Annotated in this window: 98 protein-coding genes and 1 riboswitch (1 of these 99 only partly in view); of the genes, 66 read left to right on the top strand and 32 right to left on the bottom strand. The window is 72.9% G+C overall.

The features are described 5' to 3' along the window. Window positions 1-211 precede the first annotated feature (211 nt). The 3 genes from rplM (at window position 212) to glmM (ending at window position 2713) form a co-directional block, all read left to right on the top strand. Window positions 212-655: a 50S ribosomal protein L13 gene (gene rplM, locus ACFWBY_RS08535; RefSeq protein WP_385335873.1), complete on the top strand. Its 444-nt coding sequence runs from the start codon at window positions 212-214 to the stop codon at window positions 653-655. 42 nt (window positions 656-697) lie between these two features. Then, on the top strand, window positions 698-1219 hold the full coding sequence (rpsI, locus tag ACFWBY_RS08540) for a 30S ribosomal protein S9 (protein ID WP_385335871.1): 522 nt from the start codon (window positions 698-700) through the stop codon (window positions 1217-1219). Window positions 1220-1354: 135 nt separating this feature from the next. Further along, window positions 1355-2713 carry a phosphoglucosamine mutase gene (gene glmM, locus ACFWBY_RS08545; protein WP_385335869.1) on the top strand — a complete coding sequence of 453 codons (1359 nt, stop codon included), beginning with the start codon at window positions 1355-1357 and terminating at the stop codon, window positions 2711-2713. 74 nt (window positions 2714-2787) lie between these two features. Here glmM and ACFWBY_RS08550 read toward each other — a convergent pair whose 3' ends face one another. Next, a complete protein-coding gene (locus tag ACFWBY_RS08550) occupies window positions 2788-3738 on the bottom strand; it encodes a DUF389 domain-containing protein (protein ID WP_385335867.1) in 951 nt (316 codons plus the stop codon). Window positions 3739-3754: 16 nt separating this feature from the next. Then, window positions 3755-4816, bottom strand: coding sequence for a type I pantothenate kinase (gene coaA / locus ACFWBY_RS08555; protein ID WP_385335865.1), 1062 nt, complete (start codon window positions 4814-4816; stop codon window positions 3755-3757). A 283-nt stretch (window positions 4817-5099) separates the two neighbouring features. On the opposite strand from coaA, the gene ACFWBY_RS08560 reads away from it, so the two are divergent. The 8 genes from ACFWBY_RS08560 to ACFWBY_RS08595 all read left to right on the top strand — a co-directional run bounded on the left by ACFWBY_RS08560 (window position 5100) and on the right by ACFWBY_RS08595 (window position 13234). After that, window positions 5100-5870 carry a hypothetical protein gene (locus tag ACFWBY_RS08560; protein ID WP_385335863.1) on the top strand — a complete coding sequence of 257 codons (771 nt, stop codon included), beginning with the start codon at window positions 5100-5102 and terminating at the stop codon, window positions 5868-5870. A gap of 109 nt (window positions 5871-5979) precedes the next feature. Continuing rightward, on the top strand, window positions 5980-7827 hold the full coding sequence (gene glmS, locus ACFWBY_RS08565) for a glutamine--fructose-6-phosphate transaminase (isomerizing) (protein WP_385335861.1): 1848 nt from the start codon (window positions 5980-5982) through the stop codon (window positions 7825-7827). A gap of 74 nt (window positions 7828-7901) precedes the next feature. Beyond that, the gene (locus ACFWBY_RS08570) at window positions 7902-8270 is read left to right on the top strand and encodes a holo-ACP synthase (RefSeq protein WP_385335859.1); all 369 of its coding nucleotides are present in this window, start codon (window positions 7902-7904) and stop codon (window positions 8268-8270) included. 16 nt (window positions 8271-8286) lie between these two features. Next, on the top strand, window positions 8287-9681 hold the full coding sequence (locus tag ACFWBY_RS08575) for an NAD(P)H-hydrate dehydratase (RefSeq protein ID WP_385335857.1): 1395 nt from the start codon (window positions 8287-8289) through the stop codon (window positions 9679-9681). Between the two features lie 368 nt (window positions 9682-10049). After that, on the top strand, window positions 10050-11201 hold the full coding sequence (gene alr / locus ACFWBY_RS08580; RefSeq protein ID WP_385335855.1) for an alanine racemase: 1152 nt from the start codon (window positions 10050-10052) through the stop codon (window positions 11199-11201). Between the two features lie 14 nt (window positions 11202-11215). Continuing rightward, a complete protein-coding gene (locus ACFWBY_RS08585) occupies window positions 11216-12424 on the top strand; it encodes an alpha/beta fold hydrolase (RefSeq protein WP_385335852.1) in 1209 nt (402 codons plus the stop codon). Next, window positions 12345-12929 carry a tRNA (adenosine(37)-N6)-threonylcarbamoyltransferase complex ATPase subunit type 1 TsaE gene (gene tsaE, locus ACFWBY_RS08590; RefSeq protein WP_385335850.1) on the top strand — a complete coding sequence of 195 codons (585 nt, stop codon included), beginning with the start codon at window positions 12345-12347 and terminating at the stop codon, window positions 12927-12929. The genes ACFWBY_RS08585 and tsaE overlap by 80 nt, the downstream gene beginning before the upstream one ends. Window positions 12930-13045: 116 nt before the next feature. Then, window positions 13046-13234: a hypothetical protein gene (locus ACFWBY_RS08595; protein ID WP_385335848.1), complete on the top strand. Its 189-nt coding sequence runs from the start codon at window positions 13046-13048 to the stop codon at window positions 13232-13234. 79 nt (window positions 13235-13313) lie between these two features. Here the strand turns inward: ACFWBY_RS08595 and ACFWBY_RS08600 are convergent, their stop codons facing one another. Beyond that, window positions 13314-13871, bottom strand: coding sequence for a hypothetical protein (locus ACFWBY_RS08600; protein ID WP_385335846.1), 558 nt, complete (start codon window positions 13869-13871; stop codon window positions 13314-13316). 176 nt (window positions 13872-14047) lie between these two features. Here ACFWBY_RS08600 and tsaB point away from each other — a divergent pair, with 176 nt between their 5' ends. From tsaB to ACFWBY_RS08625, 5 genes are all read left to right on the top strand, one after another. Next, entirely contained in the window at window positions 14048-14725 is a 678-nt protein-coding gene (gene tsaB / locus ACFWBY_RS08605) for a tRNA (adenosine(37)-N6)-threonylcarbamoyltransferase complex dimerization subunit type 1 TsaB (protein WP_385335844.1), read from the top strand. A 62-nt stretch (window positions 14726-14787) separates the two neighbouring features. Continuing rightward, a complete protein-coding gene (gene rimI, locus ACFWBY_RS08610; protein WP_385335921.1) occupies window positions 14788-15309 on the top strand; it encodes a ribosomal protein S18-alanine N-acetyltransferase in 522 nt (173 codons plus the stop codon). Next, window positions 15302-16423, top strand: coding sequence for a tRNA (adenosine(37)-N6)-threonylcarbamoyltransferase complex transferase subunit TsaD (tsaD, locus tag ACFWBY_RS08615; protein ID WP_385335842.1), 1122 nt, complete (start codon window positions 15302-15304; stop codon window positions 16421-16423). The genes rimI and tsaD overlap by 8 nt, the downstream gene beginning before the upstream one ends. Before the next feature lie 14 nt (window positions 16424-16437). Continuing rightward, window positions 16438-16701, top strand: coding sequence for a hypothetical protein (locus ACFWBY_RS08620; RefSeq protein WP_385335919.1), 264 nt, complete (start codon window positions 16438-16440; stop codon window positions 16699-16701). 54 nt (window positions 16702-16755) lie between these two features. Next, window positions 16756-17382 carry a hypothetical protein gene (locus ACFWBY_RS08625; protein WP_385335840.1) on the top strand — a complete coding sequence of 209 codons (627 nt, stop codon included), beginning with the start codon at window positions 16756-16758 and terminating at the stop codon, window positions 17380-17382. Here ACFWBY_RS08625 and ACFWBY_RS08630 read toward each other — a convergent pair. Beyond that, window positions 17355-18584 (bottom strand): methyltransferase domain-containing protein, encoded by a 1230-nt coding sequence (locus ACFWBY_RS08630; protein ID WP_385335838.1) that lies wholly within the window; start codon window positions 18582-18584, stop codon window positions 17355-17357. The two genes, ACFWBY_RS08625 and ACFWBY_RS08630, sit on opposite strands and share 28 nt — an antisense overlap. 92 nt (window positions 18585-18676) lie before the next feature. On the opposite strand from ACFWBY_RS08630, the gene ACFWBY_RS08635 reads away from it, so the two are divergent. Beyond that, window positions 18677-19636, top strand: coding sequence for a polysaccharide deacetylase family protein (locus ACFWBY_RS08635; RefSeq protein ID WP_385335836.1), 960 nt, complete (start codon window positions 18677-18679; stop codon window positions 19634-19636). Window positions 19637-19650: 14 nt separating this feature from the next. Continuing rightward, window positions 19651-20529 (top strand): polysaccharide deacetylase family protein, encoded by an 879-nt coding sequence (locus tag ACFWBY_RS08640; RefSeq protein WP_385335917.1) that lies wholly within the window; start codon window positions 19651-19653, stop codon window positions 20527-20529. 100 nt (window positions 20530-20629) lie between these two features. Here ACFWBY_RS08640 and ACFWBY_RS08645 read toward each other — a convergent pair whose 3' ends face one another. From ACFWBY_RS08645 to ACFWBY_RS08660, 4 genes are read right to left on the bottom strand one after another with little or no spacing between them, the layout of a single operon-like run. After that, on the bottom strand, window positions 20630-22033 hold the full coding sequence (locus tag ACFWBY_RS08645) for an FtsW/RodA/SpoVE family cell cycle protein (RefSeq protein WP_385335834.1): 1404 nt from the start codon (window positions 22031-22033) through the stop codon (window positions 20630-20632). Beyond that, window positions 22021-23310, bottom strand: coding sequence for an LCP family protein (locus tag ACFWBY_RS08650; protein ID WP_385335832.1), 1290 nt, complete (start codon window positions 23308-23310; stop codon window positions 22021-22023). The genes ACFWBY_RS08645 and ACFWBY_RS08650 overlap by 13 nt, the downstream gene beginning before the upstream one ends. Before the next feature lie 57 nt (window positions 23311-23367). Continuing rightward, window positions 23368-24780: a sensor histidine kinase gene (locus ACFWBY_RS08655; RefSeq protein ID WP_385335830.1), complete on the bottom strand. Its 1413-nt coding sequence runs from the start codon at window positions 24778-24780 to the stop codon at window positions 23368-23370. Continuing rightward, the gene (locus ACFWBY_RS08660; RefSeq protein ID WP_385335828.1) at window positions 24773-25453 is read right to left on the bottom strand and encodes a response regulator transcription factor; all 681 of its coding nucleotides are present in this window, start codon (window positions 25451-25453) and stop codon (window positions 24773-24775) included. The genes ACFWBY_RS08655 and ACFWBY_RS08660 overlap by 8 nt, the downstream gene beginning before the upstream one ends. Before the next feature lie 368 nt (window positions 25454-25821). On the opposite strand from ACFWBY_RS08660, the gene groES reads away from it, so the two are divergent. Both groES and groL read left to right on the top strand, forming a co-directional pair. After that, entirely contained in the window at window positions 25822-26130 is a 309-nt protein-coding gene (gene groES / locus ACFWBY_RS08665) for a co-chaperone GroES (protein WP_008739621.1), read from the top strand. A 132-nt stretch (window positions 26131-26262) separates the two neighbouring features. After that, on the top strand, window positions 26263-27891 hold the full coding sequence (groL, locus tag ACFWBY_RS08670) for a chaperonin GroEL (RefSeq protein WP_385335826.1): 1629 nt from the start codon (window positions 26263-26265) through the stop codon (window positions 27889-27891). Window positions 27892-28014: 123 nt separating this feature from the next. Here the strand turns inward: groL and ACFWBY_RS08675 are convergent, their stop codons facing one another. The 3 genes from ACFWBY_RS08675 to ACFWBY_RS08685 form a co-directional block, all read right to left on the bottom strand. Continuing rightward, window positions 28015-28704: an ester cyclase gene (locus ACFWBY_RS08675; protein ID WP_385335824.1), complete on the bottom strand. Its 690-nt coding sequence runs from the start codon at window positions 28702-28704 to the stop codon at window positions 28015-28017. Window positions 28705-28778: 74 nt separating this feature from the next. Then, window positions 28779-29552 (bottom strand): SDR family NAD(P)-dependent oxidoreductase, encoded by a 774-nt coding sequence (locus ACFWBY_RS08680; RefSeq protein WP_385335822.1) that lies wholly within the window; start codon window positions 29550-29552, stop codon window positions 28779-28781. A gap of 49 nt (window positions 29553-29601) precedes the next feature. Beyond that, window positions 29602-30291 (bottom strand): MOSC domain-containing protein, encoded by a 690-nt coding sequence (locus ACFWBY_RS08685; RefSeq protein WP_385335820.1) that lies wholly within the window; start codon window positions 30289-30291, stop codon window positions 29602-29604. 79 nt (window positions 30292-30370) lie between these two features. Here ACFWBY_RS08685 and ACFWBY_RS08690 point away from each other — a divergent pair, with 79 nt between their 5' ends. Beyond that, window positions 30371-31270, top strand: a complete 900-nt coding sequence (locus ACFWBY_RS08690; RefSeq protein ID WP_385335818.1) for a LysR family transcriptional regulator — start codon at window positions 30371-30373, stop codon at window positions 31268-31270. Between the two features lie 181 nt (window positions 31271-31451). On the opposite strand, the gene ACFWBY_RS08695 is transcribed toward ACFWBY_RS08690, so the two are convergent. Next, complete coding sequence (locus ACFWBY_RS08695; protein ID WP_385335816.1) at window positions 31452-31778, bottom strand: WhiB family transcriptional regulator; 327 nt, start codon at window positions 31776-31778, stop codon at window positions 31452-31454. 378 nt (window positions 31779-32156) lie between these two features. Between ACFWBY_RS08695 and ACFWBY_RS08700 the strand changes: the two genes are divergently transcribed. From ACFWBY_RS08700 to ACFWBY_RS08715, 4 genes are all read left to right on the top strand, one after another. Further along, complete coding sequence (locus ACFWBY_RS08700; RefSeq protein WP_003948568.1) at window positions 32157-32768, top strand: response regulator transcription factor; 612 nt, start codon at window positions 32157-32159, stop codon at window positions 32766-32768. A gap of 341 nt (window positions 32769-33109) precedes the next feature. Continuing rightward, window positions 33110-33739, top strand: coding sequence for a sigma-70 family RNA polymerase sigma factor (locus ACFWBY_RS08705; RefSeq protein WP_214946808.1), 630 nt, complete (start codon window positions 33110-33112; stop codon window positions 33737-33739). Between the two features lie 201 nt (window positions 33740-33940). After that, window positions 33941-35446, top strand: coding sequence for an IMP dehydrogenase (gene guaB / locus ACFWBY_RS08710; protein ID WP_385335813.1), 1506 nt, complete (start codon window positions 33941-33943; stop codon window positions 35444-35446). Window positions 35447-35647: 201 nt separating this feature from the next. Beyond that, window positions 35648-36772, top strand: a complete 1125-nt coding sequence (locus ACFWBY_RS08715; RefSeq protein ID WP_385335811.1) for a GuaB3 family IMP dehydrogenase-related protein — start codon at window positions 35648-35650, stop codon at window positions 36770-36772. 24 nt (window positions 36773-36796) lie between these two features. Here ACFWBY_RS08715 and ACFWBY_RS08720 read toward each other — a convergent pair whose 3' ends face one another. From ACFWBY_RS08720 to ACFWBY_RS08735, 4 genes are all read right to left on the bottom strand, one after another. Next, the gene (locus tag ACFWBY_RS08720; protein ID WP_385335809.1) at window positions 36797-38653 is read right to left on the bottom strand and encodes a M16 family metallopeptidase; all 1857 of its coding nucleotides are present in this window, start codon (window positions 38651-38653) and stop codon (window positions 36797-36799) included. A gap of 10 nt (window positions 38654-38663) precedes the next feature. Beyond that, the gene (locus tag ACFWBY_RS08725) at window positions 38664-39644 is read right to left on the bottom strand and encodes a hypothetical protein (protein ID WP_385335807.1); all 981 of its coding nucleotides are present in this window, start codon (window positions 39642-39644) and stop codon (window positions 38664-38666) included. A gap of 212 nt (window positions 39645-39856) precedes the next feature. Then, window positions 39857-40411, bottom strand: coding sequence for a hypothetical protein (locus ACFWBY_RS08730; protein WP_385335805.1), 555 nt, complete (start codon window positions 40409-40411; stop codon window positions 39857-39859). A 175-nt stretch (window positions 40412-40586) separates the two neighbouring features. Next, a complete protein-coding gene (locus ACFWBY_RS08735) occupies window positions 40587-41816 on the bottom strand; it encodes a nucleotide sugar dehydrogenase (RefSeq protein ID WP_385335804.1) in 1230 nt (409 codons plus the stop codon). Window positions 41817-42152: 336 nt separating this feature from the next. Between ACFWBY_RS08735 and ACFWBY_RS08740 the strand changes: the two genes are divergently transcribed. The 8 genes from ACFWBY_RS08740 to ACFWBY_RS08775 all read left to right on the top strand — a co-directional run bounded on the left by ACFWBY_RS08740 (window position 42153) and on the right by ACFWBY_RS08775 (window position 56670). After that, window positions 42153-43877 carry a glycerol-3-phosphate dehydrogenase/oxidase gene (locus ACFWBY_RS08740; RefSeq protein WP_385335915.1) on the top strand — a complete coding sequence of 575 codons (1725 nt, stop codon included), beginning with the start codon at window positions 42153-42155 and terminating at the stop codon, window positions 43875-43877. 584 nt (window positions 43878-44461) lie between these two features. Next, the gene (locus ACFWBY_RS08745; protein WP_385409638.1) at window positions 44462-47269 is read left to right on the top strand and encodes a serine/threonine-protein kinase; all 2808 of its coding nucleotides are present in this window, start codon (window positions 44462-44464) and stop codon (window positions 47267-47269) included. Between the two features lie 133 nt (window positions 47270-47402). Further along, window positions 47403-50576 (top strand): protein kinase, encoded by a 3174-nt coding sequence (locus tag ACFWBY_RS08750; RefSeq protein ID WP_385335800.1) that lies wholly within the window; start codon window positions 47403-47405, stop codon window positions 50574-50576. A gap of 117 nt (window positions 50577-50693) precedes the next feature. Next, window positions 50694-52421 carry a serine/threonine-protein kinase gene (locus tag ACFWBY_RS08755; protein WP_385335798.1) on the top strand — a complete coding sequence of 576 codons (1728 nt, stop codon included), beginning with the start codon at window positions 50694-50696 and terminating at the stop codon, window positions 52419-52421. A gap of 186 nt (window positions 52422-52607) precedes the next feature. Next, on the top strand, window positions 52608-54236 hold the full coding sequence (locus ACFWBY_RS08760; protein ID WP_385343271.1) for a succinic semialdehyde dehydrogenase: 1629 nt from the start codon (window positions 52608-52610) through the stop codon (window positions 54234-54236). A 25-nt stretch (window positions 54237-54261) separates the two neighbouring features. Beyond that, the gene (locus ACFWBY_RS08765) at window positions 54262-56061 is read left to right on the top strand and encodes a GMC oxidoreductase (protein WP_385343273.1); all 1800 of its coding nucleotides are present in this window, start codon (window positions 54262-54264) and stop codon (window positions 56059-56061) included. 166 nt (window positions 56062-56227) lie between these two features. Further along, window positions 56228-56446 carry a hypothetical protein gene (locus ACFWBY_RS08770; RefSeq protein WP_385343276.1) on the top strand — a complete coding sequence of 73 codons (219 nt, stop codon included), beginning with the start codon at window positions 56228-56230 and terminating at the stop codon, window positions 56444-56446. A gap of 80 nt (window positions 56447-56526) precedes the next feature. After that, complete coding sequence (locus ACFWBY_RS08775) at window positions 56527-56670, top strand: hypothetical protein (protein WP_385343279.1); 144 nt, start codon at window positions 56527-56529, stop codon at window positions 56668-56670. Between the two features lie 267 nt (window positions 56671-56937). Here ACFWBY_RS08775 and ACFWBY_RS08780 read toward each other — a convergent pair whose 3' ends face one another. Then, on the bottom strand, window positions 56938-57195 hold the full coding sequence (locus ACFWBY_RS08780) for a chorismate mutase (RefSeq protein WP_385343281.1): 258 nt from the start codon (window positions 57193-57195) through the stop codon (window positions 56938-56940). 297 nt (window positions 57196-57492) lie between these two features. Between ACFWBY_RS08780 and guaA the strand changes: the two genes are divergently transcribed. The 4 genes from guaA (at window position 57493) to ACFWBY_RS08800 (ending at window position 61963) form a co-directional block, all read left to right on the top strand. After that, window positions 57493-59079, top strand: a complete 1587-nt coding sequence (guaA, locus tag ACFWBY_RS08785) for a glutamine-hydrolyzing GMP synthase (RefSeq protein WP_385343284.1) — start codon at window positions 57493-57495, stop codon at window positions 59077-59079. Between the two features lie 268 nt (window positions 59080-59347). Then, on the top strand, window positions 59348-60061 hold the full coding sequence (locus tag ACFWBY_RS08790; protein ID WP_385343325.1) for a class II aldolase/adducin family protein: 714 nt from the start codon (window positions 59348-59350) through the stop codon (window positions 60059-60061). Between the two features lie 96 nt (window positions 60062-60157). Then, complete coding sequence (locus tag ACFWBY_RS08795) at window positions 60158-61429, top strand: hypothetical protein (RefSeq protein WP_385343287.1); 1272 nt, start codon at window positions 60158-60160, stop codon at window positions 61427-61429. A gap of 18 nt (window positions 61430-61447) precedes the next feature. Then, the gene (locus ACFWBY_RS08800; RefSeq protein WP_385343290.1) at window positions 61448-61963 is read left to right on the top strand and encodes a DoxX family protein; all 516 of its coding nucleotides are present in this window, start codon (window positions 61448-61450) and stop codon (window positions 61961-61963) included. Here the strand turns inward: ACFWBY_RS08800 and ACFWBY_RS08805 are convergent. Both ACFWBY_RS08805 and ACFWBY_RS08810 read right to left on the bottom strand, forming a co-directional pair. Then, entirely contained in the window at window positions 61909-62133 is a 225-nt protein-coding gene (locus ACFWBY_RS08805) for a hypothetical protein (RefSeq protein ID WP_385343292.1), read from the bottom strand. The two genes, ACFWBY_RS08800 and ACFWBY_RS08805, sit on opposite strands and share 55 nt — an antisense overlap. Further along, window positions 62120-63493 carry a PspC domain-containing protein gene (locus tag ACFWBY_RS08810; RefSeq protein ID WP_385343295.1) on the bottom strand — a complete coding sequence of 458 codons (1374 nt, stop codon included), beginning with the start codon at window positions 63491-63493 and terminating at the stop codon, window positions 62120-62122. The genes ACFWBY_RS08805 and ACFWBY_RS08810 overlap by 14 nt, the downstream gene beginning before the upstream one ends. A gap of 131 nt (window positions 63494-63624) precedes the next feature. Between ACFWBY_RS08810 and ACFWBY_RS08815 the strand changes: the two genes are divergently transcribed. From ACFWBY_RS08815 to ACFWBY_RS08825, 3 genes are all read left to right on the top strand, one after another. Further along, window positions 63625-64920, top strand: a complete 1296-nt coding sequence (locus tag ACFWBY_RS08815; protein ID WP_385343297.1) for a PspC domain-containing protein — start codon at window positions 63625-63627, stop codon at window positions 64918-64920. Then, window positions 64917-65630 carry a LuxR C-terminal-related transcriptional regulator gene (locus ACFWBY_RS08820; RefSeq protein ID WP_385343300.1) on the top strand — a complete coding sequence of 238 codons (714 nt, stop codon included), beginning with the start codon at window positions 64917-64919 and terminating at the stop codon, window positions 65628-65630. Before ACFWBY_RS08815 ends, ACFWBY_RS08820 begins: the two co-directional genes overlap by 4 nt. 187 nt (window positions 65631-65817) lie before the next feature. Beyond that, a complete protein-coding gene (locus tag ACFWBY_RS08825; RefSeq protein ID WP_385343303.1) occupies window positions 65818-66930 on the top strand; it encodes an alpha/beta hydrolase in 1113 nt (370 codons plus the stop codon). A gap of 106 nt (window positions 66931-67036) precedes the next feature. Here the strand turns inward: ACFWBY_RS08825 and ACFWBY_RS08830 are convergent, their stop codons facing one another. Both ACFWBY_RS08830 and ACFWBY_RS08835 read right to left on the bottom strand, forming a co-directional pair. Next, a complete protein-coding gene (locus ACFWBY_RS08830; protein ID WP_385343305.1) occupies window positions 67037-68074 on the bottom strand; it encodes an NlpC/P60 family protein in 1038 nt (345 codons plus the stop codon). A 140-nt stretch (window positions 68075-68214) separates the two neighbouring features. Then, complete coding sequence (locus ACFWBY_RS08835; protein ID WP_385343308.1) at window positions 68215-68568, bottom strand: hypothetical protein; 354 nt, start codon at window positions 68566-68568, stop codon at window positions 68215-68217. A 163-nt stretch (window positions 68569-68731) separates the two neighbouring features. Here ACFWBY_RS08835 and pcrA point away from each other — a divergent pair, with 163 nt between their 5' ends. Continuing rightward, complete coding sequence (pcrA, locus tag ACFWBY_RS08840; RefSeq protein ID WP_385343311.1) at window positions 68732-71260, top strand: DNA helicase PcrA; 2529 nt, start codon at window positions 68732-68734, stop codon at window positions 71258-71260. A gap of 81 nt (window positions 71261-71341) precedes the next feature. On the opposite strand, the gene ACFWBY_RS08845 is transcribed toward pcrA, so the two are convergent. Beyond that, entirely contained in the window at window positions 71342-73081 is a 1740-nt protein-coding gene (locus ACFWBY_RS08845; RefSeq protein ID WP_385343314.1) for a peptidoglycan DD-metalloendopeptidase family protein, read from the bottom strand. An 88-nt stretch (window positions 73082-73169) separates the two neighbouring features. Continuing rightward, window positions 73170-73940: an esterase/lipase family protein gene (locus ACFWBY_RS08850; RefSeq protein ID WP_385343317.1), complete on the bottom strand. Its 771-nt coding sequence runs from the start codon at window positions 73938-73940 to the stop codon at window positions 73170-73172. A gap of 177 nt (window positions 73941-74117) precedes the next feature. Between ACFWBY_RS08850 and ACFWBY_RS08855 the strand changes: the two genes are divergently transcribed. After that, a complete protein-coding gene (locus ACFWBY_RS08855; RefSeq protein WP_385343320.1) occupies window positions 74118-74525 on the top strand; it encodes a cobalamin B12-binding domain-containing protein in 408 nt (135 codons plus the stop codon). Between the two features lie 88 nt (window positions 74526-74613). Here the strand turns inward: ACFWBY_RS08855 and ACFWBY_RS08860 are convergent, their stop codons facing one another. Together ACFWBY_RS08860 and ACFWBY_RS08865 are read right to left on the bottom strand one after the other, a co-directional pair. Further along, window positions 74614-76254, bottom strand: a complete 1641-nt coding sequence (locus ACFWBY_RS08860) for a DUF5691 domain-containing protein (protein ID WP_385409639.1) — start codon at window positions 76252-76254, stop codon at window positions 74614-74616. 200 nt (window positions 76255-76454) lie between these two features. Further along, window positions 76455-77849: an SWIM zinc finger family protein gene (locus ACFWBY_RS08865; protein ID WP_385340915.1), complete on the bottom strand. Its 1395-nt coding sequence runs from the start codon at window positions 77847-77849 to the stop codon at window positions 76455-76457. Between the two features lie 134 nt (window positions 77850-77983). On the opposite strand from ACFWBY_RS08865, the gene ACFWBY_RS08870 reads away from it, so the two are divergent. From ACFWBY_RS08870 to sucD, 5 genes are all read left to right on the top strand, one after another. Then, on the top strand, window positions 77984-79090 hold the full coding sequence (locus ACFWBY_RS08870) for an AAA family ATPase (protein WP_385340917.1): 1107 nt from the start codon (window positions 77984-77986) through the stop codon (window positions 79088-79090). Then, window positions 79087-81453 (top strand): DUF5682 family protein, encoded by a 2367-nt coding sequence (locus tag ACFWBY_RS08875; RefSeq protein ID WP_385340919.1) that lies wholly within the window; start codon window positions 79087-79089, stop codon window positions 81451-81453. The genes ACFWBY_RS08870 and ACFWBY_RS08875 overlap by 4 nt, the downstream gene beginning before the upstream one ends. Before the next feature lie 49 nt (window positions 81454-81502). Next, window positions 81503-82684: a VWA domain-containing protein gene (locus ACFWBY_RS08880; RefSeq protein ID WP_385340921.1), complete on the top strand. Its 1182-nt coding sequence runs from the start codon at window positions 81503-81505 to the stop codon at window positions 82682-82684. 319 nt (window positions 82685-83003) lie between these two features. Beyond that, on the top strand, window positions 83004-84197 hold the full coding sequence (gene sucC, locus ACFWBY_RS08885) for an ADP-forming succinate--CoA ligase subunit beta (protein WP_385340922.1): 1194 nt from the start codon (window positions 83004-83006) through the stop codon (window positions 84195-84197). A 21-nt stretch (window positions 84198-84218) separates the two neighbouring features. Further along, window positions 84219-85109 (top strand): succinate--CoA ligase subunit alpha, encoded by an 891-nt coding sequence (gene sucD, locus ACFWBY_RS08890; protein WP_385340924.1) that lies wholly within the window; start codon window positions 84219-84221, stop codon window positions 85107-85109. A 108-nt stretch (window positions 85110-85217) separates the two neighbouring features. On the opposite strand, the gene ACFWBY_RS08895 is transcribed toward sucD, so the two are convergent. Continuing rightward, window positions 85218-87233: a helix-turn-helix domain-containing protein gene (locus ACFWBY_RS08895; RefSeq protein ID WP_385340926.1), complete on the bottom strand. Its 2016-nt coding sequence runs from the start codon at window positions 87231-87233 to the stop codon at window positions 85218-85220. Between the two features lie 119 nt (window positions 87234-87352). Here ACFWBY_RS08895 and ACFWBY_RS08900 point away from each other — a divergent pair, with 119 nt between their 5' ends. Continuing rightward, window positions 87353-89071, top strand: a complete 1719-nt coding sequence (locus tag ACFWBY_RS08900) for a DUF6350 family protein (protein ID WP_385340927.1) — start codon at window positions 87353-87355, stop codon at window positions 89069-89071. A 35-nt stretch (window positions 89072-89106) separates the two neighbouring features. Here the strand turns inward: ACFWBY_RS08900 and ACFWBY_RS08905 are convergent, their stop codons facing one another. Further along, window positions 89107-89706 (bottom strand): hypothetical protein, encoded by a 600-nt coding sequence (locus ACFWBY_RS08905; protein ID WP_385340929.1) that lies wholly within the window; start codon window positions 89704-89706, stop codon window positions 89107-89109. 259 nt (window positions 89707-89965) lie between these two features. Between ACFWBY_RS08905 and purN the strand changes: the two genes are divergently transcribed. Next, the gene (gene purN / locus ACFWBY_RS08910; protein ID WP_385340931.1) at window positions 89966-90589 is read left to right on the top strand and encodes a phosphoribosylglycinamide formyltransferase; all 624 of its coding nucleotides are present in this window, start codon (window positions 89966-89968) and stop codon (window positions 90587-90589) included. A gap of 32 nt (window positions 90590-90621) precedes the next feature. After that, entirely contained in the window at window positions 90622-92205 is a 1584-nt protein-coding gene (gene purH, locus ACFWBY_RS08915; RefSeq protein WP_385340933.1) for a bifunctional phosphoribosylaminoimidazolecarboxamide formyltransferase/IMP cyclohydrolase, read from the top strand. Window positions 92206-92331: 126 nt separating this feature from the next. Here purH and ACFWBY_RS08920 read toward each other — a convergent pair whose 3' ends face one another. Beyond that, window positions 92332-92976, bottom strand: a complete 645-nt coding sequence (locus tag ACFWBY_RS08920) for a hypothetical protein (RefSeq protein WP_385340934.1) — start codon at window positions 92974-92976, stop codon at window positions 92332-92334. 249 nt (window positions 92977-93225) lie between these two features. On the opposite strand from ACFWBY_RS08920, the gene ACFWBY_RS08925 reads away from it, so the two are divergent. The 6 genes from ACFWBY_RS08925 to ACFWBY_RS08950 all read left to right on the top strand — a co-directional run bounded on the left by ACFWBY_RS08925 (window position 93226) and on the right by ACFWBY_RS08950 (window position 99261). After that, the gene (locus tag ACFWBY_RS08925) at window positions 93226-94089 is read left to right on the top strand and encodes a bifunctional methylenetetrahydrofolate dehydrogenase/methenyltetrahydrofolate cyclohydrolase (RefSeq protein ID WP_385340935.1); all 864 of its coding nucleotides are present in this window, start codon (window positions 93226-93228) and stop codon (window positions 94087-94089) included. Beyond that, window positions 94079-94567, top strand: a complete 489-nt coding sequence (locus tag ACFWBY_RS08930; RefSeq protein WP_385340937.1) for a DUF3017 domain-containing protein — start codon at window positions 94079-94081, stop codon at window positions 94565-94567. The genes ACFWBY_RS08925 and ACFWBY_RS08930 overlap by 11 nt, the downstream gene beginning before the upstream one ends. 277 nt (window positions 94568-94844) lie before the next feature. Further along, complete coding sequence (locus ACFWBY_RS08935) at window positions 94845-95834, top strand: malate dehydrogenase (RefSeq protein ID WP_385340939.1); 990 nt, start codon at window positions 94845-94847, stop codon at window positions 95832-95834. 159 nt (window positions 95835-95993) lie between these two features. Next, window positions 95994-97718, top strand: coding sequence for a hypothetical protein (locus tag ACFWBY_RS08940; protein ID WP_385340941.1), 1725 nt, complete (start codon window positions 95994-95996; stop codon window positions 97716-97718). Next, on the top strand, window positions 97708-98106 hold the full coding sequence (locus tag ACFWBY_RS08945) for a hypothetical protein (protein WP_385340943.1): 399 nt from the start codon (window positions 97708-97710) through the stop codon (window positions 98104-98106). Before ACFWBY_RS08940 ends, ACFWBY_RS08945 begins: the two co-directional genes overlap by 11 nt. A 3-nt stretch (window positions 98107-98109) precedes the next feature. Continuing rightward, window positions 98110-99261 carry a hypothetical protein gene (locus ACFWBY_RS08950; protein WP_385340945.1) on the top strand — a complete coding sequence of 384 codons (1152 nt, stop codon included), beginning with the start codon at window positions 98110-98112 and terminating at the stop codon, window positions 99259-99261. Between the two features lie 93 nt (window positions 99262-99354). On the opposite strand, the gene ACFWBY_RS08955 is transcribed toward ACFWBY_RS08950, so the two are convergent. After that, window positions 99355-99852, bottom strand: coding sequence for a carboxymuconolactone decarboxylase family protein (locus tag ACFWBY_RS08955; protein ID WP_385340979.1), 498 nt, complete (start codon window positions 99850-99852; stop codon window positions 99355-99357). 46 nt (window positions 99853-99898) lie between these two features. Here ACFWBY_RS08955 and ACFWBY_RS08960 point away from each other — a divergent pair, with 46 nt between their 5' ends. Beyond that, complete coding sequence (locus ACFWBY_RS08960; RefSeq protein WP_385340947.1) at window positions 99899-101290, top strand: PLP-dependent aminotransferase family protein; 1392 nt, start codon at window positions 99899-99901, stop codon at window positions 101288-101290. 9 nt (window positions 101291-101299) lie between these two features. Here ACFWBY_RS08960 and ACFWBY_RS08965 read toward each other — a convergent pair whose 3' ends face one another. Further along, window positions 101300-102184, bottom strand: coding sequence for a hypothetical protein (locus tag ACFWBY_RS08965; RefSeq protein ID WP_385340981.1), 885 nt, complete (start codon window positions 102182-102184; stop codon window positions 101300-101302). 116 nt (window positions 102185-102300) lie between these two features. Here ACFWBY_RS08965 and ACFWBY_RS08970 point away from each other — a divergent pair, with 116 nt between their 5' ends. Next, the gene (locus ACFWBY_RS08970) at window positions 102301-102630 is read left to right on the top strand and encodes a hypothetical protein (protein ID WP_385340949.1); all 330 of its coding nucleotides are present in this window, start codon (window positions 102301-102303) and stop codon (window positions 102628-102630) included. A gap of 6 nt (window positions 102631-102636) precedes the next feature. Further along, window positions 102637-103827: a glutathionylspermidine synthase family protein gene (locus tag ACFWBY_RS08975; protein ID WP_385340951.1), complete on the top strand. Its 1191-nt coding sequence runs from the start codon at window positions 102637-102639 to the stop codon at window positions 103825-103827. A 79-nt stretch (window positions 103828-103906) separates the two neighbouring features. Here the strand turns inward: ACFWBY_RS08975 and rocD are convergent, their stop codons facing one another. Further along, entirely contained in the window at window positions 103907-105112 is a 1206-nt protein-coding gene (rocD, locus tag ACFWBY_RS08980) for an ornithine--oxo-acid transaminase (RefSeq protein ID WP_385340953.1), read from the bottom strand. Window positions 105113-105222: 110 nt separating this feature from the next. Continuing rightward, window positions 105223-105313: riboswitch (ZMP/ZTP riboswitch) on the top strand. A 35-nt stretch (window positions 105314-105348) separates the two neighbouring features. Between rocD and glyA the strand changes: the two genes are divergently transcribed. The 4 genes from glyA (at window position 105349) to ACFWBY_RS09000 (ending at window position 109674) form a co-directional block, all read left to right on the top strand. Then, a complete protein-coding gene (gene glyA / locus ACFWBY_RS08985) occupies window positions 105349-106617 on the top strand; it encodes a serine hydroxymethyltransferase (protein ID WP_385340955.1) in 1269 nt (422 codons plus the stop codon). Between the two features lie 168 nt (window positions 106618-106785). Beyond that, window positions 106786-107799 (top strand): tryptophan--tRNA ligase, encoded by a 1014-nt coding sequence (gene trpS, locus ACFWBY_RS08990; RefSeq protein WP_385340957.1) that lies wholly within the window; start codon window positions 106786-106788, stop codon window positions 107797-107799. Between the two features lie 128 nt (window positions 107800-107927). Further along, window positions 107928-108536, top strand: a complete 609-nt coding sequence (locus ACFWBY_RS08995) for a 2'-5' RNA ligase family protein (RefSeq protein ID WP_385340958.1) — start codon at window positions 107928-107930, stop codon at window positions 108534-108536. 145 nt (window positions 108537-108681) lie between these two features. Continuing rightward, window positions 108682-109674 carry a YihY/virulence factor BrkB family protein gene (locus tag ACFWBY_RS09000; protein ID WP_385340960.1) on the top strand — a complete coding sequence of 331 codons (993 nt, stop codon included), beginning with the start codon at window positions 108682-108684 and terminating at the stop codon, window positions 109672-109674. Here ACFWBY_RS09000 and ACFWBY_RS09005 read toward each other — a convergent pair. Further along, on the bottom strand, window positions 109622-110866 hold the full coding sequence (locus tag ACFWBY_RS09005) for a D-alanyl-D-alanine carboxypeptidase family protein (protein WP_385340962.1): 1245 nt from the start codon (window positions 110864-110866) through the stop codon (window positions 109622-109624). The two genes, ACFWBY_RS09000 and ACFWBY_RS09005, sit on opposite strands and share 53 nt — an antisense overlap. Before the next feature lie 121 nt (window positions 110867-110987). Here ACFWBY_RS09005 and ACFWBY_RS09010 point away from each other — a divergent pair, with 121 nt between their 5' ends. The 3 genes from ACFWBY_RS09010 to ACFWBY_RS09020 form a co-directional block, all read left to right on the top strand. Continuing rightward, a complete protein-coding gene (locus tag ACFWBY_RS09010; protein ID WP_385340963.1) occupies window positions 110988-111248 on the top strand; it encodes an SCO4848 family membrane protein in 261 nt (86 codons plus the stop codon). Further along, complete coding sequence (locus ACFWBY_RS09015; RefSeq protein WP_385340965.1) at window positions 111245-112618, top strand: metallophosphoesterase; 1374 nt, start codon at window positions 111245-111247, stop codon at window positions 112616-112618. The genes ACFWBY_RS09010 and ACFWBY_RS09015 overlap by 4 nt, the downstream gene beginning before the upstream one ends. Before the next feature lie 131 nt (window positions 112619-112749). Further along, a protein-coding gene (locus tag ACFWBY_RS09020; protein ID WP_385340983.1) for an ABC transporter substrate-binding protein crosses the window boundary here: on the top strand, window positions 112750-113972 show its 5' portion. 334 nt of this gene lie beyond the right edge of the window; the window shows 1223 of its 1557 coding nt (coding positions 1-1223); its start codon is at window positions 112750-112752; its stop codon lies off the right edge, out of view.

A 113972-nucleotide genomic window follows, 5' to 3' on the forward strand; every position in this document is an offset into this window, starting at 1 on the left:
TGCTGGTTCGTTATGCGTATTGGCTTGCTCATTCTCACGTGAATTGGCCTTACGCCGGTCCACCGGGCCGATGACCAGCGGTTACACACGGGTTGCGTCCCCGATGTGAACCAGGGCTGTCGTGATCGTCCGTGGTGACCCATGTCAGGACCCGTCCCTTCGGGCTCACCCCCCGGGGATGACCCACCACTGAAGAAGCGAAGGCATACGCGTGCGTACGTTCAGCCCCAAGCCCGGCGACATCTCGCGCCAGTGGCTCGTCATCGACGCCCAGGACGTTGTCCTCGGCCGTCTGGCGACCCAGGCCGCTGCCCTCCTGCGGGGCAAGCACAAGCCGACTTACGCCCCCCACATGGACATGGGCGACTTCGTCATCATCGTCAACGCCGACAAGGTTCACCTGTCCGGCAACAAGGCGACCCAGAAGATGGCGTACCGCCACTCGGGCTACCCGGGTGGTCTCCGCTCGGTCCGCTACGACGACCTCCTGGCGAACAACCCGGAGAAGGCCGTCGAGAAGGCCATCAAGGGCATGCTCCCCAAGAACACCCTGGGCCGTCAGATGATCTCGAAGCTGAAGGTCTACTCGGGCGACACGCACCCGCACGCTGCGCAGCAGCCGGTGCCGTTCGAGATCACCCAGGTCGCGCAGTAGTTCCGGCCACCCCCTAAGACGTAGAAAATTCTGAGGAGCATCGTGGCCGAGACCACCGCCGAGACGACCCCCGTCGACGAGTTCGAGGGCAACGTCGAGGAGTACACCACCGAGACCGCGGACGTAGTCGAGGGTGACTACACCTCCGAGTCCCTTGCCGGTCGCTTCGGCGACCCCCAGCCGGCTGCCGGCCTGGGCCGTCGCAAGAACGCCATCGCCCGCGTCCGGATCGTTCCGGGCACCGGCAAGTGGAAGATCAACGGTCGCACCCTTGAGGACTACTTCCCCAACAAGGTGCACCAGCAGGAAGTCAACGAGCCGTTCAAGCTGCTCGAGCTGGACAACCGCTACGACGTCATCGCCCGCATCTCGGGTGGCGGCGTTTCCGGCCAGGCCGGCGCCCTGCGCCTCGGTGTGGCCCGTGCGCTGAACGAGGCGGATGTCGACAACAACCGCCCGGCGCTGAAGAAGGCCGGCTTCCTCTCCCGCGACGACCGTGCGGTCGAGCGCAAGAAGGCCGGTCTCAAGAAGGCCCGTAAGGCTCCGCAGTACAGCAAGCGTTAATCTGCGCCTGCTGTTCTGCAACGAAACCGCCCCGGCAGCACTCTCCGTGCTGCCGGGGCGGTTCGTTTACCGCCACAAGCGGCAAATAGATGGCACAAGCGGTCACAAGCGATGCGGAAACTCGGGAGGACAACAGTGGGACGACTCTTCGGGACGGACGGTGTACGAGGCGTCGCCAACGCGGATCTGACGGCCGAGCTCGCGCTCGGCCTCTCCGTGGCGGCGGCGCACGTACTGGCCGAGGCGGGCACCTTCGCGGGCCATCGGGCCACCGCGGTGGTCGGCCGGGACCCGCGGGCCTCGGGTGAGTTCCTGGAGGCCGCAGTCGTCGCGGGCCTCGCCAGCGCGGGAGTGGACGTCCTGCGCGTCGGTGTGCTGCCCACCCCGGCGGTGGCGTATCTCACCGGTGCGCTGGGCGCCGACCTCGGCGTCATGCTGTCGGCCAGCCACAACGCCATGCCCGACAACGGCATCAAGTTCTTCGCGCGCGGCGGCCACAAGCTCGCCGACGAGCTGGAGGACCGGATCGAGTCCGTCTACGAGGAGCACCGCACGGGCGCCCCGTGGCAGCGGCCCACCGGCGGCGGCGTCGGCCGCGTCTCCGACTACGACGAGGGCTTCGACAAGTACGTCGCCCACCTCATGGGTGTCCTGCCCAACCGCCTCGACGGCCTCAAGGTCGTCCTGGACGAGGCGCACGGCGCGGCCGCCCGCGTCTCGCCCGAGGCCTTCGCCCGGGCCGGAGCGGAGATCGTCACGATCGGCGCGGAGCCCGACGGCCTGAACATCAACGACGGCTGCGGCTCCACCCACCTCGGCCTGCTGAAGCAGGCCGTCGTCGAGCACGGCGCCGACCTCGGCATCGCGCACGACGGGGACGCCGACCGCTGCCTCGCCGTGGACGCGAACGGCGCCGAGATCGACGGCGACCAGATCCTCGCGGTGCTGGCGCTGGCCATGCGCGAGGCCGGGCAGCTGCGCGAGGACACCGTGGTCGGCACCGTGATGTCGAACCTCGGTTTCAAGCTGGCGATGGAGTCCGAGGGCATCCACGTCGTGCAGACCGGCGTCGGCGACCGGTACGTCCTGGAGTCGATGAAGGAGAACGGCTACGCGCTGGGCGGCGAGCAGTCCGGCCACGTGATCATCCTCGACCACGCCACCACCGGGGACGGCACCCTGACCGGCCTGATGCTGGCGGCGCGGATCGCGGCCACGGGCAAGTCGCTGACGGAGCTGGCGGCGGTCATGAGCCGGCTGCCGCAGGTGCTCGTCAACGTTCCCGACGTGGACAAGTCGCGGGTCGCGACCTCGGGCGAGCTGGCCGCGGCCGTCGCCGACGCGGAGCGGGAGCTGGGCTCGACCGGGCGCGTGCTGCTGCGTTCGTCGGGCACGGAGCCGCTCGTACGGGTGATGGTGGAAGCCGCCGACATCGAGCAGGCCCGCTCGGTCGCCGGCCGCCTCGCGGACGTGGTGAAGTCGGCGCTCGGCTAGAACCTCCTGCCCCGGACCGGCCCCGCGCTACGGAGACCCGTAGTGCGGGGCCGGTCCTGTTCCGGGGGCCGGGCTCAGGCCGTGGGGGGCGTACGCCGCCAGCGGTCGCGCTGGGTGCGCCACAGGAGTTTTTGGCCGAGCAGGGTGAGCACGCCGGCCAGCATGATCCCGAAGAGGTTCAGCAGCAGTTGCTCCGCCGAGCCCCACATCTGGCCGAAGTCGCCGTAGCTGAGCGCGACGGCCGCGTTGGCCGCCGCCGGGACGGTGGTCACCGAGATCGCCACGCCGACCAGCGCGCCCGACTTCGCCGAGGTCAAGGAGAGCACCCCCGCCACGCCGGCGAGCAGCGCCACGACGAATGAGAACGGGTCCGGCTGCCAGATGAAGCTGGTGTTGGGGCGGGCCTTGTCCAGCATCCCCCCGTGGAACAGGCCCATGGCGTCCATCACCAGGCTGAAGGCGGTCGTCGCGATCATCGCGGCGGCGAAGCCGACGAGGAGGGCGAAGAGCGAGCGGGCGGCCTGCCGCGGGGCCCGGCGCACCAGGTTCGTGCACACGCCGGCGAGCGGACCGAACTCCGGGCCGACCGCCATCGCGCCCACGATCAGGACGGCGTTGTCGAGGACGACACCGCAGGCCGCGATCATCGTCGCGATGATCATGAACGCGCAGTAGGTGATGCTGAGGGTGGACTCCTCGTGGGTCGCCTCGCTCAGCTGCTCCCACAGGACGGCGTCGGCGCCCTCGCCCGGGGCTTCCTTCTCGGCCAGGTCGGCGCGCTCCGAAAGGGAGAAGTCGATGTTCTCGACCGCGATCGAGCCGTCCTGGTCGATGCCGAGCTCGCGGAGCTCGTTCAGGAGCTCGTCGCCGGCCTCGCGCGCGACGTCGCACATCACGATGTCGCCCGGCGGGACGCGGGCCGCGCCGGGCACCACGACCAGATGGGTGGTGCCGACCGTGCCCTCGACGATCCGGACCACGGCGTCCGTGCGGTCGGCCGGGGTGATCATCCGTAGATGCAGCATGGGCCGCACAGTAGCCTCAGAGCTTGCGCAGGCTCAGCTTCTGCACCTTGTGGTCGGGGCCCTTGCGGACGACGAGGGTCGCGCGGCCGCGGGTCGGGGCCACGTTCTCCAGCAGGTTGGGCTTGTTGATCGTCCGCCACATCGTCTGCGCGTACTCCAGCGCCTCCTCCTCGGAGACCTGGGTGTACTTGCGGAAGTAGGAGAAGGGGTTCTGGAAGGCCGTCTCGCGCAGCTTGCGGAACCGGTTGAGGTACCAGCGCTCGATGTCCTCGGGGCGCGCGTCCACGTACACGCTGAAGTCGAAGTAGTCGGCGAGGCCCACCCGGGTGCGGCCGTCGTTGCCGGGCAGGGCCGGCTGCAGGACGTTGAGCCCCTCGACGATCAGGATGTCCGGGCGGCGCACGACGAGCCGCTCGCCGGGGACGATGTCGTAGATCAGGTGCGAGTAGACCGGGGCCGTGACCTCGTCCTTGCCCGCCTTGATGTCGGCGACGAAGCGGGTCAGCGCGCGGCGGTCGTAGGACTCCGGGAAGCCCTTGCGGGCGGTCAGCCCGCGCCGCTGGAGCTCCTTCATGGGATACAGGAAGCCGTCGGTGGTGACCAGCTCCACGCGCGGGTGTTCGGGCCAGCGGGCGAGGAGGGCCTGGAGGAGACGGGCCACGGTGGACTTGCCGACGGCGACGGAGCCGGCGACCCCTATGACGAAGGGGGTGCCCTGCTGCGCGCCGTGCCCGTTGCCGGCGTCGCCGAGGAAGGTGTTGAGGGTGCCGCGCAGGTTGCTGGTGGCGCCGACGTACAGGTTCAGGAGCCGGGAGAGCGGCAGGTAGACGTCGCGGACCTCGTCGAGGTCGATGACGTCGCCCAGGCCGCGCAGTCGCTCGACCTCGTCGGCCGTCAGCGGGAGCGGGGTGCGCTCGCGCAGCGCGCTCCACTCGGCGCGGGTGAGGTCGACGTAGGGGGAGGCCTCGTGGCCCCGGCGGCGCGTGGGGTGCGCCTGCCCGGGGGTCGCGGGGTGCTCCGATCCGTCGGGGTTCTCCGTTGCGCGGTCCGGCGTGCTTCGTGGCGGCGAAGTGATCACACGGCCATTGTCGGCGCTCGCGGGCGGTTGTGGGTGGTGTGGTCGGTCACGTGGGATGGGGCCGTATGTCCCGCGGCGGGCGGGTTGTGCGGGGGTCGGTCTCGATTGGAGGCACCTGCGGTCTCGGCGGGGTCACGATGCGCGGGACCGGGCGAACAAGTGCGGATGCGCGGTCCCGGCGCGCCGTACGGTGTTGATCACCGCAGCTCGCGACGGGTCCCCGCTCCGGGGCGTCGTGTGCTGCCCTTTTTTCGCAGACCTTTCCCGTGGGGGGACCACCACCATGCGCACCGCACTCGTACGCCGTACCGTCCTGTCCGCCTCGGCCCTGTCCCTGGCGCTGCTCGCCACCGCGTGCGGCTCCTCCGACAAGGCCGACGCGCAGGACGACACCAAGCCGTCCGCTTCGGCCTCCGCGCCGGCGGCCTCCGCGGCGCCCGCCGCGAAGGCCAAGACGGACGCCGAGCTGGGCGGCCTGCTCGTGACCAAGGCCGACCTGCCGGCTTACGAGTTCGCCGCGGTCCCGCCGTCCGAGGTGGCGATCGGCAGCGCCGCCGCCAGCGACAAGGCCGAGTGCCTGCCCGTCGTCAAGACGCAGGGCGCCGTCACGGTCGGCACGGCCGCCGCAGTGGCGCGGACCAAGGCCGTCGCCCTGCCCAAGGAAGGCGCCACCCCCGAGGAGAAGGCCGCCGCCGGGCTGAAGGCCCTCGGCGCCACCCGCACCTCGGTCACCCTCGCGTCGTACGAGGGCAAGGGCGCGGAGGAGGCCTTCGCGGCCGTAAAGGCCGCGGCCACGTCCTGCGCCGGCGGTTTCACGCTGACCATGGAGGGCGAGACGACGAAGATCGACAAGGTGGTCGCCGGCACCGCCACCGGGGGCGACGAGGCGCTCGCCCTCACCCTGCAGGCTGACGTGGAGGGTACGAAGGTGACGACCGAGACCGTCATCGTGCGCAAGGGCAACACGCTCGCCACCCACACCGCGTCGAGCCTCGCGGGTGTCGCCGACAAGCCGGCGGCCGTCGTGGCCGCGCAGGTCAAGAAGCTCGGCTGAGGCCGGGCGGACCACGCGTCGACCCCCGCCCCGGCGCACACGCCGGGGCGGGGGTTTCGTCTTGTTCAGGTACCGGGCAGGAGACCAACTGAGGCGTACCCTGCGGCTTATGTGCGGAATCGTGGGTTACGTGGGAGCGCAGTCGGCGCTCGATGTGGTCATTGCCGGGCTCAAGCGGCTGGAGTACCGCGGCTACGACTCGGCGGGTGTCGCCGTGCTCGCCGACGGGGGGCTCGCCGCGGTCAAGAAGGCCGGCAAGCTGGTCAATCTGGAGAAGGAACTGGTCGGGCACCCGATGCCGGCCGGTTCCACCGGGCTCGGACACACCCGGTGGGCGACCCATGGCGGTCCCACCGACGTCAACGCCCACCCGCACCTCGACAATGCGGGGCGGGTGGCCGTCGTGCACAACGGGATCATCGAGAACTTCGCCGCGCTGCGCGCCGAACTCACCGAGCGCGGGCACCGGCTGGAGTCCGAGACGGACACCGAGGTGGTGGCGCACCTGCTGGCGGAGCACTTCTCGGCCTGCGGGGACCTCGCCGAGGCGATGCGGCAGGTGTGCCGGCGGCTCCAGGGCGCCTTCACGCTGGTCGCCGTGCACGCCGACGATCCGGACGTGGTGGTCGGCGCGCGCCGGAACTCGCCGCTGGTGGTGGGCGTCGGCGAGGGAGAGAACTTCCTCGCCTCGGACGTGGCCGCGTTCATCGCCCACACCCGGGCCGCGATCGAGCTGGGGCAGGACCAGGTCGTCGAGCTCCGCCGCGACGGTGTCTCGGTGACCAACTTCGACGGGTCGGCCGCGCAGGTGCGGGCGTACCACGTGGACTGGGACGCCTCGGCGGCCGAGAAGGGGGGATACGACTACTTCATGCTCAAGGAGATCGCCGAGCAGCCGAAGGCCGTCGCCGACACCCTCCTGGGCAGGATCGACGCGGACGGCCTGCTGACGCTCGACGAGGTGCGGATCCCCGACTCCGTGCTCCGCGAGGTCGACAAGGTCGTGATCGTGGCGTGCGGTACGGCCTACCACGCGGGCATGATCGCCAAGCTGGCCATCGAACACTGGACCCGCATCCCCTGCGAGACGGAACTGGCGAGCGAGTTCCGCTACCGCGACCCGATCCTGGACCAGCGGACGCTGGTGATCGCGATCTCGCAGTCCGGCGAGACCATGGACACCCTCATGGCGCTGCGGCACGCCCGTGAGCAGGGCGCCAAGGTGCTGGCCGTCTGCAACACGAACGGCTCGACGATCCCGCGCGAATCCGACGCCGTGCTCTACACGCACGCCGGTCCCGAGGTGGCCGTCGCCTCGACCAAGGCGTTCCTGACGCAGCTGGTGGCCTGCTACCTCGTCGCCCTCTACCTCGGGCAGGTGCGGGGCACGAAGTGGGGCGACGAGATCCAGGCGGTCATCCGGGAGCTGTCGGACATCGCCGCGGCGGTGGACACCGTCCTGGAGACCATGGAGCCGGTACGGGCGCTCGCGCGCTCCCTGGCCGACAAGAACACCGTGCTCTTCCTCGGCCGGCACGTCGGCTACCCGGTGGCGCTGGAGGGTGCGCTCAAGCTCAAGGAGCTGGCGTACATGCACGCCGAGGGCTTCGCGGCGGGCGAACTCAAGCACGGGCCGATCGCCCTGATCGAGAAGGACCTGCCGGTGGTGGTCGTCGTACCGTCGCCGCGCGGGCGCTCGGTGCTGCACGACAAGATCGTGTCGAACATCCAGGAGATCCGGGCGCGCGGGGCGCGGACCATCGTGATCGCCGAGGAGGGGGACGAGGCCGTGGTCCCGTACGCCGACCACCTCATCCGCATCCCGGCCACGCCGACGCTGCTCCAGCCGCTGGTGGCGACCGTGCCGTTGCAGGTCTTCGCGTGCGAGCTGGCGACCGCCCGGGGCAACGAGGTGGACCAGCCGCGCAACCTCGCGAAGTCGGTGACGGTGGAGTGATCGGAGCGCGCGGAGCAGGTCGCCGACAATGGGCGCAGTCGGTGACGGTGAAGTGAGCGAAGCGAGTTGTCGTTGTGATTATCGGTGTGGGCATTGACGTTGCCGAGGTCGAGCGGTTCGGCGCCGCGCTGGAGCGAACGCCGAACCTGGCGCAACGGCTCTTCGTCGAAGCCGAGTTGACCCTGCCGGGCGGCGAGCGGCGCGGGACCGCCTCGCTCGCCGCCCGGTTCGCGGCCAAGGAGGCGCTCGCCAAGGCGCTCGGCGCGCCCGGCGGGCTGCTGTGGACCGACGCCGAGGTGTACGTCGAGGACAGCGGGCAGCCCCGGCTGCGCGTGTCGGGGACGGTCGGGGCGCGGGCGGCGGAGCTGGGCGTGCGGTCCTGGCACCTCTCGATGAGCCACGACGCGGGCATCGCGTCCGCTGTGGTGATCGCCGAGGGTTAGCGGGCACGCTGGTGCCATGCGTACTGCTTACAGCGTGGAGACCGTACGGGCCGCCGAGCGCGAGCTGATGGCCCGGCTGCCCGAGGGCGCCCTGATGGCGCGGGCGGCGGCCGGACTGGCCGCCGTCTGCGCCCGGTTGCTGCCCCGGGTGTACGGGGCACGCGTGGTGCTGCTGGTCGGCCCGGGGGACAACGGGGGCGACGCGCTGTACGCGGGCGCGCGCCTGGCCCGCCGCGGGGCCTCGGTGACGGCGGTGGCGATGGATCCGGCGCGGGTGCACGCGGGCGGGCTGGCCGCGCTGCGGGCCGCCGGCGGGCGGCTGGCCGGGGAGGTGCCGCCGCGGGCGGACCTCGTCGTGGACGGGCTCGTCGGCATCGGCGGCCGGGGCGGGCTGCGGCCGGCCGCGGCCGCGCTGGTGGAGCGGATCCCGGCGGGCGCGGCGGTCGTCGCGGTGGACCTGCCGAGCGGGGTGGACGCGGACACCGGTGAGGTGGCGGGGGCGGCCGTACGGGCCGACGTCACCGTGACCTTCGGGGCGCACAAGCCGGGGCTGCTGATCGATCCGGGGGCCTCGCTGGCCGGGGCGGTGCACCTGGTGGACATCGGCCTGACCCTCCCGGAGCCCCCGGACGTGCAGGCCCTGCAGCACGCCGACGTGGCCGGGCTGCTGCCGGTGCCGTCGCGGACGAGCGACAAGTACCGGCGGGGCGTGGTCGGCATCGTCGCCGGGTCCGCGCGCTACCCGGGCGCGGCGGTCCTCGCGGTGGCGGGGGCGCTGCGGGGCGGCGCGGGCGCGGTGCGCTACGTCGGACCGGCGGCCGTCGCGGAGGCGGTCCTGGCCCGCTACCCGGAGACGCTGATCGGGCCGGGCCGCGTCCAGGCGTGGGTGGTCGGACCGGGCCTGGGCGACGAGGACGGCTCGCGGGCGCTGTCGGAGCCGGTGCCGGTACTGGTGGACGCCGACGGGCTGCGCGGACTGGACCCCGCGGCGCTGCGGGCGCGGGCGGCGCCGACCCTGCTGACCCCGCACGCGGGGGAGGCGGCGGCGCTGCTCGGGGTCGCGCGGGAGGTGGTGGAGGCGGGGCGGCTGACCGCGGTGCGGGAGCTCGCGGAGCGCTACGGAGCGGCGGTCCTGCTGAAGGGGTCGACGACGCTGGTCGCCTCCGGCGGTTCCCCTGTCCGGGTGAACCCGACCGGGACTCCGTGGCTGGCCACCGCCGGGAGCGGGGACGTGCTGTCCGGGCTGGCGGGGTCCCTCCTGGCGGGCGGCCTCTCGGGGCCGGACGCGGGGGCGGTGGCGGCGTACCTCCACGGCCTGGCGGCCCGTCTGGCCGGCGGCCCCCTGCTGGCGCAGCAGGTGGCCGAAGCCCTGCCGGAGGCGTGGCGCGACGTCTCCGCTGCGCGGGCCTAGGTCGTCTCTTTCGGATCGTGGCGGCGGCCGAGCCCGCGGCGTTTGGTGCCGTGCACGGCAAGGCGGAGGGGCGTGTCGCGTACTGGACGTACTGGGGCGCCCCGACGACGCGGCCAGGTGCGGTGCCAGGCGTCGCGGGCCCGGCAAGATCCGAAAGAGACGGCCGAGACCGGGGACTTGGCGGCCCGGCCCCGTGCGTCGGCGCCGGCCGGGTGCAGGACCGGGGCTCCGCCCCGTACCCCCGCGCCTCGAACGCCGGCGGGGCCGGATCTGCCGGGGCCGGATCTGCCGGGCGTCGGCCTGCGCGGGCCGCCGTGGGACGGAGGTGTCGACCGGGCGTGGGGCCGGGCTCTGAGAGACTGGGGGGGATGAACGAGACACCCACGCGCGTGTACGCCGAGATCGATCTTGAGGCCGTACGGGAGAACGTGCGCGCACTGCGCGCGCTGGCACCCCGTTCCGGCCTGATGGCCGTCGTCAAGGCGGACGCCTACGGGCACGGAGCCCTGGCCTGCGCCAAGGCCGCACAAGAGGCCGGGGCGACGTGGCTCGGGACCGCCACGCCCGAGGAGGCGCTCGCGCTCCGCGCCGCCGGGATCCGCGGACGGATCCTGTGCTGGCTGTGGACCCCCGGCGGGCCGTGGCGGGAGGCCGTCGAGGCCGATGTGGACGTGTCCGTCAGCGGGATGTGGGCCCTGGACGAGGTACGGGAAGCCGCCCGAGCCGCCGGGCGGACCGCGCGGATCCAGCTCAAGGCGGACACCGGGCTCGGCCGCAACGGCTGCCAGCCCGCCGACTGGGCGGAGCTGGTCGGCGCGGCCGTCGCCGCCCAGGCCGAGGGAACCGTCGTCATCACCGGCGTCTGGTCCCACTTCGCCTGCGCCGACGAGCCGGGCCACCCCTCCATCGCACCCCAGCTGTCAGCCTTCCGCGACATGCTCGCCTACGCGGAGAAGGAGGGGGTCGAGCCCGAGGTCCGGCACATCGCCAACTCGCCCGCGACCCTCACCCTGCCGGAGAGCCACTTCGACCTCGTGCGCTGCGGGCTGGCGGTCTACGGGGTCTCGCCCGCTCCCGAGCTCGGCACTTCCGCCGAGCTCGGCCTGCGGCCCGCCATGGCCCTGAAGGCCTTCGTGGCCCTGGTCAAGGAGGTGCCCGCCGGGCACGGCGTCAGTTACGGGCACCACTACGTGACCAAGGAAGAGACCCGTCTCGCGCTGATCCCGGCGGGTTACGCCGACGGGATCCCGCGGCACGCCTCGGGCCGCGGCGCCATCCTCCTCGGCGGCCGGACGAGGTACGTGGCCGGGCGCGTCGCCATGGACCAGTTCGTCGTGGACCTCGACGGCGACGACCACGTCCGCGCGGGCGACGAGGCCGTCATCTTCGGCGACGGCACGCACGGCGAACCCACCGCCGAGGACTGGGCTCGAGCGGCGGACACCATCGCGTATGAGATCGTCACCCGTATCGGGGCGAGGGTGCCCCGGGTGTACCGCAACGGGCCCCGCAACGGCTGAATGAGGACGGCGGCGTGAGCGAGAACTGGCGCAAGGCCGGCTGGGCCGGCGCCGCCATCGGCGTGATAGCCGCGGGCGCGGCGGCCGGTGTCGCGGTCGAACGGATCACCGTCGGGCGCGGCATGCGCATGAAGGCGCGCCTCGCCCTCGACGCGACCGGCGACTACGGTTCGCTGCGCGGAGCCCCCGGCACCGCACGGGCCGAGGACGGCACCGCGCTCTACTACGAGGTCGACGAGCTGCCCGAGGAGGGCAAGCGCCGGCGGCTGCGCCGCAAGACCCCGGCCCAGCCGACCGTCGTCTTCTGCCACGGCTACTGCCTCGATCAGGACTCCTGGCACTTCCAGCGCGCCGCCCTGCGCGGTCTGGTCCGCGCCGTGTACTGGGACCAGCGCAGCCACGGCCGCAGCGCGCGCGGCCTCGCCCAGGCCGACGGCGTACCGGTCACCTTCGAGCAGCTCGGCCGCGACCTGGCGGCCGTCATCGCGGCAGCCGCCCCCGAGGGCCCGCTGGTCCTCGTCGGTCACTCGATGGGCGGTATGACCGTCATGGGACTGGCAGACCAGTTCCCCGAACTCGTCCGGGACCGGGTGGTCGCGGTGGCGCTGGTCGGCACCTCCAGCGGCGGACTGGGGGAGGTCACGTACGGGCTGCCCTCCGTCGGCTTCGGGGCGGTACGGCGGATCCTGCCCGGTGTGCTCAAGGCGCTCGGCTCGCAGGTGGAGCTGGTGGAGAAGGGCCGACGGGCCACCGCCGACCTGTTCGCCGGCATGGTCAGGAGCTACTCCTTCGCGTCGCGCGACGTGGACCCGGGCGTCGCCCGCTTCGCCGAGCGGCTCATCGAGGGCACGCCCATCGACGTCGTCGCCGAGTTCTACCCGGCCTTCCAGACGCACGACAAGACGGCCGTCCTCCAGCGGTTCGCGGACATCCCCGTCACCGTCATCGCCGGGGACGGCGACATGGTCACCCCGCCCGGCCACAGCCGGGCCATCAAGGAGGCGCTGCCCTCCGCGGAACTGGTGGTCCTGGAGTCTGCCGGGCACCTGATGATGCTGGAGCACCCGGACACCGTGACCGGGCTGCTCGTCGAGCTGATGGCGCGCACCGGTCTGGTGTCCGTACCGGCTAACGTTGGCGGGCATGGAAGAAGTACCGCGGGAAGCACCGCGCAGCCAGGGCCAGGGCCAGGAGCAGGTACCGGAGCGGGCGCAGGCGGCTGACGCCGCAGCGCACGTCACGGTCGGCTCGCCCGACGCCATGCAGGACCTCGGCCGGAGGATCGCGGCGCTGCTGCGCCCCGGCGACCTCGTCCTGCTCACGGGGGAGCTGGGCGCCGGCAAGACCACTTTGACCCGCGGCCTCGGCGAGGGCCTCGGCGTGCGCGGGGCGGTGACCTCGCCGACGTTCGTGATCGCCCGGGTCCACCCGTCGCTGACCGGCGGTCCGGCCCTGGTGCACGTGGACGCGTACCGGCTGGGCGGCGGGCTGGACGAGATGGAGGACCTGGACCTCGACGTCTCCCTGCCCGAGTCCGTCGTCGTCGTGGAGTGGGGCGACGGCAAGGTCGAGGAGCTGTCCGACGACAGGCTGCACGTGGTGATCCGGCGCGCGGTCGGCCACGAGGAGGTCCTCGACGACGTACGGGAGGTCGCGGTCCGCGGTGTCGGTGCGCGCTGGTCCGCCGGGGCCGGTCTGGAGACCCTCGCGGGCGTCCTCTCGGAGTGAACGTGCCGACAACGCGTCGGCAAGATATTGCGCGGGCGGCAGCGCGCGTGGTCACATGGTACCGAGGGCTGGTTAGGCGTACCTAAGTACAGACTGGCCCCGTCCAGGAGGCAGCCATGTCGACAGCAGGACCAGCGCGCGTCCCCCGGGCGTCCGGCGTGTCCATGGGGGCGCTGCTCGCAGCGGGCGCCGCCGCCAGTGCCGTGTCGACGCCGCCCGCGCGCCGACACGCCGAGGAACCGGATCCCGCAGGGGCGGGGGCCGAGGAGAGCGAGCGGCCCGCCGCGGAGTCCGAGGCGGCCTGAGGACGCCGGGGCGGACGCGGCGCGGGCACAGAGGCATCGGAGGTCGCCCGTACGGGTGGAGTCGGCGTACCGGAGCTCGTCAGGGAACGACGACGACCTTTGCGCCGATCGTCGCGAAGGCCCACATCGCGTCGCCGTCCGCGCGCGTCATGCGGACACCGCCGGTCTTCTTGTTCGGGTCGGGCGCCGGCAGGGTGTTGTCCACCCGGGCGCTGAAGCCGACCACGACGCCCTGGGGGCTGGCGAACCGGACCACGTGCTCGATCGGCACCCCGTCCGAGCCGGTCACCGCGCCCTGGCGGGAGCCCACCGTGTAATTGCCCGGCGCCGGGTGGACCGTGCTCGGCATCACCGCGAACGACTTCGGCTCCGCTGCGGTGGCGTCCACCAGCCACACGCGCTTCGCGCTCAGGGAGTACACGACGCGCGCCCCGGAACCGGAGCCGGACGGGAGGGGCACCGGCTTCGCCGGGTCCGTCTTGGGGGCGCCCGCGCTCGGGGCGGGCGGGGGAGTCTGCGCGACGGCCTTCGGCGGGTGCGCGGGGGCGGTGGCGGATGCCTGGTAGCCGAGGAAGCCGACGACGGCGAGTGCCGCGACGGTGAGCCCGGCCACGATTCCCGAGCTGCTGCGTGCCACCTTGCTCCACCTCTCCGCATGGTCCATGTCGTCGGACGGCCGGCCCGACCGTCCTTCGAACGATCAGCTGAACGATCGGTCGAACGGTCAGGTCGAGACCTGGGTCGAAGGTAGCAGCCGGGGTGCCCGCAGACCGGCCGCAAGGGCACGGGGCCCCGGAGTCGTAGGCTGTTCGCGTGCTCTTGCTCGCTGTAGATACCGCCACGCCCGCCGTCACCGTCGCCCTGCACGACGGCGAGTCCGTACTCGCCGAGTCGAACCAGGTCGACGCCCGCCGCCACGGGGAGCTCCTGCTGCCCGCCGTCGACAAGGTCCTCGCGCAGGCGGGGGTCACCCTCGAGGCCGTCACCGGCATCGTCGTCGGCGTCGGCCCCGGCCCCTACACCGGACTGCGGGTCGGCCTCGTCACCGCCTCCACCTTCGCCTCCGTCCTCGGTGTGCCCGTGTACGGGCTGTGCACCCTCGACGGCCTGGCCCACGCGGCCGGCGCCGCCGGGATCGAGGGCCCCTTCACCGTCGCCACCGACGCGCGGCGCAAGGAGGTCTACTGGGCCCGCTACGAGGACCCGCGCACCCGGCTCGGCGAGCCCGCGGTCGACCGGCCGGCCGACATCGCCGAGCGGGTCGCCGGACTGCCCGCCGTCGGGCAGGGCGCGCGGCTCTACCCGGAGGTCTTCACCGACGCGCGCGACCCCGAGCACCAGTCGGCCGGCGCCCTCGCGGCCCTGGCGGCCGAGCGGCTCGCCGCCGGAGCGGCCTTCGAGAACACCGACGGCCTGCCCCCGGCCCCGCTCTACCTCCGCCGGCCCGACGCCCAGGTGCCCAAGAACTACAAGGTGGTCACCCCGAAGTGACCGGCCCGACCGCCCCGACCGCCAGGGCCGCCGGAGCCGCTCCGGCCGTGGTGCTGCGCGAGATGCGCTGGTGGGACATCGGGCCCGTGCTGGAACTGGAGCACGAGCTGTTCCCCGAGGACGCCTGGTCCGCCGGGATGTTCTGGTCCGAGCTCGCCCGCGCGCGCGGCCCCGAGGCCACCCGCCACTACGTCGTCGCCGAGACGGTGCCCGACAGCGGCTCCGCCGCGGGGTCCGGCCGCCTGGTCGGCTACGCCGGGCTGGCCGCCGCCGGCGACCTGGGCGACGTACAGACCATCGCGGCCGCGCGCGACCAGTGGGGCACCGGACTCGGCGCCCGGCTGCTCACCGACCTGCTGCGCGCCGCGACCGCGTTCGAGTGCGCCGAGGTGCTCCTGGAGGTCCGGGTGGACAACACCCGCGCCCAGAAGCTGTACGAGCGCTTCGGCTTCGAGCCGATCGGCTTCCGGCGGGGCTACTACCAGCCCGGCAACGTGGACGCGCTCGTGATGCGCCTCTCCGATCCCGCCACCTCCCTGCCCCCGACATTCCAAGACGCCGTAAGAAGTGAGACCCATGGCTGACGAACCGCTCGTCCTCGGCATCGAGACCTCCTGCGACGAGACCGGCGTCGGCGTCGTGCGCGGCACCACCCTGCTCGCCGACGCCATCGCGTCGAGCGTCGACGAGCACGCCCGCTTCGGCGGCGTCGTGCCCGAAGTGGCCTCCCGCGCGCACCTGGAGGCGATGGTCCCCACCATCGAGCGCGCCCTGAAGGAGGCCGGGGTCAGCGCCCGCGACCTCGACGGCATCGCCGTCACCGCGGGCCCCGGCCTCGCGGGAGCACTGCTGGTGGGCGTCTCGGCCGCGAAGGCGTACGCGTACGCGCTGGGCAAGCCGCTGTACGGGGTGAACCACCTGGCCTCGCACATCTGCGTCGACCAGCTGGAGCACGGGCCGCTGCCCGAGCCGACGATGGCGCTGCTGGTCTCCGGCGGGCACTCCTCGCTGCTGCTGGCTCCCGACATCACCTCCGACGTACGGCCGCTCGGCGCGACCATCGACGACGCGGCGGGCGAGGCCTTCGACAAGATCGCGCGCGTGCTGCAGCTGGGCTTCCCCGGTGGGCCGGTCATCGACCGGCTCGCGCGCGAGGGCGACCCGAGGGCGATCAACTTCCCGCGCGGGCTGACGGGGCCGCGGGACGCGGCCTACGACTTCTCCTTCTCCGGCCTCAAGACCTCGGTCGCCCGCTGGATCGAGGCGAAGCGCAAGGCGGGGGAGGAAGTGCCGGTCCGCGATGTGGCGGCGTCCTTCCAGGAGGCCGTGGTGGACGTGCTGACGCGCAAGGCGATCCGCGCGTGCAAGGACGAGGGCGTCGACCACTTGATGATCGGCGGCGGTGTCGCGGCCAACTCCCGGCTGCGCTCGCTCGCGCAGGAGCGGTGCGACGCCGCGGGGATCGTCCTGCGGGTGCCGCGGCCGGGGCTGTGCACGGACAACGGCGCGATGGTGGCGGCCCTGGGCGCGGAGATGGTCAAGCGGAACAGGCCCGCCTCGGACTGGGACCTGTCGGCGGACTCCTCGCTCCCGGTGACCGACCCGCACGTCCCGGGTCGCGCGCACGACCACGGACACGACCACGGACACGACCACGACCACGTGCACGAACTGAGCAAGGACAACCTGTACTCGTGAGCACCGTCGCACTGATGTGGGAGGCCCGGGCGGTGCCCGGGCGGGGCAACGAGCTGCTGGAGTGGGCCCGTTCGCGGGTCCTGGCCCGAGAGCCGGTGCGGCGCGAGGTGTTCCGGGCGCCGCAGGACCGGGTGCTCGTCATCACCTGGTGGGACGCGCCCGGCGGAGTCTTCGAAGAGCTGCCCGAACTCCCGGAGCCGGAGGCCGACTTGATCACGCGGGCGGTGCACCGCTGGCGCTTCGAGTCGGTCGAGGCCGAGCCCGCCGACGGAAGCTGAGCCTCCGGGCGGGGGTCCGGCGGGTCCGTACGGCCTGCGGATATGGTCATGCACATGCCCCGCTTCGACCTGCCCCCGCCGCCCCCTCCCGCGCACCTGCGCGCCTGGCTCGACGAGGGCACCGTACGGGCCGACCGCGCCCGGTTCCTCAGGGAGCTCGGGCGGCGCAGCCTGGGGTTCGGGCGGCTGCTGCTCCTCTGGTCGGTGTCGGCGGTCTTCGCCCTCGGCTGGTCCTTCGTCGGCATGGCGCTGATGGCCATCGAGAAGCACGATCCGTTCTCGTACCTCTTCGGACTGATCTTCGCCGTACTCGGGGTGGGCGTGCTGATCCCGGCCGGATTCTGGTTCGCCTGGGGGGCCAAGCGGGACCGGCAGGTGCGCCGCCTGATGTGCGCGTGGGCGGAACTGGAACCGGACCCGGCCGCCGACCGGGCGGTGCGCGCGCCGGTGCGCAGCCTGACCTGGCTGCTGGCCTCCTTCGCCCTCGGCGTGCTCGGGCTCTGGGTGACCTTCGGGTCCGCGGCGGCGGCCCGGCCGGGCGAGGACACCTACGGCGAGGTCGCCTACACCATGGGGCTCGGCATGATCCTGTGGATCACGGCCCTGCTCGGCCTCGGCAAGGCGGGCGCGCACTACCGGTGGGCGGTCCGCTTCTACCGCGGCGGACCCGCGTCCTCCTGAGCTCCGGCCCGGGCCTGCGCCGCTGCAGCCGGTGAGCCGATCAGCATCGAGGGCGCCCCGGCGACCCGGGTCAGGAACACGGTCGCCGAACGGGGCCCCTGCGGCTTCACCTTCCTGCGCAGCTCCTCCGGCTCGATCGCCGAGCCGCGCTTCTTCACCGTCAGGATGCCGACGCCGCGCTCGCGCAGCAGCGCCTTGAGCTTCTTCAGGCCGAAGGGCAGTACGTCGGTGATCTCGTACGCGGTCGCGTACGGGGTCGGGAGCAGCTCGTCCGCGGTGATGTACGCGATGGTCGGGTCGATCAGCCGGCCGCCCAGCCGCTCGGCCACCTCGGCGACGAGGTGGGCCCGGATGACCGCGCCGTCGGGCTCGTAGAGGTAGCGGCCGACGGGCCCGGCCTGCGGGTCGGGCAGCGGATCGGCGGTCGCCAGCGCGCGCGGCCCGGGCAGCAGGGTGGCGCGGATCTCGCCCGGCGCGGTCCCGAACCACAGGACGGCCTCCTTCACGTCGCCGTGGTCGGAGATCCACTCGGCTTCGGCGTCCGCCGGAACGGCCTCGTGGGGGATCCCGGGGGCGATCTTGATGGCGGCGAACTTCGCGGCGCGGGCGGTCTCCACGGCCCACGACAGCGGCGGGGAGTACGACTCCGGGTCGAAGATGCGGCCGCGACCGCCCCGGCGGGCCGGGTCGATGAAGACGGCGTCGTAGCCGGCGGTGTCGACCTCGGTCACGTCGGCCTCCCGGACCTCGATCAGGTCCGCCAGGCCCAGCGCCCGGGCGTTGGCGCGCGCCACGGCGACGGTCAGCGGGTCGTGGTCCACCGCGAGGACGCGGATGCCGAGCCGGGCCAGGGCCAGGGCGTCGCCGCCGATGCCGCAGCACAGGTCCGCGAGGCTGCGTACGCCCAGGGCGGCGAGCCGCTCGGCGCGGTACGAGGCCACCGACGCGCGGGTGGCCATCTCGCCGCCGCCGGGCGTGAAGTACATCCGGTGGGCGTCCTCGGCCCCGAACTTGGCCACCGCGCGCTGTCGCAGGCGGGCCTGCCCGAGGGCCGCGGAGACGAGCGCGGCGGGGTGTTCGCGGCGCAGCCGGGTGGCGACGGCGAGCTCCTGGGCGGGGTCGTAGTCCCGGAGCGAGTCGAGGAGGGCGTGGCCCTCGGGGGTGAGGAGCGCGGCGAAGTCTTCGGGGGTCACGGGATCCATTGTCGGCCACGGTGGGCCACTCGGAGGAAGGTCGAATTCCGTTCGCGGTGTCGGCCGGGGCGGGCGCGGGGCGGATGCCAGGATGCTCAGCTATGCAGCTAGTCCGACAAAAGGAACATAAGACGCAACAGGGTCACCGGATCGCGGCAGCAGCGCGAGGCCGGTTGGGGACGGCCGCGACGGCCGCACTCCTGGTCTCCGTGGTGGCGACCGGATGCGGATCCTCGGAGCCCGGGACGCCGGACAAGGCCGCGAAGGCGAAGGCCTCCGCCGGCGCCGAGCCCGCCGGCGCGGCCGGAGCGCTCGGCGGCCAGGCCGCGAAGCTGAAGGCGGCCCAGCAGGCGCGGGCGGTCGCGGCGAAGAAGTGGGGCCTGGCCACACCGCCGCTCATGGCCCCGGCGGCGCCCAAGTCGAAGCCGGAGATCACCACCCGGGACGGCTTCGAGGTGGAGGACCAGGAGAACCTGCCGCCGGTCTTCACCACCATTCCCACGGAGGAGAAGGTCGTCTTCCTGACGATCGACGACGGCGCGGAGAAGGACCCCGAGTTCCTGAAGATGATGCAGGAGCTGAAGCTCCCGTACACCGCGTTCCTGAGCGACTACCTGGTGCGGGACAACTACCCGTACTTCAAGGCGATGCAGGCCGCGGGCGTCACGCTGAACAACCACACGCTCAACCACCGCTACATGCCGGCGCTCTCCTACGAGAAGCAGCGCCAGGAGATCTGCGGGCAGCAGGACACGATCCAGAAGCAGTTCGGCAAGCGGCCGACGCTGTTCCGCCCGCCGTACGGCAACTACAACGAGGACACGCTGCGCGCGGCCAAGTCCTGCGGCATCAAGGCCGTTCCGCTGTGGAACGAGGAGGCCTTCCCGAACAGGATGGACTGGCGGGAGTGGGACAAGGACCTGCATCCTGGAGACATCATCCTCACGCACTTCCGGGGCAAAGAGGACTGGAAGGGCAGCATGACTGACATGATCCGTCATGTCATGAAGACCGTCACGGCAAAGGGTTACGCCGTGGCTCGCTTGGAGGACTACTTGTGAGGTACGCGCGCCGGTTGGTGGCCGCAACGCTGGTGACCGGCGCGCTGGCCCTGTCCCTGGCGGGGTGCGGGGACGGCGTCGAACCCACCGAACGGATGGGCCGCAAGGCGACGGGGGGCAAGGAGTCGGCGTCGCCTTCGGCCGCCGCCTCCCCCTCCGGGGTGGGGAGGGGTCCGACGGCAGGACCGGGCACCGCGGGGGACGAGGCGTACAAGAAGTGGGGCCTGAACGCGCCCCTCCAGTACGCCCCCAAGCCGACGGCCAAACCCTCGATCCCGCCGGCGAAGCCGGGCAGGGCCCAGGTCCTGGACCGAATACCCGTCCCGGCGGACGACAAGGTCGTCTTCCTGACGTTCGACGACGGCGCCGAGAAGAGCCCCGAGTTCCTGGAGATGGCCGCCGACCTGAAGCTGCCGATCGGCATGTTCCTGACGGACAGCATCGCCGCGTCGGACTACGGCCACTTCGAGAAGCTCCGCGACAACGGCTCCGGCAGCACGGTGAACAACCACACCCTGACCCACCCGAATCTCCGGACGCTGCCCTTCGAGGCGCAGAAGAAGGAGATATGCGGCCAGCAGGAACGCCTGGAGAAGCGCTTCGGTACGAAGCCGCCCCGCTTCCGCCCGCCGTACGGGAACTACAACGACGACACCCTCAGGGCCGCGCACGAGTGCGGGATATCGCAGATGCTCCTGTGGCGCGTGTCGATGCAGATCAACAACTTCCAGTACGCCGAGGGATCTGCGCTCAAACCCGGCGACATCATCCTGGCCCACTTCCGCGGCCCGTCGGAGCTCAAGGGCACGACGGAGACCGAGATGACGACCCGGATGCTCCAGCGGATACAGGAGCAGGGCTACAGGATCGGGCGGCTGGAGGACTACCTGTAGGCCGTCTCTTTCGGATCCTGCCGGGCGACAAGATCCGAAAGAGACGGCCCGGCCCGGTCCTGTCGCGCAGGGGGGCCGGAGGCGGACCGCCCCGGCCCCTTCAGCCCGGCTGCGGGCTCAGTACCGGAGTGATCGTCGTCTCCACCGGTCCGTGGCTGTCCGCCTCGCGCTGGCGTTCCGCGCTGTCGGATATGCGGAGCAGCAGGGCGATCATGATCCAGTTGGCCAGCAGGGACGAGCCTCCGCTGGCCAGGAAGGGCAGGGCCTTGCCCGTCAGCGGGATCAGGCCCGTGACCCCGCCGGCCACCACGAAGACCTGCAGGGCGAGCGCGGAAGCCAGGCCCATGGCGAGCAGCTTGCCGAAGGGGTCGCGCGCGCCCAGCGCCATCCGCAGCCCCCGCTGCACGAGGAGCGCGTACAGGACGAGGACGGCCATGACGCCCGCCAGGCCGAGCTCCTCGCCCACCGTCGTCAGGATGAAGTCGCTGCGGCCGGCGAAACCGAGCAGTTCAGGGTGGCCCATGCCGAGTCCCGTGCCGGTGATGCCGCCGGTGCCGAAGCTGAACAGCGCCTGCGCGGACTGGTCCGAGATGATGCCCGGCGGCCGGGGGTCCCAGTAGTAGGACAGCGGGTCGAGCCACGCGGCCACGCGCGCCTTGACGTGCGGCTCCGTCGAGCCCACGACGAAGGCGCCCACGCACGACAGGAGCAGGCCGCAGACGATCCAGCCGGTGCGTTCGGTGGCGACGTAGAGCATCACCACGAAAACGCCGAAGAAGATCAGCGAGGTGCCGAGGTCGCGCTCGAGGACGAGGACGATCAGCGACACGATCCATACCGTGATGATCGGTCCGAGCTGGCGCATCGGGGGCATCTGCACGCCCAGGAACTTGCGGCCCGAAAGGGCCAGGGAGTCGCGGTGGATGACCAGGTAGCCCGCGAAGAAGATCGCGATCATGATCTTCACGAACTCGCCGGGCTGGAGCGAGAGCCCGCCGACGACGATCCAGCGCTTCGCCCCGTAGGTGTCCGCGCCGAAGAACGCGGGCGCGATCAGCGCCACCAGCGCGACGGCCATCGTGATGTAGATGAACCGCTGCAGCAGCCGGTGGTCGCGCAGGACCCCCAGCACCGCGATGCAGGCCGCGACGCCGACCACCGACCACATCAGCTGGCCGGGCGCCGTCGCCGGCGAGCCGTACCGCTCGAGGTACCCCTGGTCGAGGCGGTGCAGCAGCACCAGCCCCATCCCGGTCAGCAGCAGGGCGAGGGGGAAGATCAGCGGATCCGCGTACGCCGCGAACCGGCGCACGGCCAGGTGCCCCACGAGCGCGAGCAGCGTCATGCTGAGCACGAAACCGGTGAGGCCGGGCGGCAGCGTGTCGTTCATCGCCAGGCTCGCGCTGATGTGGCCGAAAATGGTCACGCAGAGGACGAGGACGAGCAGCAGCGCTTCGGTGCGGCGTCGCGCGCCCGCCGCCGTCAGAGGTGTCAGTCCACGCACGGGATGCCGCCGCCGTCGATGGCGGTGATGCCGCTGTCCTTCGACGGGGTGGGTGCGGGTGCGGAGCCCGGGGCGGGTGCGCCAGGAGCCGACGCGGAGCGGTCCGGCGCGGGCGTGCCCGCCGATGAGGGAGCGGCGCCCGGTGCGCTCGGGCTCGCAGAGGCCTTGGGACCGATCTGCTCGGCAATGAGGCGCTTTATCTTCATATCGTCTACGACGTTTATCTCCGAGCCATGGTTCCTGTCGAATCGCTCGATGGGAAGGGTCACAAACTCGACGTTGCCCCCGGAAAGGCTCTTGGCCTGCTTGAGGAACGCCAGCAGATCCCACCCCTGATCAGTGACGACGTCCTGTTTCGCGGTGTCGATCAGCTTGATCAGCTTCACCGGATCGGTGAAGGTTCCGGCCTGGTTCAGCTTGTGCGTCACCCCCGCGAGGAAGGCCTGCTGCCGCTTCGTCCGGTCCAGGTCGCCCATGGTCAGCCCCATCCGCTGGCGGACGAAGGCCAGCGACTGCTCCCCGTTCAGCGTGTGCCGCCCGGCCGCGAAGTCGGCCCCGGAGTTCTTGTCCTTCACGGCGTGGTTCAGGCACACCGGCACGCCGTCCAGCGCGTCCGCCAAGTGGTAGAAACCGGCCAGGTTCAGCTCGGCGAAGTGGTCGATCGGCACCCCGAGGAAGGCGCGGACCGTCTCGATCTCCGCCTTGCGCCCCGCTTCGCGCCCCTCGCGCTCCAGCTGCCGCTTGTCCGTGACCCCCCGGGCGGAGAGCTGCTCCTCCGTCGTGGCCTTCGCCCTCCCGTACGCCTCTTTGATCTTCGCCTTGCCCGTGTGGCCGGGCACGCCGCGCAGGTCGACGAAGTTGTCGCGCGGTACCGAGAACGCCTTGGCCTTGCTCCCGTCGCCCGGGACGTGGAGAAGGATCAAGGTGTTGGTGTTGTAGCCGCCGACCTGGGAGCTCGCGCCCGCGTGCAGCTTGTCGAGGACCTCCGGCGGCAGGTCCTCGCCGTTCTGGTCGCGCCGGCTGTCCAGCCCCATCAGCAGGATGTTCGTATCGCCGGACTTCGACTTCTCGGCGCCCTCCAGGGCCTTGGAGCTGCCGATGCTGGAGGCCAGGTCCCGGTACAGGTACCAGGCCGAGCCGCCGCCGATCACCGCCAGCGCGCAGCCGCCCGCCAGCAGGGTGCGGACGAGCCGGGTCCGGCGCGAGGGCCTGCGGCGGCGGGTCGCGGGGGCCTGCGGCCGTTCCCGTCCCGGGGGCTTCCTGCGGTGGGCGCTCATGCCTGTCGATGGTGGGGGAGCGGTGCTGAAGGAATCCTGAAGGTCCTGAAGCCGCCTTCAGGGACGGGGCGCGGCGGGACCGCGCTCCGGCACGCGGAGCATGAACCGCGCGCCCGCGCCCCCGGCGGACGCGGGGAGCGCCCGGACCTCGCCGCCGTGCGCCCGCGCGATCTCCCGGGCGATGGCCAGGCCCAATCCGGTGCCGCCGCTGGTCCGGCCCCGGTCCGCGTCCAGTCGTACGAACCGCTCGAAGACCCGGTCCCGGTCCGCCTCCGGGATGCCCGGCCCGTCGTCCTCGACCTCCAGCAGCGCCCAGCCGTCGCCGCTCGCAGCCGCCCGGACGGTGACCCGGGTGCGGGCGTACCGCAGGGCGTTGTCCACGAGGTTGGCCAGCGCCCGCTCCAGCCGCGCCGGATCCCCGGCGGCCGGTACGGGGGCCCGCGCGTCCAGCCGTAGCGCGACCCGGGGCTCCGGGCGCCGCGCCACGTCCTCGGCGGCCAGCAGCGCGAGGTCCACCGGCTCGGTGCGCGGCGCGGGTCCGCCGTCCAGGCGGGCCAGCAGGAGGAGGTCGGCCGCGATGCCCTGGAGCCGCTCGGTGTCGGCCAGGGCGGCCGCCACCGACTCCCGGTCGGGGTCGCGCAGCGCCACCTCCAGCCGGGACCGGACGGCCGCGAGGGGGTTGCGCAGCTCGTGCGAGGCGTCGGCGGTGAACTGCCGCTGCCGGGCGTCACCGCGCTCCAGGCGGTCGAGCGTGTCGTTGACGGTCCGGGCCAGCCGTGCGATCTCGTCGGCGCCGCCCGGGTCGGGGACCCGGCGGTCCAGCTCGCTCGCGGTGACCGCGGCCAGCTCGGTGCGGATCGCGGTGACGGGGCGCAGCGCGTGCCCCGTCACCCACCACGCCAGTGCCGCCGAGAAGGCGATCAGCGGGGGCGCGCCGGCCAGCAGGCCGACCGCGACGGCCCGGTTGGCGTCCTCGACGTCGCCGAGCACGGTCATGGCGTAGACGGTGTGCGGGGCGCGCGCCCCCGGCGGGCCGGGCGCCTCCACGGCGACCACCACGCGCCGGTGCCCGCCGGGTCCCGCGGGAGGCAGGATCGCCGAGCGCACGTCGTCGCCGGTTGCGGGGCGCAGCCCGGCGAGCCCGGAGCTCTGCCCCGGGTCCCCGCTGGTGGCCACGACGGCGCCGGCCGCGTCCCGTACGAGGACCAGATCGACCCCGCCCTCGGGTGCGGGCAGCCGCCCGTCGGCCGGGAGGGCCGCGGTGTCGAGACGGGCGGCGACCTTGCGGGCCGCGAGCTCGGCGCGGCCGGTGGTGTTCTCGATGAGGTTGGCGCGCAGCAGCGTGTACAGCCAGAGCCCGCCGGCGGCGAGGACGGCGGCCATCGCGAGGGCGGCGGCCGCGGCGGCGCGGGCCCGCAGGCCGGCGGGGCGCCGGGGCCGGCGCCGGGCCGTGGGCCGGGGCCTATCCACCGTCGGCGGCCATCCGGTAGCCGGTGCCGTGGACGGTGAGGATCGAGCGCCGGCCGAAGGGGGCGTCGATCTTCCGGCGGAGCGAGGAGACGTAGACCTCGACGATGTTCGGGTCGATGCCGTGCGGGGCGTCCCAGACCTCGTCGAGGATGTCCTGCTTGGCGACGGCCCGGCCGGGCTGCTCCATCAGGCAGGCCAGCACGCCGAGCTCCCGGGAGGTCAGCTCGATCTCGTGGGCGCCGCGGCGGCAGCGGCGGCCGCGCGGGTCGAGGAGGAGGTCGCCGGCCTGCAGGACGCTGGGGCGCCCGGCGGCGGCGCGGCGGGCGAGCGCGCGCAGGCGGGCGGCGAGGACGACGAAGGAGAACGGCTTCGTGAGGTAGTCGTCGGCGCCCGAGTCCAGGCCGTCGGCCTCGTCGTACTCGCCGTCCTTGGCGGTCAGCATGAGGACCGGGGTGGAGTCGCCGTGGGCGCGCATGCGCCCGCAGATCTCGTAGCCCGAGAGCCCGGGGAGCATCAGGTCCAGGACGACGACGTCGTACGGCCCCCCGGTGAGGGCGAGGTCCAGCCCGCGGTGCCCGTCGTGGGCGAGGTCGACCCAGTGACCGTCGGCGCCGAGCCCGCGCCGCAAGGACTCGGCGAGGCCCATTTCGTCTTCGACGACCAGGATGCGCATGGACCAAGCGTCACATACCGCCCCACTCCGCCCACCCCTGCCGCCCCTCGTTCCCCGACGCGCCCGCCCGCGACGACCCGACGGGGCCGGGCGGGCCGGCCGCAGCCGACCGGCGGGGCGGGGGGCCCGCGGGGGCCGCCCGGGGTGGGGTTCCGGGGCGCCTCCGGGCGCCCAGGACGGCGAAACCAGCGGCGCGTATTGGCACTCCGCTTGACCGAGTGCTAATCCCCGGAATAGTCTCGCGTCTGGCACTCGCCCCTGGTGAGTGCCAACACAGCGACAGGCAGATCCGGCACCCGCGACGACGGATCGACCTGGTCGCCACCTCAGACAGTTAACCCCGGATCTCCGAAGGGGGAGGTCGGATCGTGACGACCACCAGCTCCAAGGTTGCCATCAAGCCGCTTGAGGACCGCATTGTGGTCCAGCCGCTCGACGCCGAGCAGACCACGGCCTCTGGCCTGGTCATCCCGGACACCGCGAAGGAGAAGCCCCAGGAGGGCGTCGTCCTTGCCGTGGGCCCGGGTCGCTTCGAGGACGGCCAGCGTCTCCCGCTGGACGTCACCGTCGGCGACGTCGTCCTGTACTCCAAGTACGGCGGCACCGAAGTGAAGTACAACGGCGAGGAGTACCTCGTCCTCTCGGCCCGCGACGTGCTCGCGATCGTCGAGAAGTAATCACTTCTCCAGTTTTGCTTTGAGCTACGCCCCTGGTCACCCCTGCTGATGCCGGGCGGCGAGGGGCGTAGTTCGTTCAAGGCGGTCGCGGTGAGCGGCCGGGGATCGCAACGAGAGGGCTGAACCGCTCCCATGCCGAAGATTCTTAAGTTTGACGAGGACGCCCGTCGCGCCCTCGAGCGCGGCGTCAACAAGCTTGCCGACACGGTCAAGGTGACGATCGGCCCCAAGGGCCGCAACGTCGTCATCGACAAGAAGTTCGGCGCCCCCACCATCACGAACGACGGTGTCACCATCGCTCGCGAGGTCGAGCTGGACGACCCGTACGAGAACCTTGGCGCGCAGCTCGTGAAGGAGGTGGCGACCAAGACCAACGACATCGCGGGTGACGGCACCACCACCGCCACCGTGCTGGCCCAGGCCCTGGTCCGCGAGGGTCTGCGCAACGTCGCCGCGGGTGCTTCCCCGGCCGCCCTGAAGAAGGGCATCGACGCCGCGGTCAAGGCCGTGTCCGAGGAGCTCCTCGCGACCGCCCGCCCGATCGAGGACAAGTCCGACATCGCCGCCGTGGCCGCGCTCTCCGCGCAGGACCAGCAGGTCGGCGACCTCATCGCCGAGGCGATGGACAAGGTCGGCAAGGACGGTGTCATCACCGTCGAGGAGTCCAACGCCTTCGGCCTGGAGCTCGAGTTCACCGAGGGCATGGCCTTCGACAAGGGCTACCTGTCCCCGTACATGGTCTCCGACCAGGAGCGTATGGAGGCCATCCTCGATGACCCGTACATCCTGATCAACCAGGGCAAGATCTCCTCCATCCAGGACCTCCTGCCGCTGCTCGAGAAGGTCATCCAGGCCGGCGCCTCCAAGCCCCTGCTGATCATCGCCGAGGACGTCGAGGGCGAGGCGCTCTCCACCCTCGTCGTCAACAAGATCCGTGGCACCTTCAACGCCGTCGCCGTCAAGGCGCCCGGCTTCGGTGACCGCCGCAAGGCGATGCTGCAGGACATGGCCACCCTCACCGGTGCCACCGTCATCGCCGAGGAGGTCGGCCTCAAGCTCGACCAGGCCGGTCTGGACGTACTGGGCTCCGCCCGCCGCGTCACGATCTCCAAGGACAACACCACCATCGTCGACGGTGGCGGCAGCTCCGAAGAGGTCCTCGGCCGCGTCAACCAGATCAAGGCCGAGATCGAGTCGACCGACTCGGACTGGGACCGCGAGAAGCTGCAGGAGCGCCTGGCGAAGCTCGCCGGCGGCGTCTGCGTCATCAAGGTCGGCGCCGCCACCGAGGTGGAGCTCAAGGAGAAGAAGCACCGCCTCGAGGACGCCATCTCGGCGACCCGTGCCGCGGTCGAGGAGGGCATCGTCTCCGGCGGTGGCTCCGCGCTCGTCCACGCCGTCAAGGTCCTCGAGGGCAACCTCGGCCTGACCGGCGACGAGGCCACCGGTGTCGCGGTCGTGCGCCGTGCCGCCGTCGAGCCGCTGCGCTGGATCGCCGAGAACGCCGGCCTCGAGGGCTACGTCATCACCTCGAAGGTCGCCGAGCTCGACAAGGGCCAGGGCTTCAACGCCGCCACCGGCGAGTACGGCGACCTGGTCAAGGCCGGCGTCATCGACCCGGTCAAGGTCACCCGCTCCGCCCTGGAGAACGCCGCTTCGATCGCGTCGCTGCTGCTCACGACCGAGACCCTGGTCGTCGAGAAGCCGGCCGACGATGAGGCCGACGCCGGTCACGGCCACGGCCACGGCCACAGCCACTGACCTCGTCAGTAGTCGAGGCAAAGCCCCGGTCACCGCTGCCCAGCGGTGGTGACCGGGGCTTTCCCGTGTGCGGACGCGCGGCGCGCCGTCTCGGCGCGCCGGGTGCCCCGCGCCGTCGGAGCGCTACATGGCGCCCAGTTCCTTCATGAGGCGCATGGCGTCGTAGTGCCACCAGCCTTCCTTGATCATCCCGCCCTCGCACCGGAAGACCGTGGTGCCGGTCATCTCGCAGGTCTTGCCGGTCGGGGCGATCCCCATGAACTCGCCCTTGTGCACGCCCTTCCAGGTCCACAGCGTCGTGACGTAGTCGTCCTGCGCCGTCTGCGCGTTCCGCGTGAAGGTGAAGTCGAAGCCGTCGCGCCACGACTGCACGTCCTCGCGGATGCCCTCGCGGCCCGTCTTGTCCTCGGGGTTGCCGATGTCGTGGTCGAGGTAGTCCGTGGCGAAGATCTCCTCGATCACGGCCATGTCGCCCTTCATGGCGACCTCGTCGTACAGCCGGTTGACGAGCTGGACGTTGAGGTGCTCGTCGCGCACCACGTCGAGGTTCATGAACTTCGGCATGCCCTCGCACAGGGCCACCATCTCCTGGAACATCCTGTCCGTCTCCGGGAGCTGAGAGTTCCTCATGGCCTCTTCGTACGAAGGGAATTCGACGAGGTCGACGAAGTGGGTCCGGGCGTCGCGGTCCTTGCCGATCATCGTGTGGGTTACCGTGCGCCGGCCGCTCGACTGCTCGGCCCAGCGGTCGATGAGGGCGTTCATCTCGTCGAACCGCGTGGTCTCATAATCGATTACTTGTACGAATGTCATAAGTCGCCTCCCGCGCTGGATGGGACATGTCCAGTCTAGGGAAATTTCACCCATGTGCCGCGTTTGTCGGCTGGTTACTGAGGCCCGTACTTGCGCCCCGTACGCGAGGAGACCCCGCCCAGCAGTCCGCGCGGCGCGAGCTTCACCACACCCATCAGCGCCTTGTACCGCGGGTCCGGGATCGACACCGTCTTGCCCCGGGCCAGGTCGGCCAGGGCCGCGGCCACCAGCTTGTCGGCGTCCAGCCACATCCAGCCGGGGATGTTGTCCGTGCCCATGCCGGCGCGCTCGTGGAACTCGGTGCGCACGAAGCCCGGGCACAGCGCCATCAGCCGGACGCCCGAACCCGACAGGTCCTTGGCCGCGCCCTGCGTGAACTGCACGACCCAGGCCTTGCTCGCCCCGTAGGTGCCGCGCGGCAGGAAGGCGGCCACCGAGGCCACGTTGATCACGCCGCCGCGCCCGCGCGAGCGCATCGATTCCGTCGCCGCCGAGGTCAGCCGCAGCACGGCCTCGATGTGCACCTTCAACATGGTCAGCTCGTCGGCCATGGAGACTTCGAGGTAGCGGCCCTTGTTGCCGAAGCCCGCGTTGTTGACCAGCAGGTCCACCGGGTGCTTGCGGTCGCCGAGGCGTTCCTCGACCGCCGCGATGCCCTCGTCGGTGGAGAGGTCGGCGACCAGCACCTCGGCTTCGATGCCGTGCCGGTCGTGCAGCTCGGTGGCCTGCTCGCCGAGCCGTTTGGCGTCCCGGGCCACCAGAACGAGGTTGTGCCCCTGGGCGGCGAGCCGCCGGGCGAAGGCGGCGCCGATGCCCGCCGTGGATCCCGTAATCAACGCAGTCGTCATACGCGCAACCTAGCCGCCCGGGGCGCCGCCTCCCGTACCGGCCGGTGCGTCAGCCCTCTTGGGGGAGGCGCTCCTTCCGGTACTTCTCCACGTACGCCAGCGCCTTGTCCCGCGCCTCGGGCTCCAGTGCGTCGCCCGCCGCCAGGGTGCGCGCCAGCAGCTCCCGCTCGGTGGTGAAGGCGCGGAACCAGAACTCCACCGTCACCTCGTGGTCGGGGCGGTGCAGCACCTCGATGGTGTCGCCGGGGGAGACCCGGCCCTCCTCGATCACGCGCAGGTACGCGCCCGGCCGCGCGGCCCGGGTGAACCGCTTGACCCAGGCCTTCTCGCCGAGCGACCCCTGGAAGGTCTGGCACGGTATGCGGGCCGAGGCCACCTCCAGGACCAGGTCGGGGCCGACCCGCCAGCGTTCTCCGAGCTTCGCGCCGTTCACGTCGAGGCCGGAGGTGGTGAAGTTCTCGCCGAAGAGCCCACCGGGCAGTTCGCGTTCCAGCTCGCCCTCCCACCACTCCAGGTCCTCGCGGGCGTACGCGTACACGGCCTGGTGGTCGCCGCCGTGATGGCGCAGGTCGCAGACGTCGTCCCCCTCGACGCCGCTCGCCGCGACGCCCTTGGGGCCGGGGGCGAAGACGCGTACGGGGCCGGGGACGGGGAGCTTGCGGTGGCCGGTCACCCCACCCTCCGCGTCGGTGTATTCGACGGCCGTCGCGCGGCCGAGGTTCACGGAGATGAGATGCATGCGGTCACGCTAACCGAATCGCCTCAAAGCGGCACGGGATTATTGGCGCCTCGATCAAAGTAGCCCTTATGCTCGAAGGGTGATCGAGGCACGTCATCTCCGAGTTCTGCGCGCTGTCGCCGGAACCGGGTCCTTCTCAGCCGCCGCCCGCGAGCTCGGCTGCACCCAGCCGGCCGTCTCCCAGCAGATGAAGGCGCTGGAGCAGTCCGCCGGCACCCCCCTGCTGATCCGTACCGGGCGCGAGATGCGCCTCACCCAGGCCGGTGAGGCCCTGGTCCGCCATGCCGCCGGGATCCTCGCCGGACTGACGGCCGCCGAGGAGGAGGTCGCGGCCATCGCCGGGCTGCGTGCGGGCAGGGTCCGGCTCGTCTCCTTTCCCAGCGGCAGTTCCACGCTGGTCCCCACCGCGCTCGCGGCGATGCGCGCCGAGCATCCGGGGACCCGGATCTCGCTGGTGGAAGCGGAGCCGCCGCGCTCGGTGGAGATGCTGCGCGAGGGCGACTGCGATCTCGCGCTGGCCTTCCGCTACGGCGGCGCGTCGGGGCCCTCCGCCGAGTGGGAGGACCTCGTGGTCCGGCCGCTGCTGACCGACCGGCTCGTCGGACTGGTCCCCGACGGGCACCGGCTGGCCGGCGCGGAACGGGTGGGCATGGCGGAACTGGCCGGCGAGCCCTGGATCGCGGGCTGCCCGCGCTGCCGCCGCCATCTGGTCGAGGTGTGCGAGGGCGCCGGATTCACCCCGCGCATCGACTTCGCCACCGACGACTACCCGGCCGTGGTCGGCCTGGTCGGTGCCGGGCTGGGCGTCGCGGTGCTGCCCGAGCTCGCGGTGGAGTCCGTACGGGCCAAGGGTGTGAGCACCCTCGTCGTGGAACCTGCCGTCGAACGCGAGGTCGTGGCCCTGACCCTGCCGGACCTGGCCCGGGTGCCGGCGGTGGCCGCGACCCTGGCCGAGCTGGAGCGGGCGGCCAGGCGCTGATCCCGCGCGGGTGCCCCCGTACGCGGCTCCGTGCGGGGGCGCCCCCCGGCCTGGCCGGACCGCCACGCGAGAGACCGTACGGCGGTACGGCCGGTCGGGTGACGTCCCGGGCCGGTGCGCGGCACGCGGGTGCGCGCCACGGGTAGAAGAAACGTTCCTTCGGCTCGTTTCGCCGGGTCCGCTAGTGCGGGCCGGTCGGCCCGATGACGGTCGCCGCCGGGACCAGGCGATGGCGGGCCCGGCCCATCAGTTCTTCTCGTTCGTCCTCGGTGAGGCCGCCCCACACCCCGTAGGGCTCGCGGACGGCGAGTGCGTGCGCGGCGCATTCCGCACGCACCGGGCAACGCATGCAGACCTCTTTAGCCGAGGCCTCGCGCGCGCTCCTGGCCGCGCCCCGCTCGCCTTCCGGGTGGAAGAAGAGGGAGCTGTCGACTCCGCGGCAGGCAGCCAGCAGCTGCCAGTCCCAGAGATCGGCGTTCGGTCCGGGGAGGCGGGAGAAATCTGCCATTGGTAGTCCTCTTGGTGCCGGTACTGAGGCGGATAGGTCCATGTCTCCACACCTACTGTCGTAGTAGATGTAAATATGACTCATTGGGAATCTAGCCTCAGACATGCGCCAAACGGAAGGAAAGCCGCCAAATAGGTCATAACGCCAAATGGACGACACGCGGAGAGTGGTGCCCGCGTTGTGTTCGCTTCCTCACGTAGAGTGCCGAAGGTGTCCGTCCGACCCGTAACTCTTTCGAGTGACCATCGTTGAGAGTGCGAAGGCGGTTGAACCAAGAAGTTCTCGGACAGGTGTCCGGGAGCATCGACCGCACAGGTGACGATACGTACCAGCCTGGAGGCTCAAGGTGACGCGCATCAGCAGCTGCGGAGGGCGGTCATGACATCCGTCCTCGTCTGCGACGACTCCCCGCTTGCCCGAGAGGCGCTCCGCCGCGCGGTTGCCACCGTGCCCGGCGTCGAGCGTGTGACGACGGCCGCCAACGGCGAGGAAGTCCTCCGCCGCTGGGGTGCCGACCGCTCCGACCTGATTCTGATGGATGTACGGATGCCCGGGCTCGGCGGTGTGGAGACGGTTCGCCGGCTGCTCTCGGCCGATCCCGGCGCCCGCATCATCATGCTGACGGTCGCCGAGGACCTGGACGGCGTGGCCCTCGCGGTCGCCGCCGGCGCCCGGGGCTATCTGCACAAGGACGCCTCGCGCGCCGAACTGCGGGCCACGGTCACCCAGGCCCTCGCCGACCCGACCTGGAGGCTGGCCCCGCGCCGGCTGCGCTCGGCCGAGATGGGCGCCGCGCCCACGCTCACCGCGCGCGAGATCCAGGTGCTGGAGGGCATGAGCCACGGCCGGTCCAACGCGGAGATCGGGCGCGAGCTCTTCCTCTCGGAGGACACGGTCAAGACGCACGCCCGCCGACTGTTCAAGAAGCTCGGCGCCTCGGACCGGGCGCACGCCGTGGCGCTCGGGTTCCGCTGGGGCCTGGTCCGCTGACCGCACGACCGCCGGCCGTCAACGGCCGGCGGTGCCGCGCCGGAACGGGCCGGGCCGGGCTCCCGATGGCAGGTCCCCGGGGCGCCTCCGACCGATCCCCCGCAACCTGCTGCGGACGGGGGATTGGCGGGGCACAATCCGGGGGACGTGTCGCTTCGCGCGGCATGCCGCATGCTTGAGGGTGTGGCGCATCCTGGAGATGTCGCCTCGAGGGCGATTCGGCCGAGCGGGAGGGGAGGGGCCAGAGCATGAGTTCCGGTGCACCCACCCCGCATAACGCTTCGACGCACAACACGGGCCGCAGTGCCGCGAATGCTCCGGCGCCAAGGCACCATGGATTGATGCGCGACGACGAGACCCCGGGTTCACCGGCGGTCACAGGGTCCACCGGCGCCGCCAGGGGTGGCGGCGACGGGACCGTCGGCGCGCTCGTACGCCGTGCGGTCGAGGGCGACGAGCAGGCCACGCACGATCTGCTCGCCTTCGTGCACCCCCTCGCCATCCGCTACTGCCGCACCCGGCTCTCGCGGCTGCCCGGTGACGCCCGTCACTTCGTGGAGGACCTGGCGCAGGAGGTCTGCGTGGCCGTCCTGATGGCGCTGCCGCGCTACCGCGACACCGGGCGCCCCTTCGAGGCCTTCGTCTTCGCCATCGCCGCGCACAAGGTCGCCGATCTGCAGCGGGCCGCCATGCGGCACCCGGGCAGCACGGCCGTGCCCTCCGACGAGATGCCGGAACGGCCGGACGACTCGCTGGGCCCGGAAGAGCGCGCGCTGCTGAGCAGCGACGCGGCCTGGGCCAAGAAGCTGCTGGCCAACCTCCCGGAGAACCAGCGCGAGCTCCTCGTGCTGCGGGTCGCCGTCGGTCTGACCGCCGAGGAGACCGGGCAGATGCTCGGAATGTCTCCCGGAGCGGTGCGGGTGGCCCAGCACCGGGCGCTCAGCCGGCTCCGCGCGCTCGCCGAGCAGTAGAACGGCTTTGCCGGGCGGGAGAACGGTTTCGCCGGGCGGGAGACCGGCGCAGACGGTTGATCCCTGTGCGCCCTGGTTTAGGACGTTCATCCATCGTAGGAAACAACGAACCTTGGGCTTGATCTTGGTCGTGGAATGAGACGCGTCGGGATCCCGTTAGCATGGACATCCGCGCTGAGCAAGACCATCTGGGAAGGTGTCATGACTGTGAACGCCGACGGAGTGCCCGACAAATTCGCCACACTCGGCCTCACGTACGACGACGTGCTGCTGCTTCCCGGCTCGTCGGACATGTCTCCGGACGCGATCGACACCTCCTCCCTCATCTCGCGCAACGTCCGCGTGAACGTCCCGCTGCTCTCCGCCGCGATGGACAAGGTCACCGAGGCCCGCATGGCCATCGCGATGGCCCGTCAGGGTGGCGTGGGCGTCCTGCACCGCAACCTCTCCATCGCCGACCAGGCCAACCAGGTCGACCTGGTCAAGCGCTCCGAGTCCGGCATGGTCACCGACCCGATCACGGTGCACCCGGACGCGACGCTGCGCGAGGCCGACGAGCTGTGCGCGAAGTTCCGCATCTCCGGCGTCCCGGTCACCGACCCCGCCGGCAAGCTCCTCGGCATCGTCACCAACCGCGACATGGCCTTCGAGTCGGACCGCAGCCGCCAGGTGCGCGAGGTCATGACGCCGATGCCGCTGGTCACGGGCAAGGTCGGCATCTCCGGCGTGGACGCCATGGAGCTGCTGCGCCGCCACAAGATCGAGAAGCTGCCGCTCGTCGACGAGTCCGGTCACCTCAAGGGCCTCATCACGGTCAAGGACTTCGTCAAGGCCGAGAAGTACCCGAACGCCGCCAAGGACAAGGACGGCCGGCTGCTCGTCGGCGCGGCCGTCGGCGTCGCCGGCGACGCGTACGACCGCGCCCAGGCCCTGATCGAGGCGGGCGCCGACTTCATCGTCGTCGACACCGCCCACGGCCACTCCCGCCTCGTCGGCGACATGGTCTCCAAGATCAAGTCCAACTCGTCGGTCGACGTCATCGGCGGCAACATCGCCACCCGTGACGGCGCCCAGGCGCTCATCGACGCCGGCTGCGACGGCATCAAGGTCGGCGTCGGCCCCGGCTCCATCTGCACCACCCGCGTCGTCGCCGGCATCGGCGTCCCGCAGGTCACCGCGATCTACGAGGCCTCCCTCGCCGCCAAGGCGGCCGGCGTCCCGGTCATCGGCGACGGCGGCCTGCAGTACTCCGGCGACATCGCCAAGGCGCTCGTCGCGGGCGCCGACACGGTGATGCTCGGCTCGCTGCTCGCGGGCTGCGAGGAGTCCCCGGGCGAGCTGCTCTTCATCAACGGCAAGCAGTTCAAGTCGTACCGCGGCATGGGCTCGCTCGGCGCGATGCAGTCCCGCGGCGACCGCAAGTCCTTCTCCAAGGACCGCTACTTCCAGGAGGGCGTGGGCGGCGACGACAAGCTCATTCCCGAGGGCATCGAGGGCCAGGTCCCCTACCGCGGCCCGCTCTCCGCGGTCGTGCACCAGCTCGTCGGCGGCCTGCGCCAGTCGATGTTCTACGTCGGCGGCCGCACGGTGCCGGAGCTCCAGGACCGGGGCCGGTTCGTCCGGATCACCTCGGCGGGGCTCAAGGAGAGCCACCCGCACGACATCCAGATGACCGTGGAAGCGCCGAACTACTCCCGCAAGGGCTGAGTCGCGCGAGCCTGACGGTGGAGGGCGGGTCCGGGTTTCCGGGCCCGCCCTTCCGTCGTCGCCGGGGACTTCGGCGCCGGCCCCGCGCGCCCCGCACGCCGGCGGAGCCGGATTGGGCCGTCCGCACAGCGGTCATGGGAACGCGACGCGCCGCCCTTCGGGGATACTGGACGGGCAGACCCAGAGGAAAGGCCACCACACGTGACTGAGATCGAGATCGGGCGCGGCAAGCGCGGCCGCCGGGCGTACGCGTTCGATGACATCGCCATCGTCCCCAGCCGCCGTACCCGGGACCCGAAGGAGGTCTCGATCGCCTGGCAGATCGACGCCTACCGCTTCGAGCTCCCGTTCCTGGCCGCCCCCATGGACTCGGTCGTCTCCCCGCAGACCGCCATCCGCATCGGCGAGCTCGGCGGCCTCGGCGTGCTGAACCTCGAAGGCCTGTGGACCCGGTACGAGGACCCGCAGCCGCTGCTCGACGAGATCGCGGAGCTGGAAGAGGAGTCCGCCACCCGCCGTCTCCAGGAGATCTACTCCGCGCCCATCCAGGCGGACCTGATCCGCCGGCGCATCAAGGAGGTGCGCGACTCGGGCGTCGTCACCGCCGCCGCGCTCTCCCCGCAGCGCACGGCCGAGTTCTCCAAGGCCGTCGTCGAAGCGGGCGTGGACATCTTCGTGATCCGCGGCACCACGGTCTCGGCGGAGCACGTCTCCGGCGCCGCCGAGCCGCTGAACCTCAAGCAGTTCATCTACGAGCTCGACGTCCCGGTCATCGTGGGCGGCTGCGCCACCTACACCGCGGCCCTGCACCTGATGCGCACCGGCGCCGCCGGTGTCCTCGTCGGCTTCGGCGGCGGCGCCGCGCACACGACGCGCAACGTCCTCGGCATCCAGGTCCCGATGGCCACCGCCGTCGCGGACGTGGCCGCGGCCCGCCGCGACTACATGGACGAGTCCGGCGGCCGCTACGTGCACGTCATCGCCGACGGCGGCGTCGGCTGGTCCGGCGACATCCCGAAGGCCGTCGCCTGCGGCGCCGACGCCGTGATGATCGGCTCCCCGCTGGCCCGTGCCACCGACGCGCCCGGCAAGGGCAACCACTGGGGCATGGAGGCCGTCCACGAGGACGTGCCGCGAGGCAAGAAGGTCGACCTCGGTACGGTCGGCACCACCGAGGAGATCCTCACCGGCCCCTCGCACTCCCCGGACGGCTCGATGAACATCTTCGGCGCGCTGCGCCGTTCGATGGCCACCACCGGCTACAGCGAGCTCAAGGAGTTCCAGCGGGTCGAGGTCACGGTCGCGGACTCGCAGCACCACCGCTGACCGCACGCCGCGTACGTACGCCGGTCAGTTCTTGCCCTTGCTGCGGCGGTTCATGCAGATGCCCCACGGGATCAGGAAGGCGCCCGCGACGAGCAGCCAGTCGAACAGGAACTGCGCGTTGTCCCGGGCGATCTGGCCGTGCTCGTCACCCATGACGATGCCGAGCACGACGACCGCCCCGCCGATGAGCAGCCCGGGGACTCCGAGCAGCCACAGCACGACGGTGAACCAGACGGCCGGGCGGGCGGCCGGAGCGGCGTCCGGGGCCGCCGGCCGGGTCGGCCGGGCGGGGAGGGCGGGCGGCGCCGGCCTGGGCGGGAGCGGGATGCGGGCCGGGTCGCGGGGCGGCATCGCGAGGACCACGCAGGGCGGGACGCCGGTGTCGAGCGGGGCCAGGTCGGCCGCGGTGATCCCGAACAGCGCCGGCTCGATGGTGAGCGTGAACCCGTCGTGGCCGACGAGGTGGCGGGCACCGTCCGGGTAGGCCTGCACGAGGGAGCACTCGGCGTAGCGGACGGTGATCCGGTTGGTCGCCGTGACCAGGCTGACTCCGTCGGCCGCCACGGTCAGGACCGTGCCGGGATCGGCCAGAGACGGGTGCGCCCGCCCGGTGACGACCTCCGCGGACCCGGTGGGCGCGGCCGCGAGCCCCGCCCAGTCCACGCCCCGGCCGGGCACCTGCATCAGGGCGCCGGCCCACAGGGCGCGGGCGGCCTCGTGCAGGGTTTCCGCGGTGACCGCCCCGATCTCGGCCCTCGCCTCCGCGACGGTGAGGTGGCGGTGGCGCAGCAGGAGGTCCACGGCCTGCCCCGGCAGCCGGGCGGCGGCGAGCTCGGGGCCGTCGAGCCGCGCGAGCGCGGAGGCCCGTACGGCTTCCAGGTCGGACGGCTCGATCCGGCCGGCCCTCAGCTTCGCGAGGACGTCGACGAAGGCGCCGACCATCGCGTCCTGCTTGTGCGGCAGCGCGTCGGCGTGGGCGACGACGGTCGCGGAGCCGGCGTCGCGCGGCGAGTACTCGGCCGTCGCCGTGTACGAGTACCCGCTCTTCTGGCGCAGTTCCCGCAGCAGCTCCTTGCCGAGGACTTCCGTGAGCAGGCTCGCCCCGGTGGAGCGCGGCAGTACGGAGGTCAGGACGACGGCGCCGTCGTCGCCCTGGAAGTAGGCCGGCAGGACGGGCAGGGCGGAGGTGGCCTCGGGAGCGGGATGCCACGCGCCGGAGGGGAGGGCGAGGTCGAGCCCTTCGGGGACCGTGTCACCGGTGATCCACAGGACGGCGTTCGCGGCGGTGAAGCGCGTGCGCACCCAGTCGCGGACGTCGTCGCCGGTCAGCTGCCGCAGGCCCGTCTCGGCGTAGCCGGTGAGGCCGTAGGAGCGGGCTCCGTAGCGCCACAGGGTGGGGAGGTGGGCCGGTCCGCGGCGGCGGCCGGCGGCCTCGGTGCGCAGGATCTCCTTCTCCGTCTCCAACCGGTCCGTCGGGAGGTCGCGCAGGGAGGCGCAGACGCCGTTCAGGTACGCCACCACTTCGGCGGGGGTGCCGGTGACGCGGAACTGGGTGAGCGTGGCGGTCGCCGCGCCGTCGTGGTCCGCGTCGCTCGTGCCCTGGGGGTACAGGGCGAGGTGCTCGACGAGGTGGGTGACGCCGCTGGTGGCCAGGGTCTCGTCGGCGCGGCCCACCCGGAAGAGGAGGCCGGCGTTGAGGAGGCCGGAGCGGGGGGCGAGGACGGTGCGGATGCCGTCGACGGTGGTGGTGACGACGCTGTCCTCGTCGGCGGTGGGGGTGCTGGTGGCGTTGCCGGCCGTGGCCGCCGTGGCCGCCGTGGCCGCCGTGGCCGTCGTGGCCGTCGTGGTCGTCGCTGTGGTGTTGCTGCCGGTGGTCGTCATCGTGGTGTCCTCAGCCCTGCGCCAGTGCGGTCGTGCGGTGGCGGACGAATACGGCCTCGGGGTCGCCGTTGTCGAGGTAGTGCCAGGGGAACTCGCTCGCGCGGTCGCCGAGGGCCAGGAAGTGCGGCGCCGCGGCCTCGGGGTGCAGGGCCGCGCCGTGGGTGATCGCGAAGGCGCAGTGCGCGTCGACCTGCACGTACGCGTCCGTACGGGCATCCGTACGCGCATCCGGGTGCAGGACGGAGTGCGCGGCGGCGGCGAGGCGCCGCTCGCGGTTCCCGGGCGAGCGGGCGTACGCCTGCGCGGCCGCGGCGTCCTCGTTGCGCATCACGTCCATGAACTGCTCCAGCTGGGCGACGGCGACCAGGGCGGCGTTCGGGCTGCCGGCGGGCGAGGCCTTCGCGCACGCGTCGGCGAACGTGTGGGCGGCGTCCCAGCTGCCGCTCCACTTGGGGCAGAGCTGCTGGAGCAGTTGCTGCTGGCCCGCGTAGTGGTGGGGGTGGTGCTCGGCGAGCCGGTCGTAGCGGCGCCGGGACTCGCCCTGGCCGAGCTCCAGACCGCGCGAGGTCATGAGGCGCAGGTACCAGGCGAGCGCGTACCGCGGGTGCTCGGCGCAGACGTCGATGAGCAGCATCTCGGCACGCCGGAGGTGGGCGTGGAACCCGTCGAACTGTCGGCGCGACACGTGTTCGGCGCGTGCGCGGGACCGGATGCCCCAGGCGCTCCGGATCAGCCGGTCGGCGAGCAGGGTGCGGGCGAGCGGATCGCGCGGAGCGCGGTCGGCGGCCTGCTGGAGGAACGGTTCGCTGTCGGGCAGGTCGGCGACGACGCGCGAGGCGACGGCGCGGTCGTCCTCGTCGGTGAGCGCGTCGAACGAGGAGCGGACGGCATCCCAGTCCTGGCGCTGGACGCTGTCGCGGAGGGCGGCGAGGGCGGGGACGCGGTCGGCGGGGTCGAACACGGGCCGGCCGGGCGGGGGGTGAGCGGACACGCGCGGATCATATGGCCGCAGCCCTGTGGACGACAGGGTTTCGGTCCGTGCTTTCGATCAAGGGAGTGGCTGCTCGGCGGGGGTGCCGGAGCGGTGCCGGGCCACTTCGGGCGGTGCCGGGCCGTGGTGGGCGGGCCGTGCCGGGGTGCCCGGCGGCAGGCCGGCCCGGTGGTCCGGGCCCGGCTGCCGGGGCGGGGGAGCGAGCGGCTGGGTCAGTCGCCGATCTTCTTGGCGGAGCCGTACCCGGTGAAGGCGCCGAGGGCCAGGAAGAGGAAGCTCATGGGGTCCGCGTCTTCCTTCCAGATGTCGACCAGACCGGACGCGCCGACCGTGCTCAGCACGTCACCCAGGCCGACGCCGGCGGCATCTGCCAGCGTGAGCGCGTAGAAGAACAGCTCGCCGAGGAAGACGGAGGCGACCGCGAGGACCGCGCCGACGACGGGAAGGACCGGGTTGCGGCCGCCGAGCTTGCCCGCGGCGAAGCCGACGAGGGCGCCGACGCCGACCGCCGCGTAGCCGATCTCGCGCTCGATGGCGTTCATGATGCCGCCGTACGCCGCGGCCGCGACCAGGGCGGCGACGAGCGCGGCGACGATGCCGAGGCCCACGTTGCCGGGGCGGGCCGGGGCCTGCACCGGGGCCAGGAAGTCGGCTCCGGACGGCGCCGGGTGACCGGCAGGGGCCAGGAAGTCGGCTCCGGACGGGGCCGGTGCGCCGGGCGCGGGCGTGTTCGACTCGGGCGCGGGCGGCTGGAACTGCTGGCTCATGGAGAAATCCCCCCCAAGGGATTGTGGGCGCACGGATGCCCGCAAGTGAGTACGCGGGATGCGTACGTGTGTACGCGGGACGTATGCGCGAGATAAGTCGCCGCAGGCTAGCAGCAGCCTGCGACATCCGTGGAGGGGGTTTCGGCCGGCGCGGGGACGGGGCTCGCGGTGTGGGCTACAGGCGGTGCGCGGCGCCCACCGGGCTGGCCCCGCGGGTGTCCAGCAGCAACTGGGCCTTCACCGCCAGGCCTTGGAGGTCGTAGGTGCGGTGGTGCTGGAGCAGGATCGTCAGATCGGCGTTGGCCGCCGCCTCGTACAGCGATTCGGCCCGGGGGACCGGCTGGTCCCTGACGCGCCATCCGCCGATGTACGGGTCGTGGTAGCTGATCAGCGCCCCGAGGTCGAGGAGCCGGCTGGCGATCTCGCGCGCCGGGGAGCCCTCCTGGTCGGCGAGGTCCTGTTTGTACGTGACCCCGAGCAGCAGGACGCGCGCCCCGCGGGCGGACTTGCCGTGCTCGTTGAGCAGGGCGGCGCTGCGCTGGATGACGTACTGCGGCATCCGGTTGTTGATCTCCTGCGCCAGGCCGACCATGCGCAGCGGGTGGCCCGGGGTGCGGGTGGTGTGGGGGAGGTAGTTGGGGTCGAGGGGGACGCCGTGGCCGCCGACTCCGGGGCCGGGGCGGAAGGCCTGGAACCCGTACGGCTTGGTCTCGGCGCACCGGATGACGTCCCACAGGTCCACGCCGAGGTCGTGGCAGAGCACGGCCATCTCGTTCATGAGGGCGATGTTGACGTGCCGGTAGTTGGTTTCGAGGAGCTGCACGGTCTCGGCCTCGCGCAGGCCCCGGGCGCGCACCACCTTGTCGGTGAGGCGGGCGTAGAAGGCGTGCGCGGACTCGGTGCAGGCCGGGGTGAGGCCGCCGATGACCTTGGGGGTGTTGGAGATGCCGTGCGTGCGGTTGCCGGGGTCGAGGCGGCTGGGCGAGTAGGCCAGGTGGAAGTCCTGGCCGGCGCGCAGCCGGGAGCCCGATTCGAGGATCGGCCGCAGGTACTCCTCGGTGACGCCCGGGTGGGCGTTCGACTCGAGGATGACGGTGGTGTGTGGGCGCAGCCGGGCGGCGAGGGTGCGGCCCGCCTCGCCGACCGCGGACAGGTCGAGTGCGCGGTCCGCGCCGAGCTGGGTGGGGGCGCAGATGACGGCGGTGCGGACCCGGCCGAGCTCGGCGGGGTTGGTGGTGACCCGGAAGCCGGCCGCCGACATGCGGCGGATCTCGGCGGCTGTAAGGGTGGAGTCCGTCGCCGGACCGCTGTCGTAGCCGACCGTCTCGATCCCGGCGGCCACGGCTGCCTGGGCGAGAGGGAGGCCGAGATGGCCGAGTCCGATGACGGCGAGATCTGCGGGCATGGGGGTGCCGTCCCTTCCCTTCCCTGACATGCATGAGGGGGCGGTGCGCGCAAGTCCTGTGGAGGAGGAGAGCTGGCGCAATGTCAGACTAGGCGTATATATGACAGATATGTCGCATTCGAGGCTCGTGGTCGTCGTCGTGTTATCCACAGGCGGTGGCTGATGTGGGTGGGGCCGGTCAGAATCATGAAAGGGCGATGTGAGCGGGATCACCCACAACGGGTGGGATGACCGCATAGGGCGGACGCGGCGACCCGCGTCTACGGGAGGCAGGCAGCCGTGAGCACAGGAACAGGGGCAGGAACGGGCACGCAGACGACGGGGACGGGGACGGGGATGCGGACGGGCGGGGGAGGCGGGACGACGATGCTGGGACCGGCGCAGCGCGCCGAGGCGCTCGCCGCGATGGCCGAGCGCGAGCTCGACGTGCTGGTCGTCGGCGCGGGCGTGGTGGGCGCCGGAACCGCCCTCGACGCCGTGACCAGGGGCCTGGGGACGGGCCTGGTGGAGGCGAGGGACTGGGCGTCCGGCACGTCGAGCCGCTCCAGCAAGCTCATCCACGGCGGGCTCAGATACCTGGAGATGCTCGACTTCGCCCTCGTGCGGGAGGCGCTGAAGGAGCGCGGCCTGTTGCTGGGGCGTCTCGCCCCGCACCTGGTGAAGCCGGTGCCGTTCCTCTACCCGCTCCAGCACAAGGGGTGGGAGCGGTTCTACGCGGGCTCCGGCGTCGCGCTGTACGACGCCATGTCTCTCTCCAGCGGCCACGGGCGCGGGCTGCCTGCCCACCGCCACCTCTCGCGCCGACGGGCCCTGCGGATCGCGCCCGCCCTGCGCAAGGACGCGCTGGTGGGCGCCCTGCAGTACTACGACGCCCAGATGGACGACGCCCGGTACGTGGCGACGCTGGTGCGCACGGCCGCTGCCTACGGGGCGCACTGCGCCAACCGGGCGAGGGTCGTCGGCTTCCTGCGGGAGGGTGAGCGGGTCGTCGGCGCGCGGGTGCGGGACGTGGAGGGCGGCGGGGAGTACGAGATCCGCGCGAAGCAGATCGTGAACGCCACGGGGGTCTGGACGGACGACACCCAGGCGCTGATCGCGGAGCGGGGGCAGTTCCACGTGAGGGCGTCGAAGGGCATCCACCTCGTCGTCCCGAAGGACCGCATCCACTCCTCGACCGGGCTGATCCTGCGGACCGAGAAGTCGGTGCTGTTCGTGATCCCGTGGGGCCGGCACTGGATCGTGGGCACCACGGACACCGACTGGGACCTGGACAAGGCCCATCCGGCGGCGTCGAGTGCCGACATCGACTATCTACTGGAGCACGTGAACTCGGTACTGGAGGTCCCGCTCACCAGGGACGACGTCCAAGGCGTCTATGCCGGCCTGCGCCCGCTGCTGGCCGGGGAGTCGGACGCGACGAGCAAGCTCTCCCGCGAGCACACCGTGGCGCACCCGGTTCCGGGGCTGGTCGTCGTCGCCGGCGGGAAGTACACGACGTACCGGGTGATGGCCAAGGACGCGGTGGACGAGGCGGTGCACGGCCTGGACCAGCGGGTCGCGGAGTGCGTGACGGAAGACGTGCCGCTGGTGGGCGCGGAGGGGTACCGGGCCCTGTGGAACGCGCGGGCACGGATCGCGGCGCGGACGGGGCTCCATGTCGTGCGGGTGGAACACCTCTTGAACCGGTACGGGTCCCTGACGGAAGAACTGCTCGCGCTGATCGCGGCGGACTCCTCGCTCGGGGAGCCGCTGACGGGCGCCGACGACTACCTGCGCGCCGAAGTGGTCTACGCGGCCTCGCACGAGGGGGCGCGGCACCTGGACGACGTGCTGACGAGGCGTACGCGGATTTCTATCGAGACCTTCGACCGGGGGACGAGATCGGCGCGCGAGTGCGCGGAGTTGATGGCTCCGGTTCTGGGCTGGGACAAGCAGCAGATCGAGAAGGAAGTGGAGCACTACGAGAAGCGGGTGCAGGCGGAGCGGGAATCGCAGCGCCAGCCGGACGATCAGACGGCTGACGCCGCGAGGCTGGGGGCGCCGGACATCGTGCCGTTGTAACTCCGTCACATCGAGGGGGGAACCGCGGACCCGGGGCTCCCGTCCGTTGCGGAGTAAGGGACAATGAGGGTTCTGCCGGGGCGGGTTACCGGGCACCCCGGCCGCTGCCGGGGCAACCGGAGCAGGCGGCACGATCGCAGAGGGGACGCATGTCGAAGCCGGAGCACACCGAGTCGTCGGAACCGTCTGTCGGGACGGGATCGCCGGTGCCTCCGGCGGCCACCCCCGCGGTTCCGAAGCCGCGCGCCGCGAGGTCGCGGGGCGCGAGGTCCACCGCTGGTCAGGGGGTTGCCGACACCGCGGAGCCCGCGGCCGAGGACATACAACCGGGCACGGCGGCCCGGCTGCAGGACACGGACGCGGACCCGAAGCCCGCCGCCGCGAAGCCCCGCACGCGCAAGCCCGCGGCCGCGAAGCCTGCGGCGGCGCCGGAGCCGCGCGACACGGAGGCCGCCCCCGCGAAGCCTGCGGCCGCGACGACGCGACTGCGCAAGCCCGCGGCGGCGAAGGCTGTCGGGGCGGAGCCTGCCGCTGCCCAGCCGGCGCCGCGGGACGAGGAGCCTGTTGCCGCGCAGCCTGTGGCCGTGACGACGCAGCTGCGCAAGCCTGCGGCGGCGAAGGCTGTCGGGGCGGAGCCGCAGGACGCGGAGCCGACTGGTGCTTCCGTGGCCGACGGGGTGAAGGCGGCGCCGGAGGCAGCCGGCGCGGCCGAGCTCGCCGACGCGAAGCCCGAGTTGCGCGCATCCACCACGGCGGAGCCGCAGGACGTGGAGCCGGTGGACGCGAAGCCCGGAGAGGCGAAGCCCGAGTTGCGCAAGTCCAGCGTGGTGGAGCCGGAGGACGCGGAGGCGCGGGACGCGAAGGCCCTGGCTGCGGAGCCGGGGGACGCGAAGGCCGGCGATGTGAAGCCCGAGCTGCGCAAGCCTGCTGCGGCGAAGGCGGCCGGGGCGGAGCCGGAGGAGGCGAAGGTCGCGGCTGCGCAGCCGGTCGGCGTGAAGCCCGAGTTGCGCAAGTCCAGCGTGGTGGAGCCGGAGGACGCGGAGGCGCGGGACGCGAAGGCCCTGGCTGCGGAGCCGGGGGACGCGGAGGCCGGCGATGTGAAGCCCGAGCTGCGCAAGCCTGCTGCGGCGAAGGCGGCCGGGGCGGAGCCGGAGGAGGCGAAGGTCGCGGCTGCGCAGCCGGTCGGCGTGAAGCCCGAGTTGCGCAAGTCCAGCGTGGCGGAGCCCGAGGACGCGAAGCCCGAGCTGCGCAAGCCTGCTGCGGCGAAGGCGGCCGGGGCGGAGCCGGAGGACGCGAAGACCCCGGACGCGCAGGCCGTGGCTGCGGAGCCGGGGAACGGGAAGCCCCGTGGCGTCGCGGCGGAGCCGCGTGAGCGGGGCGGCGCGAAGGTCGCCGCCGGGCAGCCGCAGGACGCGAAGCCCGTCGCCGTGAGCAAGGCCGACGAGGTGGCCGCCGCCGTCAAGGCGGCCGCGGCCAAGGCGCAGGAGGGCCCCGAGGGCCGCCTGCTCGCGAGCCGCTACCGGCTCGGCGCCGTCCTCGGCAAGGGCGGCATGGGCACCGTCTGGCGCGCCGAGGACGAGACCCTCGGCCGGACCGTCGCCGTCAAGGAGCTCCGCTTCGGCACCGGCGTCGACGACGACGAGAAGCGCCGCCTCATCACCCGGACCCTGCGCGAGGCCAAGGCCATCGCCCGGATCCGCAGCGGCGGAGCGGTGACCGTCTACGACGTCGTCGACGAGGACGGCCGGCCCTGGATCGTCATGGAGCTCATCGAGGGCCCCTCGCTCGCCGAGTTCATCCGGGAGAACGGCACGCTCACCCCCCGCCGCGCCGCCGAAGTCGGCCTCGCCGTCCTCGACGTACTGCGCGCCGCGCACCGGCAGGGCATCCTGCACCGGGACGTGAAGCCCTCCAACGTGCTCCTCGCCGACCACGGCAACGGCCGCGTCGTCCTCACCGACTTCGGCATCGCCCAGGTCGAGGGCGACCCCTCCGTCACCTCCACCGGCATGCTCGTCGGCGCCCCCTCGTACATCTCCCCCGAGCGCGCCCGCGGCCAGCGCCCCGGCCCGCCGGCGGACATGTGGTCGCTCGGCGGTCTGCTGTACGCGGCGGTCGAGGGCGTGCCCCCGTACGACAAGGGGTCGGCCCTCGCGACGCTCACCGCCGTGATGACCGAGCCGGTCGACCCGCCCAAGAACGCGGGTCCGCTGACCGAGGTCATCTACGGCCTCCTCGTCAAGGACCCGGCCCACCGCCTCGACGACGACCGCGCGCGGGCGATGCTCACCGCCGTGATCGACGCGCCCGAGCCGCCGGCCCCCGTCGCGGTCGTGCCCGCCGAGGAGACCCGGCAGATATCGCTCGCCGAGGCCCGGGAAGCCGCGGAGAAGGCGGCCGCGGAGAAGGCCGCCAAGGCCGCCGAGAAGGCGGAGAAGAAGGAACGCGAGCGCCGCGAACGCGAACAGCGCGAGCGTGCCCGCGCGGCGCTGAAGTCGGCGCGCAAGGCGGCAGCGGCCGGCGCGGTCGCGGCCGCGACGGCCGCCGAACCCCCGTCGTCGCGGCCCGCGCCCGTCGCGGCGCCGCTCACCGACGTCGTACCCCGCCGCACCATCGCCCTCGCGATAGCCGGCGTGGTCGTGGCGCTCGCGGTCATCGGCTCGCTCATCGCATACGCCCTCAGCGGTGACGACGAGGGCGCCGCGAAGAAGGAGGGGAAGAACGGCGGCTCGGCGGCCGCGTCCAGCCCGGCCGGTGGTGCGTCACCGTCCCCCTCCGCGTCCCCCTCCCCGTCGCCGAAGACCGGCGAGCAGGCCGGCAGCGGCGGGGCCGGCCAGCCGAGCCAGGGGCAGACGCCGAGCAGCGGTTCGGGCGGGACCGGCACCAACCCCGGTCAGGGTCAGGGCGCCACGCCCGGGAGCCCCGCGGGCACGCTCCCGCCGGGGTACTCCACGGTGACGGACCCCGGATTCCACTTCTCGATGGCGATGCCCGACGGGTTCAAGCCGACCGGCACGGTCGGCGAGAACTCCGGCGTCATATACAGCCGCGACGGCGGCTTCCCGCGGATCCAGGTCGACTTCAACAAATCGCCCGGCGACGACGCGCGCGCGGCCTGGGCCGAGCTGGCCCCGGCCGTGGCGGGCAGCAGCACGAACTACAAGCTGCTGCGGCTCGAAGTGGTGGACTACCGGGGCTACCCGACCGTCGCGGACTGGGAGTTCGAGCGCGACCAGAAGGGCATGAGGGTCCGCGTGCTCGACCGCGGGTTCAAGATGGACGCGAAGCACGGCTACGCCATCATGATCAGCTGCGCCGCCGACCAGTGGGACGCGGCGGAGTGCACGCAGATACGCAACACGGCGTTCCAGACCTTCCAGTCGCAGGGCTGAGCAGGCAAGGCTCGCCCCCGGCCCCGGGCGGGCCGGGGGCGAGCCTTGCCAGGGCCGGGACGCGGGCGCCCCGGGCGTCGTATCGTGTCAGCGGGACCCAGGGGACGGGCCCACAGCTCTGGGGGGAGGCGATGTGGAGGACTACGCGGGCCGGATCCTGGCCGACCGCTACCGCCTGCCGCTGCCCCCGTCCGACGAGCAGGAACTGATCGAGACCCGGGCGTTCGACACCCGGAGCGGGCAGGAAGTCCTCGTACGGCAGGTGCCGTTGCCGGAAGTCGTCGACGCGGAGCTGCTGGACGGCACGCTCGGCGGTCCGGCCGCCGCGGCGGTCCGGCGCGCTTCCGGTGAACTGCCCGCCGTGCGCAGGGCGATCGCGGCGGCGCAGGCGGCGGCGTCCGTGCCGGACCATCCGCGGTTGGACCAGGTCTTCGACGTGTTCGCGGAGGGCGGGTCGCTGTGGATAGTGAGCGAACTCGTACCGGCCCGACCGCTCGCGGCGCTGATCGCCGACGAACCGCTGAGCCCGTACCGGGCGGCGGAGGTGGCGGCGGACGTACTGACCGCGCTGCGGGTGCTGCACGCGCACGGCTGGACGCACCGGAACATCACCGCGCGGACTGTACTGATCTGCGACGACGGCAGAGTCGTACTGACCGGGCTGGCCGCGGGGGCGGCGGAGGACGCCCTGTGCGGCTACGACCCGGTCCCGCCGCGGGACGGTGCGTGGCCGTTCGAGGGTGACGGGTACGTCGCGGGGTACGGCGCCGCCGCGTCCGGCGGCGGCCGGGCCCCCGGCGGCGGAGCGGTGGGCGGATACGGGGCGGTGCCGGGGGCGCCGGCGGGTGCCGGTTTCGGTACCGGCCCCGGCGAGTTGCCCGGTGGTGCGGGCGTGTCCGGATACGCAGCCGGGGCGGGTGGGGCTTCCGGGACGCCGGCCGGATACGGGGCCGGCCCGGGCGAGGCTTTAGCGAGCGGGCCGGGAGCGGCGTACGGTGCTGCGCCGGAGAGCGGGCCGGGTGCGGCGTACGGCGTTGCGCCGGAGAGCGGGCCGGGTGCGGCGTACGGCGTTGCGCCGGAGAGCGGGCCGGGAGCCGAGGCCGGCGCGGCCCTGGCCGTTCGCGGGCCGGGAGCGGACACCGCGGCCGAGGCTCCGGCGTACGCGCCGCTCGTGGCTCCGGGGTACGACACCGGGCCCCGCTACCGCGACCACATCACCCCCGCGGGGACCGGGGAGCGGCCCGATCCGAAGGCCGCCGCGCGGGCCGGGGCCATCGCCGCGTACCGGGCGGGGGCGCAGGCCGCCGCGAGGATCGCCGAGCAGCGCAGGGCCGCGGCGGCGGAGCCCGGGCACGAGCTCGCGGCGGAGCCGAGGCCCGAGGGGTCGAACCTCCCGCAGGGGTACTCGTACCCGTACGGCGGGCCGGACGGTGGCGACGCCTGGCACGGTGCCACCCCGCGTCGCCGGGCCCTGCCCCTGCCCCCGGCGGAAACCGAGCCGCAGGCCCTGCCCGTCGCGCAGGAGCCCCGGATCGCGCAGGCCCCGCAGGGCACCCAGGATCCGCAATCCCCGCACGGGGCGCAGGTTCCGCCGATCCCGCAGGCGCCGCAGGGCACCCAGGATCAGCAAGCCCCGCAGGGCTCGCCCACCCCGCAGAGCGTGCGGGCTCCGCAGAGCGCGCCGGCCCTGCCCAGCGTGCCGGCCCGCCCCGTGCTGCCCGCGCAGCTCGCCCTGCCCCAGGGCTACCGGCAGGCCGAGGCCCCGGATGTCCCGGCCGCCGGGCACCGCGGCCCCGTACCGGGAGAGCCCACCGCGGAACGGTTCGGCTACGGAGACCCGCAGCGGCCCGCCGTGCCCGGCCTCCCGTCGCACCAGGAGGGCGGCGCCCCCGATTACGGGCTGGAGCAGGCCGGTCCGGTGCCGCCCGGCGCCGCGGCACCCGGCTCGGGGCGGCAGGCTCCGGCGGACGGCGGCCACGGCCACGGGTACGGGAACGGGGACGGATACGCGGACGGGCAGTGGGCGGCCCAGGCACCGGCCGGCCGCGGAGCCGGGTACGGGGCGCGGGCTGCCCGGGCCCAGGCGGGCGGCGGGTGGGGGAGCGGGCCCCGGAGCGGGCTGGACGCCGAGCGGGCGCGGCAGACGCGGATGGCCGTCGTCGGGGCCGTCACCGAGCGGTGGTCGCCCGAGCAGGCGCAGGCAGCGCACGGGCCGTGGCAGCTGGCCGCCCCCGTCGGGCCGGCCACCGACCTCTGGGGGCTCGGTGCGCTGCTGTACCGGGCCGTACAGGGCCACGCCCCGTACCCCGAGGACAGCGTCGCCGAGCTCGTGGAGCTGGTCTGCGCCGAGGCACCGGCCTTCGCCGAGGAGTGCGGCCCGCTGCGCCCGGTCGTGGAGTCGCTGCTGCGTCAGGACCCGACCGAGCGGCCCGACTTCGAGGAGCTCCGCGGCTGGCTGCGCTCCCTCGTCCGGTCCGCGCCGGAGCCCGACGGGGGCTTCGCCGTGCTCCCGATGCCGGAGCCGGATCCCGCCCGGCTGCCGATCGTACGGCGGCGAGCCGATCTGCACGGCCGCCACCGCAGCGCCGACCACCCCCGCAAGCCGCGCTCGCTGGGGCGTTCCCTGCTGCTCGGGATACTCGTCCTGCTCGCGGGAGCCGTGGCCTACGCCCTGTTCTTCATGCCGCAGTCCGCCGGTCCGCAGGGCGGGCGGAAGGCGGCCGGGCTGGGGCAGCCCACGGCGCCGCACAGCCAGGGCCGCAGTGCCGGCCCGAAGCCGAGCGGCTCCGCCCCGGCGCCCAGCCCCTCCGCGAGTCCGCCCGAGTCCAAGCCCGCCGCCCAGACCAAAGCCCCCGCACCGGCCGGGTACACCACCCAGCAGGACGCCGAGCACTTCGAGATCAACGTGCCGAACGGCTGGAACCGTCGCGGAATCAACGAGTCCGGTCAGGTGCGCTACACGGAGGGGGAGTTCGCCCTGACCGTCGTCCCGGGCCGGGACAAGGTCGAGGGCAATCCCGACCCGGCCACGTACCAGAAGGACAAGGAGCCCGAGCTGGCTCCCTACCGCTCCTCCACCTGGTCCAGCGTCGGCGACATCAAGTCCACCAAGGTCGGCAACCAGCTCCGCGTGACCGGCCGGTACACCTGGATCGACGGCAACGGACGCTCCGTCGTGGCGCGCAACTTCGTCGTCGCGCTCGGCGGTTCCTACCACGTCGTCCTGGTCACCGGCCCCCTCGACCAGGAGAGCAAGGTAACCGAAGCCTTCGAGCAGGCAACGGCCAGTTACAAAACGGGTGGCTGACGAGGAATCAGTACGGCAATTGCGTCACAGTGAGGCCCCACGGCCTCCGAGATGTTCCTGCGGCGCCCGCGGGCTCCGTAGTCTGGCCGGAAGTGCACAGAGCGGCGGCGGGGTTTCGTGGAACAGCAGACAGGCGCGGGTGCGGTGCTCGCGGGCCGGTACCGGCTCGTGGAGCCCATCGGCAGGGGCGGCATGGGCAAGGTGTGGCGCGCGCACGACGAGCTGCTGCACAGGACCGTCGCCGTCAAGGAGCTGACGGCGGGTCTCTACGTCGCCCAGGCCGACCGGGACGTCATGCACGCCCGGACGCAGAAGGAGGCCCGGGCCGCGGCCCGGATCCAGCATCCGGCCGTCGTCACCGTCCACGACGTGCTGGAACACGACGACCGGCCGTGGATCGTCATGGAGTACATCGACGGGCCCTCCCTCGCGGACGCGGCGAAGACGGCCGGCCGCATCGAGCCCCGTGAGGCGGCCCGGATCGGACTGCACGTGCTCGGCGCGCTGCGTGCCGCGCACGCGGTCGGCGTACTGCACCGGGACGTGAAGCCGGGCAACGTGATGCTCGCCAAGGACGGGCGGGTGATGCTCGCGGACTTCGGCATCGCCGCCATCGAGGGCGACTCGTCCATCACGCGCACCGGCGAACTCGTCGGCTCCATCGACTACCTGGCCCCCGAACGGGTCACGGGCGGCTCCCCCGACCCGGCCTCCGACCTGTGGTCGCTCGGTGCGACGCTCTACACCGCCGTCGAGGCCCGCTCGCCCTTCCGCCGGACGTCGCCCATCTCCAGCCTCCAGGCCGTGGTGAACGAGGATCCGCCCGCCCCGACCCACGCGGGCGCGCTGGCCCCGGTCATCACCGCGCTGCTGCGCAAGGACCCGGCGCAGCGGCCGTCGGCCGCCGAGGCCGAGCAGATGCTGTTGCAGGCGATGGAGGGCCGGGAGCCGAAGGCGGCGCACGCGTACGTACCGACGCGCGCGCTGGGCTCCGAGGAGCTGGCCACCGCACGGAACGAGCCCTCGGACACGGCCGCGCTGCCCGGGGAGCAGGGACCGGCGCAGGGGCACGGAAACGGGGACGGGAACGGGGACGGGAACGGGCAGGGGCACGCGCAGGGGCCGGAGGCCGGCCGTGCCCCGGCGGCCAGGTCGGCGGACTCCGCCGATCCTGCCCGCGGCCGCGTCAGGCGCGCGGCGGTCGTCGCGCTGGTTGCGGCGCTGATCGGTGGCGGCGGGGTGTTCGGAGTGCTGAAGTACACCGGTGACGCGAGCGCCGAGGGCGCCGGCACGGGCTCGGGCTCGGGTAAGACGACGAGTTCGCCCGACGCCTCACCCGACGCCTCGCCCGGTGCGGGGGAGGGCAAGGGGCAGAAGGAAGCGGTCGCTCCGGCCGGCTGGCGCAAGGTCGTCGATCCGGCGGGCTTCACCCTCTTCGTGCCGAACGGCTGGACGCGGCGGGTGGACGGGACGCAGATCGACTACACGCCGGACAGCGGCCAGCATTTCATCCGGCTCGCGGTGAATCCGAAGCCGGAGTTCGAGAACCCGTACGCGCACATGCTGGACCTGGAGAAGCAGGTGGCCAAGCGCTCCGACTACGTGCGCCTGACGCTGCACCCGAACACCTTCCGGGGCCAGGTCAAGGCCGCGCTGTGGGAGTTCAGCCTGACGGAGAAGTCGGGGGTGATCGCCGGGCCCCGGCGGGCCGTCGAGCAGATGTACTTCGAGCAGGACGGCACCGAGTACGCGGTGTACATGTCGGGTCCGGCGGCGGACTGGGAGACGACCCGGTCGCAGTTCGACATCGTGCTCAGCGGCTGGCAGCCGGCGCCGGCCGGCTGAACCCGCGGCGGGCCGCCGGCGCCCCCGCCCGGTCGCGCCGGTCGGCGCCCCCGCCCGGCACCGCCGCGGGCCCCGGCCTCGCGGGCCCCGGTTTCCGCCATCCTGCCAGTGATCACTGGCGGAAATGGCAAAATCCGGTTACCGGCGGGTACCCAAAGCACCCCCGAGCGCAATACGCTCACGGCCATGACGGACACGCAGGCCCCGGCCCCCCTCCGCAGCGCCCCGAAGCCCACCAACCCGGTCGCCCCGGCCCCGGCCGGCGCCCGGAACGCCGCCGACGTGGTGACCCCCGAACTGGTCACCCGGCTGACCCGCGGCGTAGCCGGCTCCGGCCGCACCGCCAACCACAGCCCCTTCACCGGGGACAAGCTCGCGGACCTCCCCGAGTCCACTCCCGAGGACGTGGCCGCCGCCTTCGCCGCGGCCCGCGCCGCGCAGCCCGCCTGGGCGGCCGTACCCGTCCGCGCGCGGGCGGCCGTACTGCTGCGCTTCCACGACCTGGTCCTGTCCCGGCAGGCCGAGGTGCTCGACCTGATCCAGCTGGAGACCGGCAAGGCCCGCCTGCACGCCCACGAGGAGGTCCTGGCCGTCTCGATCGCCGCCCGCCACTACGGCCGCAAGGCGCCCTCGTACCTGCGGCCCAAGGGCCACACCGGCGCCATGCCGACCCTCACCAAGGTCACCGAGCTGCGCCAGCCGCGCGGGGTCATCGGCCAGATAGCCCCCTGGAACTACCCCCTCGAACTGTCCATCGGCGACGCCCTGCCCGCGTTCGTCGCCGGCAACGCCGTCGTCATGAAGCCCGACACCGAGACCGCGCTCACCGCCCTATGGGCCCGCGACCTGATGATCGAGGCCGGCCTGCCGGCCGAGGTGTTCCAGATCGTCCTCGGTGAGGGCCCGGTCGTCGGCCCCGAGGTGGTCCGCAACGCCGACTACGTCTCCTTCACCGGCTCCACGCGCACCGGCCGCGAGGTCGCCCAGGGCGCGGCCGCCCGCCTGATCGGCGCCTCCCTCGAACTCGGCGGCAAGAACGCCATGCTGGTCCTGCGCGACGCCGACGTGGAGAAGGCCGCCGCCGGCGCCGTCCGCGCGTGCTTCTCCTCCGCCGGCCAGCTCTGCATCTCCATCGAGCGGCTGTACGTCCACTCCTCGATCGCGGACGAGTTCGTCGCCCGGTTCGCCGCCCGTACCAAGGCCATGCGCCTGGGCTCCTCCCTCGCCTACGGCGCCGACATGGGCTCCCTGGCCGGCGAGCGCCAGCTCGAGGCCGTGCAGCGGCACGTGGACGACGCCGTCGCCAAGGGCGCCACCCTCGTCGCGGGCGGAGTCGCGCGCCCCGACATCGGCCCGCTCTTCTACGAGCCGACCATCCTCGACGGGGTCGAGGCCCCGATGGCGGTGTGCGGGGAGGAGACCTTCGGCCCGGTCGTCTCCATCTACCGCTTCACCGACGAGGACGAGGTCATCGAGGAAGCCAACGGGACCGCCTACGGCCTGAACTCCAGCGTGTGGACGAAGGACGCCCGCCGCGGCCACGCCGTATCGGCCCGCCTGCGCACTGGCACGGTCAACATCAACGAGGGCTACGCCCCCGCCTACGGCAGCGCCCAAGCGCCCATGGGCGGCATGAAGGAATCCGGTCTGGGCCGCCGCCACGGCTCCGAGGGCATCCTCAAGTACACCGAGGCCCAGACCGTCGCCCAGCAGCGGCTGCTGCCGATGGCGCCGTCGCTCGGCATGGACGACGAGAAGTACGCGGCGTTCATGACCCGCAGCCTCCAGGTCATGAAGGCGTTCCGGCTCCGCTAGTCCGTTCCGCTCGGGAGGCACCGCAGTGTCGTACGACAACGACAGCAACTACGACTACGACGTCATCGTCATCGGATCGGGTTTCGGGGGGTCGGTCTCGGCACTGCGGCTCACCGAGAAGGGGTACCGGGTCGGCGTCCTGGAGGCGGGGCGCCGCTTCACCCGCGAGACCCTGCCGAAGAACAGCTGGGACCTGCGCAACTACCTGTGGGCGCCGGCGCTCGGGCTGTACGGGATCCAGCGGATCCACCTCCTCGGCAACGTGATGGTCCTCGCGGGCGCCGGGGTGGGCGGCGGCTCGCTCAACTACGCCAACACCCTCTACGTGCCGCCCACCGCCTTCTTCGAGGACCGGCAGTGGGCGTCCATCACGGACTGGCAGGGCGAGCTCGCCCCGTACTACGACCAGGCCAAGCGGATGCTGGGGGTGCGCCTCAACCCGACGATGACCCCCTCCGACGTGCACCTCAAGGCCGCTGCCGCGCAGATGGGCGTCGCGGACTCCTTCCACATGGCCCCGGTCGGCGTCTTCTTCGGAGACGGCGACGATGCCGGTGGGCAGCCGAAGGTCCGTCCCGGGGACGAGGTCGCCGACCCGTACTTCGGCGGCGCCGGCCCCGCCCGCAAGGCCTGCACCGAGTGCGGCGAGTGCATGACCGGCTGCCGGCACGGCGCGAAGAACACACTGAACGAGAACTACCTGCACCTCGCGGAGCGCGCCGGCGCCGTCATCCACCCCATGACCACCGTCACCGCCCTCTCCGAGCACCCCGGTGGCGGCTACCGCGTCCGGACGGTCCCCACCGACGGCCGCCGCCGGGGCAAGGCCAAGGTGCTGCGCGCCCGCTACGTCGTCGTCGCGGCGGGCACCTACGGCACCCAGACCCTGCTGCACACGATGAAGGACCTCGGCGAGCTGCCCCGCCTGTCGGACCGGCTCGGCGACCTGACCCGGACCAACTCCGAAGGCCTCGTAGGGGCGCAGACCGACGACCGCCGCTACCGCAAGCGGCACGGGAAGGACCGGCGGGCCGACTTCACCCGGGGCGTCGCCATCACCTCCTCCGTTCACCCGAACGCCGACACGCACATCGAGCCGGTGCGCTACGGCAAGGGGTCGAACGCGATGGGATTCATGACGATCCTCCAGGTGCCCTATGCGAAGCACCGGGTCCGGGCCTGGTTCGGGCGGACCGCCAGGCACCCGGTGCAGTTGCTGCGCTCGCTGTCCAACCGGCGCTGGTCGGAGCGGACCATCATCGGCCTGGTCATGCAGTCCCTCGACAACTCCCTGACCACCTACCGCAAGCCCGGCGGCATAGGGAAGGGCCTGCTCACCGCCCGCCAGGGCCACGGCGCGCCCAATCCGGTGCAGATCGCCGAGGCCACCCGGGCGGCGACGCTGCTCGCGCGGGAGATCAACGGATTTCCGGGCAGCAACGTCGGCGAGCTGATGGGGACCCCGCTGACGGCCCACTTCCTCGGCGGCTGCGCCATCGGCGCCTCACCCGAGGAGGGCGTGGTCGACCCGTACCACCGGCTCTACGGGCACCCGGGCATCTCGGTGGTGGACGGCTCGGCCGTCTCCGCGAACCTCGGGGTCAACCCGTCGCTGACGATCACGGCGCAGGCGGAGCGGGCGATGTCCTACTGGCCGAACAACGGCGAGAGCGATCCGAGGCCGCAACAGGGCGCGGCCTACGTCCGCCTGGAAGCCGTGGAGCCGACCCGCCCGGCCGTTCCGAAGGAGGCCTTCGGGGCGCTGCGGCTGCCGTTCCTGGCGGTACCGCCGGTTCCGCCGCGCACGACGGAACCGGCCGAATGAGCGCGGCGGGTACGGCGCTCCCCCTCCGAGCGCCGTACCCGCCGCGGTACATAAGTGACAGGCGTTCCGCCCTGATGGTTGTACCGGAATCCGAGAGACCGGTCTGTGGCCTGCGTCACGTAGTGAAGCCCGCAACCAGGGGCGTGTCCGATGGTCGAGGTGGCATGTGAAAGCGCACTCCTGCAAGCAGTGGGGGATCTGGGCGCACGGCGAGAACATCGTGTCCCTGGACCTCGCCGCCGCCAAGGACAGCAAGGTCGGTACGGCCGTCGGCCTGACGATGACCGGCCGGGCGGACGGCGCCACCTTCAAGCCCGCCACCACCAAGGTCAAGGTCGGGGGCCCCGACCTGGTGATGGAGCAGGCCGCCTCAAGGCGAAGCTGATCCCGGGGTGCCCCGCGCTACTTCTGCGCGACCAGGTCGGCTCCGCACCCCCGTCGGCCACGCCGGACAGGAGCAACGGGGTGGGTAGCGGTGCCACGCCCAAGGGCGGCCTCGCCGGCGCCGGCACCACCGCCGGGCCGCTCCTGATCGGCGGCGCGGCACTCGTCGCCGCCGGTGGCGCCGTGTTCCTGGTGTTCCGCCGCAGGGTCACCGGGCGCGCGTGACGCTACAAGCGACAGAAGAACGGCCGGCCCGGGGCGTCCCCCGGGCCGGCCGTCTCCTTCGGTGACCGGGCTGCTGTCCCCTGCCGTCCGGTCACGCGCGGGAGCGAGGTCCCACGACGCGCGCTCCACGGGGCGCACGCCTCATCGCTCCAGCGGAGCCACGCGTGGTGATGCGGTCCCGCGCCTGGCTGGCGCGGACATCCGCATCAACGAAGGGCCCCGGGGGCGGTCACGGTCCGGACGGGTGACGAACAGGCGTCACGGGCCTCACACCCGGCCCCGGCACAGCTCCAGCAGGGTCATGGCGAGCGAGGTGCCGGGCTTGCCGAGGGCGTCGCTCCAGTGGCTCAGGACCTCCATCTCCCGTGACAGGTGCACGCGGCGCCCGCCCGAACCGATCCGGGCCTCCTGGATGACGGCCGAGACGGCCATCCGCTCCTGGATCAGGCCGATGATGCGGTCGTCGAGGGCGTCGATCCGCTCGCGGGAGTCGGCGATCAGCTGCTCGGGGGTGGTCGTGGTCATGGTCGGTCTCCTGTCGGGTGGGGCCCGCAGGTCCGGAGGAACGCCAGAGCGCCCCGGTCCTGTCGGACCGGGGCGCTCTGGGAAGTCAGTGGCTCAAGCGAGCGTCACGATGACCCATGGCGACCGGACCGGCCGGTGCCATAGGTAAAGAGGAAGCTCAGCTGCTTGCGCACGGAACGGATTATTGCGCTCTGTCCCGCTCAGGGCCAAGTCGATTCGGATGGTGAGACGAAGAGGGGTGTATGTCCCCCGTTAGAATCGACAAAACAGCCACCTCTTCCGCCGGAAGGCCGTCCCGTGCCAGAAGCACCCTCCGCCGCCCACGACAGCGCCCCGGACACGGTTCTCGTCGTCGACTTCGGCGCCCAGTACGCCCAGCTCATCGCCCGCCGCGTCCGCGAGGCACGGGTCTACTCCGAGATCGTGCCCAGCACGATGCCCCTGGCCGAGATGCTGGCCAAGAACCCCAAGGCGATCATCCTCTCCGGCGGCCCGTCCTCCGTGTACGAGGAAGGCGCCCCCCAGCTCGACGGCGGCATCTTCGAGGCCGGGGTCCCCGTCTTCGGCATGTGCTACGGCTTCCAGCTGATGGCGACGACCCTCGGCGGTACCGTCGACAACACCGGCGCCCGCGAGTACGGCCGCACCCCGCTGGCCGTCTCCAAGGCCGGCTCCACCCTCTTCGAGGGCACCCCCGAGAACCAGTCGGTGTGGATGTCCCACGGGGACGCCTGCTCCGCGGCGCCCGAAGGCTTCACCGTCACCGCTTCGACCAACGTCGTACCGGTCGCGGCCTTCGAGAACGACGAGAAGAAGCTGTACGGCGTGCAGTACCACCCCGAGGTGATGCACTCCACGCACGGCCAGCAGATCCTGGAGCACTTCCTCTACCGCGGCGCCGGCCTGCGGCCCACCTGGACCACCGGCAACATCGTCGAGGAGCAGGTCGCGGCCATCCGCGAGCAGGTCGGCGACAAGCGCGCCATCTGCGGCCTCTCCGGCGGCGTGGACTCCGCGGTCGCCGCAGCGCTCGTACAGAAGGCCATCGGCTCGCAGCTCACCTGCGTCTACGTCGACCACGGCCTGATGCGCAAGGGCGAGACCGAGCAGGTCGAGAAGGACTTCGTCGCGGCCACCGGCGTCCAGCTGAAGGTCGTCGACGCCCAGGAGCGCTTCCTGAACGCGCTGGCCGGCGTCTCCGACCCGGAGACCAAGCGCAAGATCATCGGCCGCGAGTTCATCCGCGTCTTCGAGCAGGCGCAGGCCGAGATCATCGCCGAGGGCGGCGCGGACGTGGCCTTCCTCGTCCAGGGCACCCTGTACCCGGACGTCGTCGAGTCCGGCGGCGGCACCGGCACCGCGAACATCAAGTCCCACCACAACGTGGGCGGCCTCCCCGACGACATCGAGTTCGAGCTCGTCGAGCCGCTGCGCCAGCTGTTCAAGGACGAGGTCCGGATGGTCGGCCAGGAGCTCGGCCTGCCCGACGAGATCGTCCAGCGCCAGCCCTTCCCGGGCCCGGGCCTCGGCATCCGCATCGTCGGCGAGGTCACCAAGGAGCGCCTGGACCTGCTCCGCGAGGCCGACGCCATCGCCCGCCACGAGCTCACCGCGGCCGGCCTGGACCGCGAGATCTGGCAGTGCCCGGTCGTCCTGCTCGCGGACGTCCGCAGCGTCGGCGTCCAGGGCGACGGCCGCACCTACGGCCACCCGATCGTGCTGCGCCCCGTCTCCTCCGAGGACGCGATGACCGCGGACTGGACGCGCATGCCGTACGAGGTCCTGGCGCGGATCTCCACCCGCATCACCAACGAGGTGCCGGACGTCAACCGCGTGGTCCTGGACTGCACGAGCAAGCCGCCGGGCACCATCGAGTGGGAGTAGTCCCACCCCGTACGCAGTAGGTGACGAGGCCGCCGTTCCCCACCAGGGAGCGGCGGCCTCGCCGCGTGTCCGGCCGTACGTATGGTCTCTTCGCCCGCTCGCCGGTACCTTGCGCCGCGACCTTGAAGGAGGGGCCATGGCCGAGCAACCCGCACGCGCAGGCGAGGGGGTCGTCGCACCCGCACCCGCACCCGGACTCGCACCCGGGGCCCCGCCCGCACCCGGCGCTCCGCCCGGGCCCGTGCCCGTCGAGCGTCTGGGATTCGAGATGCCGCCCGCGTTCGCCACGGCCGGAGAGGAGCGGGCGCACCGCAAGGAGCGGCTCGCCGGGGCGCTGCGGCTCCTGGGGCGGCTCGGCTTCGAGGACGGGGTGGGCGGGCACGTCAGCGCCCGGGACCCGGAGTTCGAGGACTGCTACTGGGTCAACCCCTTCGGCCGGGCCTTCGGCTCGGTCGGCCCCGGCGACCTGCTGCTGGTCGACGGGGAGGGGCGGGTCCGCCACGGGGAGCGCCGGGTCAACCAGCTGGCCTTCGCCGTGCACGCCGCCGTCCACCGGGCCCGGCCGGAGGTGGTGGCCGTCGTCCGCACGCAGGCCCCGTACGGCCGGGCGCTCGCCGCGCTCGGCGAACTGATCGCCCCGGTCACCCAGGAGGCCTGCGCCTTTTACGAGGACCACGCGCTGCTCGACGAGTACGCGGGCGCCGAGGACGCCGCGCGGATCGCGGGCGCGCTGGGCCCGTACAAGGCGCTGGTCCTGCGCAACCAAGGGCTGCTGACCGTCGGCGACTCCGTGGACGCCGCGACCTGGTGGTTCATCGCGGCGGAGCGGGCCGCGCAGGTGCAGCTGATCGCGCGGGCGGCCGGGAAAGCGGTGCTCATCAGCCACCACGGCGCGGTCGCCACGCGGGAGCGGTTCGGTACCGACCTGGCGGCCTGGGTGAACTGCCAGCCGCTGCTGGAACGGGTGGCGTCAACATCATGAACGGTTAATCACCTGCTCTGACATCGTGCGCAATCCGGAGCACTGCCGCAGTGGTGCACAATTCGCTGGCATTGCACCGTAGTTCAGAGAGGCGGCATGTTCGTGGCGGTCCAAGAGATCTCCCGACCCACCCATGGCGGCAGCTGCACCTGCGAGGACTGCCCGCACGGGGCGCGCGAAGGGCACCGGCGCGCGGTCGCCGCGTTCCTGGAGAAGCGCGACGAGTTCGCCGCCGGGCAGGGGCTGCCCGCCGCCGTCGCCCGCTCCGCCGGGGCGTCCCGGCAGTGGGTGTCCGACGAGCTGACCCTGTCCGCGCGCACGGTCGCCGACCGGGGCAGGGAGGCCGGGCACTCCTGGCTGTACCTGCTCTCGCGGCGGGCCGTGCTCGCCGTGTGGATCGCCGCCGGAGTGCTGCTGCTGGTCCAGGTCGGTACCGCGCTCGGCACCGGTTGGTCCACTGCGCGCACGGCAGGGCTGCTGGCCGTGCTCACGCTGGCCGCCCTGCTGACGGTGGCGGCGCGCGCGCAGACCGTCCGGGGCGGGCTGCTGGCCCCGCTGGTCGGCGAGGACAACCGGCTGTCCACCTCCAAGGTGGTGCCCAGTGCCTGGCTCGTCCTCACCGCGTTCGCGACGCTGCTGCCCGCGCTGCGGCTCGCGGCCTCCTCACCCGGGCCGGAGCGCCAAGCCCTGTACGCGGGCTTCGCGCTCGACCGGGCGCTGCCGCTGCTGGCGGTGCTCGCCCTGACCTCGGCGGTGGCGGTGCTGGTGCGCCGCGTGGTCTCCGTACGGATCATGGGGCAGCGGCTGCAGAAGCTGCCGGCGGACCGGCCGGCCGGGGCCGACCTGCTGACGGACGACGCGGGCCGGGGCTCCTTCCCGGACGCCCAGTACGTGCTCGTCTCCACGGTGGTCCTGGCCTACGCGGCGGTGTCGCTGGCCCGCTTCCCGGACCGGCTGCCGCAGCTGCCGTGGGCCCTGGCGCTGCTGGTTGCCCTGTCGGCGGCCGTGTACCTGGCGGCGAAGTACGCCGAGGGCAGCCGCCCCCTGGTGCTGTCGGTGGTGCGCAGACGCGAGCCCGGGGACCTGGACGCGGCGATCCGCCCGGGGGACGACATCGAGATCCGGGGCGTGGGTTTCGTGCCGCCGGGCGCGCAGACGCCGGAGATGCTGGCGCGCCTCGTGGTCCGGGTCGGTGCGGTGCACGTGCACGTGCCGCTGGTCCCGGTGGCGGGAGGTTTCACCAACCCCTCCGACGCGGTGCTGACCGTGCCGGTGCCCGCCGAAGTGGAACCGGGGCGCATCGAGGTCCAAGTGGTCACCGCCGCCGGAGTGGAATCCAACCGCTGCACCATCGACGTGGCCGAGTGAATTGGGTACACATGTCGCGTGACCCGAACTGACGTCCCCTCCGGCGCCCGCGCCGACGAAGCCGTGGGCCTGCGCGCAGGCGCCGCCCGCCACGCTCTCCTGCCCCTGCGGATCTTCCTCGGCGTGACCTTCGTCTACGCGGGTCTCGACAAGCTGACCGACTCCGCGTTCCTCTCCGCCACCGGCGACGGCTCCATCGGCGAGCTGATGCGCGGGGTGCGCGACACCTCGGCCATCCCGGCCCTGGTGGACCTGGCGCTCAAGGCGCCCGTCGGCTTCGCCGTCGCCCTGGCCATCGGGGAACTCCTGGTCGGCCTGGGTGTCCTCGCCGGCTTCCTGACCCGGATCGCGGCCGTCGGCGGGGCGCTGATCTCGCTCAGCCTGTGGCTCACGGTGTCCTGGGCGGTGACCCCGTACTACTACGGCAACGACCTGGCCTACCTCATGGCCTGGACCCCGCTGATCCTCGCCGGGGCGCCCTACCTGTCGCTGGACTCGCTGATCCGCTCGCGCCGGTCGCGGCGCACGGCATAGGTCACCAGGCCGACCACGGAGGCGAACGCGAGCCCGCCCAGGGTCATCAGGAGGACGAGGAACCAGGGCGGGTCTGCCTCTCCGGCCGCGCCGAGCAGATAGAGCACGCCCGCCGCCATCAGGACCAGGCCCGCGATCAGCCGTCCCGGCTGGAACTCATGACGCCGCACGGGCCACCTCCACCTGTCCCACACCCGCGTTGAGGTGCAGCTCGATCGTCCCGCCCGCCTCGGTGCCCGGGGTGGGCGTCAGCGTCTCCCGCCGGGTCTCGCCGTCGTGCTTGACGCGTATCGCGCCATCGGCCTCGCCGGGCATCTGGATGTCACCCAACCTCACGGTCGCCTCCACCTGCCCGGTGACCTCTCGCGGCAGGATCACCCGGAGCCGGCCCGCCTCGATGGAGGCCCGGACGGGCACGGTGGCGCCCTTGGGCACGTCCAGGTGGCTCAGGTCCAAGGTGGCGAGCCCGGTCCCCGCCTCGTACCGGGGCGCCACGGCGTCGACCGAGGCCGGCCGCCAGTTCACGTCGCGCCAGTCGGTGCCGATCTCCTTGGGCAGGGCCACCGCCCCGGCCAGCAGCCCGGCCGTGATCACCGCGAGGAGCACGGTGCCGAAGCCCGTGCGGCCCTTGACCGAGCTGACCGCCAGACCCAGGCCGAAGACCACGAGGGCGCCGGCCAGGGCGACCTGCAGCGCGTGGCTCAAGGTGCTGCCCTCCCAGACGGAGGCGGCGCCGACGACCCCGGCCAGCAGTGCCAGCGCGAACACCCGGCCGCCGACGCCGCCGCGCGGCGCCGGCCGGACGCGCTCCCCTGCGGGGGCCCGCGCCGGTCCGCCGAGGTCGTCCGGGGCCGGATCGGCCGGACCCCACAGATATCCGGTCGAGCCGACCGGTCCCGTGGTGCCGTCCTTGACCAGCGGGTCCCGCCACCAGGACGGCCCGCCGGGCGTGGGCGGCGCCTGGGTCTCGGGCGGCGCAGGACTGTGCACGACCCGGTGGCCGGTGCGCGTGGCCTCCGGCCAGACGAACTCCGCGCCCCCGGCGGCCTTGTCCTGCGGCGCCTGGGCGCCGGTGTGCCGGTGGCGCTGCGACCAGTACGCCCCGCCGGCCAGCGCCAGGGCGGCCAGCACGGAGAAGAGCGCCAGCCCGCCGTTGTCCAGCATCGACAGGAACAGTGCGCAGCCCACCAGTGCGGCGAACACCGCCGCCAGCGTCGCGCCCTCGACCCGCCCCGTCAGCAGCTTCTTCGCCTCGCTGTCCTCCTCGCCCTCCTGGGGCAGCAGCAGCCACGCGAATCCGTAGAAGATCAGACCGACCCCGCCCGTGACCGCGAGGACGCCGAGCACGATCCGGAAGATCACCGGGTCGAGGTGGAAGTACCGGCCGAGGCCGCCGCACACGCCCGCGAGCACCTTGTCGCGCTTGGAGCGGCGCAGGCGCGGGGGAGGGCGCTCGGCGGACGGCGGGCCGCCTGCGGCGCCCGCGCCGGCCCCGGCGTCCGGCGGAGGGGAGTCGTGTACTTCGGTCATGCGTACATGGTGACGGTCCGCCGACGGGCCGGGCATCCGGATCCACCCTGGGACAACCCTGATATCCCCCGGAGAGAAGTGGGGGGCTGCCCTGATGTCGCGGGCACCGCGCGCGTGTGACCATCGGTGACATGCCCGTAGCAACCGCCCCCCGTCCGCCGTACGCACCGGACTCCGACGAGACGCCGCCGCGCAAGCTCTACCGCAGCGCCGACGGCCGGATGCTCGGCGGCGTCGCGCGAGGCCTCGCCGGGCACCTCGGGCTGCCCGTCGTCTGGGTCCGGCTCGTCTTCCTCGGACTGTTCATGTGGGGCGACGGCCTCGGCGTGCTGCTCTACGCCGCGTTCTGGGTCTTCGTGCCGCTCGGTGTCGGCGGCCGCAGCGGCCACCGCTCCTTCTTCGACACCCTCCCCGACGGCACCCGGCGGCTGCGCAAGCCCGAGCGGGGCCAGATCACCGCGCTGATCGCGCTGTGCGTCGGCGCCGGGATCTTCATCTCCAAGGTCCAGGTCGGCGGCGCCTCCGGCCGGTACGTGTGGCCGCTGCTGCTGGTCGGGGCCGGTGTGGTCCTCGTATGGCGCCAGGCCGACAACGCCCGCCGCGCCCACTGGAACGCCGCCGCCGGCCGGCACGCGCGACTGCTGCAGACCGCCCGGGCCCTCGCGGGCGTCGCCCTGGTCGGCGTGGGCCTGACCGTCTTCATCGTCGTCCGCGGTTCCGCCGCGCAACTGGGCAACGTCATGACGGCCACCCTCGCCGTCCTCGTCGGCGTCGCCCTCCTCGCCGGTCCCTGGCTGATCCGGATGACCCAGGACCTCTCCGAGGAGCGCCTGATGCGCATCCGCGCCCAGGAGCGCGCCGAGGTCGCCGCCCACGTCCACGACTCCGTGCTGCACACCCTCACCCTGATCCAGCGCAACGCCGAGGACCCGGGAGAGGTGCGCCGCCTCGCGCGGGCCCAGGAGCGGGAGCTGCGCAACTGGCTGTACAAGCCCGAGGGCACGGGCAAGGACGAGGCCGAGGAACCGAGCACGCTGGCCGAGGCGGTGAAGAAGACCGCCGCCGAGGTCGAGGACCACCACGGGGTACCGATCGAGGTGGTCGTCGTCGGCGACTGCCCCCTCGACGACAAGCTGGCGGCACAGATGCAGGCCGCGCGCGAGGCGATGGTCAACGCAGCCAAGTACGGTGGCGACGGCGGTCCCGTCCAGGTGTTCGCGGAGGTCGACGGCCAGACGGTGTTCGTGTCCGTACGGGACCGCGGACCGGGCTTCGACATGGACGCGGTACCGGACGACCGGATGGGCGTACGAGAATCGATCATCGGCCGGATGCAGCGCAACGGCGGGACCGCGCGGCTGCGGTCCGCGCCCGACGGCGGCACGGAAGTCGAGCTGGAGATGGAGAGGGCGGCGAAGGCAGCATGACCGAGGACAACGCGAGCACCGGCGACAACGCGAGCACCGCAGAGGTGACGAGGCGGGTCCGGGTGGTGCTCGTCGACGACCACCGCATGTTCCGCACGGGCGTCCAGGCCGAGATCGGCGAGACCATCCGGACCGGGGTCGAGGTCGTAGGGGAGGCGGCCGACGTGGACCAGGCCGTCACCGTCATCACCGCGACCCGCCCCGAGGTGGTGCTGCTCGACGTGCACCTGCCCGGCGGTGGCGGCGTGGAGGTACTGCGCCGGTGCGCGCCTCTGATGGCGGCCGCGGAGGACCCGGTGCGGTTCCTGGCCCTGTCGGTGTCGGACGCCGCCGAGGACGTCATCGGTGTCATCCGGGGCGGCGCGCGCGGCTACGTCACCAAGACGATCACCGGCACCGACCTGGTGGATTCGGTCTTCCGGGTCCAGGACGGGGACGCGGTGTTCTCGCCGCGGCTGGCGGGCTTCGTGCTCGACGCCTTCGCCTCGACGGACGCCCCGCCGGTCGATGAGGACCTCGACCGCCTCACCCAGCGCGAGCGCGAGGTGCTGCGGCTGATCGCACGCGGATACGCCTACAAGGAGATCGCCAAGCAGCTCTTCATCTCCGTGAAGACCGTGGAATCGCACGTCTCGGCGGTCCTGAGGAAGCTGCAGCTGTCGAACCGGCACGAGCTCACCCGCTGGGCGACGGCCCGCCGGCTGGTCTGACCGGGGAAGGGACGGGGCCCGGCGGACGCCGGACGCCGGACAGCCGGGATGATCCGCTCCCGGTGGCGCGCGGGAGTGGATCGGGCCCCGTCGCCCGGGAGTGGATCTCGGGCCTCGTCCCCCTGTGATCCACACCGCAGTGGGTACCGGGAACCCGAGCGCGCCGCGGACCCCTCTACCGTCCGTGATGAGTTTGACGGGGACCCCCCTCTTCGCGACGGTGATCGCCCTGACGGCGTGCGCCGTCCTCCTGCCGCTGGCCGTGTGGAGCAAGGTGCGCGGCCCCGCCGCCGTGCGCGTCGCCACCCGCACCGCGATGATGGTCTTCGCCCAGGTCACGGCCGTCGCGCTGGTGTTCGTCGCGGTCAACCGCGACATGAACTTCTATGCCTCGTGGGGCGATCTGCTCGGCACCGGCTCGTACGTCACCGCCGCCCCGGATCTGGGCCCCGACGGGCTCGGCGGCAAGAAGGCGGCGGAGGTCAAGGCCGCGCCGAAGGTGGTCCAGGACTTCCAGCCGGTCGAGGGGCTCGGCGGCCGGGTCAAGAAGACCGAGCTCGACGGCAAGGTCTCCGGCGTCAAGGGCGACGTCCTGGTGTGGCTGCCGCCCCAGTACGACGACCCGGCCTTCAAGGACAAGAAGTTCCCCGTGGTCGAGCTGATCCCCGGGATACCGGGGACGGGCAAGTCCTGGTTTCAGGGGCTGAAGGCGCACGAGATCCTGGAGCCGCTCATGAAGAGCGGCAAGGTGCAGCCGTTCATCCTGGTCTCGCCGCGCGCCATGCTGCTCGGCAACGCCGACACCGGCTGCGCCAACATCCCCGGCAAGGTCAACGCCGACAGCTGGTTCAGCGTCGACGTCCGCAAGATGGTCGCCGACAACTTCCGCGTCTCGCAGGAGGCCCGCACGTGGGGCGTGGCCGGGTATTCGGCCGGGGCGTACTGCGCCGCCAAGCTGGCGATCAACCACCCCGACCGCTACAGCGCGGCCGTCTCGCTGTCCGGCTACAACGACCCGGGGCAGGAGCCCTCCTCCCTGGTCGCGCAGGACCCGGAGCTGCGCCGCACCCACAACCTGAAGAACCTGCTCAAGGCCGCGCCCGCACCGCCGGCGGTCTCGCTGTGGATGTCGGGGGCCGAGCAGGACGGCTACCTGTCCGGCACGGACCTCAAGGCGCTCGCGCAGAGCCCGACCGTGGTGCACGCGGAGAAGGTGACCGGAGGCCACAACCTCGACAGCTGGTCGAAGCAGCTGCCGCAGACCTTCGACTGGCTGAGCAAGACGGTCAAGGCGCCGTAGGCACGGCCCGCAGCGGCCCTCGACGTCCGGTGGCGGCCGGTCGGGTCCGGTCGCGGCTCCACCGGTAGTGCCCGGTCGCGGCTGCGGCTGGAGCGGCCGTTCGGGGCTACGCCGGTCGCGAAGCGCCCGCCCACGGCATCGAGTCCACCGGGGCGAGGCGGACCGTCGAGCCGGGACGCGGAGCGTGGATCATCTGGCCGTTGCCGATGTACAGGCCGACGTGGGAGATCCCGGAGTAGAAGAACACCAGGTCACCGGGGGCCAGCTGGTCGCGGGAGATGCGCTGTCCGGTGTTGATCTGGGTGTACGTGGTGCGCGGCAGCGACACTCCGGCGGCGCGCCATGCCGCCTGGGTCAGCCCCGAGCAGTCGAAGGAACCAGGTCCCGTCGCCCCCCACACGTACGGCTTGCCGATCGCCCCGTGGGCGAACGCGACCGCACGGGCCGCGCGCGAGCCGTCGGAGGGCGGCGGGTTCGGCGTGCGCGTGGCGGCGGAGCCGGCCTCGTAGGCCGCGCGCTCCTCGGCGGTGAGCTTGGCCAGCAGCCGCTGGGCGGCGGTCAGCTTCTCCTCGATCTCGGCCTTGTGGCCGGCGAGCTCGCCCTGCCGGGCGCGCAGGTCGGCGAGGCGTCCGGCGGCCTCCTCCTCGAGGTCCGAGACCTCGTCGAGCTTGCGGCGCACGGTGGAGATCTCGGCGGCGTTGCGGTTTCCGGCGCGGCTGATGAGGGCGGCCCGGTCCAGGTACTCCTGCGGGTCGTCGGCCATCGCCAGCTGCACGGCGGCACCGAGGGTCCCGTTGCGGTACTGGGTCGCGGCCAGCGAACCGAGGGTGCCGCGGGCGGAGTTGAGCTGATCCGTCTTGCGGGCGGTCTCGTCCTGGAGTCCGGCGAGCGCGCGCTGTGCGTCGTCCGCCTTCTCCTTGGCCCCGTTGTACCGCTCGGTCGCGGCCTCGGCCTCTTCGTAGAGCCGGTCCACATCCGCCTTGACCTGCGAGGGCGTCTGCCGGGGGTCGGCGTGGGAGGTTCCTTCGAGCGCGGTGGCGGTGGCAGCGCCCGCGAGGGCGAGGGTGGCGGCCGTGGTGCGCACGGTGCTCCGTGCGGCGGTGCCGGCGAACGGGCGCTGCCTGGGCTTTCGATGACTGGCCACGAGGGCCTCACGTCCTTCCTCTGTCGGTGCTAGGAGGAGGACGCTAGACCCGGAGGTAACGGGAAGATGACGAGATGACCGCAAGTGGCCGGACGTGACCGGAGCTGACAGGGCGGTGGTCGCCCGATGGTCGCCCGGTGTCAGTGCCAGAGAACGGCGATGAAGATATTGATCACCGTGAGTCCGCCGACCGCCCCGAACAGGGCCTTGTCCACCCGCTCCTCGTCACGCTTGACGTAGACGAGCGCCAGGATCACGAAGAGGATCGCGAGCTTCACGCCGATCTTGATGTTGTTGACCGCATCGCCGTCCATCTCACGGAAACCGACCAGCAGTACACCGGTCACCAGCATGGTCAGCGCACCGTGCAGCATCGCCGGAACGAAGCGGGCCGTGCCGGCGGCCATCGCCTTCATCTGGGTCAGGAAGCCGCCGAGCAGCGAGGCGATCCCGATGATGTGCAGGCCGACGAAGACGTTGATCAGTACGTTCATGCGACGAGCCTAGGCGGTGGCCTTCCGCCGGCTCACCCGGGCCGGACGCTCCCGTGAACGGGCTGGTCGGAGGCCTGGCGGGGAGGACCAGTCCCGGCCCGTGCCACCGAATTCTCCGGGGCCGGGACCGGCTGTCGGTTCGGCCCCCTAGACTCGGAAGGCGATGAGCAGCCTCTTTGACGACAGCTTCCTGGCCGACCCCTCCCCCTCCGAGGAGGTCCCGCCGCCGCCCGAGGATCACACCGCCCCCGAGTCGGGCGCGGACGATCTCTTCGGGGGCCGGTTCGACGTGCCCATGAGCGGGGACGCGTACTACCGGGACGGGGCCCCCAGGCCCGTCATCGACCCGGCGGCCCTCCTGGAAGGGCTGAACGCGGAGCAGCGCGCCGCCGTGGTGCACGCGGGATCACCGCTGCTCATCGTGGCCGGCGCCGGATCCGGCAAGACCCGCGTGCTGACGCACCGGATCGGCCACTTGCTGGGCGCGCGGGGGGTCCACCCCGGCCAGATCCTGGCGATCACCTTCACCAACAAGGCCGCCGGCGAGATGAAGGAGCGCGTCGAGGGCCTGGTCGGCCCGCGCGCGAACGCCATGTGGGTCTCCACCTTCCACAGCGCGTGCGTGCGCATCCTGCGCCGCGAGTCCAAGCGGCTCGGTTTCACCTCGTCGTTCTCGATCTACGACGCGGCCGACTCGAAGCGCCTGATGGCGCTCGTCTGCCGCGACCTGGACCTGGACCCGAAGAAGTTCCCGCCGAAGGCCTTCAGCGCCAAGATCTCGAACCTGAAGAACGAGCTGATCGACGAGGACGCCTTCGCGGGTCAGGCCGTCGACGGTTTCGAGAAGACCCTCGCCCAGGCGTACGCGATGTACCAGGGGCGGCTGCGCGAGGCCAACGCGCTCGACTTCGACGACATCATCATGACCACGGTCCACCTGCTCCAGGCGTTCCCGGAGGTCGCCGAGCACTACCGGCGCCGCTTCCGGCACGTGCTGGTCGACGAGTACCAGGACACCAACCACGCGCAGTACACGCTCGTGCGCGAGCTGGTCGGCACCGGCTACCCGGACCTGCCGCCCGCCGAGCTGTGCGTCGTGGGTGACGCCGACCAGTCGATCTACGCCTTCCGCGGCGCGACCATCCGCAACATCCTCCAGTTCGAGGAGGACTACGCGGACGCCACGACGATCCTGCTGGAGCAGAACTACCGCTCCACGCAGACGATCCTGTCCGCCGCCAACGCGGTCATCGAGCGCAACGAGAACCGCCGCGCGAAGAACCTGTGGACCGAGGCCGGCAGCGGCGCCGTCATCACCGGCTACGTCGCGGACACCGAGCACGACGAGGCGCAGTTCATCGCCGACGAGATCGACCGGCTGACCGACGCCGGCGACGCGAAGGCCGGCGACGTCGCGATCTTCTACCGGACGAACGCGCAGTCCCGCGTGTTCGAGGAGATCTTCATCCGTGTCGGACTGCCCTACAAGGTCGTCGGCGGCGTCCGGTTCTACGAGCGCAAGGAGGTCCGCGACGTCCTCGCGTACCTGCGCGTCCTGGCGAACCCCGAGGACAACGTCCCGCTCCGCCGGATCCTGAACGTGCCCAAGCGCGGCATCGGCGAGCGGGCCGAAGCGATGATCGACGCGCTCGCGACCCGCGAGAAGATCACCTTCCCGCAGGCGCTGCGCCGGGTCGACGAGGCCTTCGGCATGGCCGCCCGCTCGACCAACGCCGTCAAGCGCTTCAACGTTCTGATGGAGGAGCTGCGCACGATCGTCGACTCGGGCGCGGGCCCGGCGGTGGTCCTGGAAGCGGTCCTGGAGCGTACGGGCTACCTCGCCGAACTCCAGGCGTCGACCGATCCGCAGGACGAGACGCGGATCGAGAACCTGCAGGAGCTGGCCGCCGTGGCGCTCGAATTCGAGCAGGCGCGGGAAGCGGCGGCGGCGGAGGCCGCTTCGAGCGGCGCCCCGCCGGTCGGCCCCGGCACCCTGTCCGAGTTCCTGGAGCAGGTCGCGCTGGTCGCCGACTCCGACCAGATCCCGGACGAGGACACCGACGGCAACGGCGTCATCACCCTCATGACCCTGCACACCGCCAAGGGCCTCGAGTTCCCCGTCGTCTTCCTGACCGGCATGGAGGACGGGGTCTTCCCCCACATGCGGGCACTGGGCCAGACCAAGGAGCTGGAGGAGGAGCGCCGCCTCGCCTACGTCGGCATCACACGGGCGCGCGAGCGGCTGTACCTGACGCGCTCCTCGATGCGCAGCGCGTGGGGCACCCCCTCCTACAACCCGCCGTCGCGGTTCCTCGAGGAGATCCCCGCCGAGTACCTGCAGTGGAAGCGGACGGGCGCGGCGCAGAAGCCCGCGGGCCCGATGCGGAGCTCGGGCTCGGGGTACGGGTCCTCCGGCTCGGGCGGGTCGAAGGCCTCGTTCGGGACCTCGCCGGAGTCGTTCCTGTCCTCGTCGCGCACGAAGTCGGGCCCGTCCGGGTTCGCGACGCGCCGGGCCTCCGACAAGCCGGTCATCGCGCTGGTCGTCGGGGACCGGGTCACGCACGACCAGTTCGGGCTGGGCACGGTCATGGAGGTCAGGGGCGCGGGCGCGGACGCGCAGGCCACCATCGACTTCGGGGACGAGAAGCCGAAGCGGCTGCTGCTGCGGTACGCGCCGGTGCAGAAGCTCTGACGGCGGGCGGGCGGGGCAGGCGGGCGGCCGGGCTGCGGGTGGACCCCGGCCGGTCGGCCGGTCAGCCCGTGAGTCGAGCGCTCAGGCCGGGTCGAGGCCGTGGCTGCGCAGCCACGCCTGGGGGTCGACCGGGCCCCCGCCGCCGGGCCGGACCTCGAAGTGGAGGTGCGCCCCGGTGGAGTTGCCCGAGTCGCCGGAGTACGCGATCACGTCGCCGGCCTTGACCTTGCCGGACCTGATCTTGGCGCTGCTGAGGTGGCAGTACCAGGTCTCGGTGCCGTCGGGAGCCGTGACTATCACCATGTTGCCGTAGGCGCTGTTCCACTTGCTGCGCACGGTGCCGTCGGTGGCGGCCATGACCGAAGTCCCCATGCCCACCGGGAAGTCGATGCCCGTGTGCACGGACATCCAGTTGACGCCCGCCTGGCCGTAGCCGGCGCTGAGGCCGTGCCGCGTGACGGGGAGGGCGAACTTGGGGCGGGCCGCTTCCCTGGCCGCCTCCTCCTCCGCCTTCTTCTTCTTTTCCTCGTCCTGGCGAAGGCGCAGGTCGATGCGCTCCTGGGTGCGGCTCGCGCGGTCCGCGAAGTCGCCGGCGTCGGCGCTGAGGGCGGTGAGCTGCGTGTCGAGCTTGCTGTTCGCCGCGACCGGCTTGATGGAGGCCAGGTCGGGGGCGGCCAGCGTGGTCGTGTCCTCGGACGCCTTCTCCACACCGGTGAGCCCGCCGACGGAGGCGGCGGCGACACCGGCGACACCCATCACGCAGGCCGAGGGCACGGCCACGGTCAGAAGGGCGGAACGCTTGGCCGGGGTGCGGCGGCGGCTGCTGCCACCCGCCCTGGCGGCGGCCGACTTGCCGGCGGGCTTGTCGGCGGCCGACTTGGAGCCGGCGCGGCGCGAGGCGCGCGGCTCGGACGGCGCGGGGGCGGTGACGGGCATGGCCTGGGTGGGGAGGTCGTGCACCGGGGCGTCGTCACCGGTGTCCTCGGCCGTGTCGTCGAACGCCTCGTCGTGGGTGACGACCTCGAAGACGGCGGTCTCGGTGTAGGCCGCGGCCGGAGTAGGAGCCGGTTCGGGGGCCGCGGTCTCGGCGTACGGCTCGTACGCGTAGCCGTACTCGTAGGCGTACTGCTGTTCCTGGGGCTCCGCCGCGCTCTGCGTGTGCTCCTGGAAGTGTTCCCGGGACTGCTCCTGCGCGTGGACCTGCGGCTGGGCCTGCTGCTCGTAGCCCGTGTACGCGTAGGTCTGCTCGGAGGCGGTGTTCCAGGCGGTGGCGTCGTAGGCGCCGGTCTCGGTGCCGTAACCCGGGACCGTCCAGTGGCCGGTCTGCTCCGCCGAGGTGTCGTAGCCGAAGGCGCCGGTGTGGTGCTCCGTGGGCGCGTAGTGCGCCTGGTGGTCCGTGAGGGCGCCGCCGCTCTGGGCGGGGACGGTCGACAGGTAGCCGTCGTAGCCGTCGGTGAACTGCTGGGGGTAGCTGCCCTGCGGGGTGTTCCAGGCCGTGGTGTCGTACCCGCCGGTGTCGTGGGAACCGGTGTCGTAAGAACCGTAGGCAGCAGCGTAGTTGTAGCCCTGGCCCTGCGATTCATAGGACACATGCCCTGAATCGCCGGCGAAAGTGGTGGTGGAAAGGCCGTCATACCCGAGATCCGGGTACTGGCCCGACGAGGGGCGGTCGTTCACCAACTTCTCTTTCGCCTCGGCAGCGGGGGGCCTGGGTGGCCGAGGGGGATGAGGTCCTCGGAGGAGAGCAGTGGCGTGACTGTACCCGGCGGTTACTGGCAACGACAATCTTCGACGAGGCTCCGTATTGCCGGAACCGGGCATTCGGCCGCCTTTCGGTCGCCCAAAGACCCACCCTTGGCCTTGAGTTCGAAATGTGTTCGAGTGATGGGGGCTTTGCCCCGACTTCCGGTCAGGCGACGGACGCCGCCCCGGGGTGGGGCAGGGCGCTCGGGCGCGGCCCGTCGAGTGCGCGCCGGACCGCGGCGATGACGGTGGGATGCGCGGGTAGCGCGAGATGCCCGATGCCGGTGACCTGCACGTTTTCGGCGAGCAGGTCGGGATGCTCGATACGGGCCGTCCCGGTCGGGTCCATCAGTTCGTCGAACTCGCTCCAGAACGCCACGTGCCGGGTCCGGCAGCCGGGCGCGGGCGCGCGCAGTTCGGCCAGCACCTCGGAATCCGGCCGCATCTGCCGGACCAGCGGGTGCGCGTCCATGAAGGGCGCCACGCGGGTGCCGGAATGCGGGGTGCCGAGGGTGACGAGCGTGCGGACACGGGCGTCGCCGCCGAGCCGCTGGACGTAGTACCGCCCGACCAGGCCACCGAGGCTGTGCCCCACCAGGTCCACCCGCTCCTGGCCGGTCCGCTCGCACAGCTCCTCGACGCGGCGGGCGAGGTGGCGGGCGGTGACGCGCAGATCACGGGTGAAAGGGGAGTAGTTGTACGTCTCCACCTGCCGCCTGCCGTCCGCCACGAGCGCCCGGCGCAGCAGCACGAACACGGACCGGTTGTCGGTGAACCCGTGCAGCAGCAGTGCGGGCGGACGATCGCGGGTGGTGGAGGTTCCGGTGGGCGGCCGTTCCTGCAACACTCCGGTGGGATACATCAGGATGTGCCCGCCCAGCACGATCGCTTCCAGCACGCCGGCGCGCAGCGAGGCCCCGGACACGGTCAGCCCCATAGACGGCCTCCCCCTCAGCGTCTTGGGACCGTGGCGGCCGGCCACGCCGTGCCGTGCGGCTGTCGGCACGGAGTGGCGGCGCGTCATCCCACGTGTGATTTCCCCCTCGGCGCCGACCACGAAACGGCGGCGTGCGCGATGCTGTACTTAACGTTCGTTCACTCGGGAGGCAGTGCGATGGGTGTGACCGGTCCGATCCGTGTGGTGGTGGCCAAGCCTGGTCTCGACGGCCACGACCGGGGTGCCAAGGTGATCGCGCGGGCCCTGCGGGACGCGGGCATGGAGGTCATCTACACGGGCCTCCACCAGACCCCGGAACAGATCGTCGACACCGCGATCCAGGAGGACGCCGACGCGATCGGCCTCTCGATCCTCTCGGGCGCGCACAACACGTTGTTCGCGCGCGTGCTGGAACTCCTCGCGGAGCGCGACGCGGCGGACATCAAGGTGTTCGGCGGCGGCATCATCCCGGAAGCGGACATCGCTCCGCTCAAGGAGAAGGGTGTCGCGGAGATCTTCACCCCGGGCGCGACGACGACGGCCATCGTGGACTGGGTCCGCGGCCACGTGCGTCAACCCCTGTAGCCGCAACGCCGGCGGGGCCGGAAAACCAGCCCCGCCGGCGCTCGGAGCGACCTCTCACCCACACCGGCGCCGAGGCGCCGGTCCGGGGCTACGGCCCCGGCGGGGTCAGTTCCGCGTGCATCGCCGCGCGGAGCCTGAGCGTGGCCACCATCCGCTGGAAGGCCTCCGCCCAGTACGCGGCCGCACCCCCCGCTTCGACCGGCTCGGCCGCCAGCGCGTCCAGCCGCTCGGCCTCCGCGGGGTCGAGGCAGCGCTCAGCCAAGCCCATCACCCCGCTGAAACTCCACGGATAGCCGCCCGCCTCGCGCGCGGAGTCGAGCGCATCGACCACCGCCCGCCCCAGCGCCCCCGCCCACGGCACAACGCACACCCCGAGCAGCTGGAACGCCTCCGACAGGCCGTGGGACCGGACGAACTCCGCGACCCAGGCCGCCCGCTCCGCCTCTCCCAGGATCGACAGGAGCTTCGCCCGCTCCGCCAGCGACGCCGTCGCCGGGCCCGCCGCAGGCGGTGCGGACGCCGGGCCGAGCAGAGCCTGCGACCAGGCGGGGTCCCGTTGGCGCACCGCGGCCCGGCACCACGCCGCGTGCAGTTCCTCCGCCCAGTCCTCCGCCATCGGCAGCGCCACGATCTGCGCCGGGCCGAGCCCCCCGAACCGTTCGGGCCAGCACGACAGGGGCGCGGACTCCACCAACTGCCCCAGCCACCAGGCGCGTTCCCCCCGCCCTGCGGGCGGCCGCTCGACCACCCCGTCGCGCAGCATCCCCGCGTCGAACCCGGCCGGCGGTGTCACCCCCTCCGGCCCCACGCAGGCCAGCGCCCGCTCCGCCATCCGCCCCGCCAGCGCCGAGGCCGGCAGGGAGGACAGCAGCTCGGCGGCGGTCGCCCGGACATTGCGGCTGCGGTCGTCCAGCGCCGCCTCCAGGAACGGTTCGTCGTCCGCCGAAAGCCCCGCGCGCAGTGAGTCGAGGAACATCAGCCGGTCCTCGGCACGCTCGGAGGCCCAGGTCGACGCCAGCAGCCGCGGCGCGGCCGCCGGTTCGTGGGCCCGGACGAGGCCGAGCACGGCCACCCGCTCCGCGAACAGCCCCTCCTGCCACAGCCGTTCCACCCCTGCCGCGTCCGTCGCGTCGGGTAGTTCGCCGGCGGCTCCGGAGCCGCCGCGCAACGCGAACCGCCAGTCCGGATTGAGCCGGGCCAGCCACAGTCCGCGCGCCCCCGCCAGGGCCAGCGCCTGCTGGCGGAGATCGCTGCGGGCCCGCGCGGCGTCCAGCAGCGCGGGGACCAGCGAAGCCGGAGCCCGGTAGCCGTGCTGCCCGGCGGCGGCCAGCCACTGGGGCAGCAGCTCCGTCAGATCCGGGGTCGCTCCGCGCCGCCCGCCACTGCCCGCGCCGGTCCGGCCGGCCAGCAGCTGCGCGAGCCGCCGCCGGGCCGGCTCCGGCGGGGCCGGGCGCGGATCGCGCGGCGCCGGCTCGGGCCTGGGCCCCGCTTCGGCGGGCCGCAGCCCGGCCCGGCGCCGCACCGTCTGCACGGCAGCCGCGCCGAGCAGCGCCTCGGGGCTGCCCTGGCGCCGGTCGGTGCCCAGCAGTGCGGCTCCGACCAGTTCCTCCCAGTCCCCGAGGGCTTCCTCCGGCCGGTCCTGACCCGCCCGCGGGGTCTGATCCGTCTGCGCCTGACCCGTCCGGGCCTGCTCGGTCCGTGCCTGATCCGTTCTCGTGGCCGTGTTCATCGGGTCCCCTCCCTCTTCGTGTCCGTGCTCCGGTCCCGCCCCCTCCGCGGGACCGGAGCAGCTCGTTTCCCCGTGACCCCTGCCGCCGCGTGGTCGCGGCTGCTCTCAACTGGCGTGGTTGTCGTCCACAAAAGCCCCCCGGCCTCGTAGTTCACGCACGCCGGCGCCCCCGCGCCGTCGCTTACTCCCCCCGCACCCGCTCAGCCCAGCGGCACCGGCTCGGAAGAGCCCGGCTGCCAGGCCGTCAGCGGGGTGAATCCACGGTGTCCGCACTCTCCGAACACCGTCACCGGCCCGCCCCCCGAGAGCGCGGCCAGCTGCCACAGTCCCGTCCGGGTCCGGCTCCCGGCCCCGGACAGGGGCACGGGCAGGGCGGACGTCCCCTCCACGTCCGCGAGTTGCCAGGCCGTTTCCCCCGCTTGTCCCCCTGCTTGTCCTCCTGTTTGTCCTCCCGTTTGTCCCCCCGGTATCGGCACCACCGGACCGAGCACCACCGGCCAGGACTCCAGCCAGGGGTCCTCGCGCAGCGCCGCGCCGTACGCCTCGAGTGCCGCGCCCGTGCTCACGCCCGTCGGCGCGATTCCGCACGGCTCGGCAGCCGCGAACCGCTCGCCCAGATCGGCCCGCAGCCCCGCCGAGCCGGGCCGGAAGCGGGCTTCCGCATCCAGGACCAGCCCGACGGGCAGCGCCAGCCCGGGCGGACGCCCGGGCGGGCCGAAGTCCAGGACCAGGGCCGTCCGTCCGCTCGCCAGCCCGCGCAGCCATATCCGGCGGGTGGTGAGGCGGCCGTCGGGAGACGCCGTGTCGTACTGGGCCAGCACGAGCCAGCGGTCCCGTACGGCCTCGCCCTCCGCCCCCGAGGGCAGCCCCACCCTGCTGCGGACCGTCGCGGCCAGTGGCTCCGGCAGTCCGGACACACCGAGCCAGGCCCGGTCCAGCAGGTGCAGCAGCGCGGCCTCCTCCAGCATCCGGGCGGGCCAGCCGGCGCCGCAACTGGGTATCGTCCCCAACTCCCTCACCCGCCCCGCCAGTCCGGGCGCCTGGGCGTCGACCATCCGGGCGGCCGTCTCCTCCCAGGCGGCATAGCCCGCCTGCTCCTGACCGGCGAGGCCGCCGCGCACCAGATCGGCGAGCCGCTGTTCCAGCTCGGTGACACCCGCACCGATCCGGGCCGCCCGCCGCTCCGCACGCCTGCGGGCGGCTTCGGCGTCGGCGGGCCCGGCGGCGGAGCGGGCGGCGGGCAGGGCGGCCTTCGCCGCCCGCTCCGCCAGCCACTCGCCCGCCCAGTCCGGAGCCCCGGCCGGATCCGCGAGCCCCTCCGTCGCCCAGAGCAGCAGCAGCCCCAACGCGTGCTTGCACGGGAACTTCCGGCTCGGGCAGGAGCACTTGTACGCGGGCCCCGACAGATCGACGACCGTCCGGTACGGCTTGCTGCCGCTGCCCTTGCACAACCCCCACACCGCACCGGAAGCGGAACCTCCCGTCTGAGACCACGGCCCCGCCCCGCCGAGTCTGGCCCCCGCCTTGCGTGACGCATCGTCAGGAGCCAGAGCCAGTACCTGTTCCGCTGTCCAGCGAACCCCCTGCTCAGTCATGTGTTCCACCGTACGGACCCTCACTGACAATCGCCCTGACCTGCAACGACGCATCTGCCGGGGCCCGTTGTCAGTGGTCGGGTGCATCGTGGTTGCAGCAGTCGGAAGCGGCTGCGGAGCATTGGAGGGGGACCATGGACACGACCGGGAACGAGACCACCGCAGAGGCGCTGCGACCGCACGCCGAAGACGCCTTCGCACACGAACTGAAAGCCTTGGCCGCGGCCGACGACCGGCCGCGCCCGACCCGCTGGAAGCTCTCCCCGTGGGCCGTGGCGACGTACCTGCAGGGCGGCACGCTCACCGACGGAACGGTCATCACGCCCAAGTACGTGGGACCGCGCCGCATCGTCGAAGTCGCCGTCACCACCCTCGCCACCGACCGGGCCCTCCTGCTCCTCGGAGTCCCCGGCACCGCCAAGACCTGGGTGTCCGAGCACCTCGCCGCAGCCGTCAGCGGCGACTCCACCCTCCTCGTCCAGGGCACGGCCGGCACCCCCGAGGAGGCCATCCGCTACGGCTGGAACTACGCCCGCCTCCTCGCCCACGGCCCCAGCCGCGAAGCCCTCGTACCGAGCCCCGTCATGCGGGCCATGGCCGAGGGCATGACCGCCCGCGTCGAAGAGCTGACCCGCATCCCCGCCGACGTCCAGGACACCCTCATCACCGTCCTGTCCGAGAAGACGCTCCCGATACCGGAGCTCGGCCAAGAGGTGCAGGCCGTGCGCGGCTTCAACCTCATCGCCACCGCCAACGACCGCGACCGCGGCGTGAACGAGCTCTCCAGCGCGCTGCGCCGCCGCTTCAACACCGTCGTCCTCCCGCTGCCCGCCACCGCCGACGCCGAAGTCGACATCGTCGCCCGCCGCGTCGACGAGATGGGCCGCGCCCTCGACCTGCCCGCCGCACCCGAGGGCCTCGAGGAGATCCGCCGTGTCGTCACCGTCTTCCGCGAGCTGCGCGGCGGTGTCACCGACGACGGCCGTACGAAGGTCAAGTCGCCCAGCGGCACCCTGTCCACCGCCGAGGCCATCTCGGTCGTCACGGGCGGCCTCGCCCTCGCCGCCCACTTCGGGGACGGCGTGCTGCGCCCCTCCGACGTGGCCGCCGGCATCCTCGGGGCCGTCGTGCGGGACCCGGCCGCCGACAAGGTCGTCTGGCAGGAATACCTGGAGGCGGTGGTCCGGGAGCGCGACGGCTGGAAGGACTTCTACCGCGCCTGCCGGGAGGTGACGGTATGAGCACGCCCGCCGTGAAGAGCCCCCGGGCGGCGGAAGGCGTGACGGGGCCCGGGGGAGGGCCGCTGCTGCTGGGCGTGCGGCACCACGGGCCGGGATCGGCCCGCGCGGTCCGGGCCGCCCTCGACGCGGCGCGGCCGGCGGCGGTGCTCATCGAGGGGCCGCCCGAGGGGGACGCGCTGCTGCCGCTGGCCGCCGACCCCGGGATGCGGCCGCCCGTCGCACTCCTGGCGCACGCCGCCGACGACCCCGGCCGGGCCGCCTTCTGGCCCCTGGCCGGCTTCTCCCCGGAGTGGGCCGCCATCCGGTGGGCGCAGACGCGGGACGTGCCGGTCCGGTTCATCGACCTCCCCGCCGCGCACTCGCTGGCCGTGCCGGCGGACGGGCAGGGACACGGGGCGCAGGACGGGGAGGGGGACGACGGGGCGTCCGCGTCCGTACGCCTGGACCCGCTCGCCGTGCTCGCCGGGACCGCCGGGTACGACGACCCCGAACGCTGGTGGGAGGACGTCGTCGAACACCGGGGCACGGCCGGCCCGGACACCGACCCACTGGCCGTGTTCGAGGCGCTCGCAGAGGCCATGGGCGCCCTGCGCGAGGAGTACGGAGCCGGCGGCCACCACCGGGACCTGGTGCGCGAGGCGTACATGCGCCAGCGGATGCGGGCCGCGCGCCGCGAGTTCGGCGACGCGTACGCCGTCGTCTGCGGGGCCTGGCACGTCCCGGCCCTCCGGGCGAAGACCACCGCGGCCGCCGACAAGGCACTGCTCACCGGACTGCCCAAGGTCAAGGTGGAGACCACCTGGGTCCCCTGGACCCACCGGCGCCTCGCCCGCGCCGGCGGATACGGGGCCGGCATCACCTCGCCCGGCTGGTACGCGCACCTCTTCGCCGCCCGGGACCGGCCCGTCGAGCGGTGGATGACGAAGGTCGCCGGCCTGTTGCGCGAGGAGGACCGGCAGGTCTCCCCGGCACACGTCATCGAAGCGGTCCGGCTCGCCGACACACTGGCCGCGATGCGGGGCCGGCCGGTGGCGGGGCTGACGGAGACCCTGGAAGCGGTCCGGGCCGTCATGTGCGAAGGCTCCGACATACCGCTCGCACTGATCGAGGACCGGCTCGTCGTCGGAGACGTGCTCGGCGAAGTCCCGGACGCGACGCCCGTCGTACCCCTCCAACGCGACCTGACCCGGCAGCAGCGCTCCCTGCGCCTCAAGGCCGAGGCACAGGACCGGGAGCTGGAGCTCGACCTGCGCAAGGACACCGACGCCGCCAAGTCCCTCCTCCTGCACCGGCTGCGGCTGCTCGGCATCGGCTGGGGCGTACCGGCGGCCTCGCGGGGGAGCACGGGCACCTTCCGGGAGACCTGGCGCCTGCGCTGGGAGCCCGAGCTCGCGGTGCGGGTGGCCGAAGCCGGCATCTGGGGGACCACCGTCCTCGGGGCCGCCACCGCCCGGGCCGAGGCCGACGCGGCGGCCGCCGGGGAGCTGGGCGAGGTCACCGCCCTGGCCGAGCGGTGCCTGCTGGCCGGGCTCTCCGAGGCACTGCCGGCCGTCCTGCGGGCGCTCGCCGACCGGGCCGCCCTGGACACGGACGTGGCGGGACTGGCGAAGGCGCTGCCCGCGCTGGCCCGTTCGCTGCGCTACGGGGACGTACGAGGCACCGACGCGGCGGCGCTGGGGACGGTCGCGGCCGGGCTCGCGGAACGGATATGCGTGGCGCTGCCGCCCGCCTGCGCGGCAGGGCTGGACGCCGACGCGGCGGCCGAGCTGCGGGGGCACGTGGACGGCGTCCACGGCGCGATCGGACTCCTGGACTGCGAGGAGCCGGGCGGCCTGCGGGAGCGCTGGTCGGCGGTGCTGCGGACGCTGGCCGGGCGGGACACCGTCCCCGGCCTGATACGTGGCCGGGCCGCGCGGCTGCTCCTCGACGACGGGCGGCTGCCGCCCGAGGAAACCGCCCGGCTGATGGGGCTGTCGCTGTCCCCGGCGTCCGCGCCGGCCGATGCGGCGGGCTGGATCGAGGGCTTCGCGGGCGGCGGCTCGGGCGGCACGCTGCTGGTCCACGACGAGCGGCTGCTGGGGCTGATCGACAGCTGGCTGGTGTCGGTGCCGGAGCGGGCGTTCGTCGACGTGCTGCCGTTGCTGCGGCGGACGTTCGGGGCGTACGAGGCGGGAGTGAAGAGGACGCTCGGGGAGCTGGTCCGGCGGGGGCCGGCCGGCGGGCGGGCCGCGGCCGGTCCCGGCTCCGCTCCGGCGGGCTTCGACCCGGAGCTGGACGTGGACCGGGCGGACGCGGTGGTGGACCTGGTCCGCCTCCTCCTGGCGGGAGCCCCGCGGGAGGCGGCGGGGCGGGTGGGGAGGTAATGCGTCGGCTGAACGGGTGGTGGCTGTGACGAGAGAAGGGGACGGGCAGATGGCTGGTGTGGGGGACGCGGTGGCGGCGGGACCGGGTGGCGGCGGGGACGAGCGGGTGCGGCGGTGGCGGCTGGTGCTCGGCGGCGGAGAGGCGGACGGGACCGGCTGCGCGCTGAGCGGGGCGGACGCCGGGATGGATGCCGCGCTGGGGGCGCTGTACGGGGGCGCCGGCGCCGGGGGGCGCAAGCGGGCGGGGGAGCGTTCGGCAGGGCTCGGCGGCTCCGCGCCGAACGTGGCGCGCTGGCTCGGGGACATCCGTACGTACTTCCCCACTTCGGTGGTGCAGGTCCTGCAGCGGGACGCGATCCAGCGGCTGGGGCTGTCCGCGCTGCTGCTGGAGCCCGAGATGCTGGAGGCGGTCGAGCCGGACGTGCACCTCGTCGGGACCCTGCTCTCCCTCAACAAGGCGATGCCCGAGACGACCCGGGAGACCGCCCGGGCCGTGGTCCGCAAAGTGGTCGGGCAATTGGAGAAGCGGCTCGCGGCCCGGACCCGCGCCACGCTCACCGGCGCGCTCGACCGGTCCGCCCGGATCAGCCGGCCCCGGCACGCGGACATCGACTGGGACCGGACCATCCGGGCGAATCTGAAGAACTACCTCCCCGAGTACCGCACGGTCGTCCCCGAGCGGCTGGTCGGTTACAGCCGGGCCGCGCGGGCGGTGAAGAAGGAGGTGGTCCTCTGCATCGACCAGTCGGGTTCGATGGCGGCCTCCGTCGTCTACGCCTCGGTCTTCGGGGCGGTGCTGGCGTCGATGCGTTCGATCGCGACCCGCCTCGTCGTCTTCGACACCGCTGTCGTGGATCTCACCGACCAGCTCGACGATCCGGTCGACGTGCTCTTCGGCACCCAGCTCGGCGGCGGCACGGACATCAACCGCGCGCTCGCCTACTGCCAGTCGAAGATCACCCGTCCTGCCGACACGGTCGTGGTCCTCATCAGTGATCTCTATGAGGGCGGGATACGCGACGAGATGCTGAAGCGGGTCGCGGCGATGAAGGGCGCGGGGGTGGAGTTCGTGACCCTGCTCGCGCTGTCCGACGAGGGAGCGCCCGCTTACGACCGCGAACACGCCGCCGCCCTCGCCGCGCTCGGCGCCCCGGCCTTCGCCTGCACACCCGACCTGTTCCCGGAGGTCATGGCCGCGGCGCTGGAGAAGCGGCCGCTGCCCGTCCCGTGACCGGCCGGCCGCCCGGGCCGCCCCGTCCGGGGCGGCCGCGCGGGGCCCCGTAGGAGTGCCCGCGCATCGGCAGATCACACGAAGACGCAGTTCAACCGTGAGGCGATCTGTGACAGGTATCACCGCTCAGGTGTGATCTGCGATTTAGGGACCTACGTCCCACGGGGATAACCTGCGGGACGGACATGCCGCGTCCACGGTCACCGTGTGCGCCTTCCTTGTGACAGCGCCGTCACGTTGCCCTCCGCGGCACGCCCACGCAGATAGCAGACAACCGCGAATCACTGCGAATCTTTAAAAAGACAAGGGACGGACGCGCGTGGACCTGTTCGAGTACCAGGCGAGGGACCTCTTCGCCAAGCACGGTGTACCGGTGCTGGCCGGTGAAGTCATCGACACGCCTGAGGCAGCCCGCGAGGCCACCGAGCGCATGGGTGGCAAGTCGGTCGTCAAGGCGCAGGTGAAGGTCGGAGGCCGCGGCAAGGCCGGCGGCGTCAAGCTCGCCGCCACCCCGGACGAGGCCGTCGCTCGCGCGACGGACATCCTCGGGATGGACATCAAGGGCCACACGGTCCACAAGGTGATGATCGCCGAGACCGCTCCGGAGATCCTGGAGGAGTACTACGTCTCGTACCTCCTCGACCGCACCAACCGCACCTTCCTGGCCATGGCCTCGGTCGCGGGCGGCATGGACATCGAGCAGGTCGCCGAGGAGACCCCGGAGAAGCTCGCCAAGGTCCCGGTGAACGCCAACGAGGGCGTGACCATCGAGAAGGCCCGCGAGATCGTCGCCCTGGCGCAGTTCCCGGCCGAGGTCGCCGAGAAGGTCGCCGAGGTCCTCGTGACCCTGTGGGCGACCTTCATCGCCGAGGACGCGCTCCTCGTCGAGGTCAACCCGCTCGCGAAGGTCGCCTCCGGCGACGTCATCGCGCTCGACGGCAAGGTCTCGCTCGACGAGAACGCCGAGTTCCGCCAGCCGGGCCACGAGGAGTTCGTGGACCACGCCGCCGCGAACCCGCTCGAGGCCGCCGCCAAGGCGAAGAACCTCAACTACGTCAAGCTCGAGGGCGAGGTCGGCATCATCGGCAACGGCGCGGGTCTCGTCATGAGCACCCTCGACGTCGTCGCCTACGCCGGCGAGGCGTACACGTCGGTGAATGGCGGCGGCGTCAAGCCCGCCAACTTCCTGGACATCGGCGGTGGCGCTTCCGCCGCCGTCATGGCCAACGGTCTCGAGATCATCCTGGGCGACCCGGACGTCAAGTCCGTGTTCGTCAACGTCTTCGGTGGCATCACCGCGTGTGACGAGGTCGCCAACGGCATCGTCCAGGCGCTGCAGCTGCTCGAGGACAAGGGCGAGGCGGTCACCAAGCCGCTGGTCGTCCGCCTCGACGGCAACAACGCCGAGCTGGGTCGCAAGATCCTCTCGGACGCCAACCACCCGCTGGTGCAGCGCGTGGACACCATGGACGGCGCGGCCGACAAGGCCGCCGAGCTCGCGGCTGCGAAGTAAGGGCAGAGGTCAAAGACTCACATGGCTATCTTCCTCAACAAGGACAGCAAGGTCATCGTCCAGGGCATGACCGGTGCCACGGGCATGAAGCACACCAAGCTGATGCTGGCTGACGGCACCAACATCGTCGGCGGCGTGAACCCGCGCAAGGCCGGCACCACCGTCGACTTCGACGGCACCGAGATCCCCGTCTTCGGCTCCGTCGCCGAGGCGATGGAGAAGACGGGTGCCAACGTCTCCGTCCTCTTCGTCCCGCCGGCCTTCGCCAAGGCCGCCGTCGTCGAGGCCATCGACGCCGAGATCCCGCTGGCCGTCGTCATCACCGAGGGCATCGCGGTGCACGACTCCGCCGCCTTCTGGTCGTACGCGAGCGCCAAGGGCAACAAGACGCGGATCATCGGCCCGAACTGCCCGGGTCTGATCACCCCCGGCCAGTCCAACGCCGGCATCATCCCGGGCGACATCACCAAGCCCGGCCGCATCGGTCTCGTGTCCAAGTCCGGCACGCTGACCTACCAGATGATGTACGAGCTCCGTGACATCGGCTTCTCCTCGGCCGTCGGCATCGGTGGCGACCCGGTCATCGGCACCACGCACATCGACGCCCTCGAGGCGTTCGAGGCGGACCCCGACACCGACCTGATCGTCATGATCGGCGAGATCGGCGGCGACGCCGAGGAGCGTGCGGCGGACTACATCGCCAAGCACGTCACCAAGCCGGTCGTCGGCTACGTCGCGGGCTTCACCGCCCCCGAGGGCAAGACCATGGGCCACGCCGGCGCCATCGTCTCCGGTTCCTCGGGCACCGCGCAGGCCAAGAAGGAAGCCCTCGAGGCCGCGGGCGTGAAGGTCGGCAAGACGCCGACCGAGACGGCGAAGCTGGCGCGCGAGATCCTCAGCGCCGCGCAGTAGTCGTCCCGTACGCCACCGCGTACGCGAGAACGGGCGTGGCCCGCACCCTGTGAAGGGGTGCGGGCCACGCCCGTTCCCCTCGCGTGGCGGCCTCGTGCGGTTCCGTCCTCACCCGGGCAGGGGCGAGACCCGGGCGGGTCCGGCCGCCGGGTCGGAGACGAGCTTGTCGTGCAGGTGCCGGCCCTCGTCGCTGAGCTGCTGCGGGCCGCTGAGCGGGGGCACGCCCGACACGCTCGCGCCGGGCGCGAGCGGCGGCTGGTACTCGGTCGGCGCGGTCACCGCCGTATAGGCCGTGGCGGCGGCGATGACCGCCGTCACCCCGAGGGCCGTCCGCGCCCAGAACCGGGCCCGGTGTTCGCCGGCTGCCCGTACGGAGGCTGCCGCGCGCAGCTCCAGTCGTCCGGCGGGCCGCAGGGTGCCGAGCCGCTCGCGCAGCAGCGCGGACTGCTTCTCGGGTGCGGCGTCGGCCAGTTCGGGCAGCCGGTCGGCGAGGTAGGCGTGCGCGTGGACGAGCCGGCCGCCGGCGGTCGGCGTGGTGGCCTCGGTCTCGGCGGCGGTGTCGGGGAGGTCCAGGCCGACGCCGTCGTAGAGGAGCACCGTACGGCGCTGGGCCGGCGGCAGCGCGAGCATCGCGTCCAGGAGGACGCGGTCGGCGGGGTCGGCCGGGGGCTTGTCGGCGCGCCGGTGGTCACGCCTGAACCAGTGCCAGGGGGAGAGCGCGTACTCGTACACCACCGCGCGCACCCAGCCGACCGGGTCCGGGTCGGTGGCGACCTCGGGCCAGCGCTGCCAGGCCTGGAGGAAGGCACGCTCGACGGCCTCCTGGGCGAGGACGCGGCGGCCGGTCAGGAGGTAGGCCTGGCGCGCGAGGGCGGCGGCGGTACGGGCGTAGAGGGCGTCGAAGGCCTCGGCGGCGACGTTCTGCGGCGCGGTACGGGTCCCCGTGCCCGGCGCCGAGTCGCCCGGCCCGGCTTCGCCCGGCCCGGAGCCCGGCCCCCCCTCCGCCTCCTCGTCCGCCTCCGCGCCCGACCCCTCGGCTCGGGCCGGGGGAAGGCCGGCGCCCTCGCCCGCGCCGGCAGCCTTGCCCGCGCCCGGGTCTGCGCTCAGGCGTGCGTCGGCGTCCGCGCCGGCAGCCGTGCCCGGGTCGGGCCCTGCGCTCGCGCGCGCGGCAGCGTCCGCATCCCTGTTCGCGTCGGGGCCGGCGCTCCTGCCCGCGTCCGTGCCCGCGTAGGGGTCTGCGCCCGGGAGCGCGTCGGTGTCAGCGCCCGGAAAGGCCCCCGCACCCGCGCCCGCACCGGGATCCGGGGGCGTGCCCGGGCCCGGGGGCAGCGGGGCGCCGGGGCCGAGGGTGCCGCTACCGCTACCGCTACCGCTACCGCTACCGCTACCGCCACCGCCGCCGGCGGAGGTCTTGCCGCCGGTCTTGGCCTCGTGCCGGGGGACCCCGGCGGGGGGTCTGGCGGCACGCTTGACCGCTGCCTTGGGCCGGGTCTGCGCGCTGAAGGGCCGTGCGAGGCCGCGCGTGCGCGGCGCGAACCGCCCCCCGTACGCGTCGGCGGCTGCGGCCGACTCGCCGTCAGCGTCCGTGCCGGCGGCCGCCACCGGGCCGATGGCGCCGTCGGCCCGTCCGGAGCCGGGGTCCACGTCTGACGCGGCGTCCGCGACCTGATCCGCAAGGCTGGTCGCGTCCTGTGGTTCACCCGTCGGCGGTGCGGAGTCGGGGGCCGCCGCCGACACCGTGTCCGCGGTGGGCCCGGCCGGGTCGGTCGAGGCGTCGGTCGAGGCGTCGGCCGAGAGGTCCGGATCCCGCCCGGCGTTCGCTCCTGACGCGGCGTCGGTGTCCGGGCCGACCGTGTCGGCCGGGGTCGGCGCTCCGTCCAGACGGGACTCGGCGGGCGCCGCCTCCTGGTCGGGGGCGGTGGTGGCGAGGCGGGTCAGGAGCTTCACGTAGGCCTCGCGCTTGCGGCCCCGGGGGGCGGTGCGGCCCGTTTCCCAGGAGCGCACCGTGGTCGCGGTGACGCCCACCGCCGCCGCGACCTCCTCGTGGGTCAGCTCGGCCGCTTCGCGCAGGCGCCGGCGTTCCTTCGGGGTGGGAAGGCCCGGCTCCGTGACGCTTTGTGTCATGCCACACTCCCCGCGGCCCGGACGCCCTGAGCGAAAAAGTACATAAGCGTATATTGAGCGACACCACGGTCATTCGCCTGTTACCCGCCCATAGCGCGTGTCGTTGGCACCATGGCGGGGTGACCCAAGTGACCGAACGCGGGACCCCGTTGCCTACGGCCCCAAGGGCCCCCGCGCGGCGCCGCTCGCCGGCGGCCGCCGCCTGCGTCGTGGGGGGAGCCGTCGCCGCAGGACTCGGGCTCGGCTTCCTCGCCGTGCTCGTCATCGTGCTGTGGATCAGCTCCCCGTACCCCGACAGCGGCCCCGGCGGCGCCCTGCACCTCGCCGCGGGCCTCTGGCTGCTCGCGCACGGCACCGAGCTGGTCCGCTACGAGACGCTCTCCGGGGTGCCGGCCCCCGTCGGCGTGATCCCGCTGCTGCTCATCGCACTGCCCGCGCTCCTCATCCGGCGCGCCGCCCGGCTCGGCAGCGCCGCCGAGGAGGATCCGCGCGGGGCCCAGCCGCTGCCGGCCGGTGTCGTGTTCTCCGCCGTCCTCTGCGGCTACCTCGGTGTCGGCGTCCTGGCCACCGTGTACGCCGCCGCCGGGCCGATGCCCGCCGACCCGCTCAGCGCGGCCTGGCACCTCCCGCTGGTCGCGGCCCTCGCCGCCGCCGGCGGAGTCTGGGAAGCCCGGGGGAGGCCGCTCGGGCAACTGCCCGGCCGGCTCACCCGCCCGCGCTACGAGCTCGCGCTGCGCGCGGGCGCCGCCGGGGTCCTGGTCCTCCTGTGCGGCGGAGCCCTGGTGGTCGGCGCCTCGCTGGCCTGGCACGGCGCGGAGGTGCAGGGGTCCTTCGGGGCGCTGACCGGCGGCTGGTCGGGCCGCTTCGCAGTGCTGTTGCTCGCCCTCACCCTGATCCCGAACGCGGTCGTCTGGGGTGCGGCCTACGCACTCGGCCCCGGCTTCGCCCTCGGCACCGGAGCCGCCGCGACCCCGCTCGGCTTCGGCGGCTCGCCCGCCCTGCCGCGTTTCCCCCTGCTCGCGGCGTTGCCTCCGGACGGCCCCGGCACGCCGTTGACCTGGGCCGTCGCCGGAGTGCCGGTGCTGGCCGGGCTGGCGGTGGGCTGGTTCGCGGTACGCCGGGCGCGAGACGTCTCGTACGGGGAGACCGCGCTCACCGCGGCCCTGGGCGCGGCGGTGTGCGCGCTGGCCACGGCCGGGCTCGCCGCGGTCTCCGGGGGGCCGCTCGGCTCCCGCGACCTGGCCGCGTTCGGCCCGGTGTGGTGGCAGGCGGGCGGGGCGGCCCTGGCCTGGACCCTGGTGCTCGCGGTCCCGCTGGCGGTGACCGTGCACGGGTGGCGCAACCGGCCCGCGAGGGACCTGGCGCGGGCGGCGGACACGGGGGGCGAGGACGGCTGGCACGACAGCGGCGTGCGGGAGGTCCGCTGGGCGGCCCTGCGCCGGGCGGCGGGGACCCTGGTCCCGGATTTCTCCTCCCGGCCGGCCGAGGCGCCGGCGCAGGCCCCGCCGGTGGTGCCGCCGGTGGTGCCGCCGGTGGTTCCACGGGATTCCCCCTGGCCCCTGACGGCGTCGCCGCGTGCGGCGGCGCCCGTGGCCGCGCCGCCGAAGCGGCCCGTGCTGGTCATGCCCGGCCTCAAGCTGGACCTGACCCCGATCCCCATCCCCGCGCTGCCCGCGGAGCCGTCGCAGTCACCGCCGGCGCGGGCCGCCGGGCAGCTCGTGCCCCCCGTGGCCGGTGCCCGCGTACTGGTCCGCCGCAAGCCCGGGAAGGATCCCGGACGGGCCGGCCCCGAGCCCGCCCGGCCCGGGCCGGGCGGGCGGGCCGGGGAGGCCGAGTAGCGCTCCGGGCGCCCGCCCGGCCGGCCGGGGGCCCGCTACCGCTGGACCCGGAGCATCTTCCCGATGACGTTGTCCGGCAGCAGGTCGTTGCACTGCAGCTCCGCCGACTTCGTCAGGGCGTCCTGCGTGCAGACGTAGAAGTCCTTGTACGTCAGCTGCACGGCGTACGAGGACGCCGCCAGCAGCACCGCCAGCGTCGCGGTGACCAGTCCGCTCACCGCGGCGGTCCGCTGGGGCCGGGCGGCGGCCCCGAGGGCGGCCAGTCCGCCCTTGGCGACGGCCGGGTCCGAGCCCTCCCGTGCGCCCTCTGCGGCCGGCTTCGCCGGCGTCCCGCGCAGCGCGCTGATCCCCCAGTACAAGGCGAGCGCGCCCAGCAGCAGTCCCACCGACGGGATGCCGAAGACCCCGAAGAAGAATCCCCACATGCCGGCCAGCAGCGCGTACCGGGCGCGCCGCTGGACCGGGTCCGTCGGGTCCCAGCGCGCCGGCCCGGACCCGGGGTCCTCGACCGGCCCCTGACCGGGACCGCCGTCGCCGCCGGTGCGCGGCTCCCAGTGCTGGTCGGGCCGGCCTTCCGGGGGCGCCGCGAAGGGGTTGTCGTCGGGGGAGGGGTCGGGCTGGCGGCGGTCCGGCATCGGGTGTGTTTCATCCCCTGTGTCGTGGACGTCGCTGGGACGTCGGAGGCCTGTTTGAGGCATGTATGCCAGACGCTACCGCCCGCCCGCGCCCCCGTCCCTCGGGGGCCGTCCGGTGTGCCGGTATCGTTGCAGGCGGTCGGTGGCTTCGTATGGTCCCCCGTATAGCGGCGACCCGAAGTTTCATACGATCACACAAGACGAACGACGCGCTCCCAGCTCAGGCCGGGCGGCGCCCCCGCGCGAGAAAGGGCCTCCCATGGCCGCCTCCCGCCTGGTCGTGCTGGTCTCCGGATCCGGCACCAACCTCCAGGCCCTGCTCGACGCCATCGACGCCCACCCCGGCGGAGCCGAGGGCTTCGGCGCCGAAGTCGTCGCCGTGGGGGCCGACCGCGACGGCATCGCCGGCCTGGAGCGCGCCGAGAAGGCCGGGATCCCCACCTTCGTGTGCCCGGTCAAGGCCCATCCGAGCCGTGCGGAGTGGGACGCGGCCCTGACCGCGGCCACCGCCGCCCACGCGCCGGACCTCGTGATCTCGGCGGGGTTCATGAAGATCGTGGGGCCGGAGTTCATCGGCCGCTTCGGCGGCCGGTTCGTCAACACCCACCCCGCGCTGCTCCCGGCCTTCCCCGGCGCCCACGGCGTACGGGACGCCCTCGCCTACGGCGCGAAGGTCACCGGCTGCACCGTCCACTTCGTGGACGCGGGCGTGGACACCGGTCCGATCATCGCCCAGGGTGTGGTCGAGGTTCGGGACGAAGAGGACGAATCCGCTCTGCACGAGCGGATCAAGGAAGTCGAGCGCGAGCTGCTCGTCGACGTCGTGGGGCGCCTGGCCCGGCACGGCTACCGCATCGAGGGACGAAAGGTAACAATCCAGTGACCGCCGCAGAGGCCGCAGGGACCGCAGAGACCGTGACCGTAGAGAACGACGACCTCACCGCGTCGAAGCGCCCGATCCGGCGCGCGCTCGTCAGCGTCTACGACAAGACGGGACTGGAAGAGCTGGCCCGCGGCCTGCACGAGGCCGGTGTCGCGCTCGTCTCGACCGGGTCCACCGCCGCGAAGATCGCCGCCGCCGGGGTGCCCGTCACCAAGGTCGAGGAGCTGACCGGCTTCCCCGAGTGCCTGGACGGCCGCGTCAAGACCCTGCACCCGCGCGTGCACGCCGGCATCCTCGCCGACCTGCGCCTGGAGGACCACCGCAACCAGCTCGCCGAGCTGGGCGTCGAGCCCTTCGACCTGGTGGTCGTCAACCTCTACCCCTTCCTCGCGACCGTCCAGTCGGGCGCGACCCCGGACGAGTGCGTGGAGCAGATCGACATCGGCGGCCCCTCCATGGTCCGCGCCGCCGCCAAGAACCACCCCTCGGTGGCGGTCGTCACCAGCCCGGCGCGCTACGACGCCGTGCTCGCGGCCGCCCAGGACGGCGGTTTCGACCTCACCGCCCGCAAGCGGCTCGCCGCCGAGGCCTTCCAGCACACCGCCGCCTACGACGTCGCCGTGGCCTCCTGGTTCACGAACGCGTACGCCCCGGAGCCGCAGGCCGTGCTGCCCGAGTTCCTGGCCGGCGCGTGGGAGCGCAAGTCGACCCTCCGCTACGGCGAGAACCCCCACCAGGCCGCCGCCCTCTACACGGACGGCTCGCCGGGCGGGCTCGCCAACGCCGAGCAGCTGCACGGCAAGGAGATGTCCTTCAACAACTACGTGGACACCGAGGCCGCCCGCCGCGCCGCCTACGACCACGAAGAGCCCTGCGTCGCGATCATCAAGCACGCCAACCCGTGCGGCATCGCCGTGGACAAGAAGGACGTCGCCGCGGCCCACCGCAAGGCGCACGCCTGCGACCCGCTGTCCGCGTTCGGCGGCGTCATCGCCGTCAACCGCCCCGTGACCGTCGAGCTCGCCGAACAGGTCTCGGAGATCTTCACCGAGGTCATCGCGGCCCCCGACTACGCGCCGGGCGCCGTCGAGATCCTGGCCAAGAAGAAGAACATCCGCGTCCTGAAGGTGGCCGGCACCCCGCACCAGCCGGGCGACCTCAAGCCCGTCTCCGGCGGCGTGCTGCTCCAGCAGTCCGACCTCCTGCAGGCCGAGGGCGACGACCCGGCCCACTGGACGCTCGCCACCGGTGAGGCGCTCTCCGCGGACGAGCTCGCCGAGCTCGCCTTCGCGTGGAAGGCCTGCCGCGCCGTCAAGTCCAACGCGATCCTGCTCGCCAAGGACGGCGCCTCGGTCGGCGTCGGCATGGGCCAGGTCAACCGCGTGGACTCGGCGAAGCTGGCCGTCGAGCGGGCGGGCGCCGAGCGCGCGCAGGGCTCGTACGCCGCGTCCGACGCCTTCTTCCCCTTCCCGGACGGGCTGGAGATCCTGACGGCCGCGGGCATCAAGGCCGTGGCCCAGCCGGGCGGTTCCGTCCGCGACGAGCAGGTCGTCGAGGCCGCGAAGGCGGCGGGCGTGACGATGTACTTCACCGGAACCCGGCACTTCTTCCACTGAGCCCCACGGGTACCCCGCCGGTACCCGCAGACGGCGAAGGCCGCGCCCCGCGACAGTGCGGGACGCGGCCTTCGCCGTCTCGTGCGGCCTACGGATCCCGTAAGCCGGCGGGACACGCCGGGTGTCCTAGTACAGCGGGCGCTTGAAGTAGACGCTCGCGGCCGAATTGGCCAGGCCGATCAGGATCCAGAGGCCCAGACCCAACGAGACCAGCGCGATGAGCAGCGAGAGCACGGCGGCGCCGGCCGCGTGCGGGTCGGAGAGCGAGACGGCGTTGCCGATCACGCTCAGCACGGCGAAGAGGGTCTGGAGCGAGCCGAAGATGATCCCGGAGACCCGGACCCCGCCGCGGCCCTTGCTCAGCTTGGCGGCGGTCAGGATCGGCCACAGGGACAGGAGGATGACGGCGATGCCGATGCCGACGATCACACTCCCCGCGAGGGCTCCCGCTTCGCTCGTCGAGGAGCTGGAGGATTCGGACAGAGCCGTGGCGAACAGGGCGCCGCCGACGAGGGCGAGCACGCCGACCAGGGCCTGGAACCCGCCGAGGACGAAGAGGACGACACGGGCGCCCTTGACGCCGCCGGGCATCGGTACGTGGGCGCCCGCGCCCGGGTAGCCGGGGCCGGCCGGGTAGGCCTGGGGGGTCTGCTGCGGGTAGGCGTAGCCACCCTGCGGCGGTATGCCCTGGGGCGGCTGCTGCGGGTAGCCGTAACCGGGCTGGCCCTGCGGCTGCTGCCCGTACGGGTTGTTCGGGTCGCCGAAACTCATCTGGGGTGTTCCTCCGTGGAAGTGCGGGGACGCACGGCACGCTCGGAGGAATCGCTGCAAGTCGTGCGGCCCGCCCCCCGGCACTGCCCGCGGCACATCTTCCGGCCATCGTCGTCCGATCGGGGCGGACTTGTCCAGCCGCCGCGTGGCGGCCCGGGTACTCGTTGTGCAAGTGCAACCAAGGAATCGGACCGGCCGCACGGCGGATGCGACTGGAACCGGGACCGGTCCATCCGGGAGGATGGAGCCATGACCGCCCAGATTCTCGACGGCAAGGCCACCGCAGCCGCGATCAAGTCCGAACTGACCGCCCGCGTGGCGGCGCTCAAGACCCGGGGCATCACCCCGGGACTCGGCACCCTGCTGGTCGGCGACGACCCGGGCAGCCGCTGGTACGTCAACGGCAAGCACAAGGACTGCGCCGAGGTGGGCATCGCCTCCCTCCAGCGCGAGCTGCCCGCGACGGCCTCCCAGGAGGACATCGAGGAGGTCGTGCGCGAGCTGAACGCCAACCCGCAGTGCACCGGCTACATCGTGCAACTCCCGCTCCCCAAGGGCATCGACACCAACCGGGTGCTGGAACTGATGGACCCGTTGAAGGACGCCGACGGCCTGCACCCGATGTCGCTCGGCAGGCTGGTCCTGAACGAGCCGGGCCCGCTTCCCTGCACCCCGTACGGCATCGTCGAACTGCTGCGCCACCACGGCGTGGAGATCAACGGCGCGCACGTCGTCGTCCTCGGCCGGGGCATCACCGTCGGCCGGTCCATCGGCCTGCTCCTGACCCGCAAGTCGGAGAACGCGACCGTGACCCTGTGCCACACCGGGACGCGCGACCTCTCCGGGCTGCTGCGCCGCGCCGACATCGTCGTGGCGGCGGCCGGTGTGCCGCACCTGGTCAAGCCCGAGGACGTGAAGCCGGGCGCGGCCGTCCTCGACGTCGGCGTCAGCCGCGACGAGAACGGCAAGATCGTCGGGGACGTGCACCCCGGCGTCGCCGAGGTGGCCGGCTGGATCTCCCCGAACCCGGGCGGCGTCGGCCCCATGACCCGGGCGCAGCTGCTCGTCAACGTCGTCGAGGCGGCCGAGCGGATCGCCCCCAGTGCGGGCTGAGCGCGAGGACTCCGCCGCGGCGGGCCCCGAGGACACCACGGGGCCCACGGGGCCTGCGGCGCCCTCCGGGCCCGGGGCCACGACCGCCGCGGGCCGCTCCCGCCGCTTCCCCTCCGTCACCCGGGGCACCGCCCGCCCCGAGGGCGGCGGCCGCACCGCGCCCGGCGACGCGCCCGCACCGGCCCGCCAGTGGCCGATGCTGTCCGTCCTCGCGGCGACCGCGGGCGGCCTGCTGGCCACCGCGACGGGACACCCGCGCGCGGGCTGCCTGATGATCGGCATCGCCCTGATCGCCGCGTCGGTGCTGCGCCGCGCACTGCCCTCCGTGGGCATGCTCGCGGTGCGCTCCCGCTTCACCGACATGGTCACGTACGGCCTGCTGGGCTTGGCCATCACCCTGCTCGCGCTGGTCATGGAGCCCAGCCCGTTGCTGGAGATCCCGTTCCTGGAGAACGCGGTCCGCTTCACGGTCCGCTGAGCGGCGGCCCGGCCCGGCTCCGCGCGTCACGTGCGCGGGGGACCGCCGGACGGGGGAGTTCTGCCGGGCGCCGCCGACGCGCTGACGCCGGGCGGGGCCGCCCGGACGCCCGTCCGTGTGCCGTGCACCACACGGGGCGGGGGATTGGGGTGCTCCAAGGTCGGATAGCCTGACGGCGGATGTCTCTTCACGTCAAGATTCAGTGGGCCGGGGAGCGGCGTCCTCCCAGCACATGGGGCAGGGACGCCCCACCGCCAGCTGTCTAACGGAGAAGGCCATGACCCGCACTCCCGTGAATGTCACCGTCACCGGCGCCGCCGGCCAGATCGGCTACGCGCTGCTCTTCCGCATCGCCTCCGGCCACCTTCTCGGCGCGGACGTGCCGGTCAAGCTCCGTCTTCTGGAGATCCCTCAGGGCATGAAGGCCGCCGAGGGCACCGCCATGGAGCTCGACGACTGCGCCTTCCCGCTGCTCGCCGGCATCGACATCTTCGACGACCCGAACAAGGGCTTCGAGGGTGCCAACGTCGCGCTGCTGGTCGGCGCCCGCCCGCGTACCAAGGGCATGGAGCGCGGTGACCTGCTCTCCGCCAACGGCGGCATCTTCAAGCCGCAGGGCGCCGCGATCAACGCGAACGCCGCGGACGACATCAAGGTCCTGGTCGTGGGCAACCCGGCCAACACCAACGCGCTCATCGCGCAGGCCGCCGCCCCGGACGTACCGGCCGAGCGCTTCACCGCGATGACCCGCCTGGACCACAACCGCGCGATCTCGCAGCTGGCCGCCAAGACCGGCGCCGCCGTCTCCGACATCAAGCGCCTGACCATCTGGGGCAACCACTCGGCGACCCAGTACCCGGACATCTTCCACGCGGAGATCGCCGGCAAGAACGCCGCCGAACTGGTCAACGACCAGGCGTGGCTGGCCGACGACTTCATCCCGACCGTCGCCAAGCGCGGCGCGGCGATCATCGAGGCCCGCGGCGCGTCCTCGGCCGCCTCGGCCGCCAACGCCGCCATCGACCACGTCCACACCTGGGTCAACGGCACCGCGGCGGGCGACTGGACCTCGATGGGCATCCCGTCGGACGGCTCCTACGGCGTCCCGGAGGGCATCATCTCCTCCTTCCCCGTCACCACCAAGGACGGCCGCTACGAGATCGTCCAGGGCCTGGACATCAACGAGTTCTCCCGTACGCGCATCGACGCGTCCGTGGCGGAGCTCGTCGAGGAGCGCGACGCGGTGCGCGAGCTCGGCCTGATCTGAGCGGCTCCGTACGGCCTTTCGTAGCTCCGGGCGTCACTCCGGACGCGTAGGGCCCGTACGAACCAGTACGAACAGCGAAGCGCCCCGGCCAAACCAGGCCGGGGCGCTTTGGCGTGATTCACGCTGTCGCGACGGGGAGAGGAACCCTAGGGTCGGTCGGTGACCGAGATCCCGATTCCCCATCAGCCCACCGGCGGGGGCTGGGGTGGTCCCAGAGCGGACCGCTCCCCGGTGCACCCCTCGCTCAGCGAGGCCGGCCGGTTCCTGTGCGCGGGTACGTACCTGGACGCCGCCTACCGCGACCGGGTCATCGACGAGCTGTACGTCCACGAGGAGCGGATAGTCGCCCCCTCCTACGGCTACGACGCCTCCCGGGTGCTCGCCCACGCGCTCCGCGCCCGCCGCGCCGAACTCGGCTGGGCCGCCGGCGTCCTCGGCGCCTGGTTCGCCGGCTCCCTGCTCACCGGCGGCGCGCTCGCCGTGCTCATCGTCCCGTTCCTGCTCCTGAGCCTGGCCGACTGGCTGCGTGCCCGGAACGTCCCCGTGCTGCGCGTGCTGTCCGTGGCCCTGCGGATCTACGTGTGGTGGCTGCTGCTCACCCTCCTGGCGGTGCTCGGCTTCGGCGGCTTCGTGCTGCTGGGCTTCCTGGACGGCATGGGCGGATCGGCGCTCACACCGTTCTCCCCGAGCGGCGCGGACCTCGCCGGCGCCGTCGCCCTCTGGTGGCTGCCCGTCGTCTTCGCCGCCGTGGTGGGCGTCGTCGGGCTCCAGCGCGGCCACGTCTTCCGGACCGTCGCCACCGACCTCTCCGAAAGCCGTTACGCCGACCACGCGGGCGACCCGGCCGAGGCCTTCGACGGCGCCCGCTTCCAGCGCGTCCGACAGCGCGTCCGGGCCGAGCAGCACGCCCCGTTGATCATGTACGACATCAACGACCCCTTCTGCGGGGCGGGCGATCCCTACCGGCCCTGGCAGCTGTCCGTCGAACTCCGCCCGCGGGAGGACCTCGGCCCCGACCGCACGCCCACCCCGGTCACCAACGCCGACATCGTGCGGCGGATCGTGCCCCTGCTGGAGCGCTTGCGGGTCCCCTCGCCGCACGGCTCCCCCGAGGCGGCGGCCGCCGTCGGGGACCGGATGCGCGAACTGGTCGTCGACGAGTGCGTCTTCCTGCCCGCGACCGGTCTGCCGCACCGGGACACCGCCCAGGTCGTCCACGGGCAGTACGACGGGCAGCGGGCCGCCGCCATCGAGGAGGGCGGCGAGCGCCGCCGGCACTTCCTGCGCGTCCGGGTGGGCGGATGGGACGAGAACCTCGTCGTCACCGTCTTCGTACGGGTCCACACGCAGGGCGGGATGATGATGCTGGAAGTGGCCCCGCACGTGCTGCTCCCCGTCCGCACCGCCTTCCACAACGCGGACGCGGACGCCCAGCGCTACCGGAACAACAGCGGCTTCGGCAAGGCCGTCTGGGCCCTGCGCCACACCCCCGGCTCCCTCGCGGCCTCCGTCACCACCCTGGGGCGGGGCCTGGCGAGCTGGTGGCGGATCGCCACCGCCGGCCACGGCGGGGCCAGGCCCGAAGGGCCCTGGGTGTCGGTGCGCGAGCTCGCCTCCCAGGACAACGGCTCGCTGTTCCACCTCATGGACCTCGACCGCTTCCTGAAGACCATCCAGGACCGCGTCGTCGGCGGCGTGACCGTCGCGCTGCACGAAGCGGGCTGGCACACCGAGGAGTTCGCGCAGCGTGCGGTCAACGTGGCCGAGGGCGGCGTCTTCATCCAGTCGGCGAACGGCAGCGCCTTCAGCGTCGGCGGCACCAACAACACCAACACCAGGCACGGCGGCAGCGCCAGGGGCGGAGGAGGCAGCGGTGGCAACTGACGGCAGCGGTACGGACACCGGCGCGGGCGGTTCGCAGCCGTCCGTACGGATCGGCAGCGTCAACGACAGCGCCTTCAGCATCGGGGGCGCCCACAACACCAACACCGTCCACCGCGGGAACGCGGGCGCGGACGCCATCGGGCCGCAGGTGCTGCTGGACGCGGTACTGGAGCTGCGCGCGGCCCTCGTACGGCTGCCGCGCGGGAACGACAGGACGGCGCTCGACACCGAACTGGACGGGGTCGCGGAGTCACTGGAGGGGGCCGAGGAGATCCGACCCGGCCTGGTCGCCCGGCTGCGCGGGGCGCTGGAGCGGTGGGCCCCGCTGGTGGAGTCCGTCGGCGCGGCCACGGCGCTGGCCGGACTGCTCGCCTCGCTGGGAGGCTGAGCCGTGGCCGAGCAGCCGCAGGGCGCGCTCCGCTGGGACGCGCAGACCCAGCGGTGGGTCGCGGACGGGCCGCCCCGGCCGCCGGGCCAGGCTCCGGGCCAGGGTCAGGTACCGGACCAGGGCCAGGCCCCGGGCAAGGGCGGGCCGCAAGGCCAGGCCCCGGGCCAGGGTCAAGTGCCGGGCCAGGGCGGGCTGCAAGGCCAGGCCCCGGGCCAGGGTCAGGCGCCCGTCCAAGGGCAGCCGCCGGGTCGGGCGCCCGTCCAGGGTGGGGTGCAGGGCCAGGCGCCGGGCCAGGGATCGGGGCCGGGGCAGGGCCCGGGTTCCGGTTCCGGCTCCGCCCCGGGCGGGGTGCCGGCTATGCCGGTCGGGGTGCCCGGGTACGGGCCGGTGCCGCCCGCGCCGGGCCACGACCCCCACCCGCAGCCGCAGCCGTACGTACAGCCCGTACCGCCCGCGCCCCCGCGCTCCGGCGGGCCGGCCGGCCGGTGGCTGACTCCGACCACCGCCGGCGTCGCGGTGGCCGCGCTCGCGATCAGCGCGGCGGCGGTGTGGTTCGTGGAGCGGGACGCGGGGGAGCCCGCCCTCGCGGGGCCGACCGCGACGGGCACCCCGACGGGCGGGCAGGGCACGGACACGCCCTCGCCCACCGGCACCCGCCCGCCCTCGCCGAGCGGCAGCCCCAGCCCCAGCCCCAGCGCCACGCCCAGCCCGAGCGGCAGCGTCCCGCACGAGACCGTGCGGGACGCGAAGGGCTTCACCGTGGCCGTTCCCGTCGGCTGGGTCCGGGAGGACGGCGCCACCGGGGTGTTCTACCGCTCGCCCGACCGCGCCGCCCTGGTCCAGATCTTCCAGGTGAGCGAGCCCGAGCTGAGCCCGCTGGGCGCCGTCCAGGGCGCCTCCGCCTACCTGCGCGCCCAGACCACCGGCTACCAGGAGATCCGGGTCGGACCGGTCTCCGGCGCCACCGAGGCCGGGGAGCTCGTCTACGAGTACGACAGCGCCGAGTCGCGCGGCAGGCGGCGCGGCGTCGAACGGGTCTTCGTCGCCCAGGACGGCAAGAAGTGGGCCGTCCTGACGGCCGGTCCGGCCGCCGAGTGGACGCTCACCCAAGCGCACCAGGCGGCCGCGCTGGCCGCGTTCAGCCCGGGCGGCTGAAGGCGGCCGGCGGCCCGGCCGACCGGCCGGCTGCCGACCGCCGGGTGGCCGGGTGGCCGGGTGGCCGGGTGGCCGGGTGGCCGGGTGGGCTTCCTACTTGTACATGCCCGGGGTGTAGTGGCCCGGGCTCAGCCGCGTGGTGACGCCGATGCGGTTCCACACGTTGATCGCGGCGATCAGGGCGATCACCTGGGCCAGTTCCTTCTCCTCGAAGTGCTCCGAGGCCTTCGCGTAGACCTCGTCGGGAACGAAACCGTCGGTCAGGACGGTCACGGCCTCCGTCAGCTCGATCGCGGCGAGCTCCTTCTCCGTGTAGAAGTGCCGCGACTCCTCCCAGGCGCCGAGGAGCAGCAGCCGCTCGACGTCCTCGCCCGCGGCGAGGGCGTCCTTGGAGTGCATGTCGATGCAGAAGGCGCAGTGGTTGATCTGCGAGGCGCGGAGCTTGACGAGCTCGACCAGGGCCGGGTCCAGCCCCTTGGCCGCGGCCGCGTCCAGGGCCACGGCCGCCTTGTAGAACTCCGGGGCGAGCTTCGCCAGCTGCATGCGGGGGGTGTGCTCGGGCGCGTTCTTCGTGTGGTCCGTGTTGTCCATGGACTCACCGTACGAGGCATGCGGCCCGCCGATATGGTCCATATCCATGACGGAATCCTGGGCCACTTTCGGTGCCGACCTGCATCTAGAGCTCTCCGCCGGCCGGGGCCTGCGGGCCGGGCTCACCGAGGCGCTGCGCGAGGCCGCGCGCAGCGGAAGGCTCGCCCCGGGCCTGCGGCTTCCGTCCTCGCGCTCGCTCGCCGCAGACCTCGGGATCGCCCGCAACACCGTCGCCGACGCCTACGCCGAGCTCGTCGCCGAAGGCTGGCTGACGGCCCGGCAGGGCTCCGGGACCAGGGTCGCGGAGCGGGCCCGGGCGCGGCGCCCCGCGCCGGCGGCCCCCGTACGGCGGCCCGTGCGATCGCGGACCTCGTACAGCCTGATGCCCGGCTCCCCGGACCTGGGCGGCTTCCCGCGCGCGGGCTGGCTGTCGGCTGCCCGGCGGGCGCTGTCCGAGGCCCCCAACGAGGCGTTCGGGTACGCGGATCCGCGGGGCCGGGGCGAACTGCGCGAAGCGCTGGCCGGGTACCTGGCGCGGGCGCGCGGGGTGTACGCGGACCCGGAACGGATCGTGCTGTGCGCGGGGTTCGCGCACGGGCTGATGCTGGCGAAGCTGCTGCGGGCCCGCCGGGTCCGGGAGGTGGCGGTGGAGGGGTACGGGCTGGACGTGCACCGGGACCTGCTGACCGGTGCGGGGCTGCGGACGCGGGTCCTGGAGGTGGACGCGGCGGGAGCGTGCACGGGGTCCCTGAGCGGCTCCGGGGTCGGCGCGGTCCTGCTCACCCCGGCGCACCAGTTCCCGACGGGCGCCGCGCTGACGCCCGGGCGGCGGGCGGCGGCGGTGGACTGGGCCAGGTCCACGGGCGGGCTGGTCCTGGAGGACGACTACGACGGGGAGTTCCGCTACGACCGCCAGCCGGTCGGCGCCCTCCAGGGACTGGACCCGGACCGTGTGGTCTACCTCGGGACGGCGAGCAAGTCCCTGGCGCCGGGGCTGCGCCTGGGCTGGATGGTGGTGCCGCGGCCGCTGATGGACGAGGTGCTCGCGGTGAAGGGCCCGACCGACTGGAGCTCCAGCGCCCTCGAACAGCTGACGCTCGCGGAGTTCATCCGGTCCGGGGCGTACGACCGGCACGTGCGCGAGATGCGGCTGCGCTACCGGCGGCGCCGCGACGAGCTGGTGACGGCCGTCGGCGGGCGCGCCGCGGTCTCCGGCATCGCGGCCGGCCTGCACGCGGTGCTGGACCTGGCTCCGGGCGGCGAGCGGGCGGCCCTTCGGGCGGCCGCCTGGCAGGACCTCGGCTTGCAGCCTCTGTCCTCCTTCCGTCATCCCGACGCGGTGGCGCCGCCGCGCGAGGCGCTCGTCGTCGGCTTCGGGACGCCGCCCCAGAGCGCCTGGTCCGCGACCCTGGCCGCCCTCGTCGCGGCGCTCCCGTAACGGCCCCGTTCAAGGGGCGGTACCGGGGTCGGGCCGCTCGCGTTCCGGCAGGGCGGGGTCGGGCCGCGCGGGGTCCGGCGGTGCGGGGGGTTCGCCGAAGCGGGCCAGCGCGAGGGCTCCGGCGACGGCCACCACGAAGCCCGTGACCGCCAGCCACGCCAGACCCTCGCGGGTGCTGTCGCCCAGCCAGACCACCCCCACCACAGCCGGCCCGACCGTCTCGCCCAGCACCATGCCGGCCGTCGCCGTGGTCACCGAGCCCCGCTGCAGCGCCGAGGTGAGGAGGAGGAAGGCGGCGCCGCCGCCCAGCAGGAGCGCGTACAGGGCCGGGTTCTTCAGCTCCGAGAGCGAGATGCCGTCGATGAGCCGGACCGACACCTCCACCACCCCGAAGCCCGTCCCGGCCGCCAGACCCAGGGCCAGGGCCCTGCTGCGGTCCGGCAGGCTCCCCGCAAGGGCCCCGACCACGAGCACCAGCGCCGCCACCCCCAGCAGTGCCAGCTCCAGCGCGAGCGAACCGGTCCCCGAGCCCTCCTCGCCCGAGGACAGCCCCAGCATCAGCAGCCCCGCGGACACCACCGCGACCGCGGCCCACTCCGTACCGCTCAGCCGCACCCGCAGCAGCCGCGCCGCGACCACCGCCGTCACCGCGAGGCTGGCGGCGAGCGCCGCCCCGACCGCGTAGATCGGGATGTGCCGCAGGGCGATGATCTGGAGGACGAAACCGGCTCCGTCCAGACCGAGTCCGGCGAGGTAGCGCCACTGGCGCAGCGCCCGCATCAGGAGGGCGGTGTCGACTCCCGAGCCCGTTCCGGGCTCCGTCGCGCGCGTCGCGACCGCCTGGAGGACCGACGCCGTGCCGAAGCAGACCGCCGCACCGAGCGCGCAAATCATCCCAATGAGCACGAACCGACTCTAGGTCACGGAACTGGCGGCGGCCGGATTCCGTCGGCCGCGCGACCCGTTCTAGTCTGTCGGGCAGTCGGCCACCCAGGGGGAGCGAACCACACATGGACAGCAGCGCCAGCAGTACCGGCAGCAGCACCGCGAACGCGCGCACCGCGCGCCGAATGCGCTCCGGCGCCGTCGCGCTCGGCGGCATGGGCCTCCTCGCCGCGGCCCTCGTGGCCTGCGGCAGCAGCGACGAGCCCGACAAGCGCTGCGCGGACCGCGCCACGCTCGAGAAGCTGAACACCAAGGAGTGCAAGAGCGGCGGACGCGGCTCGTACTACTACGGCGGCACCGTCACGAGGAACAAGGTCAGCGGCGGCAGCTTCGACAAGTCCGCCGTCACCCGCGGCGGCATCGGCGGCAGCCACAAGAGCTCCTCGGGCGGCTGATCCCCGGTGAAGCGCCACACCATCGAGCCCCGCCCCGACTGGCAGCAGACCGTCGAGGCGCAGGGGCTGATCTACCCCCTCACCCGCTACCCCGACGACTCCCTGCGCCCCTACTGGGACGAGAGCGCCTACTACTCCTTCTCCCTGCCCGAGATCGAGGCGCTGGAGAACGTCGTCGAGGAGCTGCACGCCATGTGCCTGGCGGCGGCGCAGCACATCGTGGACCACGACCGCTTCGCGGACCTCGGCATCACCGATCCGGAGCTCGCCGCGCTGATCGCCGAGTCCTGGCGCCGGCGCGCCGAACAGCCTTCCCTCTACGGTCGTTTCGACCTGCGCTACGACGGCACCGGCAGCCCGGCCAAGATGCTGGAGTACAACGCGGACACCCCCACCTCCCTCGTGGAGGCGGCCAGCCCGCAGTGGTTCTGGATGGAGGAGCGCTTTCCCGGAGCCGACCAGTGGAACTCCCTCCACGAGCGGCTCGTCGACGCCTGGCGCCGCCAGGCGGAGCTCCTGCCGCCCGGCCCGCTGCACTTCGCGCACTCCGAGACCGACGAGCTCGGCGAGGACCTGATGACGGTCGCCTACCTGCAGGAGACCGCCGAGCAGGCCGGCATCGACACGCGGGAGCTGTCGGTGGAGCAGATCGGCTGGGACAGCCTGTCCGGCCGGTTCGTGGACGAGAAGCTCGGCTTCATCCGCGCCTGCTTCAAGCTCTACCCGTGGGAGTGGCTGGCCACCGACGCGTTCGCCCCGCAGGTCCTCGACACGTACGACCACGGCGGCGGCTCCGGCACGACCGCCTGGATCGAGCCGCTGTGGAAGATGCTGCTCTCCAACAAGGCGCTGCTGGCGGTCCTGTGGGAGCTCTTCCCGGAGCACCCGAACCTGCTGCCCGCCTACCTGGACGGCCCGCGCGAGCTCGCCGGCACCACCGGATACGCCGCGAAGCCGCTGCTGGGGCGCGAGGGCGCGGGCGTCACCCTGCACACGGCGGGCGGCGAGCCGTTCACGCCGGAGCAGGACGAGACGTACGTCTTCCAGGGCCTCGCCCCGCTGCCCGACTTCGACGGCAACCGGGTGGTGCTCGGCGCGTGGGTCGTCGAGGACGAGGCGGCGGGGCTCGGCATCCGCGAATCGGCGGGGCCGGTCACGGACGAGTACGCCCGCTTCCTGCCCCACGTGATCCTCTGAGGGCCCTCCCTCCCCGGTGCGCCCGCGCCGCCGCCGCGGTGACGGCCAGGCCGTCTCTTTCGGATCCGAAAGAGACGACCTAAGCGGCGAGGACGGACCTGAGCTGGTCCAGGCCCCAGTCCAGGTCCTCCTTGCTGATCACCAGCGGCGGCGCGATCCGGATCGTCGACCCGTGGGTGTCCTTCACCAGCACCCCGAGTTCCATCAGCCTCTCGGAGATCTGCCGGCCCGTGCCGCGCGCCGGCTCGATGTCGATGCCCGCCCAGAGCCCGCGGCCCCGGACCGCGGTCACGGCGCCGCCGCCGACCAGAAGGTTCAGCTCCCGGTGCAGGTGGTCGCCGAGCTCGGTGGCGCGCTGCTGGTACTCGCCGGTGCGGAGCATCGCGATGACCTCCAGGGCGACGGCGCAGGCGAGCGGGTTCCCGCCGAAGGTGGAGCCGTGCTCGCCCGGCTTGAACACGCCGAGCACGTCCCGGTCGGCGACCACCGCCGACACGGGCACGACGCCGCCGCCCAGCGCCTTGCCGAGGATGTACACGTCGGGCACGACCTCCTCGTGCTCGCACGCGAAGGTCTTGCCGGTGCGGCCCAGCCCCGACTGGATCTCGTCCGCCATGAACAGGACGTTCCGCTCGCGCGTCAGTTCCCGTACGCCCCGCAGGTACCCGGCGGGCGGTACGAGGACGCCCGCCTCGCCCTGGATCGGTTCGAGCAGGACGGCGACGGTGTTGGACGTGACGGCGGAGGCGAGCGCCGTGAGGTCCCCGTACGGGACGATCTCGAAGCCCGGCGTGTACGGGCCGTAGTGGTCGCGGGCCTCGTGGTCCGTCGAGAACGACACGATCGTCGTCGTGCGGCCGTGGAAGTTGTCGGCGGCGACGACGATCTTCGCGTGGCCGTCCGGCACGCCCTTGACCTCGTAACCCCACTTGCGGGCCGTCTTGACCGCCGTCTCCACGGCCTCCGCGCCCGTGTTCATGGGTAGCACCGCCTCCTTGCCGCACAGGGCGGCGAGCTCGGTGCAGAAGTCCGCGAAGCGGTCGTGGTGGAAGGCGCGCGAGGTGAGGGTGACCCGCTCCAGCTGGGCCCGGGCGGCGTCGAGCAGACGGCGGTTGCCGTGCCCGAAGTTGAGGGCCGAGTAGCCGGCGAGCATGTCGAGGTACCGGCGGCCCTCCACGTCGGTCATCCACGCGCCCTCCGCCGTGGCGACCACGAGGGGCAGGGGGTGGTAGTTGTGCGCGCTGTGCGCGTCGGCGGAGCGGATGGCATCAGCAGTTTTCGACACGGGGTCTCCGATCGTCCGTCAAGGCCTGCGACGAGGGTGGCGTCACCTTCTAACTTCGCTCGTATACCGGACGGAGAAACCTTTCCTGTGGCGTGCCCGCTAAGGTGAGCGGTACGCACGGCGACTGGCGTACGGAGAACCAACTCCGGGGGAGTCGTGCGCGCACGACCGCATACAGGGCCGCTCGCCTGGGCCTCGCGGGGACGAGATCTGACATCGACCCCGGAGGAGCCGCCATGAGCGCGACCCACCACCCCGCCCTTCTCGCCACCGACCCCGAGCTGGCGTCCTTCGTCGCCGCCGAGGAAACGCTGCAGGCCCAGACCCTGCGCCTGATCCCGAGCGAGAACTACGTGTCCGCGGCCGTGCTGGAGGCCTCCGGCACGGTGCTGCAGAACAAGTACAGCGAGGGCTACCCCGGCCGGCGCTACTACGAGGGCCAGCAGAACATCGACCGGATCGAGGCACTGGCCGTCGAGCGGGCGAAGGGCCTGTTCGGGGTGGACCACGCCAACGTGCAGCCGTACTCCGGCTCCCCGGCGAACCTGGCCGTGTACCTGGCCTTCGCCAAGCCCGGCGACACGGTGATGGGCATGGCCCTGCCGATGGGCGGGCACCTGACGCACGGCTGGGGCGTCTCGGCGACGGGCTCCTGGTTCCGCGGCGTGCAGTACGGCGTCCAGGCCGACAGCGGCCTCGTCGACTACGACGCCGTGCGCGACCTCGCGCTGGCCGAGCGCCCCAAGCTGATCTTCTGCGGCGGCACCGCCCTCCCGCGCACGATCGACTTCGAGGCGTTCGCCTCGATCGCGAAGGAGGCCGGCTCGGTCCTCGTCGCGGACGTCGCGCACATCGCGGGCCTGATCGCGGGCGGGGCGCACCCGTCCCCCGCCGGGCACGTGGACGTGATCTCGACGACCACCCACAAGACCCTGCGCGGCCCGCGCGGCGCGATGCTGATGTGCCGCGAGGAGCACGCCAAGGCCATCGACAAGGCCGTCTTCCCGGGCCTCCAGGGCGGCCCGCACAACCAGACGACGGCCGGCATCGCGGTGGCGCTCCACGAGGCGGCGCAGCCGTCGTTCGTGACGTACGCCCACGCGGTCGTCGCGAACGCCAAGGCGCTGGCCGCGGCACTGCTGGAGCGCGGCTTCGACCTGGTCTCGGGCGGCACGGACAACCACCTGATCCTGATCGACCTCACCGGCAAGGAGGTCCCGGGCAAGATCGCGGCGAAGGCGCTGGACCGGGCGGGCATCGTCGTCAACTACAACACGGTGCCGTTCGACCCGCGCAAGCCGTTCGACCCGTCGGGCATCCGGATCGGCACGCCGTCCCTGACCTCCCGGGGGCTGGGGACCGAGCACATGCCGGTCGTCGCGGACTGGATCTCCCGCGCGGTGTCCGCCGCCGCGCGGTCGGACGAGCCGGCACTCGCCGCCGTCCGCGCGGAGGTCTCGGACCTGATGGCTGCCTTCCCGGCCCCGGGGCTCCCGCTCGCCTGACCCGCGCCGGCGGGTTGGATCCGCAAAGCGGTCGCTCGGCCGAGGCAAGATCCGGACGGGCCGCTACCGCCCGGTACCGCCGGGGGGCCGGGGCCGCGGCGGGGCGACCCGCCGGGTTCCGGCCAGCGGCGGGCCGGAGCTCGTCATCGCACCTGAGAGAATGGGGGCATGGCTTCTGATCGTCCTCGCGCGCTCTCCGGCATCCAGCCCACCTCCGGTTCGTTCCACCTCGGGAACTACCTCGGAGCCATCCGTCAGTACGTCGCCCTGCAGGAGACGCACGACGCCTTCTACATGGTCGTCGACCTGCACGCGATCACCATGCCGCAGGATCCGAAGGATCTCCGCGCGAACACCCGCCTCTCCGCCGCGCAGCTGCTCGCCGCCGGCCTGGACCCCGAGCGCTGCACGCTGTTCATCCAGAGCCACGTGCCCGAGCACGCCCAGCTCGGCTGGGTCATGAACTGCATCACCGGCTTCGGTGAGGCCAGTCGGATGACGCAGTTCAAGGACAAGTCCGCCAAGCAGGGCGCCAACAACGCCACCGTCGGCCTGTTCACGTACCCGATCCTCCAGGTCGCCGACATCCTGCTCTACCAGGCGAACGCCGTCCCCGTCGGCGAGGACCAGCGTCAGCACATCGAGCTGACCCGCGACCTGGCCGAGCGCTTCAACACGCGCTTCGGGAAGACCTTCACCCTTCCCGCCGCGCACATCGTCAAGGAGGTCGCGAAGATCTACGACCTCCAGGACCCGGCGATCAAGATGTCGAAGTCGGCCTCGTCCCCCAAGGGCCTGATCAACCTCCTCGACGAGCCCAAGGCGACCGAGAAGAAGATCAAGAGCGCGGTCACGGACACCGAGGCCGTGGTCCGCTTCGACACGGAGAACAAGCCGGGCGTCAGCAACCTGCTCACGATCTACTCCACCCTCACGGGCGAGTCCATCCCCGCCCTCGAAGCCGCGTACGAGGGCAAGGGCTACGGCGCGCTCAAGACCGACCTGGCCGGCGTGATGGTCGATTTCGTCACACCCTTCAAGCAGCGCACCCAGGAGTACCTGGACGACCCGGAAACCCTGGATTCCCTGCTCGCGAAGGGTGCGGAGAAGGCCCGGGCGGTCGCCGCGGAGACCCTGGCACAGGCGTACGACCACCTCGGTTTCCTGCCCGCGAAGCACTGACGGGAAGCGAAGGGAAAGAGGGCCCTGGCGATCTGGGGGGTGCTGCCGCCACACTGGGGCGGCAGCACACACGCGGCGCACGGGCCGCACACGGACGACGCGCGGGACGACAGGCGGAGGAGACATACGTGGGGACCGTAACGCTCGGCGTTTCGATCGCGGTCCCGGAGCCGTACGGCAGCAGCCTCCAGGAGCTGCGCGCCGGCTTCGGGGACGCCGCCGCGCACGGGATTCCCACGCACGTCACCCTCGTACCGCCGACCGAGGTGACCGCGGACCGGCTTCCGCTGATCGGCGCCCACCTGGCCGAGGTCGCGGCCGCCGGCCGCCCCTTCGCGATGCGGCTGGCCGGTACGGGAACCTTCCGCCCCCTCTCGCCGGTCGTCTTCGTCCAGGTCGTCGAGGGAGGCCCCGACTGCACCCGGCTCCAGAGCCAGGTCCGCGACCCGGACGGGCCGATCGACAGGGAGCTGGCCTTCCCGTACCACCCGCACGTCACGGTCGCCCACGGGATCTCCGAGGAGGCGATGGACCTGGCGTACAGCACGCTCGCGGACTACGAGGCCGGGTGGATCTGCTCCGGTTTCGCGCTCTACGAACAGGGCTCGGACGGGGTCTGGCGCAAGCTGCGGGAGTATCCGTTCGGCAGTGGCGCGGCCGGCGTTCCGGCGCAGCCGGGGTCGGCGACCGACAGTGCGGCGAGTGCCGCCGGCGAGGCGACCGTACGCCGTTCCTGACGCAGGAACCGGAACAGGAAGCTGATCCTTCGCAGGACCAGGGCGTGGAACGGACGAGCCGTCGGGCGAAAAGTCACAATCGACGACCGTAGTACCCAAAACCGGCAATACCGGCTATTTGCGATGCCTCATTTACGGTGACCGTATGGACTGGCTGACGAAACTCCCGGTGATCGGGCCCCTGGTGTCCGCCCTCATGCGGACCCGCCTGTGGCGTTCGTACCAGCGTCTCGACCGCGTCCACTGGACCCGGCTCGCCGCCGCCATCACCTTCATCAGCTTCCTCGCGCTCTTCCCGCTGATCACCGTGGCCGCGGCGATCGGCGCCGGCCTGCTGAGCCAGGACCAGCTCGACAAGCTCCAGAAGACCCTCGCCGAACAGGTCCCCGGCATCTCCGACCAGCTCGACATCGACGCCCTCGTCGCGAACGCCGGCACCGTCGGCCTGGTCGCCGGCGCCCTCCTCCTCTTCACCGGCATCGGCTGGGTCGGCTCGATGCGGGACTGCCTGCGCGCCGTATGGGACAAGGACGACGAGGACGAGGGCAACCCATTCGTCCGCAAGGGCAAGGACGCGCTCGTCCTCATCGGCCTCGGCGGCGTCGGTCTGGCGTCGGCCGCCGCCTCGATCTTCGGCTCCAGCGCGGTCGGCAAGGCCGGCGACTGGCTGGGCGTGCCGCGCGAGGGCGCGGGCGGAGGCCTGCTGCGGGGCGGGGCCTTCCTCGTCGGCGTCGTGGCCGCCCTGCTGGTCCTGCTCTACGTCCTGACCCTGCTCCCCGGCGTCGAACCGCCGCGCGGCCGCCTGATCCAGGCGGCCCTCATGGGCGCGGCCGGCTTCGAGCTCCTGAAGCTGCTGCTCAGCGGCTACATGCGGGGGGTCGCCACGAAGAGCATGTACGGGGCCTTCGGCGTGCCGATCGCGCTGCTGATCTGGATCAACCTCACGGCGAAGCTGCTGCTGTTCTGCGCCGCCTGGACGGCGTGCCGGGACGACGAGGACGGGGAGGGGGCGCAGGACCCGGAGCCGGGCTCCGCGCCTCCGGCTTCCTCCACCGGGTCATCGGCCCCCGCGGCCGGCGGGGCCGTCACGCCCGGCCGCGAGCCCGGCGGCCGCGGCCCCGCGGCCGGCGCCGGCTGACCGCGTACGTACCGCCGGCCACGACGGCCAGGACCCCGCCCGCGACGCCCAGCGCCGTACCGACCCCGCCGCCCGAGCCGCCACCGGACGCCGACGGGTTGTTCTCGTGCGACTGGGCGGGGGAGCCGTGCGGGGAGGTGTCGGCGCTCTTCGGCGGCACCAGCTCGCCCACCGGCTTGACCTTCCCGGCCGCCGCGAAGCCCCAGTCGAAGAGGTCGGCGGTCTCCTCGTACACGGAGTTGGCGCCGCCGGTACCCGGGTTCATCACCGTGACCAGCAGCTTCTTGTCGCCGCGCTGGGCGGCGCCGGTGAAGGTGGAGCCGGCCATCGTCGTGTTGCCGTTCTTCACCCCGGCGATGCCCTTGTAGGGGCTGATGCCGCCCGCGCCGGTCATCAGCCGGTTGGTGTTCTGGATCTCGAAGCTCTCGCGCGTCTTGCCCCCCTCCTGCCGCCCGGGGAACTTGGCGCTGGCCGTGCCGCAGTACTCGCGGAAGTCCTGCTTCTGCAGCCCGGAGCGGGCGATGAGGGTGAGGTCGTAGGCGCTGGAGACCTGGCCCGGGGCGTCGTAGCCGTCGGGGGACACCACGTGCGTGTCCAGGGCCTGGAGCTCCTCGGCGTGGGCCTGCATGTCGTTGACGGTCTTCTCGAAGCCGCCGTTCATCGCGGAGAGGACGTGAACGGCGTCGTTGCCGGAGCGCAGGAACACCCCCAGCCACAGGTCGTGGACGCTGTACTCGGTGTCCTCCTTGATCCCGACCAGGCTGGAACCGGAACCGACCCCGGACAGCTCCTGATCGGTGACCTTGTGGACCTGGTCCTTGGGCAGGCTCGGCAGCACGGTGTCGGCGAAGAGCATCTTCATGGTGGAGGCCGGGGGGAGCCGCCAGTGCGCGTTGTGCGCCGCGAGGACCTCGCCCGTCTCGGCGTCGGCCACGATCCAGGACCGCCCCGAGAGGTTCGCCGGCAGCGCGGGCGCGCCGGGCAGCAGGTTGACCTGCGTACCGGGCTGTCCGAGTGACGCGCCGCCGACCGACGACATCGAGACGGGCGGCGCGGGCGCCTTGGGCGGCTGCCCCTTCCCGTCGGCGGGCGGCGTCGGCGCGGCGTGCGCGGGGGACGCCAGCAGGGCCGGGACCAGCAGTGCGGGAAGTGCGGCGGAAAGGACCGTCAGTGCGGTCTTCTTGGCAGACACGCAGGTGAAAGTACATCCCGATTCTCTGATGAACAGCGCGGACCGGCCGACTTGCCGCAACCACCGCCGGGACAGCCCACCCCCGCGCGTCCGTCCCGGGGAGGAAACCGATACTGAGGTCATGAGACTCAGCCGCACCGCTTCCTGGTTCCTGCTCGCCTTCGGCGCGTGGAGCTGGTTCATCTGGGTGTCTTTCATTCGGAACCTGTGGAAGGACGGAAGCGGCCAGGCGTTCGACGCCGCGGGGGACCCGACCGCATACTTCTGGGTCCACCTTCTCCTGGCAGTGACGTCCTTTCTCCTGGGGACGGCCGTCGGAGTGATCGGGTTGCGCGGGGTGCGGGCGTTGCGGCGCGGATCACGTGAGGAGACGGGCGCGTGACGATCGCTCTGGCCGTGGCCGCGGTCCTGCTCGTACTGGCCCTCCTGGCGCTGGTCCACCGCTGGCTCTGGGTCCGCCTGGTCCGTGACACTACGGCCCCGGGCGGCCGCGCCCGCCGGGCGGGCACGGTCCTGGCCCTCGCCCTCCCGCTGCTCGCCCTGGCCGCCCTGGTGGCGGGCCGCGCCGGCCTCCCCTTCCGGATCCAGCAGGCGGTCTCCTGGCCGGGCTACCTCTGGCTGGCCGTCCTCCTGTACCTGACCCTGGCCATGCTCGTGGCCGAGGCCGTCCGAGCGCTCTGGCTCCGCCGGCGGACCGCGGCCGCCGCGGGTCCCGGGGCGGAGCCCCGCGCCGCGGCCCCGGCGCACGCTCCGGCGCGGCGGGAGGGGGCGGAGCGGGGGACCGCGCCGCAGGCCGCCCTCGCGGCCCCCGCCGAGCCCGCGACCCTGACCAAGCCCGCGACCCTGACCAAGCCCGCGACCCTGACCGAGCGGGCGGCCCTGACCGAGCCGGCGGCCCCCGCCGGGCCGGCCACCCCCGGTCCCGACGGGCTCAGCCGGCGCCGCTTCGCGCGGACGGTCGCCGGGGCGGCCGGCGCCGCCGCGATCGGCACCGTCGGCTACGGCACGTACGGGGTCATGCGCGGGCCGCGCGTCAAGCGGGTCCGGGTACCCCTCGCCAAGCTGCCCCGTGCGGCGCACGGCTTCCGCATCGCCGTCGTCAGCGACGTCCACCTCGGGCCCGTCCTCGGCCGCGCCCACACCACGCGCATCGTCGACACGATCAACCGCACCCAGCCCGACCTCATCGCCGTCGTCGGCGACCTCGTGGACGGCAGCGTCGAGGACCTCGGGTCCGCCGCCGAGCCGCTCCGGGGCCTGCGCGCGCGGCACGGCTCGTACTTCGTGACCGGCAACCACGAGTACTTCTCCGGGGCCCAGCAGTGGGTCGACCACGTCCGCGAGCTCGGCCTGACGCCCTTGGAGAACGCCCGGCGCGCGCTCCCGTACTTCGACCTCGCCGGCGTCAACGACGTCCAGGGGGAGTCGGAGGGGCACGGCCCCGACTTCGCCGCCGCGCTCGGAGACCGCGACCGCGCCCGCAGCTCCGTCCTCCTCGCCCACCAGCCCGTCGTCATCGACGAGGCCGTGCGGCACGGCGTCGACCTCCAGTTGTCGGGGCACACCCACGGCGGTCAGCTCTGGCCCGGCAACTACCTCGCCGAGCTCGCCAACCCCACCGTCGCGGGGCTGGAGCGCTACGGCGACACGCAGCTCTACGTCTCGCGCGGGGCGGGTGCCTGGGGGCCGCCGGTGCGGGTCGGAGCGCCCTCGGACATCACAGTCGTCGAACTCGCCTCATATCAGGCGTGAACCACCCGAACCTCCAAGTGCACACCGTGAATCGGCCTTCCCGAGGCTGAAATTCCGTGATCAGATGACCGATAATCGGATAGCTGGTCGCGTACATCGGTGTGCGGCCACGTGGGGTGGAGTCAAGGATGTTGCGGTCTGTCCGCTCGAAAGCCATCGCGGCCGGGCTGGTCCTCGGGGTCGCCGGCGTCGCCACCTGGCAGTTGCTGCCGCAGGGCGCCGGTGACGGCAAGGCGATCCGCGTCGGCACGAGCGACGTGGTCTCCTCCCTCGACCCGGCCGGGGCGTACGACGCAGGCTCCTGGGCCCTGTTCAGCAACGTCTACCAGTCGCTGCTGACCATCCGGACCGGGTCGGGCACCCCGGTGCCCGACGCGGCCTCCTCCTGCCAGTTCATCGGGGCGAAGCTCACCACCTACCAGTGCGAGCTGCGCGCGGACGTGAAGTTCTCCTCCGGCCGCGCGGTCACCGCCGAGGACGTCAAGTACTCCTTCGACCGCATCAAGGCGATCAATTCCGACCAGGGCCCCGCGCCGCTGTTCAACACCCTGGAATCGGTCAAGGCCGAGGGCCGCTTGGTCACCTTCAACCTGTCGGCCGGCGACGCGACCTTCCCCTTCAAGATCGCGACGGGCGCCGCCTCGATCGTGGACAGGGACAAGTACCCGGCCAAGGCCCTGCGCGAGGACGAGAAGGTCGACGGCTCCGGGCCGTTCACCCTCGGCGACTACGTGGCCGGCACGCGCGCCGAACTCAAGCCGAACTCCTCGTACAAGGGCCAGGGCAAGGTCTCCAAGAGCGACGTCACCGTGCGGTACTTCAAGGACTCGGCGCAGCTGGAGCAGGCCTGGAGCGACCACGGCATCGAGGTCGCCCACCGCGACATGCCGCCGGCCGTCCTCGCCGCCCTCAACCCGGGCCTGAAGGACACCCGCTACCAGACCTCGGGCGGCACCGAGACCCGCGGCATGGTCTTCAACGTCCGCGGCGGCTCCACGGTGGCCCAGCCCGCCGTCCGCCAGGCCGTCGCCGCCGTCCTGGACCGCGCCAAGCTGGCCGGCGAGGTCTACAAGGGCACGGTCACCCCGCTGTACTCGCTCGTCCCGGCGGGCATCGCCGCCCACAGCACGCCGTTCTTCGACACGTGGCCGTCCCCGAACGGCACCACGGCGAAGAAGCTGCTCAAGGACGCCGGCGTCACCACCCCGGTCCCGATCACCCTCGGCGTCAACACGCGCGGCGCGAACATGCCCGAGGCGGAGGAGATCAAGGCGCAGCTGGAGTCGACGGGCCTGTTCCAGCTGACCATCAAGCCCGTCGAGAAGTGGGAGGACTTCCAGAAGGCTTACGCGGC

This window comes from Streptomyces sp. NPDC060049 (assembly GCF_042736715.1).
Lineage (GTDB): Bacteria > Actinomycetota > Actinomycetes > Streptomycetales > Streptomycetaceae > Streptomyces.

What these genes read in the sequence shown, in the direction of transcription:
- ACFWBY_RS08550 (WP_385335867.1), bottom strand. Translation starts at nt 3,738, where the DNA reads ATGCTGCATCTACGGATGATCACCCCGGCCGACCGCACGGACGCCGTG.
- ACFWBY_RS08560 (WP_385335863.1), top strand. Translation starts at nt 5,100, where the DNA reads ATGCGCACCGCACTCGTACGCCGTACCGTCCTGTCCGCCTCGGCCCTG.
- glmS (WP_385335861.1), top strand. Translation starts at nt 5,980, where the DNA reads ATGTGCGGAATCGTGGGTTACGTGGGAGCGCAGTCGGCGCTCGATGTG.
- ACFWBY_RS08575 (WP_385335857.1), top strand. Translation starts at nt 8,287, where the DNA reads ATGCGTACTGCTTACAGCGTGGAGACCGTACGGGCCGCCGAGCGCGAG.
- alr (WP_385335855.1), top strand. Translation starts at nt 10,050, where the DNA reads ATGAACGAGACACCCACGCGCGTGTACGCCGAGATCGATCTTGAGGCC.
- tsaE (WP_385335850.1), top strand. Translation starts at nt 12,345, where the DNA reads ATGGAAGAAGTACCGCGGGAAGCACCGCGCAGCCAGGGCCAGGGCCAG.
- ACFWBY_RS08595 (WP_385335848.1), top strand. Translation starts at nt 13,046, where the DNA reads ATGTCGACAGCAGGACCAGCGCGCGTCCCCCGGGCGTCCGGCGTGTCC.
- rimI (WP_385335921.1), top strand. Translation starts at nt 14,788, where the DNA reads ATGCGCTGGTGGGACATCGGGCCCGTGCTGGAACTGGAGCACGAGCTG.
- tsaD (WP_385335842.1), top strand. Translation starts at nt 15,302, where the DNA reads ATGGCTGACGAACCGCTCGTCCTCGGCATCGAGACCTCCTGCGACGAG.
- ACFWBY_RS08620 (WP_385335919.1), top strand. Translation starts at nt 16,438, where the DNA reads ATGTGGGAGGCCCGGGCGGTGCCCGGGCGGGGCAACGAGCTGCTGGAG.
- ACFWBY_RS08625 (WP_385335840.1), top strand. Translation starts at nt 16,756, where the DNA reads ATGCCCCGCTTCGACCTGCCCCCGCCGCCCCCTCCCGCGCACCTGCGC.
- ACFWBY_RS08630 (WP_385335838.1), bottom strand. Translation starts at nt 18,584, where the DNA reads ATGGATCCCGTGACCCCCGAAGACTTCGCCGCGCTCCTCACCCCCGAG.
- ACFWBY_RS08635 (WP_385335836.1), top strand. Translation starts at nt 18,677, where the DNA reads ATGCAGCTAGTCCGACAAAAGGAACATAAGACGCAACAGGGTCACCGG.
- ACFWBY_RS08650 (WP_385335832.1), bottom strand. Translation starts at nt 23,310, where the DNA reads ATGAGCGCCCACCGCAGGAAGCCCCCGGGACGGGAACGGCCGCAGGCC.
- ACFWBY_RS08660 (WP_385335828.1), bottom strand. Translation starts at nt 25,453, where the DNA reads ATGCGCATCCTGGTCGTCGAAGACGAAATGGGCCTCGCCGAGTCCTTG.
- groL (WP_385335826.1), top strand. Translation starts at nt 26,263, where the DNA reads ATGCCGAAGATTCTTAAGTTTGACGAGGACGCCCGTCGCGCCCTCGAG.
- ACFWBY_RS08675 (WP_385335824.1), bottom strand. Translation starts at nt 28,704, where the DNA reads ATGACATTCGTACAAGTAATCGATTATGAGACCACGCGGTTCGACGAG.
- ACFWBY_RS08680 (WP_385335822.1), bottom strand. Translation starts at nt 29,552, where the DNA reads ATGACGACTGCGTTGATTACGGGATCCACGGCGGGCATCGGCGCCGCC.
- ACFWBY_RS08685 (WP_385335820.1), bottom strand. Translation starts at nt 30,291, where the DNA reads ATGCATCTCATCTCCGTGAACCTCGGCCGCGCGACGGCCGTCGAATAC.
- ACFWBY_RS08695 (WP_385335816.1), bottom strand. Translation starts at nt 31,778, where the DNA reads ATGGCAGATTTCTCCCGCCTCCCCGGACCGAACGCCGATCTCTGGGAC.
- ACFWBY_RS08700 (WP_003948568.1), top strand. Translation starts at nt 32,157, where the DNA reads ATGACATCCGTCCTCGTCTGCGACGACTCCCCGCTTGCCCGAGAGGCG.
- ACFWBY_RS08705 (WP_214946808.1), top strand. Translation starts at nt 33,110, where the DNA reads ATGCGCGACGACGAGACCCCGGGTTCACCGGCGGTCACAGGGTCCACC.
- guaB (WP_385335813.1), top strand. Translation starts at nt 33,941, where the DNA reads ATGACTGTGAACGCCGACGGAGTGCCCGACAAATTCGCCACACTCGGC.
- ACFWBY_RS08720 (WP_385335809.1), bottom strand. Translation starts at nt 38,653, where the DNA reads ATGACGACCACCGGCAGCAACACCACAGCGACGACCACGACGGCCACG.
- ACFWBY_RS08730 (WP_385335805.1), bottom strand. Translation starts at nt 40,411, where the DNA reads ATGAGCCAGCAGTTCCAGCCGCCCGCGCCCGAGTCGAACACGCCCGCG.
- ACFWBY_RS08735 (WP_385335804.1), bottom strand. Translation starts at nt 41,816, where the DNA reads ATGCCCGCAGATCTCGCCGTCATCGGACTCGGCCATCTCGGCCTCCCT.
- ACFWBY_RS08740 (WP_385335915.1), top strand. Translation starts at nt 42,153, where the DNA reads ATGCGGACGGGCGGGGGAGGCGGGACGACGATGCTGGGACCGGCGCAG.
- ACFWBY_RS08760 (WP_385343271.1), top strand. Translation starts at nt 52,608, where the DNA reads ATGACGGACACGCAGGCCCCGGCCCCCCTCCGCAGCGCCCCGAAGCCC.
- ACFWBY_RS08780 (WP_385343281.1), bottom strand. Translation starts at nt 57,195, where the DNA reads ATGACCACGACCACCCCCGAGCAGCTGATCGCCGACTCCCGCGAGCGG.
- ACFWBY_RS08790 (WP_385343325.1), top strand. Translation starts at nt 59,348, where the DNA reads ATGCCGCCCGCGTTCGCCACGGCCGGAGAGGAGCGGGCGCACCGCAAG.
- ACFWBY_RS08795 (WP_385343287.1), top strand. Translation starts at nt 60,158, where the DNA reads ATGTTCGTGGCGGTCCAAGAGATCTCCCGACCCACCCATGGCGGCAGC.
- ACFWBY_RS08810 (WP_385343295.1), bottom strand. Translation starts at nt 63,493, where the DNA reads ATGACCGAAGTACACGACTCCCCTCCGCCGGACGCCGGGGCCGGCGCG.
- ACFWBY_RS08815 (WP_385343297.1), top strand. Translation starts at nt 63,625, where the DNA reads ATGCCCGTAGCAACCGCCCCCCGTCCGCCGTACGCACCGGACTCCGAC.
- ACFWBY_RS08820 (WP_385343300.1), top strand. Translation starts at nt 64,917, where the DNA reads ATGACCGAGGACAACGCGAGCACCGGCGACAACGCGAGCACCGCAGAG.
- ACFWBY_RS08825 (WP_385343303.1), top strand. Translation starts at nt 65,818, where the DNA reads ATGAGTTTGACGGGGACCCCCCTCTTCGCGACGGTGATCGCCCTGACG.
- ACFWBY_RS08835 (WP_385343308.1), bottom strand. Translation starts at nt 68,568, where the DNA reads ATGAACGTACTGATCAACGTCTTCGTCGGCCTGCACATCATCGGGATC.
- pcrA (WP_385343311.1), top strand. Translation starts at nt 68,732, where the DNA reads ATGAGCAGCCTCTTTGACGACAGCTTCCTGGCCGACCCCTCCCCCTCC.
- ACFWBY_RS08845 (WP_385343314.1), bottom strand. Translation starts at nt 73,081, where the DNA reads ATGCCCGGTTCCGGCAATACGGAGCCTCGTCGAAGATTGTCGTTGCCA.
- ACFWBY_RS08850 (WP_385343317.1), bottom strand. Translation starts at nt 73,940, where the DNA reads ATGGGGCTGACCGTGTCCGGGGCCTCGCTGCGCGCCGGCGTGCTGGAA.
- ACFWBY_RS08855 (WP_385343320.1), top strand. Translation starts at nt 74,118, where the DNA reads ATGGGTGTGACCGGTCCGATCCGTGTGGTGGTGGCCAAGCCTGGTCTC.
- ACFWBY_RS08860 (WP_385409639.1), bottom strand. Translation starts at nt 76,254, where the DNA reads ATGAACACGGCCACGAGAACGGATCAGGCACGGACCGAGCAGGCCCGG.
- ACFWBY_RS08865 (WP_385340915.1), bottom strand. Translation starts at nt 77,849, where the DNA reads ATGACTGAGCAGGGGGTTCGCTGGACAGCGGAACAGGTACTGGCTCTG.
- ACFWBY_RS08870 (WP_385340917.1), top strand. Translation starts at nt 77,984, where the DNA reads ATGGACACGACCGGGAACGAGACCACCGCAGAGGCGCTGCGACCGCAC.
- ACFWBY_RS08875 (WP_385340919.1), top strand. Translation starts at nt 79,087, where the DNA reads ATGAGCACGCCCGCCGTGAAGAGCCCCCGGGCGGCGGAAGGCGTGACG.
- ACFWBY_RS08880 (WP_385340921.1), top strand. Translation starts at nt 81,503, where the DNA reads ATGGCTGGTGTGGGGGACGCGGTGGCGGCGGGACCGGGTGGCGGCGGG.
- sucD (WP_385340924.1), top strand. Translation starts at nt 84,219, where the DNA reads ATGGCTATCTTCCTCAACAAGGACAGCAAGGTCATCGTCCAGGGCATG.
- ACFWBY_RS08895 (WP_385340926.1), bottom strand. Translation starts at nt 87,233, where the DNA reads ATGACACAAAGCGTCACGGAGCCGGGCCTTCCCACCCCGAAGGAACGC.
- ACFWBY_RS08905 (WP_385340929.1), bottom strand. Translation starts at nt 89,706, where the DNA reads ATGCCGGACCGCCGCCAGCCCGACCCCTCCCCCGACGACAACCCCTTC.
- purN (WP_385340931.1), top strand. Translation starts at nt 89,966, where the DNA reads ATGGCCGCCTCCCGCCTGGTCGTGCTGGTCTCCGGATCCGGCACCAAC.
- ACFWBY_RS08920 (WP_385340934.1), bottom strand. Translation starts at nt 92,976, where the DNA reads ATGAGTTTCGGCGACCCGAACAACCCGTACGGGCAGCAGCCGCAGGGC.
- ACFWBY_RS08925 (WP_385340935.1), top strand. Translation starts at nt 93,226, where the DNA reads ATGACCGCCCAGATTCTCGACGGCAAGGCCACCGCAGCCGCGATCAAG.
- ACFWBY_RS08935 (WP_385340939.1), top strand. Translation starts at nt 94,845, where the DNA reads ATGACCCGCACTCCCGTGAATGTCACCGTCACCGGCGCCGCCGGCCAG.
- ACFWBY_RS08955 (WP_385340979.1), bottom strand. Translation starts at nt 99,852, where the DNA reads ATGGACAACACGGACCACACGAAGAACGCGCCCGAGCACACCCCCCGC.
- ACFWBY_RS08960 (WP_385340947.1), top strand. Translation starts at nt 99,899, where the DNA reads ATGACGGAATCCTGGGCCACTTTCGGTGCCGACCTGCATCTAGAGCTC.
- ACFWBY_RS08965 (WP_385340981.1), bottom strand. Translation starts at nt 102,184, where the DNA reads ATGATTTGCGCGCTCGGTGCGGCGGTCTGCTTCGGCACGGCGTCGGTC.
- ACFWBY_RS08970 (WP_385340949.1), top strand. Translation starts at nt 102,301, where the DNA reads ATGGACAGCAGCGCCAGCAGTACCGGCAGCAGCACCGCGAACGCGCGC.
- glyA (WP_385340955.1), top strand. Translation starts at nt 105,349, where the DNA reads ATGAGCGCGACCCACCACCCCGCCCTTCTCGCCACCGACCCCGAGCTG.
- trpS (WP_385340957.1), top strand. Translation starts at nt 106,786, where the DNA reads ATGGCTTCTGATCGTCCTCGCGCGCTCTCCGGCATCCAGCCCACCTCC.
- ACFWBY_RS09000 (WP_385340960.1), top strand. Translation starts at nt 108,682, where the DNA reads ATGGACTGGCTGACGAAACTCCCGGTGATCGGGCCCCTGGTGTCCGCC.
- ACFWBY_RS09010 (WP_385340963.1), top strand. Translation starts at nt 110,988, where the DNA reads ATGAGACTCAGCCGCACCGCTTCCTGGTTCCTGCTCGCCTTCGGCGCG.